Origin of the sequence: Streptomyces sp. NPDC007991 (assembly GCF_042958445.1) — a bacterium.
Lineage (GTDB): Bacteria > Actinomycetota > Actinomycetes > Streptomycetales > Streptomycetaceae > Streptomyces.
The window spans coordinates 458,888-572,717 of sequence record NZ_JBIBJD010000003.1 but is presented as its reverse complement, the minus strand read 5'-3'; the positions used below and the strand labels follow the sequence as shown (position 1 = coordinate 572,717).

Sequence of the window (113,830 nt, the reverse complement as noted above, 5' to 3'; positions counted from 1 at the left end):
GATCGGTGATTTCTCCAACATCGGTGCCGCGAGCGTGTTCGTGAACTACGACGGCCGGGAGAAGCACCACACGACCATCGGTTCACATTGCCGTACGGGCTCGGACAACATGTTTGTGGCGCCTGTCACGGTCGGGGACGGTGCGTACACCGCCGCCGGGTCTGTGATCACCAAGGATGTGCCGCCCGGTTCGCTGGCCGTGGCCCGTGGTCAGCAGCGGAATATCGAGGGTTGGGTGGCTCGGAAGCGTCCGGGGAGCGCGGCTGCGAAGGCGGCCGAGGCGGCTTCCCGGGGGTCGGCCGAGGAGGGCTGACCGGAAACCGGTGCCTGAAACACGGCGTACGGTGATAAGTGCACACCCGCACCCCCACCAGTTGAGACGGCCTCTCGCAAGCCGGCTGAGAGGTCTCTCGGAACCCCAGCTGCGACACCTCTGAGGAGACAGTGCTGTGACCGGGATCAAGACGACCGGCGAGAAGAAGTTGATGTTCTTCTCCGGCCGCGCCCACCCCGAGCTTGCCGAGGAGGTCGCCCAGCAGTTGGGTGTCGGGGTTGTCCCGACGAAGGCCTTCGACTTCGCGAACGGCGAGATCTATGTGCGTTATCAGGAGTCGGCACGTGGTGCCGACTGCTTCCTGATCCAGAGCCACACGGCTCCGATCAACAAGTGGATCATGGAGCAGTTGATCATGATCGACGCGCTGAAGCGTGCGTCGGCCCGCTCCATCACCGTCATCGTGCCGTTCTACGGTTACGCGCGGCAGGACAAGAAGCACCGGGGACGTGAACCGATTTCGGCGCGTCTGATCGCGGACATGATGAAGACCGCCGGTGCGGACCGGCTGCTGACCGTGGATCTGCACACGGACCAGATCCAGGGCTTCTTCGACGGTCCGGTGGACCATCTGTTCGCGCTGCCGCTGCTGGCGGACTACGTGGGCCGGAAGGTGGACCGGGAGAAGCTGACGGTGGTGTCTCCGGACGCGGGCCGGGTGCGGGTGGCCGACCGCTGGTGCGACCGGCTGGGTGCGCCGCTGGCGATCGTGCACAAGCGCCGGGACAAGGATGTCGCGAACCAGGTCACCGTCCACGAGGTCGTGGGTGAGGTGAAGGGGCGCGTGTGTGTTCTGGTGGACGACATGATCGACACGGGCGGGACGATCTGTGCCGCGGCGGACGCGCTGTTCGCGCACGGCGCGGAGGATGTGATCGTGACGGCGACGCACGGTGTGCTGTCGGGTCCGGCGGCGGATCGGCTGAAGAACTCGCGGGTGAGTGAGTTCGTGTTCACGAACACGCTGCCGACGCCGGGTGAGCTGAGTGCGGATCTGGACAAGATCTCGGTGCTGTCGATCGCGCCGACGATCGCGAGTGCGGTGCGTGAGGTGTTCGAGGACGGTTCGGTGACGAGCCTGTTCGACGAGCAGTAGGAGTCCCTGGGCTTCTCGGCCGGGGTTGTGTAGATCGTTTTGGGTGCGGCCTCCGTCGCCGAGTAGACTGCTGAAGTTGCTCGGCGAGGGAGGCCGTACCGCTTCTTCTGGAAGCTTGTGCGGCGGTCCGTTATCGACGCGCTCTTCGTAGCAGGCCGTTCGTGGCCGGGTGACCACGTCCGTTTCTGACTTCGAGGAGTGAGTATGTCCGAGGTGAAGATCTCCGCCGCGACGCGCACCGAGTTCGGCAAGGGTGCCGCGCGCCGTATCCGTCGTGAAGACAAGGTTCCGGGTGTGCTGTACGGGCACGGTTCGGACCCGCTGCACCTGACCCTTCCGGGTCACGACCTGCTGATGGCGCTGCGTACGCCGAACGTGCTGATCGCGCTGGACATCGACGGCAAGCAGAACGAGCTGGCGATTCCGAAGGCCGTGCAGCGTGACCCGCTGAAGGGTTTCCTGGAGCACGTGGACCTGCAGCTGGTGAAGCGTGGCGAGCAGGTCAACGTCGAGATCTACGTGCACACCGAGGGTGAGCTGGCTCCGGGCGGCAACCTGCTGGAGCACGTGCTGAACGCGCTGCCGGTGGTGGCCGAGGCGACGCACATCCCGGAGTCGGTGACGGTCTCCGTGGAGGGTCTGACGGCGGGTGACTCCGTCCTTGCCAAGGACATCCCGCTGCCGAAGGGCACGACGCTGGACGTGGACGCTGACACCGTCGTTCTGCAGGTGCTGGCCGCGCAGGCGGAGGAGGCCGAGGGCGAGGAGTCCGAGGGCAACGAGGCCGCTGAGGCCTGATCCTCTTCGTCGTCGTTTCGTCGGCCGCTGTTCCCGTGCGGAGCAGCGGCCGACGCGTATGAAGGAGACATGGACGTGACGACGGATGCGGCCGTTCCCTGGCTGATCGTGGGGCTGGGCAATCCGGGGCCGGAGTACGCGGGGAACCGGCACAACGTGGGTTTCATGGTGGCCGATCTGCTGGCGGACCGGGTCGGGGGGAGGTTCAAGCGGGCCGGGAAGGCGCAGGCGCAGGTCGTCGAGGGCCGGATCGGGCCGCCGGGGCCGGCCAGCCGGCGGGTGATCCTGGCGAAGCCGATGTCGTACATGAATCTGTCGGGCGGGCCGGTGAACGCGTTGCGGGATTTCTACAAGGTGCCGGTCGCCCATGTGGTGGCGATTCATGATGAGTTGGACATCGATTACGGGGTGTTGCGGCTGAAGCTGGGTGGCGGTGACAACGGGCACAACGGGCTGAAGTCGATGACGAAGGCGTTCGGGGCGGATTATCACCGGGTGCGGTTCGGGATCGGCCGGCCGCCGGGGCGGATGCCGGTGGCGGATTTCGTGCTGCGGGATTTCTCGTCGGCGGAGCGCAAGGAGCTGGACTACTTCGTGGACCGGGCGGCGGACGCGGTGGAGTGTCTGGTGATCGAGGGGCTGGAGCGGGCGCAGAGTACGTACAACTCCTGACTTGTCACCCACGGGAGTTGACCGGCCGTGCGGGTATGGCCAATGATCCCGGCCATGCCTGCCTCTGCCACCGCCGCCGCTCGCCCCAGCGCCCATGCCGTGCTGCGGTTCGGGCGGTTCGCGGTGATGGGTGCGGTGGCGGTGCTGATCCTGATCGCGGGTGTGTGGGCGTCGTGGGGTACGGCGCAGCACGTGATGCTGACGAAGGGCCGGGAGCACGGCACGGTCGATGTGACGCGGTGCGGGCCGGACATGTGCACGGGCCGGTATGCGCCGTTGTCGGAGGGTTCGCAGCCGCGGTCGCGGGTGGTTCTGGAGAAGTCGGTCGCGGTGCACAAGGGCCGGACGTACACGGTGGTCATGAAGCCGGGCAGCGATGAGGCGGTGCGTTCGGGTCCGGCCGGGGTGCTGTACGCGTGGATTCCGCTGGGTGGTGCGCTGTTGCTGGCGTCGGTGGTGGTGGCGGGCGGTCTGCTGCGCACGCGGGCGGCGTGGGTGATGGCGTTGTCGGGGGTGGCGTTGCTGACGGCGGCTTTCGTGGCCGTCTAGTGAGTGCCTGGGTGACCGGCTGTGGCCGCCTCGATGACCGGGCTGGGTGACCGTCTGAGGGGGTGTGGCGTTCTTCCCTTCTGTGGCGGGGGCGAGCGTTGCGCGTTCGTGCTTGACGGGGCCGCGGGCGAGGCTGGAAGCTGAGCCGCCCCCTCCACATCTTCCCGATCCCTTCACGAAGATGGACGTCCTCCCGATGCGAACCCTCATGCCCGCCGGCGCTGTCTGCGCCGCCGCTTCCGCGGTTCTCCTGCTCGCTCCGGCCGCTCACGCGACCCCTCCCGGTGACAACGGCACGGTCAAGATCCACGACGCTTCGACGGGCGAGGAACTGCGCCGCAACGAGCCGCATGTGTGCGCGTTCTACCTGGACGCCTTCGGTTTTGACGGCGTCCAGGAGGTCGACTGGCACATCGACGCGATCCCCCCGAGCGAGAACAAGGGGGAGACGGTGAAGTCCGGCGCGCTCACGCTGGACGGTCAGGGTCACGGCCGTACGGAGGATCTGTCGCTGCCCGACGGGCACTACAAGCTGTTCTGGAACTTCGACGGCGAGAAGGGTGCCGCCAAGCACAAGGTGTTCTGGACGGACTGCGAGGACGAGCAGGAGCCCGGCGGTTCGACGCCGTCCGGGTCGGCTTCCCCGTCGCCCTCGTCCGGGGCGTCCGAGGCGCCGTCGGCGGAGCCGGGCACGTCGGGGTCCCCGAGTTCGCCGGCCGGCGGGGGTGCGTCGGCGTCCTCGTCGCCGTCGGCGTCGCCGCAGGGCGGTGCGGGCGGTGATCTCGCCGAGACGGGCAACGGGGCGCCGGTGGGTCTGCTGTCCGGGGTGGCGGCGGCGCTGGTCGCGGGCGGTGGGTTGCTGGTGCTGCGTCGCCGGAGGCTCGGCCGGGGCTGAGCGTGGGACGTGCCGTGCCCCCGAGCCTGTACGGGCTCGGGGGCACGGTTGTGTCCGGGGTGCGGGTCAGCCGGTGTTGCGCAGGCCCGCTGCCACGCCGTTGACGGTGAGGAGCAGGGCGCGGGCGAGCAGCGGGTCGGGCTGTTCGCCGGCGGCGGCCGCGTCGCGCTGCCGCTTGAGCAGGGCGACCTGGAGGTAGGAGATGGGGTCGAGGTAGGCGTCGCGGATGGCGAAGGTCTGCTTGAGGACGGGTTCGGCGTCGAGGAGTTCCTGTTCGCCGGTGACCTTCAGGACCTCGGCCACGGTCAGTTCGTGTTCGGCCCTGATGGTGTCGAAGACGTGCTTGAGGTCGTCGGGGACGAGGGTGTCGACGTAGTGCTGGGCGATCCGCAGGTCGGTCTTGGCCAGGGTCATCTCGACGTTGGAGATGAAGTTGCGGAAGAAGTGCCACTGTCCGTACATCTCGTCGAGGACGGTGTCCAGGCCCGCCTCGCGCAGTGCCTTCAGGCCGGAGCCGACGCCGAACCAGCCGGGGACGATCTGCCGGGACTGGGTCCAGCCGAACACCCAGGGGATGGCGCGCAGGCCGTCGAGCGAGACGCCGGAGCCGGGGCGGCGGGAGGGCCGGGAGCCCAGGTGCAGGTCGGCGAGCTGGTCCACCGGCGTCGACGCGAGGAAGTACGTCGGCAGGTCGGGGTCCTCGACGAGGCGGCGGTAGGCGGCGTGGGCGGCGTCGGAGACGACGTCCATCGCGGCGTCCCAGCGGGCGAGGGCCTCGGTGGACTGGCGGGGTGCGGTGTGCAGGGCGGAGGCCTGGAGGGTGGCCGCGACGGTGAGTTCGAGGTTCTCCCGGGCCAGGGACGGGATGAGGTACTTGTCGGAGATGACCTCGCCCTGCTCGGTCACCTTGATCTCGCCCTCCAGGGTGCCCCAGGGCTGGGCGAGGATGGCGTCGTGGGTGGGGCCGCCGCCGCGGCCGACGGTGCCGCCGCGGCCGTGGAAGAGGCGCAGGCGGACGCCGTAGCGGTGGGCGACGTCGCGCAGGCGGCGCTGGGCGCGGTGGATCTCCCACTGGCTGGTGGTGATGCCGCCGAACTTGGAGGAGTCGGAGTAGCCGAGCATGACCTCCTGGACGTCGCCCCTGAGCGCGACGAGGCGCCGGTAGGACGGGTCGGAGAGCATGTCCTCCAGGATGGTGTCGGCGGCCTTGAGTTCGTCGGTGGTCTCCAGCAGGGGCACGATGCCGATCTTGGCCCAGCCGGCGTGCAGGTCGATCAGGCCGGCTTCGCGGGCGAGGACGGCGGCGGCGAAGACGTCGTCGGCGCCCTGGCACATGGAGATGATGTACGACTCGATGACCTCGGGCCCGAAGACCTCCAGGGCCTTCTTCACGGTCTGGAAGACGCCGAGGGTCTTCTCGCCGGGCGCGTCGACGGGTGCCGGGGTGGGCGCGAGGGGGCGGCGGGAGCGGAGTTCCTTGGCGAGGAGCTTGGCGCGGTAGTCGCGGGGCATGTCCGCGTACCGCCAGGACTCCTCACCGAGCCGGTCGAACAGCTGACCGAGGGCGTGGTGGTGGGCGTCGGCGTGTTCGCGGACGTCCATGGTGGCGAGCTGGAGGCCGAAGGCGGCCAGGGTGCGGATGGTGCGGGCGAGGCGGCCGTCGGCGAAGAGGCCGCCGCGGTGCTCGCGCAGGGAGCTCTGGATGATCCTGAGGTCGCTGATCAGCTCGCCGGTGCCGAGGTAGTCGCGGCCGGGTACGTGTGCGGTGCCCTTGGCGAGGCGCTGCTTGGTGTTCTCCAGCTTCTGCCGGATGCAGGTGGCCTTGAGCCGGTAGGGCTCCTCGGCGTTGAGGCGCTTGTAGCGGGGGCTGATCTCGGGGAGGTTCTCCAGGTCGGCCTGGAGGGAGGTCAGCAGTTCCTCGGTGGCGCCGGCGTAGCGGATGGAGTTGGACAGGAAGCCGCGGAGTTCGTCGATGGTCTCCAGGGCGTCGTTGATGCCGTGTTCGTGCTGGAGGATGAGGACGTCCCAGGTGACCTGGGGGGTGACGTTCGGGTTGCCGTCGCGGTCGCCGCCGATCCAGGTGCCGAAGGTGAGGGGGCGGGTGTCGTCGGGGAGCTTGACCCCGGCGCGCTCCAGCTCGGCGGTGAGGTCCTCAAGGACGTCGCCGACGGCGCCGGCGTGCAGTTCGTCGAGGTAGTAGATGGCGTTGCGGGCCTCGTCGGCCGGCTCGGGGCGGACGACGCGCAGTTCGTCGGTCTGCCAGACGAGGTCGATGTTCTCGGCCAGGCGGGTGTCGAGGCGGCGGCGGTCGGACTCGATGACCGGGGTCTCCAGGAGGGCGGCGACACGCCGGAGCTTGTTGAGGACCGACCGGCGGGCGGCCTCGGTGGGGTGGGCCGTGAACACGGGGCGGACGTTGAGGTTGCGGACCGTCTCGCGCAGGTGTTCGGGGTCGGCGTCCTTGAGCCGGTCGGCCGTGCGGGCGAGCAGTCCGCCCTCGGCGGCGCGGCGGGCGCGCAGCTCGCGGCCTCGGTGGACCTGTTCGGTGACGTTGGCCAGGTGGAAGTAGGTGGAGAACGCGCGGACCAGCTTGGCCGCGGTGTCGAGTTCGGTGCCGCGCAGCAGCTCGGCGGCGGCCTCGCCGTCCTCACGGGTGAGGCGGCGGACCTTCTCGACGAGCTCCAGGAGCTCGGGACCCTCCTGCCGGACGAGGGTCTCTCCGAGGAGGTCACCCAGTCGGCGGATGTCGGCACGCAGCTCACTGCTCGTCGTGGTGGTCTGGTCGTCGGCACTGCTCACAGGTGCGGCTCCTTGCAGTGTTGAAGCTCGTCTGGGAGGGGGTACCCGGACGGCGTCTCGCGCGGCGGGCGCCGCATACGGGCCGGACATCCGGGAAGAAATCAGAGCGGACCGCGCTGTCCGACCGACTCCAGGATAGGTGTCGGCCGGGACGCGCAGGCCCTCGGGCTCTTGCCGCCGGGCGACGCGCTGCCATACTTACGATGCCGTAGGTTACGGAACCGTAGGAAGCACTGCGGGGTTCCCGTGCTCCGGCACCCTCCTCTCCATCCACATACCCCCCAGGGGACGCGTATGACCAGTAGTTCCGACGTGATCGAGAACGCCCCGAAGGCGTCCGGTCAGGCAACCGACCAGGCTCCCCCCGCCACGCTGGGCGGCGAGCGGAAGCGGTCCATCGAGCAGATCGCCCTCCTCCTCTTCATCACCGTCCCGTTCCTCGCGCTGCTGGCGGCGGTGCCGCTGGCCTGGGGCTGGGGTGTGAGCTGGCTGGACCTCGGTCTGCTGGTGTTCTTCTACTTCCTGGGATGCCACGGCATCACGATCGGTTTCCACCGTCACTTCACCCACGGTTCCTTCAAGGCCAAGCGGCCGCTGAAGATCGCGCTGGCGGTCGCCGGCTCCATGGCGGTCGAGGGTCCGCTGGTCCGCTGGGTGGCCGATCACCGCAAGCACCACAAGTTCTCCGACGCGGAGGGCGACCCGCACTCGCCGTGGCGGTTCGGCGAGACGCTCCCGGCCCTGATGAAGGGCCTGTGGTGGGCACACATCGGATGGATGTTCGACGAGGAGCAGACACCGCAGGAGAAGTACGCCCCGGACCTGGTCAAGGACAGGACGCTGCGCGCGATCTCCCGCCAGTTCGTGCTGTGGACGGTCGTGTCGCTGGGCCTCCCGGCGCTGATCGGCGGGCTGGTCACGATGTCCTGGTGGGGCGCGTTCACGGCGTTCTTCTGGGGCTCACTCGTCCGGGTGGCCCTGCTGCACCACGTGACGTGGTCGATCAACTCGATCTGCCACGCGGTGGGCAAGCGCCCCTTCAAGTCGCGCGACCGCTCGGGCAACGTGTGGTGGCTGGCGATCCTGTCCTGCGGCGAGTCCTGGCACAACCTGCACCACGCCGACCCCACCTCCGCGCGGCACGGGGTGATGCGCGGCCAGCTGGACTCCTCCGCACGGCTGATCCGCTGGTTCGAAATGCTCGGCTGGGCGTACGACGTGCGCTGGCCGTCACGCTCGCGTATCGATTCGCGCCGTAACACCGGGGAAGGCGGCTCCCCGCGCGGGAAGGAGCCCGTCAAGGCGGCATGATGGTCGCTGTGGCGACCGACTCGAGCAGCACCCCCAGCAACGACAAGCCGCGGCGAGTGCGTCGCACCCGGATGACCGGTGCCGAGCGCCGCCAGCAGCTGCTGGAGATCGGTCGCACGCTCTTCGCCGCGAAGGGTTTCGAGGGCACGTCGGTGGAGGAGATCGCGGCGAAGGCCGGGGTCTCCAAGCCAGTGGTCTACGAGCACTTCGGCGGCAAGGAGGGGCTGTACGCGGTGGTCGTGGACCGCGAGATGCGCCGTCTGCTGGACATGGTGACCAGCTCTCTCACGGCCGGTCACCCCCGCGAACTGTGCGAACAGGCGGCCTTCGCCCTGCTGGACTACATCGAGGAGTACACGGACGGTTTCCGCATCCTGGTCCGTGACTCCCCCATCCCCCAGTCGACGGGGTCCTTCGCCTCCCTCATCTCGGACATCGCCACCCAGGTGGAGGACATCCTGGGCCGCGAGTTCAAAAGCCGCGGGTTCGACCCCAAGCTGGCTCCGCTGTACGCCCAGGCACTGGTCGGCATGGTCGCCCTGACCGGCCAGTGGTGGCTGGACGTACGCAAGCCGAAGAAGGCCGAGGTGGCCGCGCACCTGGTGAACCTGGCGTGGCACGGCCTGGACGGGCTGGAGGCCAAGCCGCATCTGATAGGGCGCCGCAAGGCCTAGGCGGACCCCCTCTGGAGAGGTGCGAGGAATTCCAGACGGTTGCCCACTGGGTCCTGTGAGTAGAAGCGCTTGTGTCCCGGCAGGGCTGCGTCCCAGGTGACCGGCGCCCCGTGGGCCTCCAGCCGGGCGGCGTACGCGTCGATGTCCGCCACCCGCAGCCCGGGGTGGGCCTTCTTCGCCGCCCGGAAATCCTTCTCGATGCCGACGTGCAGCTGCACGGCACCGGCCTGGAACCAGCATCCGCCGCGCCGTGCGAGCACAGGCGGCTTCGGAATCTCGGTCATGCCGAGGACATCGACGTAGTAGACGCGCAGCCGCTCCTCGCTTCCAGGCGGGGCGGCGAGCTGGACGTGGTCGAGGGCGGTGATCATCACACCTCCTTCCGGGCCACGGCGAACAGGCGCCGGAACGGGAACGGCGTGCCGTGCGGCCCCGTCGGATAGGCCTCGCGCAGGGCGGCCCGGTACTCGGTGAGGAAGCCGTCCCGCGCCTCGGGGTCGTCGGCGAGGGCGGTCAGCACGGGCCGCAGGCCGGTCCCCTTCACCCAGTCCAGGACGGGGTCCTCGCCCTGGAGCAGATGGAGGTACGTCGTCTCCCACACGTCGGCGGTGCAGCCGAGCGAGGTGAGCCGCTCCAGGTAGGTCTCGGGGGTGTGGACGGCGTCGCCGTGGCGCAGGACGCCGGCGAGCCGGTCGCGCCGGTGCGGTGCGCGGGCGAGGTCGCGCATGAGGCGGTGGCTGGGGGCGTCGAAGTTCCCGGGCACCTGGAAGGCGAAGATCCCGGCGGGTTTCAGCCCAGCCACCCAGTCGGCGAACCGGTCGAGGTGTCCCGGCACCCACTGCAGCGTGGCGTTGCTGATGATCAGGTCGCAGGGCTCGTCCGGCGCCCAGGTGCGGGCGTCGGCGTGGGCGAAGCCGATGCGGCCGCCGCCCGGGGTGGGCCCCTCGTGATCGACATGGGCCTTGTCGAGCATCTCGGGCGAGTTGTCGTAGCCGGTGATCCGGGCGGTGGGCCAGCGGGCGGCGAGCAGCGCGGTGACATTGCCGGGCCCGCAGCCCAGGTCGGCGATGCGGGGAGGATCGCCGGGGAGGTCGGGGACGCGGGCGAGGAGGTCGGCGAAGGGGCGGGCGCGGTGGCCGGCGTGACGGAGGTACTGGGCGGGGTCCCAGGTGGGGGCGGTGGGGGCGGGCATGGGTCCTCCAGGTGTCCATGATGGCCGTACGGCACGCACACACAGCGTGACACCCAATTTATCTCGACGTCAAGAAAATCAACATCAAGAGACTCTACGTCGACACAACCACTACACTGATCGCCATGGAGGACGAGGTCGACCGGCTGGTCGCAGCATGGCGCCGGGAGCGCCCGGACCTCGACGTCGAACCGCTCGAGGTGCTCAGCCGCGTGAGCAGACTGGCCCGGCATCTGGACCGGGCACGTCGGCTGGCCTTCTCCGAGCACGGCCTGGAGCCGTGGGAGTTCGACGTCCTGACGGCGCTGCGCCGCGCGGGCACGCCGTACCAGCTCTCGCCGGGACAGCTCCTCACCCAGACGCTGGTCACATCGGGCACGATGACGAACCGCATCGACCGCCTGGCGAAGAAGGGCCTGGTGGAACGCCTCCCCGACCCCAGCGACCGCCGAGGCGTCCTGGTCCGGCTGACGGCCGAGGGCCGGGACCGCGCGGACCAGGCCCTGGCGGGGCTGCTGGAGCAGGAGCGCGCGATCCTCGCGGAGCTCTCCCGCGCCCAGCGCGCCGAACTGGCGGGGCTGCTACGCCAGCTGACCGCCCCGTTCGACAACATCCCCGGCTAGGTCGGCGGGCCCGACTCCGGCACGTCGGGCGAGGGCGACGGCGGCGAGCGTGGAGTGCACGCCCAGCTTGCCCAGCACGTTCTGCATGTGCGTCCGTACCGTGTGCGGCGACAGGAAGAGGCGCTCGGCGACGGCTTTGCGCCCCAGCCCCGCCACCATGCACCGCAGCACTTCCCGCTCACGCGGAGTGAGGGACTCCACCAGCCGCTCGCTCTCCGTGCGGTGCTTGCGCGCGGCGGTCAGTTCCCGCAGCACGCCGGTCAGCAGGGCCGGCGGCAGATGCGTCTCGTCGCGCAGCACGCCCCGGATGACCGTGAGCAGCCGGGACAGCGAGCAGTCCTTGGCGACCCACCCGCAGGCCCCGGCCTGAAGGGCCAGCGCGGCACGGCGCGGGTCGTCCTTCTCGGCGAGCACGACGATCCGTACGTTCGGCTGCGCGGACCGCACGCCCGTGACGAGGGAGATCCCGTCGACGAGCCCGTCCTCGTTGCCCTCCTGCACCGGGACGGCCGGGCGGGCGCCCGGCACCTTGCCGCCCAGATCGGCGTCGACGAGCAGCACATCGAACCGCCGCCCCTCGGCGACCGCCCGCTCCAGGCTGCGCAGCGCGGCGGGGCCGCTGCCGGCCGCGGAGACCTCGACATCGGGCTCGGCGGCCAAGGCCGCCGCGAGTGACTCGGCGAAGATGCGATGGTCGTCGACGACCAGGACTCGGATGCGAACCACGTAACCCCCTTCCCCAGGCTCCTGAAGAGCAGGGGATACCCCATCGTCGGAAGACGGCACCGCGCGGGTACGACACCGAGGTGCTCGGATCTGCTGCATCTGTCCGTCCGTCCTCGCAGCAGCCCGGCCGGGTCGCCGCAGCCGCACGGCCGCCGCCGTGCAGAAACCGCTCCCCCCACCCCGGGTGTCGCACCCGGCTGTCTCGCCCCCTGATCGGCACCGGCCCCCACCGGTGCTGTTCATCAGAGTACGGGCGGGGGCCCGGAGCGGAAGGTTATTTGCAGAACTGACTGTCCTGCGCGTTTATGGTGTGCCGCATGTTCCGTCTTGAGACAGAAGTCGACAAGGCCCGACGTGATCTGCTCCGTACGCGCCTGCGGGAAACGAACACGGCCGCCTCTCCGGTGCTGCGCGCCCTGCGCGGAACGCCGGACGAAAGGGACGTCCCGTTGCACGTGTGGGCTGTGAACGACACGGACGACGGCCTGGCGGGCGGCCTCGTCGGCTACACGTGGGCGACCTGGCTCCACGTCACCTACCTGTGGGTCGACGAACGCCACCGGGGCCGGGGCCTGGGGGCGCGGTTGCTTTCGGAGGCCGAACGCCTCGCCGCCCGCGACCGCGGCTGCCGCGCGGCCCGCCTGGAGACCTGGGACTTCCAGGCCCCGCGCTTCTACGAGAAGCAGGGGTACGAGGTGGTGTGCGTGGTGCCGGACTATCCGCCGGGGATCACGGAGTACACGCTGACGAAGCGGCTGGGCTGAAGCCCTCGTTGCCGTCGCGTGCCGGCTCACGGATAGCGTTGGTTCGCTTGACCGTCCCCCCACCTCAACGGGAGAACACTGTGAACGACGGGGCGTCGTCCGACAAGATCGCCGGTGCGGATTCGGCCGATTCGCCCTCGGCTTCGCCGTCGGTGTCCGCGACGGCGGACGGCTACTGCGTCGACGAGAGCAAGGCTGACCTCAAGAACCGCGAGACGAACAAGCTGCAGGGCACGTCGCCGGGAGAGGAGCGGGCGCCCTTCCCACGGCGGGAGGGGCGCCAGGCCGGTGTGTCAGCGCAGGCGGCGTGCCCCCGCTGACGGCACCGCCTCGAAGACGCGGGGTGTCGTGAAGCCCGCCGCGGCGAAGGCTTCCTGGACGGCCTTGGTGATCGGGTCCACGTCCGGCTCCTCCGCCAGGACGATCGCCGAGCCGCCGAAGCCGCCGCCGGTCATGCGGGCGCCCAGGGCGCCGGAGGCGAGGGCCGTGTCGACGACCAGGTCCAGTTCGGGGCAGGAGATGCGGAAGTCGTCCCGGAGGGAGGCGTGGCCCTCGACCAGGACCGGGCCGATCGCGCGGGTCTGGCCCGACTCCAGCAGGGACACCACCCGTTCGACGCGCTCGTTCTCCGTGACGATGTGGCGGACCAGGCGGCGGACCTCCTCCTCGTCGCCGAGGCGGGCCAGGGCCGCGTCGAGGCCGGCGTAGGGGATGTCCCGCAGGGCGTCGACGCCGAGCAGGGCCGCGCCCTTCTCGCAGCCCGCGCGGCGCTTGCCGTACTCGCCCTCGCTGTGGGAGTGCTTGACCTGCGTGTCGACCACGAGCAGGCGCATGCCCTCGGCCGTCAGGTCGAAGGGGATCTGGCGCTGGGAGAGGTCGCGGGTGTCGAGGAACAGGGCGTGGCCCGCCTCGCAGCACGCCGACGCGGTCTGGTCCATGATGCCGACCGGGGCGCCCACGTAGACGTTCTCCGCGCGCTGGCACAGGCGGGCCAGTTGCCAGCCCCGCAGGCCGAGGGCGAAGAGGTCGTTGAGGGCCAGCGCCACGGCCACTTCCAGCGCCGCCGACGACGACAGGCCCGCGCCCGAGGGGACCGTGGAGGACAGGTGGATGTCCGCGCCCGTCACCGCGTGGCCGGCCTCGCGCAGCGCCCACACCACGCCCGCCGGGTACGCCGTCCAGTTCTTGTCCGACTCGGGGGACAGGTCGTCCAGGCGGAGTTCGGTGACTCCGCCCCCGACGTCCGCCGAGTGCAGGCGGAGCACGCCGTCCTCGCGGCGTGCGACCGCCGCCACCGCCTGGTGCGGCAGGGCGAACGGCATGACGAAGCCGTCGTTGTAGTCGGTGTGCTCACCGATGAGGTTGACGCGGCCCGGTGCCGCCCAGACTCCGTGCGGCCCGGCGCCGTACAGCTCCGTGAACCGCTCGGCGACCGCTCCGGCGGCCTCGTCGGCAACAGCCTCGCTCATCCCTGACCCCTGACCCTTCGTTCCGTACTAGTTGCCGCGCCGCTGCGCGAAGTCCCAGGCGTCCGCGACGATGCCGTCGAGGTCCGCGCGGGACGGGTTCCAGCCCAGTTTCTCGCGGGCCGTGGCGGCCGACGCCACCAGGACCGCCGGGTCGCCGCCCCGGCGGGGGGCGACCACTTCCGGGATCGGGTGGCCGGTCACCCGGCGGACCGTCTCGATGACCTCGCGGACGGAGAAGCCGTTGCCGTTGCCGAGGTTGCAGATGAGGTGCTCGCCGGGGGCGGCGGCCCGCAGCGCCAGCAGGTGGGCCTCGGCCAGGTCCGCGACGTGGATGTAGTCGCGCACGCAGGTGCCGTCCGGCGTCGGGTAGTCGTCGCCGAAGACGGAGATCGCCTCGCGCCTGCCCTGCGCGACCTGGAGGACGAGCGGGATCAGGTGGGACTCGGGGTCGTGGCGCTCGCCGTACTCGCCGTACGCCCCGGCCACGTTGAAGTAGCGCAGCGAGACCGCGCCCAGGCCGTGGGCGGCCGCCTCGCCGGTGATCATGTGGTCGACGGCGAGCTTCGAGGCGCCGTACGGGTTGGTCGGGGAGGTGGGCGCCGACTCGACGATCGGGACCTGGTCCGGCTCGCCGTACGTCGCCGCCGTGGAGGAGAAGACGAGCTTGCGGACGCCCGCCTCGCGCATCGCCGCGAGCAGTGCCATGGTGCCGCCGACGTTGTTGTCCCAGTACTTCTCCGGCTTCACGACCGACTCGCCGACCTGCGAGAACGCGGCGAAGTGCAGGACGCCGTCGAAGGAGGGGTCCAGCCACTTGGCGGCGTCGCGGATGTCGCCCTCCACGAAGGAGGCGCCCGCCGGGACGCCCTCGCGGAAGCCCGTGGAGAGGTTGTCGAGGACGACGACCTCGTGACCGGCTTCCAGCAGGTGCTGGGCGACCACGCCGCCGACGTAACCCGCGCCGCCCGTCACCAGGTACTTCCCGCTCATGAACTCGCTACCTCTCGCAGTCGCTCGGCCGCGCGCTCCGGCGGCACGTCGTTGATGAACACGTTCATGCCGGACTCGGAACCCGCGAGGAACTTCAGCTTGCCGGAAGTGCGGCGGATGGTGAAAAGCTCGAGGTGGAGCGCGAAGTCCTCGCGCACGACCCCGTCGAACTCCTCCAGCGCGCCGAACGGGGCCTGGTGCCAGGCCGCGATGTACGGCGTCGGAGGCTCGCCCTCACCGAAGATCCGGTCCAAGCGCCTCAAGAGTTCCAGATACACCTTGGGGAACTCTGTGCGCGCGGCCTCGTCCAGCCCGAGCAGGTCGGGCACGCGGCGCTTGGGGTAGAGGTGGACCTCGTACGGCCAGTGCGCCGCGTACGGCACGAAGGCCACCCAGTGGTCGCCCTCCAGGACGACCCGCTCCTCGGCGAGTTCCCGCTCCAGGACGGCGTCGAAGAGGTTCTCCCCGCCCGTCATCTCCTTGTGGGCCGCGACGGAACGCAGCATCAGGGCGGTGCGCGGGGTGGTGAAGGGGTAGGCGTAGATCTGTCCGTGCGGGTGCTGGAGGGTCACGCCGATCTCGGCACCCCGGTTCTCGAAGCAGAACACCTGCTCGACGGAGGGGAGATGGGACAGCTCCGCCGTACGGTCCGTCCACGCCTCCAGCACCAGGCCGGCCTGCTCCTCGCTCAGGCTCGCGAAGGACGCGTTGTGGTCGGACGTGAAGCAGACGACCTCGCAGCGGCCGGAGTCACCGGCCAGCGAGGGGAAGCGGTTCTCGAACACGACGACGTCGTACGACGAGTCCGGGATCTCGCTGAGCCGGTCGCCCTCGGAGGGGCACAGGGGGCACTCGTCGGCCGGGGGATGGTAGGTGCGGCCCTGGCGGTGCGAGGCGACGGCGACCGAGTCGCCGAGCAGGGGGTCGCGGCGGATCTCGGACGTGGTGACGGTGCGGTCCAGCGGGCGGCGGTCGGCCGCGTCCCGCACGGTGTCGTCACGCAGGTCGTAGTAGATGAGCTCGCGACCGTCGGCCAGCCGGGTCGAGGTCTTCTTCACGCCGGACTCCTCATCCTTCAAACATAACCAAACATATAAAAACACGGCTCTCCCCAATCGTCAACATCACAATCAAACAAAGAGCATCAACAGACGTGTTCAATATCTGAAGACCGAGGCGTAGATTCCGCGAGGTATCGGTTCACGCAACGAAGCGAGGGCTCATGCATCCCCCCACGCATCCCCCCGTCCACCTGGCAGCCGAGCTGCGACTCCCCACGAACTGGCTCGACTACACGATCCTCGGCATCTACTTCGTCGTCGTCCTCGGCATCGGCTTCGCCGCCCGCCGCTCGGTGAAGACCAGCCTCGACTTCTTCCTCTCCGGCCGTTCCCTGCCCGCCTGGGTCACCGGCCTCGCCTTCATAGCCGCCAACCTGGGTGCCACCGAGATCCTCGGCATGGCCGCCAACAGCGCGCAGTACGGCGTCTACACCACGCACTGGTACTGGATCGGCGCCATCCCGGCCATGGTCTTCCTCGGCCTGGTGATGATGCCCTTCTACTACGGCTCCAAGGTCCGCTCCGTGCCGGAGTTCCTGCTGCTGCGCTTCGACAGGGCGGCGCACCTGCTCAGCTCGGTGCTCTTCGCCTTCGCCGCCATCCTCATCGCCGGCGTCAACCTCTACGCCATGGCCATCGTCGTCGAGGCGCTGCTGGGCTGGCCGGAGTGGGTGGCGATCGTGGTCGCCGGATTCTTCGTCCTGGCGTACATCACCCTCGGCGGCCTGTCCTCGGCGATCTACAACGAGGTCCTGCAGTTCTTCGTCATCCTCGCCGCGCTCATCCCCATCACCGCCCTCGGCCTGAAGAAGGTGGGCGGCTGGGACGGCCTGTCCGACTCCCTCACGAAGTCCCACGGCGCCGACTTCATGACCTCCTGGGGCGGCACGGGCATCGGCAGCGCCAATCCGCTGGGCGCGAACTGGCTGACGATCGTCCTGGGCCTGGGCTTCGTGCTCTCCTTCGGCTACTGGACGACGAACTTCGCGGAGGTCCAGCGCGCCCTGTCGGCGAAGAACCTCTCGGCGGCCCAGCGCACGCCGCTCATCGCCGCGTTCCCGAAGATCTTCATCGTCTTCCTGGTGATGATCCCGGGTCTGGTCGCCGCGGTGCTGGTCCCGAAGATCGGTACGCCAGGCTCCGACCTGCAGTACAACGACGCGATCCCCTACCTGATGGAGCAGCTGCTCCCGAACGGGGTGCTGGGCATCGCCGTGACCGGTCTCCTCGCGGCCTTCATGGCGGGCATGGCGGCGAACGTGTCGTCGTTCAACACGGTGTTCACGACGGACATCTGGGCGAAGTACGTGGTGAAGGGGCGGGAGGACGCGTACTACGTGCGCTTCGGCCGGCTCATCACCGCGATCGGTGTCCTGGCCTCCATCGGCACGGCGTTCCTGGCGTCGTCCTTCTCCAACATCATGAGCTACCTCCAGACGCTGTTCTCCTTCTTCAACGTGCCGATGTTCGTCGTCTTCATCATCGGCATGTTCTGGAGGCGGACGTCGATGAAGTCGGGCTTCTGGGGTCTGCTCGCCGGCACCACGGCCGCGATGGTCAACTACTTCGTCCTCTACAAGCAGGGCATCGTCGACATCCCCTCCGACCAGGGCGCCAACTTCGTCTCGGCGATCGCGGGGTTCGTCGCGGGCGCGGTCGTCATGGTGGCGGTGTCGCTCTTCACCGCGCCGAAGCCGGTCGAGGAGCTCCAGGGGCTGGTCTACGGCACGACCTCGCCGGGCATGGCGGAGCCGCCGGCGCCCGGGGACGAGGCCTGGTACCGCAGGCCGGCGCTGCTGGGCTGGGGCGCGGTCGTGCTGGCCGCGGCCTGCTACATCCCGTTCTCGTTCTGACCGAGGGAGGATTGACAGATGTCCGAGTTCTACTCCGAGAAGGACGTGCAGCGGGAAGTCACCGAGTTGCAGGGCAAGTCGGCGACGGCAGCGCGGCTGTTCGACATCCGGCGGATCATCGGTGGGCTGTTCGTGGTCTACGGCGTGATCGTCACGATCGCGGGGTTCACGGTGTCCGATGCCGACCTCGACAAGGCGGAGGGTGTGAACATCAACCTGTGGACCGGGCTGGGAATGCTCGCGCTGGGGGTGTTCTTCCTGGTCTGGCTGAAGCTGCGGCCTGTGGCGCCCGTTCCGCCGGATGCCGTGCCGGGGGATGAACCGAGGGAGTGACCGCGGGCGCCCGGTGGCCCTGGGCCCGGCCCTCGGCGGGTGAGTCGTCGAGCGGACCACCGGGCGCTTGCACGATCAACTCATGGATGGCTACGAGCGCTTCGAAGGGTGGGTCCTGGCGAGACGGAATCGAGTTGAGGGGCGTCCCGAGCGCCGGCACGTCGGTCAAGCCTCCGGTCCCGCCCCCGGATCCGGCGTCACCGTCCGCCGCAGTGACCCCGCGCGGTCCAGCAACCCCGTTCGTGCCGCCAGGGCCGCTGCCTCCAGGCGGGAGCCGACGCCCAGTTTCATCAGGACTCGCTGGACGTGCGTGCGGGCCGTGGAGGGGGCGATGCCCATGCCCGCCGCGATCAGGCGGGTGTCCTCGCCGTCGGCGACGCGGACCAGGACCTCGACCTCCCGTGGCGTGAGCATCGACAGCAACCGCTGCCCCTCGTCGTCCGGTTGGGCCGCCGGGTTGAGCAACTCGCTGAACGCCCCCTGCAGCAGTTGCGGCGCCACCGCCGCCTCCCCCGCCCTGGCCTTCATGATCGCCCGCTCGACACCCTCTATGCGCTCATCGTGCCGTACGTAGCCGGAAGCGCCCGCGGCGAAGGCTGCCGCGATGCCCCGCGGGCTGGGCACCGGTCCCAGGACCAGGACCGCGACCTGCGGACGCTCCCGCTTGATCCGCACCACCGGGTCGAAGATCCCCGGCTCCGCCGGAGTGGCCGTCCCCAGCAGGCACACCTCCGGCGCCCGCGTGATCACCAGCTCCGCCGCCCCCGCGGCCGGCGCCGCCGCGGCCAGCACCCGGTGCCCCCGCAGCTTCAGCGCCGAAGCCAGCGCCTCCGCCAGCAGTCGGTGGTCGTCGACCACCATGAGCCGCACTCCCATCGAGCAACCCCCCAGTCACCCCGGTCCCCCCAGATGGAAGCCCCCCGGCTCCCCCGCCTTCATGCCCCCGGAAGCTACACGCTTGTTCGACGTTGCGCTCCCCCTACCGGCGATAATCGCCCCGATCGCCGAAGGTCCCGCATTCCATGTTGACCGAACCGAACGCGAACGGTCCCGCCCCTGAACAGGGACGGGACCGTACCGGCACTCAGTCGGTCACCCAGCGGGCACCGATCGATCAGCTCGTACCGAAGCCGACCGCCAGGTACTCCTTCTCACTCGTACTGCTGGTCCGCTTGCTGGCGTACACCTTGGACATGAACAGGTGCCCGTCGCCGTACAGCAACTCGGAGTACTCCGGCGACATGGCGGTCTCCACGTCCCGCACCGAGTCCGTCGCCGGGTTCTCCAGCAGCTTCGTCTGCTTGAAGCTGCCCCCGTCGATGCTCACGATCTGGCCGCCCTTGTCGTACGGCGGCCGCTTGTACGCGATCAGGTTGCCGCCGTCCATGCGCAGCGGCGAGATCGTGTAGCCGTCGCCCGCGTCGGCCCGCTGCCCGGTCTGCTTGCCGGTGGAGAGGTCGAAGGCGACGATCTCGTTGGTCTGGCTGTACTCGCCGGTGCCGTCGTGCTCCTCGGTCGGCAGGTACAGCCGGTCGTTGCCGACGGCCAGCTGGTTGCAGTACTCGATGCGGGTGACGCCCTCGCAGCGGGCCGCGAACTGCTCGCCCGGCGCGGAGATGCGCGTACGCAGCTTGCCGGTCTTGTTGTCGATGGAGAAGAAGTCGGAGATGCCGCTGCCGTCGCCCGCGGAGTCGCCGACGTCGGCGGCCACGACGAGCGGGTTGGTCGACACGATGCTCGCGTACTCGATGCCCTGGGCCATCTTGTACTCCGAGATCACCTTGCCCGACTTGGGGTCGATGGTCTGGATGTGCAGCTGCCGCCGCTCGTACGTGCCGCACTTGCGCACCGCGACCAGCTTCTCGCCGCCGCCGTACCCGGCGTCGTAGCAGGAGTCGGTCGGCTTCGGGCTCCACAGGAGCTTGCCGGAGAGGTCGAAGGCGGCGCCGCCGCTGGTGCTGCCGACGGCGACGGTGTTGCCGCTGATCGTGACGTTGTCGAAGCTGATCAGCTGGTCACCGGTCTTGACGGTCTTGGTCCACAGCTCCTTGCCGGCGTCGAGGTCGATCAGGGCGAGCTGGCTGCACCCGTGCGACGGGTCGGCCTTGGTCGGCATCGCGGGCTGGTAGAGGACCGCCGTCTTGTTGTCGTCCGTGACGTGGCGGCTGGCCTGGCAGACCGGGCCGTCCAGCGGGATCGTCCACTGCTTGGCGCCCTTGTCGCGGTCGTAGCCGACGATCTCGGCGACGCCGCTCTTGGCGTACGTCTTGTCGGTGAGCCACGAGCCGGAGACGACGACCGTGCTGTCGTTCTTCACCTCGGGCATCGGCACCTGGAAGAGGACCTTGGCGCCGGTGTCGGCGGGGGCCTTCTCCTTGCCGCCGGAGGTGGTGCCGCCGTTGTCGTCGTCCGTGCCACCGGTGGTGCCGCCGGAGCTGGCGGTGTCGTCCTTCTTGCCGTCGTCCTTGGACGAGGAGTACCAGACTCCGCCGCCGACGATCAGGGCGATCGCCACGACCGCGGCGACGATGATGGCCACCTGCGCGTTGAACTTCCGGCCCCCGCCCGGCTGTCCGGGCTGCGGCTGGAGCGGCATGGTCGGCTGCTGATAGCCGTAACCGGGCTGCCCGTATCCCGGCTGGCCCGGCTGCCCGTAAGGCGCCTGCGGAGGCTGGCCGGGATAGCCGTAGCCGGGCGGCGCCTGCGGAGGCTGGGGCGCCTGGGGAGCCCCCTGCGGATAGCCGTATCCGGGCTGCGGCTGCTGCGCGGGCGGCGGGGGCGGCGTCTGCGGAGCCTGCGGAGCCTGCGGAGCCTGCGGAGCCTGCGGAGCCTGCGGAGCCTGCGGAGCCTGCGGGTAGCCGTACCCCGGCTGCGGGGGCTGGTCCTGGGGCGGCCCGAAGCCGCCCTGGGGCGGGGGCTGCTGGGGCGGCGGAGGCGGTGGCTGGGTCATGGCGTGAGTACCTCGGGGAAGGGGACGGACGACGAAGGCGAAGGCAGAAGCGAGAGGGGAAGCGTCACTTGCCGTAGGCGAGCATCAACTTCTCCTTCGTGTCGTCGTTTCCGCTCAGCCGGGTGGTCGAGATGTAGAAACGCCCGTCGACCCAGTCGGTGTCCTTGGAGAAGAAGCCGTTCTCGATGTCCGCCGCGGCCTGCGGGTTCTGGAGCAGCTTGACCGGCTTGTGGCCGCTGCCGCCGGTCGGGATGGACACGACCTGGCCGCCCGCGTCGTACGACGGCTGCACATAGGCGATGAGCTTGCCGCCCTCGACCTTCATCGGCAGCATCGACTCGTCGGCCGGGGACTTCACCCGCCACTTCTCCTTGCCGTCGGCGAGGTTGACCGCGACGATCTCGTTGGCGCCGCTGCTCGCCTCCGTCGGGAGGTAGAGCGTGGTGTCGTCGACGGCGACGCCCTGGCAGCCCTGGAGGTCGCGCTCGAGGATGGCCCAGCCGCACTCGGGGGCGAAGTCCTCGTCGAAGCCGACCTGCGAGCGGAACTTGCCGCCGGAGGTGAAGGTGGAGATGTTCCAGGCCTTCTTGTCCTCGTTGGTGCTGTAGACGACCAGCGGGCTCACCGAGTAGGTGCGAGCGACCCGCCAGCCCTTGTCGAACGGCTGGGTCCACTTGGCGTCGCCGGTGCGCGGGTCGAGCTCCTGCACCTCGTCGTGCTCCTTCGAGGTGCCGGCCCCGCAGGAGGAGACGGCGATCAGCTTCTCGCCGCCGGCGAAGGCGGAGGGGAAGCAGGAGGCGCCGTACTTCTTCTTGTCGAACAGCTTGTCGCCGTTGGTGACGTCGTAGGCCGTGCCGGACTGGGAGCGGCCCACCATCAGCGTCTTTCCGGTGATGGACAGTTCGACGGAGAGCGTGGAGTCGAACAGGGCGCCGTCGCCGACCTCCTCCTTCCAGCCCTTGGCTCCGGTGTTGAGGTCGATCTCCTGGAGCTGGTTGCACTTGGCGCGGTCGCTGCTGCCGCTCATGTACGCGACGACGATCTTGTCGTCGGACGTCTTCTGCGGGGTCGTCGCGCAGATCTTCTGCGGGAAGGTGATGGCGTCCCAGGTGGGCTTGCCGTCACCGACGTTGTAGGCGAAGAGCTGCTTGTACGCCGCCTTCACCGCGGTCTTGTCGGTGATCCACATGCCCTGGGCGTCGGCGCCGGAACCGGGCGCGTCGGGCGCCTCCTTGTACCAGAGGACCTTCGCCTCGCCGGCCTGGCGGCCCTCGTTGAGGTTCTCCGGGTCCTCGCCGCCGTCGCCGCCGCCGTCACCGGGGTTGACCGGGGCGGAGGAGTTGGGCTTGCCGTCGTCCGTCGGCTGGGCGACCGGCTTCTTCCCGCGCTTGCCGTCGTCGCCGCCGGTGACCGCCCACACGGTGGCGCCGACCACCAGCAGCGCGGCCACGGCCGCGCCGATGATCAGGGCGGGCTTGCCCTTGAAGGGGTTGCCCGAGCCGCCCCCGGGCGGGGTGCCGGGCGCGCCGGGGTACTGCGGCTGCTGCGGGTAGCCGTAGCCGGGCTGGCCGTACGGGCCCGGCTGCTGCGGCTGGCCGTAGGGGCCGGAGTTGTAGGGTCCCGGCTGCCCGTACGGCCCGGGCTGCTGCGGGGGCTGCTGGGGATAGCCGTATCCGGGCTGCGGCGGCCCCTGCGGGGGCGGCGGCGTCTGGGGCGGTCCCTGGGGCGGCGGCGGGGTCTGCGGTGCCCCGAAGCCACCGCCCTGCGGCGGCTGGTTCTGCGGTGCTCCGAAGCCACCGTGCGGTGGCTGACTGGGCGGCTGAGTCATCAGCGGCTCCCCCGTTCGATCACTGATTTTTAGCCACGCCCTGAGGTACGCGATGTGCTCAGAGTCGCTTCATAAAGTTCTAAGACGGCTCTTTCTATCACTCCGTTCCGACAGCGCACCGGGCCGTATCACCCCCTGTTCCCAAGGGAGGACCGCCCCGTGATGCCGTCGTTATGCGCCTTCACGCACCCTTCACGCATCCTCGGCGAGTTCCAGCCAGCGCATCTCCAGCTCCTCGCGCTGACCGGCCAACGCGCGCAGTTCCGCGTCGAGTTCGGCCACCTTCGAGAAGTCCGTGGCGTTTTCGGCGAGCTGGGCGTGGAGCTTGGTCTCCCTCTCGGAGACCTTGTCGAGCTGCCGCTCGACCTTCTGGAGTTCCTTCTTGGCGGCGCGCTGGTCGGCGGCGCTCTTCTCCGGGGCGGCGGTCCGCGGCGCCGCGGCGGGCGTCGCGGCGGCAGCGGCCTCCTCCATGCGCTGCCGCCGCTCCAGGTACTCGTCGATACCGCGCGGCAGCATCCGCAGGGTGCCGTCGCCGAGCAGGGCGAACACCCGGTCGGTGGTGCGCTCGATGAAGAACCGGTCGTGGGAGATGACGATCATCGAGCCGGGCCAGCCGTCGAGCACGTCCTCCAGCTGTGTCAGCGTCTCGATGTCGAGGTCGTTGGTGGGCTCGTCGAGGAAGAGGACGTTGGGCTCGTCCATCAGGAGCCGCAGCAGCTGGAGCCGCCGCCGCTCACCGCCGGACAGGTCGCCGACCGGCGTCCACTGCTTCTCCTTGGTGAAGCCGAACGTCTCGCACAGCTGACCGGCCGTCATCTCGCGCCCCTTGCCCAGGTCGACGCGCTCGCGCACCTGCTGCACGGCCTCCAGCACGCGCGTGGCCGGGTCGAGTTCGGCGACCTCCTGGGAGAGGTAGGCCAGCTTCACCGTCTTGCCGACGCGGATGCGCCCGCCCACGGGCTGGGCCTCGCCGTCGCTCCGGGCCGCCTCGGCCATGGCCCGCAGCAGGGACGTCTTCCCGGCGCCGTTGACACCGACGAGACCGATCCGGTCGCCGGGCCCGAGCTGCCAGGTGACGTGCTTGAGGAGGACCTTGGGACCGGCCTGGACGGTGATGTCCTCCAGGTCGAAGACGGTCTTGCCGAGCCGCGTGGAGGCGAACCGCATCAGTTCGCTGCTGTCCCGGGGCGGCGGTACGTCCTTGATGAGCTCGTTGGCGGCCTCGACGCGGAAGCGCGGCTTGGACGTACGGGCGGGCGCCCCGCGGCGCAGCCAGGCCAGCTCCTTGCGGACGAGGTTCTGCCGCTTGACCTCCTCGGTGGCGGCGATGCGCTCGCGCTCGGCCCGGGCGAAGACGTAGTCGGAGTAGCCGCCCTCGTACTCGTAGACGTCACCGCGCTGGACGTCCCACATGCGTGTGCAGACCTGGTCCAGGAACCAGCGGTCGTGGGTGACGCAGACGAGCGCGGACCGGCGGCTTTGGAGGTGCCGGGCGAGCCAGGCGATGCCCTCGACGTCGAGGTGGTTGGTGGGCTCGTCGAGGACGAGCAGGTCCTGCTCCTCGATGAGCAGCTTGGCGAGCGCGATGCGGCGCCGCTCACCGCCGGACAGCGGCCCGATGACCGTGTCGAGCCCCTTGGGGAACCCCGGCAGGTCGAGCCCACCGAACAGGCCGGTCAGCACGTCCCTGACCTTGGCGACGCCCGCCCACTCGTGGTCGGCCATGTCGCCGATGACCTCGTGGCGGACGGTGGCCTCGGGGTCGAGGGAGTCGTGCTGCGTGAGCACGCCGATGCGCAGTCCGCCCGAGTGCGTGACGCGCCCGGTGTCGGCCTGCTCCAGCCTGGCGAGCATGCGGATCAGCGTGGTCTTGCCGTCGCCGTTGCGGCCCACGACGCCGATGCGGTCCCCTTCGGAGACGCCGAGGGAGACGCCGTCGAGCAGGGCGCGGGTGCCGTACACCTTGCTGACGTTCTCGACATTGACCAGGTTGACGGCCATTTCTCTCCTGACAAGGGGGATGGATCGACCCTCCAGGGTAGTCGGGCGCGGCGGTGCTCCGTCCGGGGTCGTCAGGAGCCCCCGGCGGCCTCCTGGCGGCGCTGGTAGCGCCAGACGTCCAGCAGCCTCTCGTCGAACGGCAGCTCCGCGTCGACGGGGCCGATCCGGTGCTGGGCCTCCACACAGCGCGGATCGTCGCGCCAGGCCAGGCCGGACACGGCGCAGATGCGGACCGGCTGCCGCTCGTCATGGGTGAGCGCGACCAGCGCGTCCCCGGCCTCGGGCTCGCTTCCCCGGTAGTGCGCGAGCCAGCGGCAGGCCGCCTCGCGTACGCCGGGGTACGCGTCGCGGGCCAGGGTGAGCACGGCGGTGAGGCTCTCGGGGCGGGCCTGGGACCGGCCGTCCTCGGAGTGCCCCAGGGCGTCCGTCACCAGGGCGCGCACCCGGGGATCGGGGTGGGCGAGGTGCGACAGGCCGACCGCCTCGATCTCCGGGGCGCTGTCGTGGGTCATCGCGTTCAGGAGGGCGGCCAGCACCTCCGGGTCCTCCTCCTGTTCGGCCCAGGGCACGAGCTCCCTGCCCCGGTCCCGGAAGGGGTCGCGCCCCGTGACGAAGTCCCCGAGGATCAGGAACAGCATGATGTCGGCGGCGAGCAGGCGGTGGCGCCGGTCGGGGTGGTTGAGCAGGTCCCTGGTCCACTGCCAGGTCTCCTCGTCCAGCCGGCGGCCGAGCGTGAACACCACGATCAACCAGCCGACGTGGTTCCGGTCGGGGTGGGCGAGGGCCCGGTCCACCAGCTCGTCGAAGGGTGTACGGATCCCGTAGCGCTCCTCCGTGGAGGTGAGCACCGCCCGGTGCTCGTCGCGCACGGTCGTCCCGCCGAGCGTGAGCTGCTCGGACCACCAACCGACCTCGTCGTCCTCGACCCGGATCCGCGTCACCGGCCCGGTGTGGCCGGTGACGCGGCGCAGTTCGGCCTCCGTGCCCGCCTCGGCCCATCGCCGGGCCCGGGCCAGCAGTTCGGCGCGCGCCGGTGCCGGGAGCGGGATCCGGCTGGTGGCGAGCGCGTGGGTCAGCAGGTGGGACCCGCCGTCCACCGACCGCGTCAGCGGGGTGCTCCCGTCGGGCAGCCGGCGCAGGGGGTCGGCGCCGGCCTGGAGCAGCGCCTCGGCGACGGGCCGGTCGTACGCCGCCACGGCCAGGCACAGGACCGGGAGGCCGTCCTCGAGGGTGTCGGGCTCGGCGCCGGACTCCAGCAGCGCCGTGACCTCGTCCACGTCACCGCGCCGTACGGCCGCGACCAGTTCCCGCACGCTTGTACCCCCATTTTTGAAACGACTGGGGGAGCCTAGGGCCCGGCCGCGGCCGGGGCACGTGATTAACTCCCGGTGATGGTCGCCCCGGGTGCCGGGCCCGACGCCGTGCGCACCGTCCGGCACGTCCCGGACGCCAGCAGGGCCTGCGCCACCGCGGCGGCCGACTCCGGGTCGCGGACCAGGAACGCGGTGGTCGGGCCGGAGCCCGAGACGAGAGCCGCGAGGGCGCCGGCGGCGCGGCCGGTGGCCAGGGTGCCGGCGAGTTCCGGGAAGAGGGAGAGCGCGGCGGGCTGGAGGTCGTTGGAGACGGCGGCGGCGAGCTCGTCCGGGTCCCCCTTCGCCAGGGCGGCGAGGAGTTCCTCGGAGGCGACGGGCTCGGGGATGTCCGTGCCCTCGCCGAGCCGGTCGAACTCCCGGAAGACGGCCGGGGTGGACAGGCCGCGGGCGGCCATCGCGAACACCCAGTGGAAGGTGCCGCCGACCTCCAGGGGCGTCAGCTGCTCGCCCCGTCCGATGCCCAGGGCGGCCCCGCCGACCAGGCTGAACGGCACGTCGCTGCCCAACTCGGCGCAGATGTCGAGCAGTTCGTCCCGGGAGGCGCCGGTCTGCCACAGCGCGTCGCAGGCGAGAAGCGCGCCGGCGCCGTCCGCGCTGCCGCCCGCCATGCCGCCGGCGACGGGGATGTCCTTGGCGATGTGGATGTGGACGCCGGGCGTCCGGCCGTACCGCCCGGCGAGCGCCTCGGCCGCCCGCGCGGCCAGGTTCGTGCGGTCCAGAGGGACCTGGCCGGCGTCCGGGCCCTCGCAGGTGAGGCGGAGTTCGTCGGCCGGGGTGACGGTGACCTCGTCGTAGAGGCCGACGGCGAGGAAGACGTTGGCCAGGGGATGGAAGCCGTCCGGGCGGGCGGGGCCGACCGCCAGCTGGACGTTGACCTTGGCAGGGACCCGGACCGTCACGCTCACGCGGACTCCTCCTCCTGATGCTGGTTCTGCTTGTGCTCGGCGATCCGCGCGAACTCCTCCACGGTCAGCGACTCGCCCCGCGCCTGCGGGGAGACCCCGGCGGCGACCAGGGCCGCCTCCGCTGCGGCGGCGGACCCGGCCCAGCCGGCGAGCGCGGCCCGCAGCGTCTTGCGGCGCTGGGCGAAGGCGGCGTCGACGACGGCGAACACCTCGCGCCGCGAAGCCGTCGTCTTCGGCGGCTCGGTCCGGCGGACGAGGGAGACCAGGCCACTGTCGACGTTCGGCGCCGGCCAGAAGACGCTGCGTCCGATGGCGCCGGCCCGCTTGACCTCCGCGTACCAGTTGGCCTTGACCGACGGGACGCCGTACACCTTCGAGCCGGGCGGTGCGGCGAGGCGGTCGGCGACCTCCGACTGGACCATGACGAGGGTGCGTTCGATGCTCGGGAAGGTGTCGAGCATGTGCAGCAGCACCGGGACGGCCACGTTGTAGGGGAGGTTGGCGACCAGCGCGGTCGGGGCGGGGCCGGGCAGCTCCGTGACGTGCATCGCGTCGGAGTGGACCAGGGCGAAGCGGCCGGCGCGGGCGGGCATGCGGGCCGCGATCGTCGCGGGCAGGGCGGCGGCGAGCACGTCGTCGACCTCGACGGCCGTGACGCGGTCGGCGACCTCCAGCAGGGCGAGCGTCAGCGACCCGAGGCCCGGGCCGACCTCGACGACCACGTCGTCGGGGCGGACCTGTGCGGTGCGGACGATGCGGCGGACGGTGTTCGCGTCGATCACGAAGTTCTGGCCGCGTTGTTTGGTGGGGCGTACGCCGAGGGCGGTCGCCAGTTCGCGGATGTCGGCGGGGCCGAGGAGGGCGTCGGGGGCGGGGCTGGTCACGGGGACAAGGGTACGGGGGGTTCGGGAGCCGGTTTCACGACTGCCCGCAGCCAGGGCCCTAACGCAAGCGGTCCCCGCAGTGGGGCCACGGGCTGGCTCCTCTCCGGACGTACAGCTTCTTCGCGCGGTACGTCTGTTCCGCCGCCGGGGCGTCCTGGGGGCGGCCCTTGCCGCCGAGGGTGTGCCAGGTGTGGGTGTCGAACTGGTACAGGCCGCCGTAGGTGCCCGACGAGTCGACCGCGTCGGGGCGGCCGCCGGACTCGCAGGCCGCCAGGCCCTGCCAGTCGAGGTGGTCGGCGCCGCGCACGGACTCCGGTCGCGGCTTGGTGCCGACCTTCACCAGCTGCGGGCGCGGTTCGCGCACCACCTCGGACTTGATGCGGCGCGGCTTCTGCTTGACGCCGTTGACGGTGCGCAGGGAGTAGGTGATCCGGCGCAGGCCGGGCCGGCCCGCCTCCTCGACGACCTCCGTGCCGCGGAACAGGGTCGGGTCGTCGGTCCGCCGCACCTGGAACGGGATCGGCTCCTCGCGGACCTCCCTGCCGCCGGTGATCCGCAGCACCGTGACGGTCTGCCCGTCGCGCGGGAAGCTCCCCTGCGGGACCGACGTGGTGTCCTGGCCGCGCAGGGTGATCCCGGCCTCCTCGACGGCCTCCCGCACGGTCGCCGCGTTGGTGCGGACGGTACGGGCCCGGCCGTCCGCCATGATCGTGACCGTGCGCTCGGTCCGCACGTCCAGCGCGAGCCCTTCCCTGCCGATACGCCGGGAGCGCGAGGTGGACACGTACGCGCCCTCCTGGCGCACCCCCAGCTGCCGGAGCGCCCCCTCCACGGTGTGTGCCGTCGTCCACACCTGGCTCCGCTGTCCGTCGAGGGTGAGCCGCACCGGGCGGCCGTAGTGCACGGCGACCTCGTCGCCGCTGGTGATCTCCGTGCCGGGGCGGGGCGCCACCGCGTCGTGGGCGCCGACGTCGACGCCCTCCTCCGCGAGCAGCTCGGTGACGTCGTCGGCGAAGGTGTGCAGCGTGCGCTCCTTGCCGTCGACGTTCAGCTCGATCGCCTTGTCCTTGGCGACGAACGCCGTGGTGCCGCCCGCCAGGAAGGCGACGACCAGGGCCTGCGGGAGCAGCCGCCGCATGGCGACGTCGCCCGGCCGCTCGACGTACCGCGCCTTGCGCCGTCGCGCGGGTCGCCGGTGCGAGCCGGCGCGTGACGCGGCGCGGGCTTCGGCGCGGGCTTCGGCGCGGGCTTCGGCACGCGTTTCCGCGCGCGACGTGCGCGGGGGCGGCACCTCGTAGGCGGGCCGGTAGGTGTCCTCGTACCCGAGCGTCCCGGCGCCGTGCGGATCGGCGGGCGGCGCGTCGAAACCGCCGTACAGCGGGTCCGCGCAGGCCGGGCCGTACGTCTCGTACGCCGTGTACGCCTCGGGTGTCTCGTACGTCTCGTACCGCGAGTTGCTCACGCCGACACGCTCCAGGGGCCGGAGGGGGTCCAGAGGGGTCCGGATCGGGCCCCCAGAACCTAGCGGAGCGTTCGTCACTCTCCAAAGCGACGCGACTACGCACAGTCGTATGGTGAGTCGGGCAGGACGTCTACGGGCCGGGGAGGTCAGTACCCGAACGCGCGCGCCGTGTTCTCCGCGAGAGCCGTCGCCAGCGTGTCCTCGTCGATGCCGCGCACCTCGGCCATGGCCCGCACCGTGATCGGCACGAGGTACGGGGCGTTGGGCCGGCCGCGGTACGGCACCGGCGTCAGGAAGGGCGCGTCCGTCTCCACCAGCAGCAGCTCCGGCGGGGCCACCGCCACCGCGTCCCGCAGGTTCTGGGCGTTCTTGAAGGTGACGTTGCCGGCGAAGGACATGAAGTAGCCGGCGTTCGCGCAGATCCGCGCCATCTCGGCGTCGCCGGAGTAGCAGTGGAAGACGGTCCGCTCGGGGGCGCCCTCCTCCTTCAGCACGCGCAGGACGTCGGCGTGGGCCTCGCGGTCGTGGATGACCAGGGCCTTGCCGTGCCGCTTGGCGATCTCGATGTGGGCGCGGAAAGACCGCTCCTGCGCCTCCTTGCCCTCCGGCCCGGTGCGGAAGTAGTCGAGACCCGTCTCACCGACGCCCTTGACCTGCTCCAGCGCGGCCAGCCGGTCGATCTCGGCGAGCGCGTCGTCCAGGGCGGCCTGGCCGCCGGGTTCGCGCGCGCCCTGCCTCGACCAGCCTCCCCCAGCCCCAGGGGGCTGGGAGGTGCCCCCAGGATCGCCATGGACGATCCGGGGCGCCTCGTTCGGATGCAGGGCGACCGTCGCGTGGACGGCGTCGTACGCCGCAGCCGTCTCGGCCGCCCAGCGGGAGCCCTTGAGGTCGCAGCCGACCTGCACGACGGTCGTCACTCCGACGGACGCCGCCTTCGCCAGCGCCTCCTCGACCGTGCCGGACTGCATGTCCAGGTGGGTGTGGGAGTCGGCGACCGGCACCCGGAGGGGTTCCGGGAGCGGGGGCGCGGCGTGCTTGCCGGAGTCGTTCGAAGGCATGCCCCGATCCTACGAAAGGGCGACGCCCTCCCCGGCGGGGGAGGAGCGGGGAGGGCGTCGACAAGGGGAGCCGGACGGGTCAGCTCGCCTTGCGCTGGAAGGGGTGGAGCAGGTCGGACAGATGCCAGTGGTGGTCCTCGCGCTGTTCCTGCTCGCCGGTGCCCTCGGCCTCGGAGTGCGCCGCGTTGCGCGCCGACTCGACCCGCCCGGGCCGCATGATGCGCACGACGTGTCCGTCGCAGTTCTGGCACGTGGGCTTGCTCAACGGGGAGGGCACGACCTCGCCGTCCGCCACGTAGAGGACGAACTCGTGCCCGGCGGCGTCCGTGTGGTGCTCTATCTCGTACGACTGCTCCCAGCCGTACCCGCAGCGCATGCACGCGAAGGAGTACGACTCGTGGACAACGGCACTCGCACCGGCGCGGAGCCCGGTCTGCCCTGTGATCTCACTCATGCCAGCTCCTGTTCCGCTGTGGCCTGAGGACGATTCCGTCCCCGCAACCCAGTGGACTCCTCAGCCGGACCGATGGCAGCAGACCTGTCGACTAATTGGCCCCGATTTGAGCGTCCCTTGCCCCTGACCCCCACCACCTTTGCCCGCCCATGGGGCGCTCGCTCAAACGACATGCGCCCTGCTCAGAGGGGGTTTGTTTCCGACCCGGGGCGGCGAGGAACCGCGCCGTCAACCCCCACAACCCGCACCCCGCAAACCACTGCCGCCCCTACCCCCAACCCGGCTACCCCGCCGCGTTCTTCGCGGCGACCACCGCATCGAACACAACCCGCTTCGGCACCCCGGCCTCGACCGCCACCGCGGCAATGGCCTCCTTGCGCCGCTCCCCCGCCTCCTCCCGCACCCGGACCCTGCGCACCAGCTCCTCGGGCCCGATCTCCTCAGGCCCCTTCTCAGGCGCCCCCTCCACCACGACGGTGATCTCCCCGCGCACACCCTCCGCGGCCCACGCGGCGAGTTCCCCCAGCCCGCCCCGCCGGACCTCCTCGTACGTCTTGGTCAGCTCCCGGCACACCGCGGCCCGCCGCTCCGCCCCGAACACCTCGGCCATCGCCGCCAGCGTGTCGTCGAGCCGGTGCGGAGCCTCGAAGTACACGAGCGTGCGCCGCTCCCCGGCCACCTCCCGCAGCCGCCCCAGCCGCTCCCCCGCCTTGCGCGGCAGGAACCCCTCGAAGCAGAACCGGTCGACGGGCAGCCCCGACAGCGCGAGCGCGGTGAGCACGGCGGACGGCCCGGGCACGGCGGTGACCCGGACGTCACGCTCCACGGCGGCGGCCACCAGCCGGTAGCCCGGGTCCGACACCGACGGCATCCCGGCGTCCGTGACGAGCAGCACACGCGCCCCGCCCACCAGCTCCTCGACCAGCTCCGGCGTCCGCGCGGACTCGTTGCCCTCGAAGTACGACACCACCCGCCCCTTGGGTGTGACGCCGAGCGCCTGGGTCAGCCGCCGCAGCCGCCGCGTGTCCTCGGCGGCGACGACGTCGGCTCCGGCGAGTTCCTCGGCGAGCCGGGGCGGGGCGTCCGCGACGTCGCCGATGGGGGTGCCTGCGAGTACGAGGGTTCCGATCACGCCCTCCATCCTCCCAGGGACCCAGGACGGGCACTCCTCCCAGGGGCGGAGGATGGGGACGCATCCGGCCATGCACGGGACTCACACAGCACGGTTCCCTACGATGGCGCGGTGACCAGTACCGCGTCCTCCACGGACACCCGGCAGGGCCAGGCGCCGCACGAGCAGCGGCCGTCCTGGCAGCAGCGGCTGCGCCGCTTCGGCTACCAGCAGCCACGAAGCGACGCCGGTGACGTCCGTGACCGGCTGGTGCCGCCGTACACCGAGCCCGGGCCGCGCCTGTGGGCCGGGCTCGGCGTCCCGCACACGCTCGCGGGGCGGCTGGTGCGCTGGTCGGGCTGGATCGGCCCGCTGCTCGTCGCCCTGCTGGCGGGCGTGCTGCGGTTCTGGAACCTGGGCAATCCCAAGGCGGTGATATTCGACGAGACGTACTACGCGAAGGACGCGTGGGCGCTCGTCCACCGCGGTTTCGAGGTCAACTGGGACAAGAACGCCAACGACCTGGTCCTCTCGTCGGGCGGGCACGTCACGATCCCGTCGGACGCGGCGTACGTCGTGCATCCGCCGGTCGGCAAGTACGTCATCGGGCTCGGCGAGCTGCTGTTCGGCTTCGACCCGTTCGGCTGGCGGTTCATGACGGCGCTGCTCGGCACGCTGTCGGTGCTGCTGCTGTGCCGGATCGGCCGCCGGCTGCTGCGCTCCACGTTCCTGGGGTGCCTGGCGGGTGCGCTGATGGCGGTGGACGGCCTGCACTTCGTGATGAGCCGCACGGCGCTGCTCGACGGCGTGCTGATGTTCTTCGTGCTGGCCGCGTTCGGCTGTCTGCTCATCGACCGGGACCGGACGCGCGGGAAACTCGCCGCGGCGCTCCCGGCGGACGCCGACGGCCGGGTCCGGCCCGACCGGCACGTCGCCGAGACGGCCCGCCTGGGATGGCGGCCCTGGCGCTGGGCGGCGGGCCTGATGCTGGGCCTGGCCTTCGCCACGAAGTGGAACGGCCTCTACATCCTGGCCGCGTTCTGCCTGATGACGGTGTTGTGGGACGTCGGCTCGCGCCGGGTGGCCGGTGCCCGGCACCCCTACTCGGCGGTGCTCCGGCGCGACACGGGCCTGGCGTTCCTCGCCACGGTTCCCGTCGCGATCGTCACCTACCTGCTCTCCTGGACCGGCTGGATCCTGTCCGCCACCGACGGCTCGGGCGGCTACTTCCGCAACTGGGCCGCGACCGACGGCAAGGGCGGCAACTGGACCTTCCTGCCCGACTGGCTGCGCAGCCTGTGGCACTACGAGCACCAGGTCTACGAGTTCCACGTCGGCCTGTCCTCGCCGCACACCTACCAGTCCAACCCGTGGAGCTGGCTGGTCCTGGGCCGTCCGGTGTCGTACTTCTACGAGTCGCCGGCGCCGGGCAAGGACGGCTGCCCGGCCGACGCGGGCGAGAAGTGCGCCCGCGAGGTCCTGGCGCTCGGCACGCCGCTGCTGTGGTGGGTCGCCTGCTTCGCGGTCCTCTACGTGCTCTGGCGCTGGCTGCTGCGCCGCGACTGGCGGGCGGGCGCCATCGCCTGCGGCATCGCGGCCGGCTACCTGCCCTGGTTCATGTACCAGGAGCGCACGATCTTCTTCTTCTACGCCATCGTCTTCCTGCCGTTCCTGTGCCTGGCGGTGGCCATGCTCCTCGGCGCGGTCATCGGCCCGCCCCGCTCCACCGACACCCGCCGCGTCGTCGGCGCCACGGCGGCGGGCGTCCTCGTCCTGCTGATCGCGTGGAACTTCATCTATTTCTGGCCCCTGTACACGGGCACGGCCATCCCGATCGACGACTGGCGGGCGCGGATGTGGCTGGACACCTGGGTCTAGCCGCCGCCTTCGGTCAAAAAACCGAAACGCCCGTGCCGGTAGTAACCGCTTGCGCATAGAGTGCTCGCGGATCGAGCTTTCTGAACACGTTCAAAGGAGCGTGTGAAGCTCAACGGGGAGGGGACCGCCTCATGGGCAGGGGGGTCAAGGCCGCCGTCATAGGCGGTGTGTTCGCGGTGATGGTGGGCGGGGCCGGGTACGGCGCCTACAACATCATGAGCGCGCTGAGCGGTGACGGCGGCACGAGCGGGGCCGCCACGGAGAAGAAGTCGGGGCCGCCCGGCAAGGACGAGGTCAAGGAGACCACGGCCAAGTTCTTCGCGGCCTGGGAGGAGGGCGCGGCCGCGACGGCGGCGTCGTACACGAACAACGACGCGGCCGCCGAGCGGTTGCTGACCGCCTTCGGGGACGACGCGCACATCACCGACGTGAAGATCACGCCCGGCACGGCGGCCGGCACCACCGTGCCCTACACGGTGAAGGCGAAGGTGGCCTACGACGGGAAGTCGAAGCCGCTGAGCTACCGCAGCAAGCTGACGGTCGTGCGCGGCCTCACCAGCGGCCGGGCGCTGGTCGACTGGCAGCCGTCCGTCGTGCACCCCGAGTTGAAGAAGGACGACACCCTCGTCACGGAGCAGTCGGCCAACCCGCCCATCGAGGCGGTCGGCCGTGACGGCTCCGAGCTGACGAAGGAGAAGTACCCCTCCCTCGGCCCGGTCCTGGACGCCCTGCGCGACAAGTACGGGGAGAAGGCCGGCGGCACCCCCGGCATCGAGCTGGTCGTCCGGCACGACGGCAACGGCGCTCCCGACACCCCGCTGCTGACCCTCGCCGAGGGCAAGCCCGGCAAGCTCACCACCACGATCAGCCCGAGCGCGCAGGCGGCGGCCGAGAAGGCGGTCAAGCGGTTCGCCCAGTCGTCGGTGGTGGCCGTCAAGCCGAGCACGGGTGAGGTGCTGGCCGTGGCGAACAACCGTACGGACGGCTTCAACGCGGCCTTCGAGGGCCGGGCGGCCCCCGGCTCCACGATGAAGATCATCACCGCCGCGATGCTCATCGACAACGGCGTGACCTCGATGAACGGCCCGGCACCCTGCCCGCCCACGGCGACGTGGCAGAGCCAGACCTTCAACAACCTCAAGGGCATGAAGCCCAACGAGAACGCCACGCTCGCCAACAGCTTCATGCGGTCCTGCAACACCGCCTTCATCAAGCTCATCGACGAGAAGCCCCTCACGGACGCCTCGCTGACCCGGGAGGCCGAGCAGCGCTTCGGGCTCGGACAGGACAACTGGAAGACCGGCATCGTCTCCTTCGACGGCAGCGTCCCCGCGGTCGGCGGCCCGGACCGGGCGGCCGGTGCCATCGGGCAGGGCCAGGTGCAGATGAGCCCGCTGAACATGGCCTCGGTGACCGCGACCGCGATCACCGGCACCTTCCGCCAGCCCTACCTCGTCTCGCCGGAGCTGGACGACCGTGAACTGGCCCGGGCCGACGGCCTGAAGGCGGGCACCGCCGCCCAGCTGAAGCAGATGATGCGGCTCACCGCCACCCAGGGCACCGCCCAGGAGGCCATGCGGGGACTCGGCGGCGACATCGGCGCCAAGACCGGTTCCGCCGAGGTGGACGGGAACGCCAAGTCCAACAGCTGGTTCACCGGGTTCCGTGACGACATCGCGGCGGCGGCCATGACCGAGGAGGGCGGCCACGGCGGCGACGCGGCCGGGCCGATTGTCGCAGCCGTGCTACGAACGGGTGGCTGATCTCACCTCCCCGGGACGGGACTCTAGGGTGGTGGCCGTCATTGGGACAGCCGAGGGCAACGGGGACCCTGGGGATTCGTGGAGGAACGAACAGCAGTGGGCAACAGAAGGCGCGTCGCCGAGCGACGAAAGACGAGGCCCGCCGTGATCGGCGGGGTGATCGCCGTGGTCGTCGGCGGCGCCGGGGTCGGCGCCTACGCGCTGTACGGTGCGGGCGCGGCGGCCGACGACGGCACCCGGGCGGCCTCCGCCGACCACAAGCCCAAGGTGAAGACCGGACCCCTGTCGGCGGCCGAGGTCACCACCACCGCCCGCGCCTTCCTCACCGCCTGGCAGTCGGGGAAGGTCACCGAGGCCGCCGCGGCCACCGACGACGCGGCGGCCGCCGGTTCCCTGCTCACCGGCTACACCAAGGAGGCCCGCGTCAAGGACGTAACCCTCACCCCGGGCACCCCAAAGGGTGACAAAGTGCCGTTCTCCGTCAAGGCCACGGTGGCGTACAAGGACACCGAGAAGCCGCTGGCGTACGACAGCGCGCTGACCGTGGTCCGCCGCACCAGCGACGGGAAGCCGCTGGTCGACTGGCACGCGGCGGTGGTCCACCCCGACCTGGAGGACGGCGACAAGCTGGTCACCGGCGAGGCGGGCACGCCCCCGGTCAAGGCCCTCGACCGGGACGGCGGCGAACTGACCAAGGAGAAGTACGCCTCCATCGGCCCCGTCCTGGACGGGCTGCGCGAGAAGTACGGCAAGGAGGCCGGGGGCAAGGCCGGCATCGAACTGCGGGTCGTGCGCGGGAAGTCCGCCGCGTCGGACGACCTGTCCGACAAGACCCTGCTGGAGCTGAGCAAGGGCACGCCGGGCACGGTGAAGACCACGCTGGACCCGGCCCTCCAGGCGGCGGCCGAGAAGCAGGTCGCGAAGAAGGCCCGGTCGTCGGTGGCCGTGGTGCGGGTGTCGACCGGCGAGATCCTGGCCGCCGCCAATGCCTCGCCCGGCTTCAACACCGCCTTCCAGGGCTCGCTCGCGCCCGGCTCCACGATGAAGGTCATCACCTCGTCGCTGCTGATCGAGAAGGGCCTGGCCTCGGCGGACAGGAAGCATCCGTGTCCGAAGTACTTCACGTACGGGCACTGGAAGTTCCAGAACGACGACAAGTTCGAGATCAAGGACGGCACGTTCAAGGCGAGCTTCGCCCGCTCCTGCAACACGGCCTTCATCAGCCAGGCGCCGAAGCTCGAGGACGACGACCTGACCAAGCAGGCCCAGCAGGTCTTCGGCCTGGGGATGAACAACTGGGCCATCGGAGTGCCGTCCTTCGACGGCGCGGTGCCCGTGCAGTCGGCGGCCCAGAAGGCCGCCTCGCTGATCGGGCAGGGCGGGGTCCGGATGAACCCGCTGAACATGGCGTCGGTGTCGGCGACGATCAAGTCCGGCACCTTCCGCCAGCCGTACCTGGTCTCCCCGGACGTGGACGGCCGCAAGCTCGCGGCGGCCTCGCGCACGATGTCGGCGGGCACGCTGGCCCAGCTGCGTGAGCTGATGTCGTACACGGCCGACTACGGCACGGCCGCGGAGGCGATGGCCGGCATGGGCGGCGACGCCGGCGCGAAGACCGGGTCCGCCGAGGTCGACGGACAGAAGAAGCCGAACGGCTGGTTCACCGCCTACCGGGGCGACCTGGCGGCGGCGGGTGTGGTCCAGCAGGGCGGGCACGGCGGTTCGACGGCCGGTCCCATCGTGGCGGCGCTGCTGAAGGCGGGCGGCTGAGCCCCAGGCCGTGAGGCCCGGGCCCCGGGCTCAGTGCGTGACGGGTTGCGCGGCGGCCATGTACGTCCGCCGCAGGAACCGCAGCAGCGCCTGCCTCTCGAACTGCACCACCGAGACCCCTTGTGCGGAGTGGAACTCCACCACGACCTGCACCCGGCCGCACGGCCACACCCGCACCTCGCCGCTCCCGGCGGGGGCCCGCAGTCCCTCCTCCAGCAGCTCGCGGCCGAAGGTCCATTCGCGGCCCCCGGACCCGGGCAGCCTCATGCGCACGGACCGGGGGTCGCGGTCGGGGTCGTACCGCAGCGTCACCGGGACCGCTTCCAGCTCGTCGATCAGCGGGACGGCCGCGTCCGTGACGATGTGGGCTCGCGCGTACTGCTCGACTACGGACATCGGACGAACCCTTCACCGTGCGCTACCTGTGTGGAACCTGTGCGTCCACCCCCTCTCGAATGTCCCATATTTTCCGGATTACGCCCATAGAGCCGGACATGACGAAGGTGAGATAAAACGAGCGGCGCGCTCTTGCACATCGTTCGCATCAAGCCACATCATCGAACGGTGCATGTACCCGACGGATTCATCAACGCGCCCACCTCCGCCGCCACCGGCGTGATCGCCGCGGGCGCCATCGCCGTGAGCCTGCGCGGCGCGCGCCGCGAACTCGACGAGCGGACGGCACCGCTGGCCGGACTGGTCGCTGCGTTCATCTTCGCCGTGCAGATGCTGAACTTCCCCGTCGCGGCGGGGACCAGCGGCCATCTGCTGGGCGGTGCGCTCGCCGCGATACTCGTCGGCCCCTACACCGGGGTCCTGTGCGTCTCCGTCGTCCTGCTCATGCAGGGCATCCTCTTCGCGGACGGCGGTCTGACCGCGCTCGGCGTGAACATCACCAACATGGCGATCGTCACCACGGTCGTCGCCTACGCCCTCTTCCGCGGCCTGGTGAAGGTGCTGCCCCGCACCCGCCGGTCGGTCACCGTGGCCTCGTTCACCGCCGCCCTGGTCTCCGTCCCGGCCGCCGCCCTGGCCTTCACGCTGATGTACGCGGTCGGCGGCACCACCGACGTGTCGATCGGCAAGGTCGCCACCGCCATGATCGGCGTGCACGTCCTGATCGGCATCGGCGAGGCCGTGATCACCGCGCTCACCGTCGGCGCGGTCATCGCCGTGCGCCCGGACCTGGTGTACGGGGCGCGCGGCCTGACGCAGCGGCTCAAGCTGCGGGTGAACGGCGAACTGGTCGACGCCCCCGAGCCCGAGCCGGCCCCGGCGGCCGCCCGGGCCTCGCACCGCGCGGTGTGGGCCGCGGGCCTGGTCGCCTCCCTGGTCCTGGCCGGGTTCGTCAGCTTCTACGCCTCCGCCGACCCCGACGGCCTGGAGAAGGTCGCCGCCGACCACGGCATCGACAAGAAGACCGAGGAGCACGCCGTCGCGGATTCCCCGCTCGCCGACTACGGCGTCAAGGACGTCGCCGACGCCCGCCTGTCCGGGGGGCTGGCCGGCGTCATCGGTGTGGGCGTCACGGTCGTCGCGGGCAGCACCGTCTTCTGGGCCGTCCGCCGCCGCCGTGACGACGACGCCTCCCCGTCGAACACGTCGAACACGTCGAACACGTCGGCCGACGTGTCGGACGCTTCGAGCACCACGAGCGTCTGACATGGGAGCAGGGCACGCGCACAAGCTCTACCGGCACGGGCACTCGCCCGTGCACGGTCTGCCGCCGCACACCAAACTCGCCGCCGTGTTCGCCTTCGTGGTGGTCGTGGTGTCGACACCACGGGAGGCCATGTGGGCCTTCGGGCTGTACGCCGTACTGCTCGGGACCGTGGCGTACGCCGCGCGGGTGCCCGCCGGGTTCCTGCTGCGGCGGCTGCTGATCGAGGTGCCGTTCGTCGCGTTCGCGGTGCTGATGCCGTTCGTGGCGGAGGGCGAGCGGGTCGACGTCCTCGGTATGTCCCTGAGCGTGGGCGGCCTGTGGGGCGCCTGGAACGTGCTCGCCAAGGGCACGCTCGGCGTCGCCGCCTCCGTGCTCCTGGCCGCCACCACCGAACTGCGCGAACTCCTCCTGGGCCTCCAGCGCCTGAGGCTCCCGCCGCTCCTCGTGCAGATCGCGTCCTTCATGATCCGCTACGGCGACGTCATCACGGACGAGATGCGGCGCATGCGGATCGCCCGGGAGTCCCGCGGCTTCGAGGCGAAGGGCGTCCGGCACTGGGGCGTCCTGGCCAAGTCCGCGGGCGCCCTGTTCATCCGCTCCTACGAGCGCGGCGAGCGCGTGCACCTGGCCATGGTCAGCCGCGGGTACGCCGGCTCCATGCCGGTCATCGACGAGGTGACCGCGTCCCGGGCGCAGTGGTCGTACGCCCTCGCCCTGCCCGGTGCCGCCCTCGTCGTGTGTCTGCTGGGATGGACCCTGTGACTGATGTGACCCCTTCGCTCGACGTGGCCGGACTGGCCTTCGCCTACCCCGACGGGCACCAGGCCCTCTTCGGCGTCGACTTCTGCCTCGCACCCGGCGAGCGGGTCGCCCTGCTCGGCCCGAACGGCGCCGGCAAGACGACCCTCGTGCTCCACCTCAACGGCATCCTGACCGGCGGCACCGGCACGGTGACGGTGGCCGGACTGCCCGTCGGAAAGCAGCACATGGCTCAGATCCGGCGCAGGGTCGGCATCGTCTTCCAGGACCCGGACGACCAGCTCTTCATGCCGACCGTCCGGGAGGACGTGGCGTTCGGGCCCGCCGCGGCCGGGCTGAAGGGGCCGGAGCTGGAGCAGCGCGTGGACCGGGCGCTGGAGCGGGTCGGCATGGCGGAGTTCAAGGACCGGCCGCCGCACCACCTCTCCTTCGGCCAGCGCCGCCGGGTGGCCGTCGCGACCGTCCTCGCCATGGAACCGGAGATCCTCGTTCTCGACGAGCCCTCCTCCAACCTCGACCCCGCCTCCCGCCGCGAACTGGCCGACATTCTGCGGTCGTTGGACGTGACGGTGCTCATGGTCACGCACGACCTGCCGTACGCCCTGGAGCTGTGCCCGCGCTCCCTGATCCTCAGCGAGGGCGTGATCGCGGCGGACGGCCCGACCGGCGAACTGCTCTCCGACGAGGAGCTGATGCGCGCCCACCGGCTGGAGCTGCCGTTCGGTTTCGATCCGCGCGCCGTGCCGGCCGCTCCGGCCCGTCCGTGACAATGGGCGCGTGACGAACGAGGAGACCGAGAGCACGCTGCTGCTGGACCGGCAGCTGTGCTTCGCGCTGTACGCCGCCCAGCGCGCGGTGACGGCGGCGTACCGCCCGCTCCTGGAGGAACTCGGCCTCACCTACCCGCAGTACCTCGTGCTGCTGGTCCTCTGGGAACGCGGGGAGACCACGGTCAAGGAACTGGCGGCCGCGCTGCGGCTCGACTACGGCACGGTGTCGCCGCTGCTGAAGCGGCTGGAGTCGGCCGGTCTCGTCCGGCGGGAGCGGTCCGCGCGGGACGAGCGGTCGGTGCTCGTGGCGGTGACCGGGCGCGGGGAGGAACTGAGGGAGCGGGCGGCAGGGGTGCCCGGCGCGCTGCTGGCGGCGACGGGGTTCGACGGCACGGAGGTCGCGCGGCTGCGCGAGGAGCTGTGGCGGCTGGCGGAGAGGCTCTAGTTACCCGCGGTTGCCCACCCCCTGGTGGAGACTGGCCGGTTACCGGCCAGTACCTTGTGCACGATGTGTTTGTGCGCACTTGTTTCCCGGGGGAGGACAGCATGACTGACGGCCCCGCCGTCGACAGCCGCCCGACGAAGATCATGTACGTGGCCGAGGCCACCGCCCACGGCGGTCGTGAGGGCTATGTCACCAGCCAGGACGGACAGCTCGACCTCAGGGTCGCGATGCCCCCGCAGCTCGGCGGCGACGGCGCCGGCACCAACCCGGAACAGCTCTTCGCGGCCGGCTACAGCTCCTGCTTCCACAACGCGCTGATCCTCGTCGGCAACCGTGAGGGCTACGACCTCACCGGCTCGACGGTCTCCGCGAAGGTCGGCATCGGCCCCAACCGGCAGCGCGGCTACGGCCTCGCGGTCGCCCTCAGCGTCTCGCTGCCCGTCCTCGACCCGGGCCTCGCGGCCAAGCTGGTGGACGCGGCCCACGAGGTCTGCCCGTACTCGAACGCGACCCGCGGGAACATCGACGTGACGATCGTCCTTGGTTGAAAGGGGATCGAGTCGGCGAGACGAGGAGTACGGACGTGGATGTGCACGGCACAGTGACCGAGGGGTTCGAGCCGGTCAGGGACGCGTTCGTACGGAACTTCGAAACACTCGGGGAGCGGGGCGCGGCGGTCGCCGTCTACCGGGACGGGCAGCGGGTCGTCGACCTGTGGGCCGGCACGAGGGACGTCGACGGCACGGCCCCCTGGGAGCGCGGCACAGCCCAAGTCGTGCGCTCGGCGACGAAGGGTGTCGCCGCCGCCGTCCTCCTGCTGCTGCACCAGCGCGGGCAGCTGGACCTGGACGCGCCGGTGGGCCACTACTGGCCGGAGTTCAAGGCGCGGGGCAAGGAGCGGGTGCTGGTCCGGCACGTCCTGAACCACCGCGCCGGCCTGCCCGTACTCGACCGGCCGCTCACCCCTGAGGAGGCACTCGACCCGCTGCGGGGCCCGGAGGCGGTCGCCGCCCAGGCCCCCGCCTGGGAACCCGGCACCGACCACGGCTACCACGCGCTCACCTACGGCTGGCTGCTCGACGAACTGGTGCGACGCGTGACCGGACAGGCCGCCGGCGCGTGGCTCACCGCGCAGCTCACCGGCCCGCTGGGCCTGGACCTCTGGCTGGGCCTGCCGGACGCGGAGGCCGGCCGGGTCGGACGCGCGGGCCGCGTCGAGGGACCCGAGCCGGCCCACGGCCTGCGCCTGCGCCCGAAGCGCTCGGTCACCGAGGCCTACCAGGACCCGGCCTCCCTGACCCGCCGGGCCTTCGCCGCGATCACCCCGTTCCCGGACCAGAACGACCCGGCCTACCGCGCCGCGGCCCTCCCCGCGACCAACGCCATCGCGACGGCGGACGGACTCGCCCGCTTCTACGCGACGCTGATCGGCGACACCGCCGGCGCGGCACGCCTGTTCACGCCGGAGACCGTCGCGCTGGCCCGGGCCGAGGAGTCGGCGGGTCCCGACCGCGTCCTGGTGGTCGGCACCCGCTTCGGCCTCGGCTACATGCTGCACGGCAGCGCCTCGCCCCTCCTCACACCGGGCTCCTTCGGCCACCCGGGCCGCGGCGGCGCCCTCGGCTTCGCCGACCCGGACACCGGGATCGCGTTCGGCTACGTCACCAACGGCTTCCGCAAGACGGTGACGGCGGACCCGCGGGCGCAGGGGCTGGTACGGGCGGTGCGGGGAGCGCTGGGGCTCTAGACGTCTTGGACGTCTTGGACGCCGTGGACGCCTTGGACGCCTCTAGACATGGATCGGGTGGGAGGTCCGCCCGGACGCCTGGTCGATCTCGTCGTGGGCCTTGGTCAGCAGCTGCATGGCGAGCTCGTTCAGTGCCCGGGCGCCGGCGATCTCCTCCCCGACTCTGGGCTGATTCGGGTCGGTCCGGTGCCGGCTGGCGTGCCCGCGCGCCCGTACCTCGGTGCCGTCGGGCAGCCGGACCAGCGCCGCCGCATGGGTGTGCTGGTCGTCCTCCCGGAACTCCATCTCGACGTGCCATCCGACTCTGGTCCGCATCATGTCGATCACCTCCGGAACACCTAGTTCCAGGGTCCTCCTCGGGAGGGGGATGCGCACCCGTCGGGCCCGGTCTATCCGGTGTGCAGCATCAGCCCGATCCCGGCGACGAGCAGTCCGGCCGCCACGATCCTCGGCGCCCCGAACCGCTCCTTGAAGAACACGGCCCCGATCGCCGCGCCCACGATGACCGACGACTCGCGCAGGGCGGCGATGGGCGCGAGTTCGGCCCTGGTCTGGGCCCACAGGACGAGGGCGTAGGCGGCGACGGAGAGGGCGGCCCCGACGAGCCCGGTCCCGGCGAACGGCCGGAGCACGCGCGCGGTCTGCCTCCCCCAGCGGCTCACGGCGTACGCGGGGATCACGACTCCCTGCACGGCCATCAGCCAGGCGATGTACCCCAGGGAGGATCCGGAGGCGCGCACGCCGAGTCCGTCGACGACGGTGTACGCCGCGATCGTCAGCCCGGTCGCCAGGGCCGCCCCGATCGCCGCCCAGTCGGGCCGGCGCCCCCGCAGTCCCCACATGGCGACACCGGTCAGCCCCGCGCACGACAGGGCGATACCGGCGGCGGCCCAGCCGTCGGGCACCTCGTGTGCGAAGACCGCGGCGAGCACGGTCACGACGAGGGGCGCGGTGCCGCGCGCGATGGGATAGGCCTGCCCGAAGTCGCCCAGCCGGAAGGACGTCATGAGCAGCGCGTAGTAGGCGATGTGGATGACGGCGGAGCCGAGCAGATACGGCCAGGCCGGGGCCGCCGGAAACGCCACGAAGGGCGCCAGGGCCAGCCCGATGACCACCCCGCCGCCCGAGATCAGCGCGAACCCGGCCAGCTTGTCGGTGACCTTGTGGGCGATGGCGTTCCAGCCGGCGTGCGTGACGGCGGCGAGCAGGACGGCGGCGGTGACCAGGGGTGTCACGCGGCGCGCTCGCGCACGTCCACGAGGGTGGCGCCGGCGTGGGCGACGAGGTCGCGGGGCGTCATGGGGAACACGCTGTACGGCGTCCCGGCGGCGGCCCAGACGACGTCGTGCTCCAGCAGGGACCGGTCGGCGAGCACGCGCGTCCTCGTCCGGTGCCCGAAGGGCGGCACGCCGCCGATGGCGTACCCGGTGGTCTCCCGCACGACCTCGGCCCTGGCGCGCGTGACCTTGTCCGCCCCGAGTTCCCTGCGCACGAGCTCGACGTCGACCCGCGACGCCCCGTCCATGAGCACCAGCACCGGCACGCCGTCCGCCGCGAAGATCAGCGACTTGCAGATCTGACTCAGCTCACACCCGAGCGCGGCGGCGGCCTCGGCGGCGGTACGGGTGGCTTCGGGGAAGCGGCGGACCCGGTGTACGAGGTCTGCGATCCCCAGCTCCCTCAGGGCCTCGGCGAATCGGGGGTGCGCTCCGGAGTTCTCGGCGTCCGTGGCGGCTGTCGTCGTCATGTGGGCACGCTAGCGGTGCGTGTAGGAGGCACGCGAGGTGGTTTCAGCCGGTGGCGTCCTCCGGCCGGACATCCGCGAACTCCCACCACGCGAGCGGCAGCCAGTCCCCGTCGACGAAACCGTCGACAGACCCTCCGGTGCCCTGGATGGTCACGCGCGTCCCCTCCGGATAGACGACGCCGGACAAGCCGGGGACCGCCACGAGCAAAGTGCCGATACGTCCGGACAAAGCTGCACTTCCTTTCTTCTGTAGATGCAAATCGTCTCATCATGCACGAGCCTGGTATATGACCCACGGCACAGTTGGAGGTGCGTGACGATGAGGGCTGTCGTGTACAAAGGCCCCTTCGAGGTAGCGATAGAGCAAGTGGAGGACCCACGGATCCAGCACCCGAACGACGTGATCGTCCGTGTCACCTCGACCGCCATCTGCGGCTCGGACCTGCACATGTATGAGGGCCGTACCGCCGCGGAACCGGGGATCGTGTTCGGCCACGAGAACCTCGGGGTCGTCGAGGAGGCAGCAGAGGGGGTCACCTCGCTCAGCCGAGGCGACCGGGTGGTGATGCCATTCAATGTGGCATGCGGCTTCTGCAAGAACTGTACGGCCGGCTTCACGGGCTTCTGTCTGACCGTGAACCCGGGCTTCGCCGGCGGCGCCTACGGCTATGTCGCGATGGGGCCCTATGTGGGAGGCCAGGCGGAGTACGTACGTGTGCCGTACGCCGACTTCAACTGCCTCAAGCTCCCCGAGGGCACCGAGAAGGAGACCGACTTCGTCCTGCTCGCCGACATCTTCCCGACCGGCTACCACGGCAACGAGCTGGCCGACGTGCGTCCCGGTGACAGCGTCGCGGTCTACGGCGGCGGCCCGGTCGGGCTCATGGCCGCCTACTCCGCGATGCTGCGCGGCGCGAGCAAGGTGTTCGTGGTCGACCGGGTCGCGGAGCGGCTGCAGAAGGCGCGGGAGATCGGCGCCGTGCCGGTCGACTTCACCCAGGGCAGTCCGGCGGAGCAGATCAAGGAGCAGACCGACGGCCAGGGCACGGACAAGGGGATCGACGCCGTCGGCTACCAGGCGCAGGCGCAGGACGAGGACCGCGAGGAACCGGCGACCGTGCTGAACGCGCTCGTCGAGACGGTCCGGCCCACGGGCGCGCTCGGCGTGCCCGGCCTGTACGTCCCGCGCGACCCCGGCGGACCGGACGAGCAGGCGAAGCGCGGCATGCTGATGGTCTCCATCGGCCGCCTCTTCGAGAAGGGGCTCCGCATGGGCACCGGCCAGTGCAACGTCAAGCGGTACAACCGCCACCTGCGTGACCTGATCATCGAGGACCGTGCGAAGCCGAGCTTCGTCGTCTCGCACGAACTTCCTCTCGACCAGGCACCGACCGCGTACGAGAAGTTCGACAAGCGCGTCGAGGGCTACACGAAGGTCGTCCTCCACCCGCACGCGTGAGAAGAGAGCACGCATGAGAGAAGCCGGTGAGGGCTCCCCGTCCCCAGGGGCCCTCACCGGCCTATCTGTCTCTCAGGGTGACGCCGGTACGTCGTGACGTTCGTGCTCTCAGGGCGTGCGTACCAGCTCCCGGTCCTCGTCCCCGCGGTCGGGTTCCGTGTGCAGGCCCTCGCCCTCGACGTCCACGTTGGGCAGGGCCCGGTCCAGCCACCTGGGCAGCCACCAGGCTTTACGGCCGAGGAGGCCCAGGACGGCCGGGACGATGGCCATGCGGACGACGAACGCGTCGAAGAAGACCGCGATCGCGAGGCCGAAGCCGATCATCTTGACCATCGACTCGGAGGAGCCGATGAAGCCGGCGAAGACCGCCATCATGATGACCGCCGCGGCCGTCACGACCCGGGCGCCGTACCGGAAGCCCGTCACGACCGCCTGGCCGGCCTTCTCGCCGTGGACGTAGGCCTCCCGCATCCGGGTGACCAGGAAAACCTCGTAGTCCATGGCCAGGCCGAAGACCACGCCCACCATGAAGATCGGCATCATCGACATGACCGGGCCGGTCTGCTCGACGCCCATCAGGTCCGCCAGCCAGCCCCACTGGAAGACCGCGACCACCGCGCCGAGGGCCGCCATCACCGACAGCAGGAAGCCGAGGGCCGCCTTCAGGGGAACCAGGATCGAGCGGAACACCACGATCAGCAGGAGGAAGGCCAGGCCGACCACCAGGACCAGGTAGGGGATCAGGGCGTCGTTGAGCTTCTCGCTGACGTCGATGTTCATCGCCGTCTGGCCCGTGACCAGCACGTGCGCGTCCGAGTCGGCCGTGATCCCGGCGCCCTTGTCCCGGATGGAGTAGACGAGGTCCTCCGTCGCGACCGACGACGGCTTGGAGTCCGGGATGACGGTGATCGTCGCCGTGTCACCGGCCTTGTTGGGCGCCGGCGGGGTGACCGTGACGACGTCCTTGAGGCCCTTGATCTCGTCGCCGACCTGGGTGAAGGCCGCCTTCGGGTCGTCGCTGCCCTTGGCGTCGACCACGACCATCAGCGGGCCGTTGAAGCCCGGCCCGAAGCCGTCGGACAGGAGGTCGTAGGCGCGGCGCTGTGTGGTGGACGTCGGCTGGGAGCCGTCGTCCGGCAGGCCCAGTTCCAGGCTCGCCGCCGGGACGGCCGCCGCGCCGAGGCCGACGACGCCGAGCAGCAGCACCGCGACCGGGCGGCGGACGACGAAGCTCGCCCAGCGCGTGCCCAGGTTCGGCTTCGCCGGCTTGTCCTGCTTGTCCTGCGCCCCGGCCCGGCCGAGCAGCTTGCCCTTCTCCCCCGCCGGCTTCACCCTCCGGCCCGCGTACCCGAGCAGCGCCGGGATCATGGTCAGTGCGATCAGCACGGCGATGGCCACCGTGCCCGCCGCCGCGACGCCCATCTTCGTCAGCATCGGAATGTTGACGACGGACAGTCCCACCAGGGCGATCACGACCGTGAGGCCCGCGAAGACCACCGCGGAGCCCGCCGTGCCGACGGCCCGGCCCGCCGCGTCCTCGCGGTCGCGGCCCTCGGCCAGTTCCGCGCGGTAGCGGGAGACGATGAACAGCGCGTAGTCGATACCGACCGCGAGGCCGATCATCATCGCGAGGGTGGAGGTCGTCGAGCCCAGGTCCAGCGCGCCGGCCAGCGCCGTGATCGTGGCGACTCCGATGCCCACGCCGATGAGCGCCGTCAGCAGCGGCAGCCCGGCCGCGACCAGCGAGCCGAAGGTGACGACGAGGACGACGGCGGCGACCGCGATGCCGATGATCTCGGTGGTGCCGGTGTGCGGGACCGTCTGGAGCGCGTCCCCGCCGATCTCGACGGTCAGCCCGGCCTTCCGCGCGTCCTGCGCGGAGTCCTCCAGGGCGTCGCGGGAGGAGTCCTCCAGCTCCATGCCGGAGACCTTGTACGACACCTGCGCGTACGCGACCGTGCCGTCCTTGCTGACGGCCTTCGCCTGGTACGGGTCGGTGACGCGGACGACCTCGGAGCCGTCGGAGAGTTCCTTGACGGTCTCCTGGACGGTCGTCTTGTTGCCGGGGTCGGTCATCTTCTCGCCGCTCGGCGCCTTGAAGACGACGCGTGCGGTGGCCCCGTCGGCGCTCGTGCCGGGGAAGCGCTGTTCCAGCAGGTCGAAGGCCTTCTGCGCCTCGGTGCCGGGGATGGAGAAGGAACTGTTGCCCGCTGCGGGGGCGCCGGCCGCGCCGACACCGGCGAGGGTCAGCAGGGCCACCCATATCAGGGCGACGACATGCCGCCGCCGGAACGACATCCGGCCGATCTTGTAGAGGAATGTGGCCACGAGGGCGTACTCCCGGTCAGGTCGTGGGGTTGGTTCTGGGCAGGGCTGATCAGCCCGACGACGTGAGCGGTGACGTCAGGTGGAGGACTGGCTCAGGAGGACTGGCTCAGGAGGACCGGCTCAGGAGGACCGGCTCAGGGGACGGTCAGGTGACGGGAATGCCGAGGGCGGGGAGGACCACGGCGTCGATGTACGAGGTGATGAACTCCTGCGTGGGCGGCTGGTCGTCGATCAGCGTGCGCGTGGCGAAGGCGCCGACGAGCATGTGCACGATGTAGTCCAGCGCCGGGCGGCCGGCCTCGACCTCACCGCGGTCGACCGCTCTTCGCACCACCCGGTGGAACTCCTCCATCTCGGGCTCGATGAGCAGTTCCTTGAAGGCCTGGAGCAGGTCCGGGTTGTTGTGCACCGCCATGAACAGACCGCGCATCAGCGCGGCGTTCTGCTGCATGGTGCAGTCGTCCTCACGCGCGGCGAGGGCGTGCAGGTCGCCCCGCAGGGATCCGGTGTCGACGTCGGCGGTGCCGCCCGGCTTGTTGTGCCGGATCGCCTTCGCCACCAGCTCCGGCTTGCCGCCCCACTGGCGGTAGAGCGTCGCCTTGCTGGACCGGGTGCGGGCGGCCACGGCGTCCATGGTGAGGGCGTCGTAGCCGACCTCGCGGAGCAGGTCGAGCACGGCCGTGTACAGCTCGGCCTCACGCTCGGGGGTGATCCGACTGCGACGCGCGGTGGCGACCTCGGCCATCTCGCTCACCTTCCTGCTCGGAACGACACGGTTTCGTACACCACGACGATAGCGCACCCCCTACGGAAACGAAACCGTTTCGTACGTGTACTGGGTCACGACTGCGGTCGCGGCGGCTGTCACGGTCACGGTCACGGCCGCTGTCACGGCCGTGGCCACGGTCCGGTTTGCCAGAACTTGCCGCGCTCCGTCCCCCGGCAAAGCATGAAGACGTGACCTATCTGCGTCTCCCGCACCTCCATGACGACCTGCTGTGCTTCGTCGCCGAGGACGACCTCTGGCTCGCCCCGCTCGACGGCCCCGGCCGCGCCTGGCGACTCACCGTCGACCGCACCAAGGTGGGCCACCCCCGCTTCTCCCCCGACGGACGGCACCTCGCGTACACGAGCTGGCGCAGCCTGGTGCCCGAGGTCCATCTCGCGCCGGTGGACGGCGGCCCGGCCCGGCAGGTGAGCCACTGGGGCAGCGCCGACACCCGGGTCTGCGGCTGGACCCCGGACGGCGAGATCCTGGCCGTGGCCTCGCACGGCGAGCCCTTCTCCTACTACACCTGGGCCTACAAGGTCTCCCCCGGCGGCGACCCGGGCCGCAAGCTGCCCTGGGGGCCGGTCGCCGACATCCAGGTCGCCGATCTGGACGGGGAGCGCAAGTCCCTCCTCCTCACCGGCACCCCGCCGCACGAACCGGCCGCCTGGAAGCGCTACCGGGGCGGGGCCACGGGCAGGCTGTGGCTGCACGGCGAACGGCTGCTGGCCGGGCTCGGCGGCCATCTGCACTCCCCCATGTTCGTCGGCGGCAGGATCGCCTTCCTCTCCGACCACGAGGGCGTCGGCAACCTCTACTCGTGCGCCTACGACGGCTCCGGCCTGCGCCGGCACACCGACCACGACGCCTTCTACGCCCGGCACGCCTCCAGTGACGGCACCCGGGTGGTGTACCAGTGCGCGGGCGACCTGTGGCTGGTCGACGACCTGTCACCGGACTCCGAGCCGCGCCGGCTGGACGTACGGCTGGGCGGCCCGCGCGCGGGGCGGCGCCCGTACCAGGTGCCCGCCGCCCAGCACATCGACGGGATCTCCGTCGACGAGACCGGACGGGCCGGCGCCGTCGTCGTACACGGCAGCCTGTACTGGCTCACCCACCGGGACGGGCCGGCCCGCACGCTCAGCGACACCCCGGGCGTCCGCGTGCGGATGCCGGAGATGCTCGGCGCGAGCGGGCGGGTGGCGTACGTGACGGACGCGGAGGGCGAGGACGCGATCGAGATCGCCTCCCTGCCCCGGGCGAGCGGCGACCGAGCACCACGGCGACTGGCCTCGGGAGCGCTGGGCCGGGTGCGCGAACTGGTGTCGGATCCCGAGGGCGAGCGGCTGGCGGTCGCCTCGCACGACGGACGGCTGCTGCTCGTGGACGTGAGCGAGGAGTCCGACGGCGAGGTCACCGAGCTGATCCGGTCCGTCAACGGGCCCGTGCGCGACCTCGCGTTCTCCCCGGACGGGGCGTGGCTGACCTGGTCCCACCCCGGCATCGGGCGGACCCTGCGGCAGATCAAGATGGCCCGGCTCGCCGGAACAGAAGGGGACACGTTCATCGTCGACGTCACCAACGGCCGGTTCGAGGACGAGAACCCGGTCTTCACGCGTGACGGCCGCTACCTCGCCTTCCTGTCCTGGCGCGGCTTCGACCCCGTCTACGACGTGCACACCGGCGACCTGTCCTTCCCGCTGGGCTGCCGCCCGTATCTCGTGCCGCTGTCCTCCGCGACGCCCTCCCCCTTCGCGGTGAACCCCGAGGGCCGCCCGGCAGCCGGGGGCCTGGACCCGGTGGAGGACGAGGAGAACGGCGACAACGGGACGGTGACCGTCGAGGTCGAGGGGCTGGAGAGCCGGGTCACGCCCTTCCCGGTGGCCGCCTCCAAGTACTCGGCGCTGCACCCGGTGGCGGGCGGCGGGCTGGTGTGGCTGCGCTGGCCGATCTCGGGCGCGCTGGGCGAGACGTTCGCCAACCCGGACGACACCAGCGGCCGGCCGACCCTGGAGCACTTCGCCGTCACCAAGGCCAAGAAGTCCGAACTCGCCGTGCATCTTGACTTCTTCGCGGTCAGCGGCGACGGCAGCCGGCTGGTGATCGTCGACGAGGGCGAGCTGCGCGCGGTGCCCGCGACCGAGCCCGGAGACCTGGACACGACGGTGTGGATCGACGCGCGCCGCATCCTGCACGTGGTCGACCCGGCGGCTCAGTGGCGGCAGGCGTACGAGGAGGCCGGGCGGCTGATCCGGGGGTACTTCTGGGAGCCGGGCATGTGCGGCATCGACTGGGACGGGGTGCTGGACCAGTACCGTCCGCTGGTCGAACGGGTCGCCTCGCCGGACGAGTTCGCCGACCTGCTGCGCGAGGTGCTGGGCGAGCTGGGCACCTCCCACGCCTACGTCACCGCCGCCCGGCGCAACGAGGGCCCGCCGCACTACCAGCGCCGTCAGGGTCTGCTGGGCGCCAACTTCGTACGCCGGGACGGCGGCTGGATGGTCAAGCGGATCCTGCCCGGCGACTCCTCCGACTCCAAGGCCCGCTCCCCGCTGGCCGGTACGGGCATCCGCGAGGGGGCGGTCCTGACCCACGTCGACGGCCGCCCGGTGGATCCGGACGCGGGGCCCTATCCGCTGCTGGCGGGCGCGGGCGGTACGACGGTGGAGCTGACCTTCGCGCCGGCGGAGGGCACCGGACCGCCCCGGCGGGTCGCCGTCGTCCCGCTCGTCGACGAGCGGCCGTTGCGCTACCAGGACTGGGTGGCCAAACGCCGGGCGGTGGTGCGGGAGCTGAGCGGCGGGCGGTGCGGGTATCTGCACATCCCGGACATGGGCGGTTCGGGCTGGGCGCAGTTCAACCGCGATCTGCGCATGGAGGTGTCCCGGCCCGCGCTGATCGTGGACGTGCGCGGCAACGCCGGCGGTCACATCAGCGAGCTGGTCATCGAGACGCTGAGCCGCACGATCCTGGGCTGGGACCTGACCCGCGACGCCCAGCCCGTGTCGTACACCTCGAACGCGCCGCGTGGCCCGGTGGTGGCCCTGGCCGACGAGGCGACCTCCTCCGACGGCGACATGATCACCGCCGCGTTCAGACTGCTGAAGCTGGGCCCGGTGGTGGGGCAGCGCACCTGGGGCGGTGTGGTCGGCATGACCGGCCGGCACGAGCTGGGGGACGGCACGGTCATCACGGTGCCGATGAACGCGGCCTGGTTCGACGCCTACGGCTGGTCGGTGGAGAACAAGGGCGTCGCCCCCGACATCGACGTCCTGCGCACCCCGCTGGACTGGGCGGAGGGCCGCCACGCCCAGCTGACCGACGCGGTGGAGCTGGCGCTCGGACTGCTGGAGACCAACCCGCCGGCGAAACCGCCGACCTACAGCGACGTACCGGACCGCTCCCGTCCGAAGCTGCCGCCCAGGACGTGAGGGCCGTGAGAAGGCTCCGGACGCGGGGAAGGGGCGCCCCGCGCGAGGCACCCCTTCCCTTCAGCACGCAACGTCAGGCGTCGTAGTCCTGGTCGAAGCGGTCCTCCTGCTCGCGCTCCCGCTCACGCTCGCGCTGCGAGGGCTGCGAGGGGTCCATGTCCTCATCACGCCGGCGACCGCGGCCCTGCATCTGCTCGCGGGCCTGGTCGGCCTTCTGCTTGGCCTGGTTCTGCCACTGCTCGGACTTCTCCTGGAACTGGTCCTTCATACCCATGTGGGTTCACTCCCGTTGGGGGTGAGGGGATCTGGCTCGACCAGATTCACACGAGCCGTGACGCTGTGCATGTCGATCACTTACGGAGCGTAGTTCGCTGCTGCTCATCGGCCGCTCCGCCCGCCCCGACGAGGCCCGTGCGCAGGCCCGTCAGCCGGTCCGCGAACCGCCGCATCTCCCGCTGGCCCACTGTCCCGACGACCCCGGGCAGATACCCGCGCACGCCCTGCATGCCGCGCAGCCACCACTGCCCGTAGACATGGCTCGACCGCCGCTCGATCCCGGCCACCAGCCGGTCCACCGCCGGGCCCAGCGGATACGTCTTGTTGGACGGCCAGGGCAGCCGCTGCCTCAACTCCCGCATGACGTCGTCCTGGTCGGCCCCGCGCACCATGTCGGTGTCGGTCCACGACAGATACCCGACGCCGACCTTCACACCCCGGTGCCCGACCTCGGCCCGCAGGCTGTGCGCGTAGGCCTCCACACCGGCCTTGGACGCGCAGTACGCGGTCATCATCGGCGCCGGCGCGATCGCCGCGAGGGACGCGATCTGGAGCAGATAGCCCCGGCTCTGCAGCAGCGGCGGCAGGAAGGCCCGGGCCGTCACCGCGGAGCCGATCAGGTTGACCTCGATCACCCGCCGCCAGGACACCGGGTCGGAGTCGGCGAACGGACCGCCCATGGCCACACCGGCGTTGGCGACGACGATGTCGACCCGGCCGAAGCGCTCCTCGACCTCCTGCGCGACCCGGCCCATCGCCTCGTGGTCGGTGACGTCGGCGTGCCAGTGGTCGCTGTCGCTGTGCAGCCGTGCGGAGACCTCCTTGAGCGCGTCCGGTTCGAGCCCGACCAGCGCCACCCTCACACCACGCGCGGAGAGCTTGCGGGCCAGCAACTCCCCGACGCCGCGCGCCGCCCCGGTCACCACGGCGACCCTGCCCTCAAGGTTCACCCTGCTCATGCGCTCTCCTCGGATACGACCTGGACGTGTGACTGGATGTGTGCCTGGATGTGTGCCTGGACGAGTTCACGTATCTTCCCGGTGACCAGTTCGGGCGCCTCGATGGGCGTCATGTGGCCGACGCCGGGCAGTTCGGTGAGCCCGGCGCAGTGCGGCAGCGCGGCGGCCAGGGCCCGGGCGTGCACCGGCGGCGTGAGCCGGTCCGCCGTACCGACCACCACGGCCGTGGGCACCTCCAGTTCCCGTACGCCGTGGTCCAGGTCGAGCAGGTCCAGCACGTGCGACCAGGCGTAGCGGACCCCGCGGGGGCAGGCGTGCACGATGCGGGCGCAGGCCTCGACCATGTCCGGGGCCGAACCGGGGCCCATCGTCCCGTACTTGAGGATCCGGCGGGCCAGGGGCGTGACCGGGCCGAGCGGTGCCCGGGAGCCGAGGATCCGCCGGGTCAGCCAGGTCCGCAGCCGCCCCGGCCGCAGGGGGACGACGGTGGAGGCCGCGACCAGTTGCGAACTGCCCGTGCTGCACAGCAGGACGGCGGCGGTGTGCTCGCGGAAGGCGGTTCTCCCGGAGGCCGCCATCACGGTCATGCCGCCCATGGAGTGCCCGGCGATCACGGCCTGTTCGCCGGGCCCGAGGGTGGCTTCGAGCACGGCTTCCAGGTCGTCGGCGAGGGCGTCGGTCGTGCAGGCGGGGCTCGCGGGGCTGCGTCCGTGGCCGCGCTGGTCGTAGGCGATGACCCGGTGGTCGGCGGCCAGGTCGCGGATCTGGGCCGCCCAGAAGGCGGTGGAGCAGGTCCAGCCGTGGGCGAGGACGACGGCGGGGGCCGTCTCGGGTCCGTGGATCTCGACGTGCAGCCGGGCGCCGTCGGCGGAGACGGCGGTCAGTTCGCGCGCGGGGGCGGGCGGGGCGTAGGGGCCGGAGTCGACGTGCAGAAGACGGCTCACGCGTCCACCCCGGCCTTCTGCTCCGCGGCCTTCCCGGCCTTCGTCACGGGGGCCCGCAGGACGTCGTACTCCGCGAGGTCCACCCGTCGCGTCGCCCGCCGGAACTCGGCTGTCGTGCCGGGCCAGATGGTGGTGTTGCGGCCGCTCGCGTCGAGGTACCAGCTGGTGCAGCCGCCGGTGTTCCACACGGTCCGCTTCATGCGCTCCTGCACCCGGTGGTTCCAGGCGCGTACGGCGCCCGGCCGGGCGTCGAGGGCGACCCGGCCTCCGAGGACGTCGGCCTGGCGGACGAAGTCGGCCAGGTAGTTCAGCTGGGATTCGATGATGAAGATCATCGAGGAGTTCCCGAGGCCGGTGTTGGGCCCGATGATCGTCATCCAGTTCGGGAAGCCGGTGACACAGGCGCCGCGCAGGGCCTCCATACCGCCCTTCCAGGTCTCGGCGAGGGTCCGTCCGTCGGCGCCCACGACCCGCTCGGCGATGGGCATGTCGGTGACGTGGAACCCGGTGCCGAAGACGATCGCGTCCGCCTCGGCCTCGCTGCCGTCGGCGGCGACGAGGGTCGATCCACGGACCTCGGCCAGCCCGCTGGCGACGACGTCCACGTTGGGCTGGGCCAGCGCCGGGTAGTACTCGCTGGACAGCAGGATCCGCTTGCAGCCGATGCGGTAGTCGGGGGTCAGTTTCGCCCGCAGGGCCGGGTCCTTGATGGCGCGGGCCATGTTGCGCTTGGCCAGCTGTTCGACGAAGCCGAGTTCGTTCGGCCGCTTGGTGAACGCCTGGACCTGCACCTCCCGGATGCCCCACAGCAGTCCGCGGCGCAGCTGCGAGGTGAAGGGCAGCTGCCGGTGGAGCCACCGCTCGGCGTCGCTGATGGCCCGGTCGACGCGGGGCAGCACCCACGGCGGGGTGCGCTGGAAGAGGGTGAGCCGCGACACGTCGGGCTGGACGGCCGGCACGATCTGGATGGCCGACGCCCCGGTCCCCACCATCGCGACGCGCTTGCCGCGCAGGTCGTAGTCGTGGTCCCAGCGGGCCGAGTGGAAGACCTTGCCCGGGAAGGAGTCCAGCCCGGGGATGTCCGGGACCTTCGGGTCGGACAGCGGCCCGGTGGCACAGACGACGATGTCCGCCGACAGGCTCCCGCTGCTGGTCTCGATGTCCCAGCACAGCCGCTCGGCGTTCCAGCTCATCCGCTTCACCTCCGAGTCGAAGCGGATGTGCGGCCGCAGCCGGAAGGTGTCCGTCACGTGCTCCAGGTAGGCGCGGATGTGCTCCCGCCCCGAGAAGACGCGCGGCCAGTCGGGGTTGGGCGCGAAGGAGAACGAGTACAGATGCGACGGCACGTCACACGCGCACCCCGGGTAGCTGTTGTCGCGCCAGGTCCCACCGACGCTGCCCGCCCGCTCCAGGACGACGAAGTCGGTGACGCCCTCGCGGCGCAGCCGCACGGCGGCCCCCAGCCCGCCGAACCCGGACCCGACCACCGCGACCCGCACATGCTCGCGTTCGCGTTCGCCCATGCCGACACCTCCGCACACCACGAGAACCATGCCAGTGAACACTGGCACAATGGGAGGGTAGGGCAGTGACGTACTGAGGGGTAGGGGGCGGCCGAGGAAAGTTACCCTCGGTACGCCTTAAGGTGCCCAAGTGGCCGAGAAGCGTGAATACCGCATGGAAGAGCTGGCCCGCCTGGCCGGGATCACGGTGCGCACCCTGCGCTTCTACCGCGAACGCAAGCTGATACCGCCGCCTCGCCGGGAAGGCCGTATCGCCTGGTACGACGACCATCACCTGAACCGGCTGCGCACGATCACGGCCCTGCTGGAACGCGGCCACACCCTCAGCGGCATCGCGGAGCTGGCGGAGGCCTTCGACCACGGCCGGGACGTCGGCGACCTGCTCGGCGTCGGCGCCCCCACCGAGGAGGAGCCGGTCAGCCTCACCCCCGAGGAGCTCGCCGACCACTTCGCGGGCGAGGCCACCCCCGAGAACCTCGCCGCCGCGATGGAGCTCGGCTACCTCGGCACCGACGGCGACGAGATCGTCCACATCAGCCGCCGCCTCCTGGACGTCTCCTCGGCCCTGGTCCGCGAGGGCATCCCGCTCGCGGAGGTCCTCGGCGCGGCCAAACAGGTCCGCGCCCACGCCGACGCCCTGGCCGAACTCTTCACCGGCCTGGTCCTGCGCCACGCCTCCGAGGAGGACCTGCCCCGCCTGCGCCCCCTGGCCCGCAGCGTGGTGGAGGCGGAGCTGTCGCTGGCCATGGACCGCAGGATGCGCAGGTCCTAGACGGCGTCCTAGCGGTCGTACACCACGGTCACCGGCGCGTGGTCGGACCACCGCTCCGCATGCGTGGCCGCCCGCTCCACGAACCCCTTGACCGCCCGCCCGGCGAGCCCCGGCGTGGCCACGTGATAGTCGATCCGCCAGCCGGTGTCGTTGTCGAAGGCCCGCCCGCGGTACGACCACCACGAGTACGGCCCGTCGGTGTCCGGGTGCAGGGCGCGTACGACGTCCACGTATCCACCGTCCGCGGGATCGAAGACCCGGGACAGCCACTCCCGCTCCTCGGGCAGGAACCCGGAGTTCTTGGTGTTGCCGCGCCAGTTCTTCAGGTCGGCCCGCTCATGGGCGATGTTCCAGTCGCCGCAGACCAGCACCTCGCGCCCCTCGGCGGCGGCCCGCTCCCGGAGCCCCTTCAGATAGGCGAGGAACTCGCCCATGAAGCGCTCCTTCTCGTCCTGCCGCTCGGTCCCGACCTCACCCGAGGGCAGATACAGGGAGGCGACGGTGACCCTCGGCAGATCCGCCTCCACATACCGCCCGCTGCCGTCGAACTCGGCGGACCCGAACCCGACCCGGACCCGGTCGGGCTCACGCCGGCTGTACAGGGACACCCCGGCCCGCCCCTTCGCGGCGGCCGGCGCGTGCACCACATGCCAGCCCTCGGGGTCGCGGACGTGCTCGGGCAACTGCTCCGGCTCGGCCCGCACCTCCTGGAGACACAGCACGTCGGCGTCGGTCTGCGCGAGCCACTCCACGAAGCCCTTCTTCGCGGCGGCACGCAGCCCGTTCACATTCACAGAGGTCACAGTGAGCACCCCGGCACGATACCGGCACACTGGACGAGGTCCAGTTCCGGATCGAATACGGTAGCCGTCATGCAGATACGCCGGGTCTCCTTCGACCACCCCGACGCCGTCAAGCTGAACGACCAGGTCCAGGCCGAGTACGCCGTCCGCTACGGGGACGACGGCGACGCCACGGTCATGGCCGCGTCGGACTTCGAGCCGCCGAACGGCATCTACCTGATCGCGTACGACGAGCTCGGCACCCCTGTCGCCTCGGGCGGCTGGCGCGCCCAGGACGCGAACGACGAGGGCAACCTGGACGGTGACGCCGAGGTCAAGCGCATGTACGTGACCGAGCAGCTGCGCGGCCGGGGCCTGGCCCGGCGCATCCTGGCCGCCCTGGAGGACGACGCCCGCACGGCCGGCCGCGTCCGCATGGTCCTGGAGACGGGCCTCAAGCAGCCGGAGGCCATAGCCCTGTACACCTCCAGCGGCTACGAGCCCTGCGCCAAGTTCGGCTACTACCGGCACTACGAGTCGAGCCGCTGCTTCGCGAAGCAGCTGTAGACACTTCTCCGGGTCGCCGATCCCCCGCCCGCCGGATCGCTAACCTGGTCCGGGTTGCCGATGCGCGAGGGGGAAGCCGTGGCCGACGAGGTCCTCGAGTACGCCGTGGAGAGCCGCGCCGAGTGGAACGCGGACATGGCGGCTTCCGCCACAGTGCGGGTCGAGCCCGACGAGACGGCCCCCGACCTCATCCTCGTCGCCGGGACCTGCCCCCGCTGCCGTCACTCCTTCACCCACGTCGAATCCCTCGTCCGCTACCGCGCGATCAACCGCGACGACCCTCTGCGCCCCGGGATCGGCGCCCTGCTCCGTGGCGCCGCCCGCCGCGCGGCCGGGGCGGGCGGCTCACACGACATCTTCGCGTCGTGCTGTTGCGGCGTCCCGCACCCGGGCTCGCCCGAGGCGGTGACCGGCTGCGGCGCCGCCTGGTCCCTGCACGTCGAGTGGGGCGGCTGACCGATGGGCGTGCGCGTCACCCCCGGCCCGGCCGAGCCGTCCGAGGACCACGCGCTGTCCGAGGCCGTTCGCGCCCGCACCGCCGAGGAGTTGCGCGCGGTGCGGGAGGTGGCGTCCAACTGGCGTACGGCACTGGCCGCCATGCTCACCCTCGTCACCGCGGTCTCGGTCGTCCGGGGCCGGGACTCGATCGTCGGTCTCGCTCAGGGAGCCCGCGTGCTCGTCGGTGTCCTGTTGCTGCTGGCGGTCATCACGGCGTGCGTGGGTGCCTTCCTGTCCTCCCGCTCGGCGTTCGGCATCCCGAAGGAGGAGCGGGCCGTCCAGCGGCTCACCGATCTGGTCGCCGCCGAACGCGCCCGTGTCCAGCGCGCGGTCCGGGATCTGCGGGTGGCGATCGCCCTGACCTTCGTCACCCTCGCGCTCATCGTCGCCTCGGTGGGCGTGGTCTGGTACGGGCCCACCGCGTGACGCGTGGTCAGTCCTGCCAGCGCTGGAGGGGCCGCACCCCGGCCCGGTACGCGTCGACGAGGCGGGGCCGCAGGTCGCGCCAGAGCATCTCGACGACCTGCTCCATGTTCTCCCCGAGCCCGATCGCGGCGTCGACCTGCGGTGTGCGCTGACGGCTCAGCACATGGCGCAGGATCATGCGCCGCAGCACCGACGGCGGATGGGTCGTGGCATCGGCGCTCACGTTCTCGTGGCCGTGCCTCAGCACACTGATGGCGCGTTCCAGGACGTGCGTCATGGTGAAGTAGAAGTCGGCCCCCAGAAAGCCGATCGGGAGGTCGTGGCCGCGGGACTGCCCGGCTGCCACCGACAGCGAGAGACCCTGCGCATCCGCCTCGATCTCCTCCTGGTTGCTCCAGGCCAGCTCCTCCGGGTCGGCCTCCCGCGGACCGCCCAGCCCGGCCGCCGGGCGCTGCTGCCCGAGATGGCCCTTCAGGATGTGCCCGTACTCGTGGCCGAGCGCGAACAACTGCACGGAGTCGCAGAGCATCTGGGCCCAGGTGTTGCGCACCGGGTCCTGGAGGTACTGGGGCGCGTTGTACGGCACGCCCGTCTCCAGATACGCGCGCACCAGTTCGCCGAAGCGCCGGGCCGACTCCGGGTGGCGTGCCAGCCGTTCACGGACCTTGCCGGCTTCGAGCTCGAAGGCCGCCCCGCCCTCCGGGGTCCGCCGGAACGGCAGCACCTCCGCCACGGCCTTCGCCGACAGATAGGCGAACCCGGAGAACTCCGACTCGAACAGCACCAGGTGTTCGCCGGTGCCGGGCACGAGCATGGTCATCACGTTCACCCGGCCGGTGGGCAGAGTGCCGAGCAGCGGACGCTGCGGAACCGGGAAGCCGAGAGCCCGGCCGGCCCGCTCGACGCTGTCGGCCATCTTGTGCAGGCCCTGCAACGTGCGGGCGTTCTCGTACTTGCTGACGGTCATCGCGCGCAGGTGTTTCTCGTTCTCGTGGAGACCGGCGCGCAGCTCGTCGAGCTGCTCGGGGCTGACCAGCCCGGTCCGCATCCGCAGCAACTCGTCGATGAGCCGCTCGGTCACAGCGTCGTCCTCGGTCGAGCGCGGTCTCGGCACCAGGCCCATGCCCTGCCAGACGCTCTCGTGCATACGGTCGAGGAACTGCCGAGCCTGTTGAGAAGCCACGCCTACTCCACTCCCTCTCGAGCCGGGCCCACGCTTCCATAACGGAAGCCGACTCAAGAAGTAGTGCGCATACGTCAGAGCCCCGGTCGGGGATCCCGACCGGGGCTCTGAGCTGCGTGGACCTGAGGGGATTTGAACCCCTGGCCCCCTCGATGCGAACGAGGTGCGCTACCGGACTGCGCCACAGGCCCTTGCAACGAGTGAAACTTTAGCACCCCGATCGGCCTGCTTGGAAATCCGTTCCCGAGGGGCGGTCACCTGCGGCTTCGTGGGGCTACTCGTTGGCGGCCCGGGGCCGGCCCCCGTCCTCGTACTGGTCGAACAGGGGGGTGCGACCGCGCTCCCGGGCCCGCCGTGCGGAGGCCGCGCGGCGGGCGTCGCTGCGACCGCCGCCGTCCGCCCTGTCCTGCGTCCGGGCGTCCGCCTCGCCGGGGTCGGGGCTTTCGGCGGGGGCGGGAGCGGGGGCGTCCTCATGGTCGGGGGTGACGGTGCTCGACCGGGCGGAGCTCCAGGTGTCGGGGGCTTGGAGGTCCACGTCGCTGGTGGCCCGGGGCGCGACGGGTGCCGTCACATACGTCGGCAGGGGCACCGGCACCGGCTCCCAGCTGTCGCCCTGCCCCGGCCGGCGCTGCCGCTCGCGCTGCTGGTCGACCCACTCGGCGTGGTCGGTCTGCTCGACGAGTGCGCGCCGGTCCGCCGCGAGGGCCGACAGGCCGGGGTCGGTCGCCGGCTCGGGTCCCGCCTCCGGTTCGTCGGCCTCTTCGCCGGCGGAGGCGCGCCGGCGGGGCTGGCGCTGGCGCTCCCGCAGCCGCTGGGCCGCGGCCTCGGCCCGACGGCGGTCCATCTGGTAGGTGAAGCGGCGGCGCTCCTGGGAGCGCAGATAGGCGATGTACACGCTGAGCATCACGGCGGGCACCCCGGGCGCCCACAGGAACGCGAGGCCTCCGACCGCGGCGACGATCGCGCCCAGGGTGAAGGCGAGGAACAGCATGGTGGTGGTGCGCCGGCGGCGCGCGAGCACCTTCGAGCGCCGGGCCCGCGCTGCGGCCGCCTGGTTCGCCTGGCTCGTCTTGTCCGCCCGGGGGACCGCACCGCGCCGGGCGGCGGGCACCTGGCCCCGGCCGTGTTCGGCGTTCGCCGGGCCCGGTCCGGGTGCCGGGCGGGCCGGCTGCTCGGGGGCGGGCGACGGTACGGGCGCCTGGGTCTGCGGACGCGTTTTGGACACGGCGAAGGCCCGGACGTCCACCGAGTCGGTGACGGCGTCCAGGTCGTCGGCGTCCTGCTCCCCCTCCTCGGCGGAGCGCGCCCGCAGGTCCTTGGCGTACCGGCGCTCCATGGCCGCCTTTCCGGACAGAAGCCGGATGGCGGTGCTGAAGCGTTCCGTCGGACGGGCCTCGTTCAGCTCGTCCTGCCTACGGAGCCACATCGGCACCAAGTAGGCGGCCCAGGCCCCGACAATGACTGCGTAGATGAGGCCGCTGCTGCTCACGCCTCACACGGTAGAGGGGTTTGCGTGAGGCCATCTGCCAATTGAGCCGGTGTGTCGCACGATCTGGCTGATATTTCGAACTTTTTTTGCGACCGATGCGATCAGCAGACCGTCCAGGCCGGGAATTCAATGTCCTGAGACGGTCACCGGCCGATCAATTTCGAACACATATTCAATTTCCTGGGTGGTGCCGGATTCCCGGATCACTCTGCGATCGTGCCCGGTGCCAGCGCCTGAGCAACCCGTCCGGCACCTCTTCCGCCGTGAGCGCGAAGACCAGATGGTCGCGCCAGGCCCCGTCGATGTGGAGATAACGCGGCCTGAGCCCTTCCTCACGGAATCCGAGTTTCTCCACGACCCGGCGGCTGGGCCCGTTCTCGGGGCGAATGCAGACCTCGATGCGGTGCAGCCCGACCATGCGGAAACAGTGGTCCACGACGAGCGCCACCGCTGTCGGCATCACCCCTCGGCCGGCCACCGCCTCGTCCACCCAGTAGCCGACATGCCCCGAGCACATCGAGCCCCAGGTGATTCCGGCCACGGTCAACTGCCCCACCAGCCGCCCCTGGTACTCGATGACGAAGGGCAGCATCCGGCCCGCGTTCGCCTCCGACCTGAGGTGGCGGACCATCTGCCGGAAGGTCGGGCGGTGTGCCAGCGGCCCGCCGGGCGTGGGCGGCGGAATGGTCGCCTCCCAGGGGCGCAGCCAGTCGCGGTTGCGCCGGTTGACCTCGCGCCACGCCCGCTGGTCGCGCAGCTTTATCGGCCGGAGGACGACGTCGCCGTCCACCAGCTCGACGGGCCACGATGGGCTGTTCAGCTCGCACCCCCACTGCCGGGTCTGGGGTGGTCACCGCCGCGGAGCTGCTCGACGGCATGGACCAGCAGCGGCTCCAGGACCGCCAGTCCGTCCTTCACGCCGCCGCTGGACCCGGGCAGGTTGACGATCAGCGTGCCGCCCGCCACTCCGGCCAGGCCCCGGGACAGGGCCGCGGTCGGCACCTTCTCCCGGCCGTACGCCCGGATGGCCTCGGCGATGCCCGGCACCTCGTGGTCGATCACGCGGCGGGTCGCCTCGGGGGTGCGGTCGGTGGGCGAGATGCCCGTGCCGCCGGTGGTGACGATGACGTCGTAGCCGGTCTCGACACCGGCACGCAGGGCCGCCTCCACGGGGTCGCCGTCGGGGACGACCTGGGGGCCGTCGACCTCGAAGCCGAAGCCCCTCAGGCCGTGCGCGATCAGCGGGCCGCCCTTGTCCTCGTAGATCCCGGCGGCGGCCCGGTTGGAGGCCGTGACGACGAGAGCGTGGTAGCTCATGCCCGGCTCCAGTCGCCCGACTTGCCGCCCGTCTTCTCCTCCACCCGTACGTCCGTGATGACCGCTCCCTTGTCGACCGCCTTGACCATGTCGATCACGGTGAGCGCGGCGACGGAGACCGCGGTGAGGGCCTCCATCTCGACGCCCGTGCGGTCCGTGGTCTTCACGGTGGCCAGGATCTCCACCGCGTCGTCCGCGACCGACAGGTCCAGTTTCACACCGGACACCGACAAGGGGTGACAGAGCGGGATCAGGTCCGGGGTGCGTTTGGCGCCCATGATCCCGGCGATCCGCGCGGTCGCGAGGGCGTCGCCCTTGGGGACACCCTCGCCGCGCAGCAGTTCGATCACGCGGGGCGAGACGAGGACGCGTCCGCTGGCGCGGGCCGTGCGGGCGGTCACGTCCTTCTCGGACACGTCGACCATGCGGGCGGCACCCGCCTCGTCGATGTGCGTCAGGCGGTCCTGCGTAGGGGGGTCCTGCATGCTCATGCTGTGTGGCGCTCCCGGTCCGGGCCTGCTGTGCGCGACACGGTACCCCCAACCAGCGCCTGTCAGCCGAGCAGGACCACCTCGACCTCGGTGCCGGGCTCGACGGACTCGGTGTCCTCGGGGACGACGATCAGCGCGTCGGCGTGGGCCAGGGCCGCGATCAGGTGGGATCCGGCGCCGCCGACCGGGGTGACCCGGCCGTCGGCGTACGTACCGCGCAGGAACTGGCGGCGGCCCTTCGGCGAGGTCAGCGCCTTGTCCGCGGTCAGGGTCGCCCGGGTCACCGGCCGGTGGACGTCCTCCAGGCCCATCAGGGCGCGGATGGCGGGGCGGACGAACAGTTCGAAGGAGACGTACGACGACACCGGGTTGCCGGGCAGCGCCAGCAGCGGGGTGTGATCGGGGCCGATGGAACCGAAGCCCTGCGGCTTGCCGGGCTGCATGGCCAGCTTGCGGAAGTCGATGCCGCTGCCCGCCTCGTCCGCGTCGGCGACGTGGGACAGGGCCTCCTTGACGACGTCGTACGCCCCGACGCTCACGCCACCCGTGGTGACCACCAGGTCGGCCCGGACCAGCTGGTCCTCGATGGTGGAGCGCAGAGTCTCGGCGTCGTCGGCGACGGCGCCCACGCGGTAGGCGATGGCGCCGGCGTCGCGGGCGGCGGCGGTGAGGGCGAAGCTGTTGGAGTCGTAGATCTGACCGGCGCCCAGTTCCGTGTCCGGCTGGACGAGTTCGCTGCCGGTGGAGAGCACCACCACGCGCGGGCGCGGGCGGACGCGGACCGTGCCGCGGCCGATCGCGGCGAGCAGGGCGATCTGGGGCGGGCCGAGGATCGTGCCGGCCTCCAGGGCGCGGTCGCCCGCCTTGACGTCACTGCCTTTCGCGCGCACGTGCGCGCGGGCCTCGGCCGGGCGGTACACCTGTACCTGCCCCGTGGCGCCCTCGGGGCCGAGGCCGCGGGCACGCATGCCGCGCACCGGGCCCTCGCCGAGCCCGCCGTCGGTCCACTCGACGGGCACGACCGTCTCGGCGCCGGGCGGCAGCGGGGCGCCGGTCATGATGCGGGCGGCCTGGCCGGGGCCCACCTGGAGCAGCTCGGCCTGGCCCGCGGCGACGTCCCCGACGACCTCCAGGGCCGCCGGGAACTCCTCGCTCGCGCCCGCCACGTCCGCGACCCGTACCGCGTAGCCGTCCATCGAGCTGTTGTCGAAGGGCGGCAGGGACACCGGCACCGTGACGTCCTCGACGAGGACGCAGCCCTGGGCGTCGAGCAGATGCAGCTCGATGGGTTCCAGGGGCCGGACGGTGGCGAGGATATCCTCCAGGTGCTCCTCCACCGACCAGAGGTGGTCGGGGCCGGAGTGGTCCTGGCCGGTGACGCGGGGCGCGGCGCTGCTCAACGTGCTACATCTCCTCGGCTACGTAACTGCGAAGCCAGGTCCGGAAGTCCGGGCCCAGGTCTTCACGTTCGCACGCGAGCCGGACAATGGCACGCAGGTAGTCGCCGCGGTCGCCGGTGTCATAGCGGCGGCCCTTGAAGACGACGCCGTGCACCGGGCCGCCGATCTTCTCGTCCTCTGCGAGCTGCTGGAGGGCGTCCGTGAGCTGGATCTCGCCGCCGCGGCCCGGCTCGGTCTTGCGCAGTATCTCGAAGATGTGCGGGTCGAGGACGTAGCGGCCGATGATCGCGTAGTTGGACGGGGCGTCGGCCGGGTCGGGCTTCTCGACCAGGCCGCTGACCTTGACGACGTCGCTGTCCTCGGTGGTCTCGACGGCCGCGCAGCCGTAGAGGTGGATCTGCTCCGGGGCGACCTCCATGAGCGCGATGACGCTGCCGCCGCGCTGCTCCTGGACCTCGACCATGCGCTGGAGGAGGGGGTCGCGGGGGTCGATCAGGTCGTCGCCGAGGAGGACGGCGAAGGGCTCGTGCCCCACGTGCGGGGCGGCGCACAGCACGGCGTGGCCGAGGCCCTTGGGGTCGCCCTGGCGGACGTAGTGCATCGTCGCGAGGTCGCTCGACTCCTGCACCTTGGCGAGGCGGCCGGCGTCGCCCTTCTTCTGCAGCGCCGACTCCAGCTCGTAGTTGCGGTCGAAGTGGTCCTCGAGGGGGCGCTTGTTGCGGCCCGTCACCATGAGGACGTCGTCGAGACCCGCGGCGACGGCCTCCTCGACCACGTACTGGATCGCCGGCTTGTCGACGACCGGCAGCATCTCCTTGGGAGTGGCTTTGGTGGCCGGCAGGAACCGGGTACCGAGGCCTGCTGCGGGAATGACAGCCTTGCTGATCCGAGGGTGCGACTGAGTCATGCCCGCCACCTTATCCGGTGCCTTTGTGTGGAATCTGTGGCTCCGGTTCATAGGCGCTCATATGAGCGTATTGCAGCGGTACGGGAGCAACCTTTGAGTCACATCGGACGTCCGGGCGAGCCTGACAAGCGGAGTTTGCGGCGCGCGTTCCTCGCGGTGAGGAACAGGTTGACGGCGGATGACCTGCGGGAAACCTCGGCCGCGCTGGCCGGGCGGGCGCTGGAGCTGCCCGAGTTGGCGCGGGCCGGGACGGTGGCGGCGTACGTCTCGGTGGGGAGCGAACCGGGGACGCTCGCGCTCCTGGACGCGCTGCGCGCCCGGGGCGTACGCGTCCTGCTGCCGGTGCTGCTGCCCGACAACGACCTGGACTGGGGCGTCTACGAGGGCGGGGGCTCGCTCGCACGGGTCCAACACGGCGGCCGGATGGCCCTCTTCGAGCCCGCGGGCGAGCGTCTCGGGCCGGACGCCGTGACCACCGCCGACGCCGTGCTGCTGCCGGGGCTGGCGGTCGACACGCGCGGGATGCGGCTGGGGCGCGGCGGCGGCTCCTACGACCGTGTGCTGGCGCGGCTGGAGCGGGCGGGTGCGCGTCCCGCGCTGGTGGTGCTGTTGTACGACTCGGAGGTCGTCGAGCACGTCCCCGGGGAGCCGCACGACCGGCCGGTGCACGCGGTGGTGACGCCGTCGGGGGTGCGGCGGTTCGGGCCGGGCACCTGACGCGAAAGCGGCCCGCCACGCGCGCGTGGAGGGCCGCTTTCGGTTACCGGTGTCAGCGGCTCACGGCTTGAGCACCAGCTTGTCGGCCGTGCCGTCCTCGACCGCCTGGTCCGAGAAGGACCACGGGAGCAGTTCGCCGTCGGCCCACTTGTCCGTCTGGTCGACGTAGTGGGCGCTGTAGGCGTGCCCGGAGGCGCCGGCGAGGTTGATCCAGCGGGACTTGTCGAGGTCGCCGAGGTTCACGACCATCCGCATGGACGGCACCCACACCACGCCGTAGCCGCCGGCCGCGTTCCAGCCGGTCGCGTTGACGGTGGCCTCGCCGCCGCTGAGCTCCCAGGGGCCGCGGTTGAGGGCGTACTGGACAAAACCGGGGCCCTCGGTGCCGAGGGTCTCGTTCTTCAGGAACAGGCGGTGCAGCCGGCCCCAGGTCCAGGTGTCGATGTCCTTGCCGAGCTTGGCGGTCAGCTCCCAGCGGGCGTCGATCATCGCGCGCTTGAACAGCTGGTCGCGGTTGACGGCGGCCGGGCGGGTGCCCGCCTCGGGCGTCTTCCACCAGGCGCTGTCCGGCTGGTCCATCAGCTTGCGGACCACCTCGAACCAGCGGTCGCCGCCGTCGGGCTGTGCCTGGTCGGGGTCGCGCTCACCGCACTCGCGCACGTCCTCCGCCTCGTCGGCGGGCCCGGTGGTGTTGACCGGCTTCACCCACAGGCACTGGCCCTTGACCCGCAGCTCCTTGGGCAGCTTGTTGCCGAAGGCGAGCTTGAGGATGTTGCGCCAGACGGCGTTGAAGTAGGCGGCGGCCGCCGAGTCGGTGTCCTGGGTGTAGTCCCAGCCCTCCAGCAGCTTCTGCGCCTCGCGGACGTCCTTGTTCTCGGGGTCGATCTTGAGCAGCGTGGGCACCAGCAGCCGGGCGATCTCGCTGCTGTTGTCCAGCTGCATCTGGCGCATGTCGTCCGTGGAGATCTTGCCGCCGTCCTTGATCTTCGACTGGATCAGGTCGGTGATCCGCTGGCTGCGCGTGCCGTAGCCCCAGTCCTCGGTGAGCGTGTAGGGGTACTTGTCCGGGTCGACCACGGCCTGGTTGGCGGTGACGATGTAGCCGCGCTCCGGGTCGTACTCGTACGGCAGCTCGTCCTGCTCGATGTAGCCGGTCCAGCGGTACTTGGGGTCCCAGCCGGGCGCCGGGACGGAGCCGTCGTCGTCCTGGGAGCGCTTGGGGATCCTGCCCGGCAGGGTGTAGCCGATGTGGTCCTCGGTGTCCGCGTAGACCAGGTTCTGCGAGGGCACGTCGAACAGGGCGGCGGCCTTGCGGAAGTCGGTCCAGTTCTTCGCCCGGTCCATGGCGAAGACGGCGTCCATGCTGGTGCCCGGCTGGAGCGCGGTCCAGCGCAGCGCGACGCCGTAGCCGTCGCCTCTGTCGGGTGCGGCGGTGTCGACCGTGGCCTTCTTGCCGACCTTCACGAGCTCCGCCGCCCGGTCGGACAGCAGGGGCCCGTTGTTGGTCTCGCGGACGACGATCTTCTTCGGCTCGGCGCCGGCGACCTTGATGGTCTCCTCGCGCGTCTCGAAGGGCTTGATCTTGCCGTCGTACAGGTAGCCGTCGCCGGTGATCTTCTCCAGGTAGAGGTCCGTGACGTCGACGCCGGAGTTGGTCATGCCCCAGGCGATGTCCTGGTTGTGACCGATTATCACGCCCGGCACGCCGGCGAAGGTGTAGCCGCTGACGTCGTACTGGCAGGCGCTGGAGACGCTGCGGCAGTGCAGGCCCATCTGGTACCAGACGGACGGCAGCGAGGGCGACAGGTGCGGGTCGTTGGCCAGCAGCGGCTTGCCGGTGATGGTGTGCTTCCCGCTGACGACCCAGGAGTTGGAGCCGATGCCGTCGCCGTTCACGCCGACGGCCGGCGGGAGGTCGCTCAGGACATCGGAGAGGCCGGTGAGCTGGCTGTCCAGGCCCGAGGTGCCGGAGGCGGTGCCGGACGCTCCGGAAGCCGTGCCGGAGGCGCCGGCGGCCGTGCCCGCGGTGCCCGCCGTGCCGGCGGCGGTGCCGCCGGTTCCGCTCGTGCCGCCGGTGCCCGTGCCGCCGCCCTGCTGGAACGCGCCCGTCAGCTCGTCGTACTGACCCTCCTGGACGATCGCCTTGTTCCGGCTGTACGGATACTGCGGGTACAGCTCGGCGATCTGCTTCGGGCCGAGGCGGCTGGTCAGCAGGGCGCGGTCGATCTCGTCCTGCATGTTGCTGCGCAGGTCCCAGGCCATCGCCTTCAGCCAGGAGACCGAGTCGACCGGGGTCCACTTCTGCGGCTTGTAGTCGTGGGTGAACCCGAGCGCCGCGTACTCCAGGGAGATGTCCTCGCCGTCCTTGCCCTGGAGGTAGGCGTTGACCCCCTCGGCGTAGGCCTGGAGGTACTTCTTGGTGGCGGCCGACAGCTTGGTGTCGTACTCCTGCTTGGCGACCCGCTCCCAGCCGAGGGTGCGCAGGAACTCGTCGTTGTCGACCTGGCTCTTGCCGAACATCTCCGACAGCCGGCCGGCCGCCATGTGACGGCGTACGTCCATCTCGTAGAACCGGTCCTGCGCCTGGACGTAGCCCTGCGCCATGAACAGGTCCGCGTCGGAGGAGGCGTAGATCTGCGGGATGCCGTAGCCGTCGCGCTTGACCTCGACGGGTCCCGAGAGGCCCTTGAGCGTGAGGGAGCCCTTGGTCTGCGGGAAGGAGGCCCGGACGGTGCTGATGGACCAGTACGCCCCGAAGGCGACCCCTCCGATCAGTGCCAGCACCAGGACGATCACGGCCAGGCGGGCTTTGCGCCCTTTTCTCCTGCCGGACTTGGCGGGCTGCTGACCCGTGGAGGCGGTGGTGTTGGGGGGCATCGCTGTCCTTGCTGTCCTAACGCGAGCGGCAGGTTCGGCTGTGCTTTTAACTGAGCGCTGGAGCAACGATAGGCGCAGGGCCTTGCGGCCCTTGACGCGGAGTCGGGAACCGGCCCGGACGAGCGTTCGATCCCACCCCCGGAAGTGTCAAGAAATCGTCAAGAGTTAGGTAAGGTAACGAAGTAGTTGGCGCGATGCGCCACAGCTTCATGTGCGATGTACGTGAGCCCACGCGCGCGTGCGGGTGGGCCAGGGAAGGATTCGGCCGCTGACTGTTCACCACCTCAACCAGCTCCTGCTCGTCTGCTCGCTCGTCCTGCTCGTCGCCGTCGCAGCGGTACGGATCTCCTCGCGCAGCGGGCTCCCCAGCCTGCTCGTGTATCTGGGGATAGGCGTCGCCATGGGCCAGGACGGCGTCGGCGACATCCACTTCGACAACGCCGAACTGACCCAGGTCATCGGGTACGCGGCCCTGGTCGTGATCCTGGCCGAGGGCGGTCTTGGCACGAAGTGGAAGGAGATCAAGCCGGCCCTGCCGGCCGCCACGGCACTGGCCCTGGTCGGTGTCGCGGTGAGCGTCGGGGTCACGGCGTCGGCCGCGCACTACCTGATCGGGCTGGAGTGGCGGCAGGCGCTCATCATCGGGGCGGTCGTCTCCTCGACCGACGCGGCGGCCGTGTTCTCCGTGCTGCGGAAAATCCCCCTCCCCGCGCGCGTGACGGGCACCCTGGAGGCGGAGTCCGGCTTCAACGACGCCCCGGTGGTCATCCTCGTGGTCTCGCTGTCCACGGCGGGCCCGGTCGAACACTGGTACGTGCTGCTGGGCGTGATCCTGCTGGAGCTGGCCATCGGCGCGGCCATCGGCCTCTCGGTGGGCTGGCTCGGCTCCTGGGGGCTGCGGCACGTGGCGCTGCCCGCCTCCGGCCTCTACCCGATCGCCGTCATGGCCATCGCCGTGGTGGCGTACGCGGTGGGCGCGCTGGCCCACGGCAGCGGATTCCTCGCGGTGTACCTCGCCGCGATGATGATGGGCAACGCGCGGCTGCCGCACTGGCCGGCCACCCGCGGCTTCGCCGACGGGCTCGGCTGGATGGCCCAGATCGGCATGTTCGTCCTGCTCGGCCTGCTGGTCACCCCGCACGAGCTGGGCGACGACATCGCGCCCGCGCTCGCCATCGGGCTGGTGCTGACCATGGTGGCGCGCCCGCTGAGCGTGCTGGTCTCCCTGCGGCCCTTCCGGGTCCCCTGGCAGGAACAGGCCCTCATGTCCTGGGCGGGGCTGCGCGGGGCGGTGCCCATCATCCTGGCGACCATCCCCATGGTGGAGGGCGTCGAGTCGAGCCGCCGGATCTTCAACATCGTCTTCATCCTGGTCGTCGTCTACACCCTGGTCCAGGGACCGACACTGCCGTGGCTGGCCCGCAAGCTGCGCCTGGGCGACGGGTCGGAGGCCGCCGACCTCGGCATCGAGTCGGCCCCGCTGGAGCGGCTGCGCGGGCACCTGCTGTCCGTGGCGATCCCCGAGGGGTCGAAGATGCACGGCGTGGAGGTCGCCGAGCTGCGACTGCCGCACGGCTCCGCCGTGACGCTGATCGTGCGCGGGGGCGAGTCCTTCGCGCCGCTGCCGACGACGATATTGCAACGGGGAGACGAGCTCCTCGTGGTCGCCACGGACCCCGTCCGGGACGCGACGGAGAACAGGCTGCGGGCCGTCGGGCACGGCGGCAAGCTGGCCGGCTGGCTCGGGACGGACGGGGCGAGCCGTTAGACGGCGTTTTTACCCTCTTTGGGAATCACAAGGCGGATGGGCCCATGGTGCTCACTTTCACAGGGACGCCACCCTTGATCCCTGTACGATGAAGGCGTTACCCAGATCGAACCACTCTGCCTGACGCAGAGCTGGCGCGACCGTATGGCGGTCGGGTCGCCCCTCCTCACCGGGCCCCGGCATCTACCGCAGTTCCGCGCAAGAGGACAGCTCTCGGCGCCGCCCGCACGGGCCCGCGCTACCAGGCGGCAGAAAGGCACGGGCCGTGGCGTCCACGGTCACCTCGAAGAACTCGAAGAGGTCGAAGAACTCGATGGCCTCGACGGACTCGAAGAGCTCGACGGCTTCCGCCCGCCCGGGATACGGCCGGCTGCTGCGCACCCGCGGCGCCTGGACCTTCCTGCTCCCCGGCTTCGCGGCGCGCCAGCCGTTCGCGATGCTGACCATCTCCATCGTGCTGCTGGTGCAGTACACCACCGGCTCCTACGGAGCGGCGGGCGCCGCCGCGGCCGTCACCGGTGTCTCCATGGCGCTGTTCGCGCCCTACAGCGGCCGCCTCGCCGACCGGTACGGGCAGCGGGCCGTGCTGATCCCCGGGGTGCTGCTGCACGCGCTGTCCGGGCTGACGCTGACGGCGCTGGCGCTGGCGGACGCCCCCCTGTGGGCGGTGTTCGCGGCGGCCGTCCCGACCGGTGCCTCGGTGCCACAGGTCGGGCCCATGGTGCGGGCCCGCTGGGGCGTGAAGCTCAAGGAGTCGCCGCTCATGACCACCGCGGCGGCCTTCGAGTCCGTCACGGACGAACTGACCTTCGTCGTCGGCCCGCTGCTGGCCACCGCACTGTGCACGGCCGTCGACCCGGCCGCCGGGCTGGTGACCGAGGCCTCGCTGACCCTGGTCGGCGGTTTGCTGTTCGCCGCGCAGAAGAACACTCAGCCCTCGGTCGCAGGCGGCAGCGGCCACGCGCGCGTGGAGCACGCTTCCGCGCTGCGGATCCCCGGGGTGCGCGTGCTGATCGTGACCTTCCTGGGCATCGGGTCCGTCTTCGGCGGTATGCAGGTCTCGCTGGCCGCCTTCACCGAGTCGATCGGCGAACCGGGCCTCAACGGCGTCCTTTACGGGATCTTCGCCGCGGGCAACATGCTCTCCGGCGTCGTCTGCGGCGCGATCGCCTGGAAGGCGGCCCCGCAGCGGCGTCTCGTCGTCGGCTACACGGCGCTCGCGCTCACCGCGTCGGGCCTGTGGGCCGCCCACTCGGTGCCGGTCCTCGCCGGGCTCGGCCTGCTGGTCGGCATGTGCATCGCGCCCGCCCTGATCACCGGCTACACCCTGGTCGAGGGCCTGGTCCCGGCCGGTGCCCGCACCGAGGCCTTCACCTGGCTGACGGGCGCGGTGGCGCTCGGCCAGGCGGCCGCCGTCACGGTCGCCGGACAGCTGGAGGACCGCTTCCGGGACGGCGCCGGTTTCCTGGTGCCGATGGGCGGCACCGTGCTCGCCCTGGCGACCCTCCTGACCCTGCGTTCCCGGCTGACGGGACGCGCCCAGGGCCGCACCGTCGCGCGTGGCGTGGGTCACCGCGTGCCGGTGGCAGTGGACTGAACGGCCGGAATACGTCAAGATGGTTCGTCGTTAGCACTCATCGAGTGAGAGTGCCAGGAGGAAGACAGTGCCCACCTACCAGTACCAGTGCACCGAGTGCGGCGAGGGCCTCGAGGCGGTGCAGAAGTTCACCGACGACGCCCTCACCGAGTGCCCGAGCTGCAAGGGCCGCCTGAAGAAGGTGTTCTCGGCGGTCGGCATTGTCTTCAAGGGCTCCGGCTTCTACCGGAACGACAGCCGCGGCTCCTCGTCGAGCAGCGCCCCGGCGTCGAAGTCGTCGAGCTCCTCGTCGTCGTCCTCGGACTCCGGCTCCGGTTCCAGCGCGAGCTCCGGTTCCGGTTCCGGTTCGAGCTCGTCGTCGAGCACCGGCAGCTCCACCAGTAGCAGCACCGCCGCGTAAGGCCCGTTTCTTGCAGGACCCTGTCGCCTTTCGGCGACGGGGTCCTCGGCGTTTCCGCGTGCGGTTAGGGTGCGGGCATGGTGAACAAGGCGAACGTGGCGGGCCAGGGGAACGCCGGGATCGGCGTCATCGGCGGCTCCGGGTTCTACTCCTTCCTCGACGACGTGACCGAGGTCCAGATCGACACCCCGTACGGGCCGCCCAGCGACTCCCTCTTCCTCGGCGAGGTCGCCGGGCGGCGCGTCGCCTTCCTGCCCCGGCACGGACGGGGCCACCACCTGCCGCCGCACCGGATCAACTACCGGGCCAACCTGTGGGCGCTGCGGTCGGTCGGCGTGCGCCAGGTACTCGCCCCCTGCGCCGTCGGCGGCCTGCAGCCCGAGTACGGGCCGGGCACGCTGCTGGTGCCGGACCAGCTGGTCGACCGGACCAAGTCCCGCGCGAACACCTACTTCGACGGACTGCCGCTGCCCGACGGGACGGTGCCGAACGTGGTGCACGTGTCGCTGGCCGACCCCTACTGCCCCGCCGGGCGGGCCGTCGCGCTGAAGGCGGCGCGCGGGCGGGACTGGGAGCCGGTGGACGGCGGCGCGCTGGTCGTCATCGAGGGGCCGCGCTTCTCGACCCGTGCCGAATCGTTGTGGCACCGGGCGCAGGGCTGGTCGGTGGTGGGCATGACCGGCCACCCCGAGGCGGCGCTCGCCCGTGAGCTGGAGCTCTGCTACACGTCCCTGACGCTGGTCACCGACCTCGACGCCGGCGCCGAGACCGGGGAGGGCGTCTCGCACGACGAGGTGCTGCGGGTGTTCGCGGCGAACGTGGACCGGCTGCGGGGCGTGCTGTTCGACGCGGTGGCGGGGCTGCCGGGGGAGGACGAGCGGGGCTGTCTGTGCGCGAGTGCGCTGGGTGGGATGGATCCGGGGTTCGCGTTGCCGTAGCTGTGGGTGCCGGGGGCTGAGGGCTGGGGGCTGGAGGCTGGGGGCTGGAGGCTGGGGGCTGGAGGCTGGGGGGCGGAACTTGCCGTTCGGGTGAGGGAGTTGTCCACAGGGCGGCGGTAGGTCCACAGGCCTGAGCGGGCGGTCGTGAGAAGCCTCATCGTGGGGAGCGCAAGCCGGTCACTCGTCACAGGTGGTGGTTCCCCATGTCCCTCGGTCCGTCTTCCTCATGCCTGACGCTGCCTTCTTGGTCCGCTGCCGCGTGCCCGCCCGGCCCCGAGGTGCCGCCGACGCGTGAGGTGCCGCGGTTCGACCCCGTACGGGTGGGCGGCCGGGCCGGCCGGCTCGTGCGCAACCGGCGGCGGGCCCTGGCCGTGGGGCTCGCGGTCACCGCGACCGCGCTGGTGGCGGCGGGACCGCGGGGCGCCGACGGGGCCCGTGGGCATCCCCGGGCCCAGCCCCCCGCGCACGCGGCTTCCGTGTCCGGGGAAGATGCCGTACGGACGCGCCGTGCGGCGGGGGCGGTGACGGCCCCGGTCCGGATCGCCGACGCGGCCACCGTGCGGCTGCTGCGGCCCGGCGACCGGGTCGACGTCATCGCCGCCGAGGAGACGGTGTCGGGCGGCGCTGCCCGGGTGGTCGCGCGCGGGGCCAGGGTGACGAAGGTGCCGGAGCCGCTGGAGGACGCGAGCGGCACAGGGGCGCTGGTCGTGCTGTCGGTGCCGCGTGCCTCAGCGGCCCGGCTCGCCGGTGCGAGCACCACGGCGCGGCTGGCGGTGACCTTGTGGGGGCATCCCCGATGACGTCCCTGCTGATGTCCCCGCTCTCGTCAAGTCGCTCGTTCGAAGGGCCACCCAGGTGCTCCGTTCGGAGCAACGTTGACGTAGGTTGCGGAGCGTTTTGTTCCGCAAGCTGCTCGTGCGAGGAGAGACCCCGAGGTGAGCGAGAAGAAGGATCCGAGCGTCTGGGAGGGCTTCAAGGCCTTCCTGATGCGAGGGAACGTCGTCGATCTGGCAGTGGCGGTGGTGATCGGCGCCGCCTTCACCAACATCGTCAACGCCGTGGTGAAGGGGATCATCAACCCCGTCGTCGGGGCCATCGGGACCAAGAACCTCGACCATTACAGCTCGTGTCTGAGCTCGACGTGCGCGGGCGAGCAGGGCATCCGGATCCTGTGGGGTTCCGTGCTCGGCGCCACGCTGAGCTTTGTGATCACCGCGGCGGTCGTCTACTTCCTGATGGTCCTGCCGATGGCGAAGTACCTGGCCCGGCTGGAGGCCCGCCGCAAGGCGAAGGAGGACACGCAGGAGGTCATCGAGGTGACCGAACTGGAGGTGCTGAAGGAGATCCGGGACGCGCTGGTCGCGCAGCGCGGCTCGGGGCACGACCGGCAGTAGCGCTGCGGACGGTCGCCCGGGCGGCTCAGAGGTGGTGGGGCGGCTTCTCGTCGAGGAAGCGCTTGAGGTCGGCCGCGCCGCCGCCGGCGTCGGAGCGCTCGCCCCAGCCGCGGTCGGTGTCGTCGGAGGACTGCTGGTCCAGCGGGTCGTCGAAGACCAGCGCGGGCTTGGGCGCGCGCGGCTCGGGATCGGGGGCGGTGCTCATGCGTCCAGGGTACGGTCGCGGAGAAAGTCGGGGAGAAGGTCGCGGTGAAATTCCCCGCTCCTTCTGTTGTGCTGGGACCCATGACTTCCAGCCCCGCTCCCCCGCCCGTCCCCTCCTCCGCGTCCGGCCCGTCCGGCCAGTCCGGCGGGCCCGGCGTCCGGCGGCCGCTGCGCAGGCTCAGGGCCCGTGGCCGCGACGAGGCGCACCGGGCGGCCTCGCCGCTGGAGCTCTTCTTCGACCTCTGCTTCGTCGTCGCGGTGGCCCAGGCGGGCATCCAGCTGGTGCACGCCGTCGCCGAGGGGCATGCGGGCGAGGGGATCCGCGACTACGCGATGGTGTTCTTCGCCGTGTGGTGGGCGTGGATGAACTTCACGTGGTTCGCCTCGGCGTACGACAACGACGACGTGCTCTACCGGGTCGTCACGCTGGTGCAGATCGCCGGGGTGCTGGTCCTCGCGGCGGGGGTCTCCCGGGCGTTCGGGGAGCACGAGTTCTTCGTGGTCTGGCTGGGCTACCTGATCATGCGGATCGCCATGGCGGCGCAGTGGCTGCGGGCGGCCCGCTCCAGCGAGGGCCCGGAGCGCACGACGGCTCTGCGCTACGCCGGTGGCGTGCTGGTGTGCCAGGTCGGCTGGCTGGGGCTGCTGTTCCTGCCCGAGGGGGCGCGGGCCTGGTGGTTCCTGGTGATGGTGCTGCTGGAGATGTGCGTGCCGCCGTGGGCGGAGAAGGACCGTCCCACGTCCTGGCATCCGCGCCATATCGCGGAGCGGTACGGGCTGTTCACCATCATCGTGCTCGGCGAGACGATCGCCGCGGCCACGGTCGCCGTCAAGTCGGGCATCGACGAGAACGACGCCCTGGGCGAGCTCCTCCCCATCGCGGCGGGCGGGCTGCTGATCATCTTCGCCGCGTGGTGGGTCTACTTCGTGGTCCCCATCCACGACCATCTGCGGTCCAACCGGCAGGCGTTCCTGTGGGGCTACGGCCACTACCTGGTCTTCGCCTCGGCGGCGGCGATCGGCGCCGGGCTGGAGGTGGCGGTGGAGCAGACGGTCGGCAAGGCGCACATCTCCACACTGTCGGCGTCGGCCGCCGTGACCCTGCCGACGGCCCTGTACCTGCTGACCTTGTGGGCGCTGCACTCGCGCCACTTCAAGTCGGGCATCGCCCAGCAGCTGGTCCTGCCGACGACGGCACTGCTGGTGATCTGCTGCACGTTCCTCCACGACTGGGCGGTGCTCGCGGCGGGCCTGGTCTGCGCGCTGTCGGTGGTGGCGGGAGAGACCCTGGCCCTGCGCGGGGCCGCCGGGACCACCCGGACCGACGGGCAGGCGTCGGCGGCCGGGTGATGTGGCCCGCGAGGTCGTCCCGAGTCCGCGGGAGCCGGGTGCGCCCGCGAGAGCCGGGGCTGGACGAGACTGGGCGGCATGACAGTTGACGCTCTGGTGGACGCTCTGACGGATGTCTCCGGTCTGCGGGTGGGGCACGCGACACGCGCCGGCGACGGGTGGCTCACCGGCACCACGGTGGTGCTGGCCCCGGAGGGCGGGGCGGTGGCGGCCGTGGACGTGCGGGGCGGTGGTCCCGGCACCAAGGAGACGGACGCGCTGGACCCGCGCAACGTGGTGCGGAAGGTCGAGGCGATCGTGCTGACCGGTGGCAGCGCGTACGGGCTCGACGCGGCTTCGGGGGTGATGGCCTGGCTGGAGGAACGGGGGCGCGGGATCCGCGTCGGGGCGGACCCGGCGCATGTCGTGCCGGTGGTGCCCGCCGCTTGTGTCTTCGATCTGGGGCGCGGCGGCGACTTCCGGGCCCGGCCGGACGCGGCCACCGGGCGTGCGGCGGTCGAGGCGGCCGCGGCGAGCGAGCCCGGCGCGCCGGTGCCCGAGGGGTGTGTGGGTGCCGGCACTGGGGCGGTGGCCGGGGTCGTGAAGGGCGGCGTCGGCGGCGCGAGCACCGTGCTCGGCTCGGGCATCACGGTGGCCGCGCTGGTGGTGGCCAACGCGGCGGGGTCAGTGCTGGATCCGGAGACGGGGGTGCTGTACGGGGAGTTGTTCCAGGGGCGGGTGGAGTACCCGGAGGCGAAGGTGCACGAGGCCGCGCGGCAGCGCCTCGCCGAGACGGCCGCGAGGAGCGTGCCTCCGCCGCTCAACACCACACTGGCGGTGGTCGCCACGGACGCGGAACTGTCGAAGGCGCAGGCGCAGAAGCTGGCCGGTACGGCACACGACGGCATCGCCCGCGCGGTGCGGCCGGTGCACCTTCTCAACGACGGGGACACGGTGTTCGCGCTGGCCACCGGAGACCGTGCCCTGGACGCCGCGAACCCACTCGCGCTCAACGAGATCCTCGCCGCTGGCGCGGACGTCGTGACCCGGGCGATCGTACGGGCCGTGCGCGCTGCGGAGCCGGTCGACGGTCCGGGCGGGGCGTGGCCGTCGTACGGGGAGTTGTACGGGGGCCGCTGAGCCTGGGGGTGCCGCACAGCGGGCCGGTACCGCGCAGCGGCTCCGCGGCGACGCCGGACATTGTCCCGTCCCTGTAACGGTGATGTCGCTCATGGCGGTCGGACGGAACCCGACCGGCCGCCCGGCCCCTCTTCTCTCACGTACTGGAGCGGACCACGCACATCACACGAACTGGGAGCAGCCCGTGACAACGCCGGACATTGCAGCGCGGCGCACACTGGGGGCATGTGCCGCCCTGATGATCGGCGCCCTGACGCTCACCGCCTGCGGTGGCAGCGCCAACGCCAAGGACGACGCCAAGGGTGGCGGCGACTCGGCGAAGACCTCGGTCGCCAAGATCGCCATCTCGGCGAAGGACGGTTCGACCGGCGCCTCCATCAACAAGACCGGTGTGAAGGTCAGCGACGGCAAGCTGACCGACGTGAAGATGACGGTGGCGGGCAGCGGTCAGGCCGTACCGGGCTCGATCTCCTCCGACGGCAAGGACTGGAAGCCCAAGGAGCAGCTGGAGCGCGGCACGAAGTACCAGATATCGGCGACCGCGAAGGACACGAAGGGCCGTACGGCCGCCGCGAACTCCATCTTCACGACGGTCACCTCGGCGAACAGCTTCATCGGGACGTACACGCCGGACAACGGCGCCACGGTCGGTGTGGGCATGCCGGTGTCGTTCACCTTCGACAAGGCCATCACGAACCGCAAGGACGTGCAGTCGCACATCACGGTCACGTCCAGCAGCGGGCAGCAGGTCGTGGGGCACTGGTTCGGTGCGCAGCGGCTCGACTTCCGGCCCGAGGAGTACTGGAAGGCCGGTTCCAAGGTCACGATGAAGATCGACCTGGACGGGGTCGAGGGCACGAACGGCGTCTACGGCGTGCAGAAGAAGACGGTCACCTTCACCGTCGGCCGCTCGCAGGTCTCCACGGTCGACGTCAACACGCAGACCATGACGGTGGTGCGGGACGGCACGACCATCAAGACGGTCCCGATCTCGGCGGGCAGCCCGGAACACACCACGTACAACGGGCAGATGGTGATCTCCGAGAAGTTCGTGCAGACCCGGATGAACAGCCGGACGGTCGGGCTCGGCGGGGAGTACGACATACCCGACGTGCCGCACGCGATGCGCCTGACGACGTCCGGCACGTTCATCCACGGCAACTACTGGTACAACAAGGGCAACCCGCCCTTCGGGCGCGAGGGCACCAGCCACGGCTGCGTCGGCCTGGCGGACGTCCAGGGCGCCGGGGGCAACACGCCCGCCAAGTGGTTCTACGACAACTCGCTCATCGGCGACGTGGTGATCGTCAAGAACTCGCCCGACAAGACGGTGGCGCCGGACAACGGGCTCAACGGCTGGAACCTGGACTGGAGCCAGTGGGTCGCGGGCAGCGACGCGTGAGCGGCTGAACGACCGCCCCCACTGGGGTTTTTGACGGACAGATCGGGCCGCGCGGGAACTTTTCGCGCGGCCCGCGCGTTTTCCTGGACGTACGTTTTCTCGGTTCCCGGACATGATGTCCGACCGAGGGGCTACGGTATGCACCCACAAGGTGACATGCAGCAACGCCGGGAGAAACCTTGAGCGTTCCGTACGAGACGGCAGCGTACGAACCCCACGACTCGCCCGAGTCTCCGGAGGAGCATCTCGCGCGACTCCTCGGCCGCGCCCTGAACTCCTTCGAGCTGCCCGACGAGACGATAAGGCGGCTGGACTGCGCGCTGGCGCACGACGGTTCGCTGCACTCCGCGCACCACAGCGCGGGGCTGCACCGGGAGACGTACCGGCACACCTGGCTGCTCGCCGACGGTTCCGCGCTCACGCTCTGGGAGCTCGTCCACAACACGGCGCCGGGCAGTGAGCCGCAGCACGAGGTGTACGTCGACGAGGAGGAGCTGCGCGCCGCCACCTCGCGTCTGCCGCTGCCTCCGGACACACCCGACTTCGAGCTGCCGGTGGCGGTGCAGCTGTCCCCGGTCGCCGCGCCCCGGCACGCGTACGCCGGGGACGACTCGGCGGACCACGCGCGGCGTTTACTGCGCCGCGCGGAGAACGCGGACCGGCCGGGCGCGGACACGGCGGCCCTGCTGGCCACGGCGTCCGGTCACCAGATCACCCAGGCCTTCGGCCGCCCGTGCCGCGCGGGCCGGGCGGGGCTGTGCTTCTCGCTCTACGAACACGCCTTCCTGCTGCGCGACGGCGCGGAGGTCTCCCTCTGGGAGGTGGAGCACACGGCGACGCCGGACGGACGGCACATGTGCGAGGTGTACGCCAGCGAGGACGCGGCCCGCGAGGCGATGGAGCGGCGGGCGGCGCAGGTGTCCTAGGGAGTGCCCGAGAAACGTCGGGGCGCGTGCCGAGCGAGGCGGGGACGGTGACCGTGAGCGGCACGGCGGACGCCTTGCTCCTGTACACGGCGGGCGACTCCGACTCCGGCACCGTGGCCCGGGCGGCGGGCGACGAGGGGGGCCGCTACGACTGTGAGCCCGGCACAGGGCGCGGCAACCGGAGACGCGGGAGCCGGGCGAGGAGGCGGTATGGCCGCCGGACGGTCCTCAGGCCGCTCTGTCGCCGAGTTGGCGTGCCAGCTCGGCGAAGGTGTCTCTCTCCTCGGGGGTCAGTTCCACGGACTCCGACCGGGGGCCCGTCTGCCGCTGTTGCGGGAGGGCGGGGAGAGAGTGGCCTTCGGGCCATCGGGAGACGTGCTCGGGCATGCGCCCAGTAGACACCACGGCCCGGGACTTCTGTCCCGGGCCATGATTTTCGTGATCTATCTCGCAGGTGCCGTGAACGGTTCACACACCCCGAAAGGGGCGAACCCGGGGCCCGCGGGCATGGGGCTCACGCCGCCACCGGCTGCTTCGCCTCCGCCGACGGAGCCGCGGCCTCGCCGGAGGCCGCCGCGGCGCCCGGGGCCGGCTTGCGCATGCCCTTGAGGACGACCACCAGGGCCGTGGTGACGCAGACACCGACGGCGATGGCGACCAGGTAGAGCAGCGGGTTGCCGATCAGCGGGACCACGAAGATGCCGCCGTGCGGGGCGCGCAGGGTGGTGGCGAAGGCCATCGACAGGGCGCCGGTGATCGCGCCGCCCGCCATCGAGGCCGGGATGACACGCAGCGGGTCGGCCGCGGCGAAGGGGATCGCGCCCTCGGAGATGAAGGAGGCGCCGAGCACCCAGGCGGCCTTGCCGTTCTCGCGCTCGGTGTGCGTGAAGAGCTTGCCGCGCACGGTCGTGGCGAGGGCCATCGCCAGCGGGGGCACCATGCCGGCCGCCATGACCGCAGCCATGATCTTCATCGCGGAGTCGCTGGGGTTGGACACCGCGATACCGGCCGTGGCGAAGGTGTAGGCGACCTTGTTGACGGGGCCGCCGAGGTCGAAGCACATCATCAGGCCGAGGAGGGCGCCGAGCAGGATGGCGTTGCTGCCGGACAGGCCGTTGAGCCAGTCGGTCATGCCCTTCTGGGCCTCGGCGATGGGCTTGCCGATGACGACGAACATCAGGAACCCGACGATCGCCGAGGAGATCAGCGGGATCACCACCACCGGCATGATGCCGCGCAGCGCCGCCGGGATGTTCACCTTCTGGATCGCGATGACCACGCCACCGGCGATCAGACCGGCCGCGAGGCCGCCGAGGAAGCCGGCGTTGATCGTCAGGGCGATCGAGCCGCCGACGAAGCCGGGGACGAGACCGGGCCGGTCGGCCATGCCGTAGGCGATGTAGCCGGCCAGGACCGGGACGAGGAAGCCGAAGGCGACGCCGCCGATCTGGAAGAGCAGGGCCGCCCAGCTGTCGGCCTGCGCCCACATGAAGTGGTCCATCACCGACGGGGCCTTGTCGACCTTGTAGCCGCCGATCGCGAAGCCGAGGGCGATCAGCAGACCGCCCGCCGCGACGAACGGCACCATGTAACTGACGCCGGACATCAGCCACTTGCGCAGCTTGGTGCCGTAGCCCTCGCCGGCGTCGCCGGAGCGCTCCACGGGGCTGGCCGGCGCGGATCCGGAGGTGACCTCGCCGCTGGCGGCCTTCTCGCGTACCTCGGCGATGAGTTCAGCGGGGCGGTTGATGCCCGCCTTCACGCCGACGTCGACGGTCGGCTTGCCGGCGAAGCGTTCCTTCTCCCGTACGGGCACGTCGTGGGCGAAGATCACGGCGTCCGCCGCCGCGATGACCGACGGGTCGACACGGGTGAAGCCGGCCGAGCCCTGGGGCTCGACGGTGACCTCGACGCCCGCCTCACGGCCGGCGTTCTCCAGCGACTCGGCCGCCATGTAGGTGTGGGCGATGCCGGTGGGGCAGGAGGTGACGGCGACGATACGGAACGGGCGCTCCGCCGCGTCGGCGGTGTCGTCAGTGCTGTCGGTGTCGTCGGTGACCGTGGCGGCGGCGGGAGAGGCCGCTCCCGCCGACGCCACGGGGTCTTCGGAGCCGGCCTCGGCAGGCTCGCCGGGCTCGTCGCCGCGGATCAGCGCGGCGGCGTCCGTCGCGTCGCCCACCGCGCGCAGCGCTTCGGTGAACTCCGTGTTCATCAGCTGCCGGGCCAGCGACGACAGGATCGTCAGATGGGCGTCGTCGGCGCCGGCCGGCGCGGCGATCAGGAAGATCAGGTCGGCGGGGCCGTCGGCCGCGCCGAAGTCGATGCCGTCGGAGCTGCGCCCGAAGGCGAGCGTCGGCTCGGTGACGTGCTCGCTGCGGCAGTGCGGGATGCCGATGCCGCCGTCGAGGCCGGTCGGCATCTGGGCCTCGCGGGCGGCCACGTCGGCGAGGAAGCCGTCCAGGTCGGTCACCCGGCCCAGGGCCACCATGCGCTCGGCGAGGGCACGCGCCGCCGCTTCCTTGGTGTCGGCGGACAGGTCGAGATCGACCAGGTCCGCGGTGATCATGTCGCTCATCGCGGGCTCCTTAGCACGCGTATCGCCCGGTCAGTCGGGTGGGCGGGGAGGGGACGGGGGGTGACGGGGATGGGGTGGGGGGTGACGGAGTTGGGCGTACCGGCCTCGGCTAACGGGGCGTCTCGCCGGTCATGGGCCGGTGCGCGCGGCTCGGCGTGCGTCAGGCCACCGGCTGGTTCGACGTACGTCATGACACCGGCTCCTTCAGCGCACGGTCCGCCGGGATCCGGGTCGTGACCGTCACCGCGGCCGGGTCCAGGTCGCCGGGCTTGGGCATGACACTGCCGGGCAGCTGGACGGCCGCCGCGCCGTGGGCGACCGCGGAGGCGAGGGCGTCGGGGCCGCTGCCGCCGGCGATCAGGAAACCGGCGAGGGAGGAGTCACCGGCGCCCACGTTGCTGCGGACGGCGTCCACGCGGGCGCTGCCGAACCAGGCGCCCTCGCCGGAGACCAGCAGTTGCCCGTCGGCGCCGAGGCTGGCGAGGACGGCCCGGGCGCCCATCTCGCGCAGTTCCTCGGCCGCCTTCACGGCGTCGCCGACGGTGGCGAGGGGGCGGCCGACTGCCTCCGCGAGTTCCTCGGCGTTGGGCTTGACCACGTCGGGCCGCTCGCGCAGGGCCGCCAGCAGCGCGGGCCCGGAGGTGTCCAGGGCGATCCGGGCGCCGGCGGCGTGCGCGCGGGCGACCAGGTCGGCGTACCAGGAGGGGGCGAGGCCGCGCGGGAGGCTGCCGCAGCAGGCGATCCAGGCGGCGTCGCGGGACTGCTGCCGTACGGTCTCCAGGAGCAGTTCGCGCTCGGCGTCGGACAGTTCGGGGCCCGGCGCGTTGATCTTCGTCAGGACGCCGTCGGCTTCGGCGAGGGCGATGTTGGAGCGGGTGGCCCCGGCGACCGGGACCGGCGCGACCTCGATGCCCTGCGTGTCGAGCAGGTCGGCGACGAGCGCGCCCGGCGCTCCGCCCAGGGGCAGGACCGCCACGGTGCGCTGACCGGCCGCCGCGACCGCGCGCGAGACGTTCACGCCCTTGCCGCCCGGGTCCATCCGCTCGCCGGTGGCGCGGATGACCTCACCGCGGTCGAGGGACGGCACCTCGTAGGTGCGGTCCAGGGACGGGTTGGGGGTGACGGTGAGGATCATGCGCGCACTACTTCCGTGCCGCCGCGCTCGATCGCGACGGCGTCTTCGGGGCTCAGCCCGCTGTCGGTGATCAGCAGGTCCACATCGCTCAGGTCGCCGAAGCGGGCGAAGTGCTCCTGGCCGTACTTGGAGGAGTCGGCGAGCAGCACCACGCGACGGGCGGCGGCCACGGCCGCGCGCTTCACGGCGGCCTCGGCGAGGTCGGGGGTGGTCAGGCCGTGTTCGGCGGAGAAGCCGTTGGCGGCCACGAACAGCACGTCGGCGCGGATCTCGCCGTACGCGCGCAGCGCCCAGGCGTCCACGGCGGCGCGCGTCCGGTGCCGTACGCGCCCCCCGATGAGGTGGAGCTGGATGCCGGGGTGGTCGGCGAGGCGGGCGGCGATGGGCAGGCTGTGGGTGACGACGGTGAGGGTGGCCTCCGACGGCAGGGCGGCGGCCATTCTGGCCACCGTCGTACCGGCGTCGAGGATCATCGTGCCCTCGCTCGGCAGTTCCACGAGGGCCGCCTTGGCGATGCGGTCCTTCTCGTCGGGGGCCGCGGTCTCGCGTTCGGCGAGGTCCGGCTCGAAGTCGAGCCGCCCGGCCGGGATGGCCCCGCCGTGCACCCGGCGGACCAGTCCGGCGCGGTCGAGGGCCTTGAGGTCGCGGCGGATCGTCTCCGCCGTCACCTGGAACTCCTCGGCCAGCGACACGACATCCACTCGGCCGCCGTCACGGGCGAGCCGGAGGATCTCCTGCTGCCGCTCCGGTGCGTACATGTCTGTTCGCCTCCGCCCATGCCCGAACGTGTGGTTTCAGCGGGAGGCTACGCCGAGATTTCCGCGAAGTAAACAGGTTCGGACGCAATCGGGCATGATCGGAAATGCAGACGGGCTCGGCACGCAGGTACCGAGCCCGTCTTCCCGGAGGGGAACGGCCGCGGTCAGGAGACCAGCACCGGCTCCTTCCGCTCCGTCGTCGCCCCGTGCTCCCCCTCGACATGCTGCGCCGGCCGCTTCGGCAGGGCGAACATCAGCAGGAAGATCACGCCCAGCACCGCGGCCACGCAGCCCAGCGAGTTCCGGAAGGCCTCCGCGAAGGCGGGACCCACCTGGTCCGGGCGCAGCCGGTCGCCGATCGTGCCGAAGAAGACGACCGACACCAGGCCCAGCCCCAGCGCGTTGCCCATCTGCTGCACGGTGTTGAGCAGGCCGGACGCCGAGCCGGAGTGCTCGCGCGGCACCCCGGAGAGGATCGCGTCGGTCAGCGGGGCGACGATCAGGCCCATGCCCACGCCCATCACGACCAGCGGCAGCGCCATCTGCCAGGGCGCGATGCCGAGGCCGTAGTGCCCGGACTCCCAGAGGTAGAGCAGCACCCCGGCCGCCATCACCAGCGCGCCCGCCTGCAGCACCTTGCGCCCGAAGCGCGGGACCAGCTGCTGCACCGACATCCCGGCGGCCACGGACACGGCGATCGAGAACGGCACCCCGGTGAGCCCGGCCTTCAGCGGACTCCAGCCCAGTCCGAACTGCATGTACAGCGTCCACACCAGGAAGAACACGCCGAGCGCGACCCCGAAGACGGTCTGCACGGCGATCCCGGCCGCGAAGCTCTTGACCTTGAACAGCGACAGCTCGACCAGCGGGGAGCCGTCCCGTGCGCTCTTGCGCCGCTCGTACGCCACCAGCGCCGCCAGGACGACGAGCGCGCCGGCCATCGAGACGTACCCCCACACCGGCCAGCCCAGCTCACGGCCGCGAATGAGCGGGTAGAGCAGCATCAGCAGGCCCAGCGTCACGAGCGCGACACCCACCAGGTCCAGCTTGAGCGCCCGGGGCGCCCTGGACTCGGTGATGAAACGGCTGCCGAGGACCAGACCCGCGACCCCGACGGGCAGGTTGATCAGGAAGATCGAGCGCCACTCCCCGCCGAACAGGTTCCCCTCGGTCAGCAGCGCGCCGAGCAGCGGACCGGACACGGCCCCGAGTCCGACGACCGCGCCGAACAGGCCGAACACCTTGCCCCGCTCGTGTGCCGGGAAGGTCGCGTGCACGATCGACAGCACCTGCGGCACCATCAGCGCCGCCATGGCGCCCTGGAGGAACCGCGAGGCGACCAGCATCTCCGGGTTCACCGCGAGGCCGCACAGCGCGGAGGCGAGGGTGAAGCCGCCGATGCCGATGAGGAAGATCCGCTTGCGGCCGTGGATGTCGCCGAGCCGTCCGCCGGTGATCAGCCCGGCGGCGAACGCGAGGGCGTATCCGGCGGTGATCCACTGGATCTGACTGAAGGACGCGCCCGATTCCCGCTGGATCGACGGTATGGCGATGTTGACGATCGTCACGTCGACGAGGTCCATGAAGGCCGCGGTCATCACGATCGCGAGGGCGAACCAGCGACGGCGGTCGGTGCCGCCCGCGGCGCTGAGAGGGGTATCGGTGGAGGTCATACCCGGAAGCTAGTGGGCCATTAGGTCAGATCGTGTCCTACTGGTGCGGCATCCTCGTCGGTATGACGACGGACACACCGGCCCGGCTGCTGACGCTCCTCTCCCTCCTCCAGACGCCCCGCGAATGGCCCGGCGGCGAGCTCGCCGACCGGCTCGGGGTCTCCCGCCGCACGGTCCGGCGGGACATCGACCGGCTGCGCGAGCTGGGCTACCCCGTGCAGGCGAGCAAGGGTGCCGACGGCGGCTACCGACTGGTCGCCGGCAAGGCCATGCCACCGCTCGTGCTCGACGACGAGGAGGCCGTGGCCATCGCGGTCGGCCTGCGCGCCGGGGCGGGGCACGCGGTGGAGGGCCTGGACGAGGCGTCGGTACGGGCGCTGGCCAAGCTGGAGCAGGTGCTGCCGGGCCGGCTGCGCCACCGCGTGACCACACTCCAGGCCGCGACGACTCCTCTGACCAGCGGGGACGGGCCGAGCATCGCGCCGGAGACCCTGACCGTCATGGCCTCCACGGCGTCCGGGCACGAGCGGCTGCGGTTCGCCTACCGGACGGCCGACGGCACCGAGTCGCGGCGCCTGACGGAGCCGTACCGGCTGGTGTCGACGGGCCGCCGCTGGTACCTGGTGGCGTACGACATCGACCGGGACGACTGGCGCACGTTCCGCGTCGACCGCGTGAGCGAACCGTTCGCCACGGGGGCGCGGTTCGTACCGCGCGAGTTGCCGACGGGGAACGCGGCGGAGTTCCTGCGGCAGTCGATGCAACGGCAGCAGGAGTCCTACGACGTCGAGGTCACATTCGCCGCGCCGGCCGGCTTCGTCGCCGCCCGGCTGCCGAAGTGGCTCGGCACGCCGGAGCCGTTGGACGCCGGCAGCTGCCGGCTGCGCGGGTCCGTCGGGGACGCCGTGGAGTGGGTGGCGTTCCGGCTGGCGATGCTGGAGTGCGACTTCGTGGTCCGCGAGCCGGAGGAACTGGTGCGGGTGGTGCGGGAGTTGGGGGCTCGGTTGAGCAGGGCGGCGGGCGCGGGAGCGGGAGCGACGTAAGGGCGCCCAGCCCCGCCCCGCTCGACGCCGTCAGGTCTCCCAGGGAAGTCAGGCTTCCCAGGGGAAGTCCCGCAGCGCGCCCAGGTTCCGCAGCGCGAGTTCCGCCGGGCTGCCCGGGCCCTCCACCGGGCCGTCTCCCTCCGCCCAGCCCTCCAGGGCCGTGCGCACGGCGGCGCTCGCGACGGCGGCGGTGAAGCGCGGCTCGGGGGCGGTGAAGCGCGACTCGGCGGCAGTGACGCGCGGCTCGGGGGCGGCGGCAACGTTGTCGTCGCCGGGCGAAACCCCGGTCCTGGTCCCCCGTTCCGCCAGTACCTCCCCCAGCGTTCGTTCCGACGCCTGGCACACCTGCGCCCACACCCTGCGCAGGGACGGGTTCGCCTCCGCGAGGCGCAGGAGCGTGCGGACCCACTCCCAGGACGACGCCGAGACGCCGGCGCCCGGCGTGAGGGTGTGCCGCACCCCGTGCTCCAGGGCCCGGAGCACGCTCGCGTCGGCGGGGGCGGCGCGTACCGCCTCCACCCAGCGCTGGGCACCGGCCGCGTAGAGCGGGGCGACGGCCTCCTCCTTGGTGGCGAAGTACCGGTAGAAGGTGCGCGGGGCGATGCCCGCTGCCTGGGCGATGTCCTCCGCGCGGGTGGCGCGCAGGCCGTGCCGTACAAAGAGGCCGGCCGCGGCCCGGGCGATCTCCATACGCGTCTCGGCCTTGCGCCGCTGGGTCAGCGAGGCCTGAGGAGAGGTCGGGGTCGAGGCCTCAGGAGGGGTCGGGGTGGTGCTGCTCACGCCCGGCAGGCTATGCCCATGTGACACAATCTGCCATCTGGCGGGCCACCCCGTGGTTCAGGTACGGGGTGGCCCGCCCTTCGCTTCCCCGCTGAGGCGGAAGGCCGGGTTTCCCGCTCACGAAGAGAGCCGGGCCCCGGCGCCCGGGGGGAGGGACGCCGAAGCCCGGCTTTTGGGAGAGTCCCGGCGCCGGGGGGAGTGCGACGGGACTTGGCTCTGGGGGCCAGGGGCGTGGCCCCGGCCCGAACTGGTGGGCCCGGAAGTCTTGTTCCCGGTGCCCCGCGGGTTGAAGCGGCGTTACATCGCCATGTTTGCGCGGTCTTTCGCCACCCGGCGTACGCGGCGGCCCCCGGGCGCACACCGTCCGTCACCCACAGACACTCGGACAACACCCGAGAGCCGTGGGCCGAACGGTACGCCCGGACACCCGTCGGCGGGCACCGGCATCGGCTCACACCGGCACCGGCTCACACCGGCACTGCCGAACACCGGCACCGGCGGACACCGGCGCCCGGCGTCACGCCGCCGCGTCGAACCCGGTGCTGCGCGCCAGCTTCTTCAGCTCCAGCAGCGCGTGCTTCTCGATCTGCCGGATGCGCTCGCGGGTCAGGCCGTGCTCCTTGCCGACCTCGGTCAGCGTGCGCTCCCGGCCGTCCTCGATGCCGTAGCGCATCTTGATGATCGAGGCCGTGCGCTGGTCGAGGCGGCCGATGAGGTCGTCGAGCTCCTCGCTGCGCAGCAGCGTGAGCACCGACTGCTCGGGCGACACCGCAGAGGTGTCCTCCAGGAGGTCGCCGAACTGGGTCTCGCCCTCGTCGTCCACCGACATGTTCAGCGAGACCGGGTCGCGGGCCCAGTCCAGCACGTCGATGACACGCTCCGGGGTCGAGCCGAGCTCGGCGGCGATCTCCGCGGGCTCCGGGTCGCGCCCGTGCTCGCGGTTGAACTCGCGCTGCACCCGACGGATCCGGCCAAGCTCCTCCACGAGGTGGACGGGCAGGCGGATCGTACGGGACTGGTCGGCTATGGAGCGGGTGATGGCCTGGCGGATCCACCACGTCGCGTACGTGGAGAACTTGAAGCCCTTGCGGTAGTCGAACTTCTCGACCGCGCGCACCAAGCCGGCGTTGCCCTCCTGGATCAGGTCCAGCAGGGGCAGACCGCTGCGGGGGTAGCGGCGGGCTACGGCGACGACCAGGCGCAGGTTGGAGCGGATGAAGACGTCCTTGGCCCGCTCCGCGTCGGCGACCAGAGCTTCGAGCTCCTCACGGGTGGCGTCCGCCTTGGTCTCCTCGAACCCGTCGAGGACCTGCCGCGCGAACACACCCGCTTCGATGACCTGGGACAGCTCGACTTCCTTGGCGGCGTCGAGCAGCGGTGTACGCGCGATCTCGTCGAGGTACATGCCGACCAGGTCGCGATCGGCGATCTCGCCGCCATGGGCGCGAACACTGCTTGCCGCGTCGGCCGTCTCGCCGGTGGCGGACTGACGACGGGCGACGGCACGGGTTGCCATGCGTGCTCCCTTGCGATGGTGAGGTCAGCGGGTGGTCCTTCGGACGCTGGACTCCGTCTCCGGGACTCTCCGGACTCTCCTCGGGTGCCCTGCATCCAATGGAAACAACGACTGGAATCAGGACAGAATTCCCAACCTGTCCCCCAATTTTTCGGATCATGCAGTACCCTGTCGGGCCCGATGAGGAGGCGCGGTGCCGACGGAACGTACAGAGGTGCAGGTCAGGCCAGGAGTCGAGGCGGACCTCGAAGCCCTCACGGCCCTCTACAACCACTACGTACGTGAGACGGCGATCACATTCGATACCGCGATCTTCACTCCGGAGGAGCGCCGTCCTTGGCTGCTCTCCCACCCTGTAGACGGACCGTACCGTCTGATGGTTGCCACGGACGCGGACTCACAGGAGATTCTGGGCTACGCCACGTCCAGCCCCTTCCGGGCGAAGCCCGCCTACGTGACCTCCGTGGAGACGACGGTGTACGTCGCCCCGCACGCCGGGCGCCGCGGCGTCGGCACCCTCCTCTACAAGGCCCTCTTCGAGGCCCTGTCCGGCGAGGACCTGCACCGCGCCTACGCGGGCATCGCGCAGCCGAACGAGGCGTCGGCCCGGCTGCACGAGCGCTTCGGCTTCCGGTACGTCGGCACGTACCGGGAGGTCGGCCGCAAGTTCGGCCGCTACTGGGACGTGGCCTGGTACGAGAAGGACCTCGTGTAGCCCGGCCTCAGCCGAACTGCACCGACCGTTTCGCCAGCCCCATCCAGAAGCCGTCGATCACCGACTTCTGCGCGTCCAGCTCACCGGCGGCGTCGGCCGCGCCCATGGTCACGAACAGCGGGGCGAAGTGCTCCGTGCGCGGGTGCGCGAGCTGCCCCGCGGGCGACTTGCGGGTGAAGTCCAGCAGGGCGTCCACGTCCCGCCCCTCCAGCGCCCGCCGGCCCCAGTCGTCGAACTCCGCCGACCAGGCGGGGATGCCGCCCTGCCGGAGCGCGGCCAGGTTGTGGGTGAAGAAGCCGGAGCCGACGATGAGCACGCCCTCGTCCCGCAGCGGGGCGAGCCTGCGGCCGATCTCCATGAGCCGGACCGGGTCGAGCGTCGGCATGGACACCTGGAGGACCGGGATGTCGGCCTCCGGGTACATCTCGACCAGCGGGACGTACGCGCCGTGGTCGAGGCCCCGGTCGGGGACGTCCTGGACGGGAATCCCGGGGGCGCGCAGCAGCTTCCGTACCGACTCGGCGAGCTCCGGTGCGCCGGGGGCCTCGTAGGTCACCCGGTAGTAGTGCTCGGGGAAGCCCCAGAAGTCGTAGACGAGCGGGACGGTCTCGGTGGCGCCGATGGCGAGCGGGGCCTCCTCCCAGTGGGCGGAGACCATCAGGATCGCCCGGGGGCGCGGCAGTCCGGCCGACCAGGCGGCCAGTTCACCGGGCCAGACCGGGTCGTCCGCCAGCGGCGGGGCACCGTGGCTCAGGTACAGAGCGGGCATGCGCTCCTCGGTGGCGGCGGACATGCTGCGGCTCCTTCCAAAACATGGTTCCCTAACAAAACTGTACGGGGCATTTGTTTAAAGTTCAAGGAGGGGCCACGTAGAGTGGAAGACATGAAGGCACCCGCATCCGCACCGACCCCGGGCTCCGTGGCGGAGCCTCCGGAACCGCACTGGCTCACCGACGACGAGCAGCGCGTATGGCGCTCTTTCCTGGAGGGCGCCACCCTCCTCGACGACCACCTCGACCGTCAGCTCCAGCGCGACGCGGGCATGCCGCACGTCTACTACGGCCTTCTGGTCAAGCTCGCCGAGGCGCCGGGACGGCGGCTGCGGATGACGGAGCTCGCCATGCTGGCGAAGATCACCCGTTCCCGCCTCTCGCACGCCATCGCACGCCTGGAGAAGAACGGCTGGGTGCGCCGCGAGGACTGCCCCGACGACAAGCGGGGCCAGTTCGCCGTGCTGACGGACGAGGGCTACGAGGTGCTGCGGCAGACCGCGCCGGGCCATGTGGAGGCCGTACGGCAGGCGGTCTTCGACCGGCTCACCCCGCAACAGCAGAAGTCCCTCGGCGAGATCATGCGGATCATCGCCGAGGGACTTCAGCCGGCCGAAGCCGGTGCGGACCTGCCCTGGCTCCGCTGAGCCCGGGCGGGTCCATTCAATCCGTAGGTACGAGGCGTCCCCTTCCCCGTACCTGCGGAAGGGCCCGAAGGGGTTTTTTCCCTCGACGGCCGTCAGTGGGGGACGGCCGTCGGCGGGAGGGCCGTCAGTGGGCGACGACCGGGATCTGCACCTCGTCCGCCACGCCCTCGCCGGAGCCGGCACCCGTCACGGTGCTGCTGCCGGGACGGCCCGCGTTGACGAAGGTCAGGGCGATTCCGGCGGCCACGACGAGGATGCCGACGGCGAACCAGATGGCGCTCGTGTAGCCCTCGACCATGCCCTTCAGCTGGACCAGCTGCTGCTGGGACCGGCTGCCGGCCCCGGCGATGTGGTCCGCGATGTAGGACGTGGTGGCCGAGGCGGCGATCGTGTTCAGCAGCGCCGTACCGATCGCGCCGCCCACCTGCTGCGAGGTGTTGACCATCGCGGAGGCGACACCGGCGTCCCGCGGCTCCACGCCCTGGGTGGCCATGGACATGGCCGGCATGAACGCCGTACCCATACCGAGGCCGAGCAGCAGCATCGCAGGCAGCAGCAGGGCGGCGTACGAGGAGCCGATCTCCAGCCGGGTCAGCAGCAGCATGCCGAGCGCGGCGACCAGGAAGCCCGGGCCCATCAGCAGGCGCGGCGCGACCCGGGTCATCAGGCGGGTGCCGATCTGGGTCGAGCCCGTGATCATGCCCGCGATCATGGGCAGGAACGCGAACCCGGTCTTGACCGGCGAGTACCCCTTCACGATCTGCAGGTAGTACGTCAGGAAGAGGAACAGACCGAACATCGCGATGATCGCGAGACCGAGGGAGAGGTAGATGCCACCGCGGTTGCGCTCAGTGATCACGCGCAGCGGCAGCAGCGGGGCCTTCACCCTGGACTCGACGGCCACGAAGGTCGCGAGCAGGACGGCCGAGGCCACGAACATGCCGACGGTCACGGAGTCGCTCCAGCCCGAGGACTCGGCGCGGGTGAAGCCGTAGACGAGGGCGACCAGGCCGAGGGTGGACAGGACGACGCCCGGGATGTCGAGCGGGGAGCGGTTGCGGCCGCCCTCCGGCTCACGGATGACGAAGTACGCACCGGCCGCGGCGACGATGGCGAACGGGATGTTCACGAAGAACGTCCAGCGCCAGTCCAGGTACTCGGTGAGGAAGCCGCCCAGGATCAGACCGACGGCACCGCCGCCGCCGGCGATCGCGCCGTAGATGCCGAACGCCTTCGCGCGCTCCTTGGCGTCGGTGAACATCACCGCGAGCAGGGAGAGCGCGGCGGGCGCGAGCAGGGCACCGAAGGCGCCCTGGAGGGCGCGGGCGCCGAACATCATCGCCTCGTTGGTGGCCGCCCCGCCGAGCGCGGAGGCCACGGCGAAGCCGCCGAGCCCGAGCACGAACGCCCGCTTGCGGCCCCACAGGTCGGCTATCCGGCCGCCGAACAGCAGCAGACCGCCGAAGGCGAGCGCGTAGGCCGTGACGACCCACTGCCGGTTGCCGTCGGAGATGCCCAGGTCCTGCTGGGCGGAGGGCAGGGCGATGTTCACGATGGTGGCGTCCAGGACGACCATCAGCTGGGCCAGCGCGATGAAGACGAGCGCTTTCCAGCGGCCGGCGTCCGGCGAGGCCGCCGGAGCGCCGAGTGCCTTTGAGGCTGTTTCAGACATGGGGATACCCACTTCGGGACAAGATGACGGAAAAAATGACGGAAGATGAAAAAAGGTGTCGTTGAGGGACGACTCACCGACCAGCGTCGGCCGCGAGTTCTGCGTGGGGTGACTGGGCTTGCGCCCGGAAGTAATCGGTCCTGCTGCTCAGGCTTGGCGGAGGTCCTCCATGGTCACTGCCGCGCCCGGCAGGGCGGAACGGGCCGGGGCCCGCAGTCCGTCCAGGAACAGCTGAAGATGACGGTGCACGAAGCGGTCGGCACTGAAGCACGGCGTGCCGGCCGGGGGCCGGCTGAGCTGCGCCACGGCGACCATCAGGTCACCGACGCCGACGTCGGCGCGGAGCTGGCCGGCCGCCTTGGCGCGGTTCATGAGCGTCTCGAGGATCCGCTCCACGCGCTCGCGCGCCGCTTCGAGATCGGGGTGGTTCTTGTCGAACGTGCTCGCCACCATCGGGCACAGCGCGCTGATCCGCTCGTCGGCGGAGATGTGCGCGAAGCGCTCCAGGGCCTCGAACGCGTCCCCGGTCTCCGTGAGCGCACGCTCGGCCGCCGCGCCCGTACGGTCCAGTACGGAGCAGACGACCTCGCGCACGAGCGCGTCGCGGTCCGGGAAGTTGCGGTACACCGTGGCGTTGCCGACGCCGGCCCGGCGGGCGATCTCGTCGAGCGGCACCTCGGGGCCGTGCTCGACGAACATCTCCCGGGCGGCGGTGACGATCCGCTCCCGGTTGCGCAGGGCGTCGGCACGGGGCCGGGGCGCCTTGCGCGATGTGGGGGTGGCGGTCTGCACGGCGTACTCCTGGGTGAGGTGGTCTCGGTCTGTACTGAGGCGATCCGGGGAGAGGCTCCCCGTTTCACTCGGACACATGGCTAAACGGGGACCGGGTCCCCGGTATTTCCCGCACCTGGACTTTTCATGAGTGACCTGGCTCACAGATTCGGTGGGGTCGCCTCCTCCCGCGACCGACACGGCCGCCGCCCGCCGCTACTGACGGGAAACCCACGATCGGTCTCCTCCAACGCGCGTCCACCCCACCCCGCGACGCAGGGTGATCCAAAGGGCGCAGCCGGAGACCGGAGGCTGCCGTGGCGCGGGAGGTCCCTTGCAGGTGCCTGGCATGCAGCCACAGCCCGAGCGACCCCGGTCAGACGGCCCGGGGCCGTCCGGACGCCGGATACCCCGGCGGCGCCTGGCCGCTCTCGCCTGCGTGACCGCCCTGACCTTCACGGTCAGCACCTCGGCCGTCTCGGGCCGCCTCGCCCCGGACGCCACCACGGCCGGAGCCGGCCCGATCGCCCCGTCCCACACCTCCGCGCACGGCCCCTGCTTGATCCGCGGCCCCCGCGATATCCAGATGTCCGAGGGCATCCCCACCACCGACGGCTACGCCCGTTCCACCGGCACCGTCCGCGCCCTCACCCTGATGGTCGACTTCTCCGACGCTCCCGGCGAGGGCAAGGCCCTGGACCGCTACCGGGAGTTCTTCCCGCAGACCCGGCACTGGTTCCGCACCAGTTCCTACGGCCGCCTCGACTACCGCCCCGCGGCCCCGATCCGGGAGTGGCTGCGTATGCCGAAGTCCTTCCGCGAGTACGGCATAGAGCGCGGCGCTCCCTTCGACCCCGGCTACCGCGCGCTGGTCCAGGACCTCGTGGCCGCGGCCGACCCGAAGGTGGACTTCCGCGCGTACGACCTGCTGAACGTCCTGGTCACCCCGAACGCGGGCCCCTCCGCCCTCGACACCGTCCTCTCGGTCACCTTCGCCGGCAACCCCGAGGCCCCGACAGCCGACGGCAGACCCGTGGCCAACGCCTCCTTCATCTACTCCCGTCAGGACGACGGCTCCGGCTCCTACGGCCGCACCGGCTACCGCGTCCTCCCCCACGAGAACGGCCACGTCTTCGGCCTGCCCGACCTCTATACCGCGGAGGGCGGGGGCGCGGTCGGCCACTGGGACATCATGAGCGAGGACTGGGGCGCCAACAACGACCTCCTCGGCTGGCACAAGTGGAAACTGGGCTGGCTGGACGCCGCGCAGGTGCACTGCGCATCGGCCTCCGGCACCACGGAGTACGCCCTGACGCCGCTGGCCCGCAGGGGCGGCTCCAAGCTGGTCGTCGTCCCCCTGGACAGCACCACCGGCTACGCCGTCGAACTGCGCACCCGCGCCGGCAACGACGAGGCGGTGTGCCGCCCGGGCGTCCTGATCTACCGGATCGACGCCGCGGTGGACACGGGCATGGGCCCGGTCGCCGTCCAGGACTCCCGCCGCGACAGCGGCGGCTGCACCCGCACACCGAACGTCCACGCGGAACTGTCCGACGCGCCGTTCACGCCCGGGGAGACGTTCCGGGATCCGCGGAGGGGGGTCGTGATCAGGGTGGTGGGGACGGATCGGGCGGGGGACTATCGGGTGCGGGTGACGCGAGGGCCGATAGCGGCGGGTAGTAGCAGGTGAGGGGTGGTTCGGGGAGGAGGTAAGGGGTGGTGTGGGGAGGAGGTATGAGGAGATATGGGGAGGTAAGAGGAGGTGGCGGCCGGCGGGGGCCGATCAGCGCAGGGGCGTCGGGCGACTTCCCGATTACGGTAGGCCCTGCCGCGACCGCCGTACCGGAGAGCCGATGCCAGCGAAGCCCACGAACGACGCCCACGAGGCGGCGCCCCCACGGGCCGACGGAACGGGGGATGCCGGGGCGGGAGCCGTTGGGACGGGAGCCGTTGGGACGGGAGCTGTTGGGGCGGTCGTGCCCGCCGAGGCGGTCACGCCGCTGATCCGCGGCATCACGGTGCTGCGGGAGCTGACCGAGTCGAACGGCACCCTGAGCCTCAGCGCCCTCGAACGCGCCACCGGCCTCGCCCGCTCCACGATCGACCGCATCACGGCCACGCTCGCCCGCATGGACTACGTCCGCGTCGACGGCAGGGACGTGCACCTGGCCCCCCGCCTGATGGAGCTGGGCAACGCCTACCTCTCCGCCCTGCGCCTCCCCGCGCTCCTCTCCGCCCGGGCGGACGCCCTGGCCGACGAACTGGACGAGTCGGTCTCGCTCGCGGTCGCCGACCGCGACGGCATCCGCTTCATCCACCAGGCGACCCGCCGCCGCGCGATGTCGCTGAGCTTCCGCATCGGCGACCTGCTCCCCGCCGAACGCACCGCACCGGGCCCACTGTTCGCGACGGAGTGGACGGACACCGACTGGCAGCACTGGCGGGACCGCAGGGCGTCGGACCCGAGGGACCTGTCCTTCACGGCCGTACCCCCGCGCCAGTACGGAGCGGACCCACGCGACGACAAGGCCTTCGTCAGCCGCACGCGAGAGGCGGCAGCGCACGGCTGGGCCCTGGACGACCAGCTGATCGAACCGGGCTTGGTGGCGGTCTCGGCCCCGGTCCGCTCCCCGCACGCAGGCGACAGCCGGAAGATCGCATGCGTAGCGAGCGTGGTCAGCCACACGAGCCGCCACACAGCGCACGACCTGCGCACCGCCCTGCTCCCGAGGCTGCGCTCGGCGGTGACGGAGATGGAACGCGAACTGCACCGCACGCCACCCCCGGAGCCCGGCCCGCCCCCCTCGAACCTGGCGCTCTGGACGGGCGCGTCCAAGCAACAGCTGGGCCGCGACTTCATCGAATCCCTGGCCCGCGGCCTGACGGTCCTCACGGCCTTCGGCGAGGGCAGGCCGGAGCTGACCCTCACGGAGGTTGCCCAGGCGACGGGCCTGGCCCGGGCGACCGCCCGCCGAGCCCTGATCACCTACGAACACCTGGGCCTGGTGGCGACCCCGAACCCCCGCACCTTCACCCTCACCCCCCGGGTCCTCTCCCTCGGCTTCCCACCCCTCTCCCGCACGTCCCTGCCCGAGATCGCCCAGCCCCACCTGTCCGACCTGACGTCCCGCATCCACGAGTCCACGGCGCTGGCGGTGCTCTCGGACTCGGGCGAGGAGATCCAGTACACGGCCAGGGTGGCGACGAGCCGGGTGATGAGCGTGAACATCACGGTGGGCACACGCCGCCCGGCGCACGCGACGGCACCGGGCCGAGTCCTGCTGGCAGACACACACGACCAGGAACGGCTCGGCTACGCCCTGCTCGACGAGGAACTGGAGGAGGGCCTGCGCTCCCTCGCGGTCCCGATCCGCGACCGTTCCGGACGGGTGGTGGCCGCCCTGAACACCGCGATGCACGCCAGCCGCCGCACCCGACGCGAATGCGTAGCGGACCTGCTCCCCGAACTGACCTCAACTGCCACCCGCATCGAATCGGACCTCCACACCGCGTCCCGCTTCACCCACGTCCCCCTGACCTGACCCCCACACCCACCCGACCCGCCACCGGCCAAAAGAGCATGAGCAGATGACCGTCCTCGACAAGTTCCGCCCAAACGCCAAGGCCGCTCTGGTCACCGGCGGCAGTCGGGGCATCGGTCGGCGCTGGCACGGGCGATGGCTGAGGCGAGAGCCAATGTCGCCGTGACCGCACGCGATCCAGGGCGGACCGAAGAAGCCGTACGGCGGTTGCGCGCGTCAGGGAGCGCGCCATGTCCACCGATACCGAATTTACCGACACCGGGCAAGTGACCGCCATCGTCAACCAGGTCACCGAACGGCTCGGGCCGATCGAGTCCTGGTCAACAACCCGTGCATCAGCAAGGGCAGCACCGCGCTGGACGTCACCGATGAGGAATGGCACCAGGTGCTGGATGTCAACCTCAACGGCGTGTGGCGGTGCGCCCGCAACGTCGGCGTACCTCGCCTCGTCGGCGGCCGTACACCAGCTCACCACGATCGTCACTGTCGCGCCGAGCCGGACGAGGAGATCTGGCAACGCCGGCTCGTCGACGACCTCACATCCCCAGCAGTGGCATCACCTGCGTAATCGACCGCACGGAAGGGACCGTGCTGGTGCGGCGCGTGCCAGCTCCCGAGGATCGTCGAAGCGTCCTGCACATGTCCGATCGGGGCCGTCGACGGCAGACGCTTGCCCCCCTCTCTGCTGCGATCGCAGTAGACGCAAGTGTCTGCCAACGGCCAACGACGAGAGACCGGAGAACTGTGAGTGTTCGAGTGGGCCGTGATCGTCGGCCCGCACGCATGACAGTCCCCTGGAAAGGCTCGTCGATGTCCCCTCTCGCCCGCTGGTGCCACCGGCACCGGCTCGCCGTCGTCCTGGTCTGGGTAGGCCTGTTGCTCGCTCTCGGCGCCGGAGTCGGTGCGGCTGGCAGCGCCTTCGGCAACAGCCCGACCTCGCAGGACACCGACTCGGCCAAGGCGACGGCACTGCTCCAGCAAGCCTCCAACAGTGCGGCGGGCAAGAGCGGCCGGGTGGTCTGGCAGGTGAACGGCGGTGAGGTCACCGAGCCCGCCGCCAAGCAGGTGATGACCCGGACTCTGAGGGAGATAGCCGAGGCACCGGGCGTCGCCGAGGTGACCAGCCCCTACACACCGCTCGGCAAGGGGCAGATCAGCAAGGACGGCCAGACGGCCTACGCCTCGGTCGCATTCGACCGGGAGGTGGAGGACACCCAGGTCGACCACGTGAAGGAAATCGCCACCGGCCCGGAGTCGGGGACCCTGCACATCGCGCTGAACGGGCAGGCGTTCACCGTCAACCCCGCTCCCAACCCAGTCGCCGACGTCATGGGCATCGTCCTCGCCTTCATCGTGCTGCTGTTCGTCTTCCGGGCCGTCTGGGTGGCGGCGCTGCCGATCATCACGGCCATCGTCGGTGTCGGCACCTCCGCGGTCACGGTGATCCTGCTCAGCCACGTCATCACGCTCTCCGACACCACGCTCACCCTGGGTTCGCTGATCGGTCTGGGCGTGGGCATCGACTACGCGCTGTTCATCGTCAACCGGCACCGCACCAACCTCATGGCGGGCATGAGCGTCGCCGAATCGGCAGCCAAGGCCCTCAACACCTCCGGCCGGGCCGTGGTGTTCGCCGGGCTGACCGTCGTCGTCGCGCTGCTGGGCATGCTCACCCTGAACGTCGGCATCATCAACGGCATGGCGATCGGCGCGGCGATCACCGTCACACTGACCGTGCTGGCCGCCATCACCCTGCTCCCGGCGCTGCTCGGCATGTTCGGCCCGCGCGTCCTCAGCCGCAAGGAGCGCCGCGAGGTGTCCGGCTGGACCCGGCCGCGCTCCTCGGGCCGGGCCGGGCTGTGGGGCCGGTGGGCCGAGCGGGTGCAGGCCAGGCCCAAGACGCTGGCCCTCGTCGCCTTGGCCGTGCTCGCGGCGCTCGCGCTGCCGACGCTGTCGCTGCGTCTGGGCGCGTCCGACGACGGCAACCTGCCGACGACCTCGACGAACCGTCAGGCGTACGACATGATCGCCGACGGGTTCGGGCCTGGCTTCAACGGCCCGCTCGTCCTGGCGGTCCAGGCCCCCGACGCCGCGGGCAAGGCCGCCGAGAGGAAACTGGTCACCGCCCTCGAGAAGGTCGACGGAGTCGCCAGTGCCAACTCCGCGCCCATGAAGGACGGACAGACTGTCGGGGTGGTCTCCGTCGTCCCGACGACCTCCCCGCAGTCGGAGGCCACCTCCGACCTGATCCACCACCTGCGTGACGACGTGATCCCGCAAGCCGAGCAGGGCACGTCGATGAAGGTCTACGTGGGAGGCGTCACCGCGAGCAACGACGACTTCGCCTCGGTCCTGATGAGCAAGCTCCCCGTCTTCGTGCTGGTGATCGCCGCGCTCGGCTTCCTGCTGCTGACCATCGCCTTCCGCAGCCTGCTCATCCCGGCGGTCGGCGCACTGCTGAACATCCTCAGCATCGGAGTGGCCTTCGGCGCGATCGTGGTGGTCTTCCAGTACGGCTTCGGTGCCGGACTGCTCGGTCTCGGTGCCGGCGGACCGATCGAGTCGTTCGTGCCGATCCTGGTCGTCGGCATCATGTTCGGCCTCTCCATGGACTACCAGGTCTTCCTCGTCAGCCGCATGCGCGAGGAGTGGGCCCACACCGGCGACGGCCACCGCGCGGTCCGGGTCGGCCAGGCCGAGACCGGCAAGGTCATCGCCGTCGCGGCCACCATCATGGTCTGTGTCTTCGGCTCCTTCGTCTTCGGCGGCATGCGGGTCATCTCCGAGTTCGGCGTCAGCCTCGCGGTGGCAGTCGCTGTGGATGCCCTGCTGATCCGCATGATCGTCGTCCCCGCGCTCATGCACCTGTGCGGACGGGCCAACTGGTGGCTGCCCCGCCGGCTGGACAAGGCCTTGCCCGACGTGTCCGTGGAAGGCCCCGCCGACGAGCCCGCACATCCGCCCTACGCCGTGCGGGAACCGGAGCCCTCCGGCCTGGCCAACTGACCGTCACCACGACGGACCGACATCGCATGCGGGCCGGTGGAAGGGAGTGACCTCGCCTTCCACCAGTCGGCGCTGCTTAGAGTGAGGGAGTGGAACTGCCCATGGTGTGGCGACAGTGGCTGGCCCGTCATGACCGGATCAAGGACGAGCTGCCGGCGGTACCGTTGATCGTGATCGCCGCGGCGGCGACCGCCGCCGTCGGCAAGGACGGCTGGCAGGAGCCTCGTTGGCACGAGGTCGTGTGGACGACGCTGTCGTGCGTGCCGCTGGCCTTCCGAAGCCGCTGGCCCCTGGGCGTCGCCCTCTTCACCCTGGCGGGTGACCTCACGCTGATGGCCGTCGCCTCACACATCTCGCCGGCCCCGGGAGCGAGCCTGATCGCCCTGTACACCCTCGCCCTCCTCGGCAGCCGGCGCACCGCGTGGACGGTCGGGGTAGCCTCGGCCGTGGCGATCACCGGTGTCTACGCCGCCGCCCACTCCGAGTCCCTGGTGGCGGGGGCCAGTCTGTTGCGGTTGGACTTCGCGATCGCGGCCACCGCGCTCGGCCGCACCGTCCGCAGCCGCCGTGAGAACCTCGCGGCGGCCAGGGAACGCGTGGAACACGCCGAACGCACACGGGAGGAAGAGGCCCGGCGCCGGGTCACCGAGGAACGCGTGCGCATCGCGCGCGATCTGCACGACGTGGTCGCCCACCACATCACCCTCGTCAACGCCCAGGCGGGGGTGGCCCACCATCTCATGCGCGCCAACCCGGAACAGGCCTTCGAGGCACTGGCCCACATCAAGGACAACAGCCGCGCCGCCCTCGACGAACTGCGGGCCACCGTCGGCCTGTTGCGTCAACCCGACGACGCGCCGGGCGCGCGGGCACCCATCCCGCGTCTGGCCGATCTCGACACCCTCGTCACCGGTTTCGAGGCGAGCGGGCTGTCCGTGTCGGTGACCCGCACGGGCGGCCCTTCGCCGCTGGCGCCCGCAACCGACCTCACCGCCTACCGCATCATCCAGGAAGCCCTCACCAACACCCACAAGCACGCGTCCGCGTCCCGCGCCTCGGTGGTCCTGGACTACGGCGTGCACTCACTCCGGGTCGCTGTGACGGACGACGGACGCCCGGGCGCACCGAAGGGCGCGGGCACCGGCCACGGACTGATCGGCATGCATGAGCGGGCCACGGCCATCGGCGGTACCGTCACCGCCGGCCCGCGTCCCGAAGGCGGCTTCCAGGTCGTCGCCGAGCTGCCGCTCTCACTCTCCCCTGCACCTGCCTGACCCCCGTGAGGAACCCGCCCATGACCATTCGCGTCCTGCTCGCCGACGACCAGGCCCTGCTCCGCGGCACCTTCCGGCTGCTCATCGACGCACAACCGGACATGGACGTCGTCGCAGAGGCCTCCAACGGGAGGGAGGCAGCCCAACTGGCCCGGTCCAGGCGCGCCGACGTCGTCGTCATGGACATCCGGATGCCCGAGGTCGACGGCATCGAAGCCACCCGGCTGATCGCCCAGGACGAGGACCTGGCCGGAGTCAAGATCCTCGTCCTGACCACCTTCGAGGAGGACGACCTCGTCGTCGAGGCCCTCCGGGCCGGGGCGAGCGGCTTCTTGGGCAAGGGCGTCGAACCGGCACAGCTCCTCGATGCCATCCGCCTCGTGGCCGCAGGCGAGGCGCTGCTCTCCCCGGCAGCCACCAAGGGCCTCATCACCCGGCTCCTCGCCCAGCCCTCACCCGGCGACCTCATCGACCCCCATCGGCTGGCCACGCTGACTCCCCGGGAACGCGAGGTACTGGCACTGGTGGGCACCGGCCTGGCCAACGACGAGATCGCCGAACGCCTCTTCGTCACCCCGGTCACCGTCAAGACCCACGCCAACCGGGCCATGGCCAAACTCGGCGCCCGCGACAGGGCTCAGCTCGTCGTCATCGCCTACGAGACCGGCCTGGTACGCGCGGGAGAGCGGCAAGGCTGAGGCACCGGCCGACCACGACCGGTGCCTGGGTCTCCCGGACCACGCGCCGGAAGGACGCGCGCTGTCGACGCGTGCCCGTCAGCGGGCCGCCGGCCTCACTTCGGCCGAGGCGGCGGCGAGCGCCGCCCCGGCCTTCTTGCGGTAGATGGCGAGTTTCTCGGCGGGGGCGACGATCTGGCGGCAAGCAGGCGAACTGAATCGTCCGTGCGTTCGTCCAGGACATGAACGTCCCCGATCTCGATCTGGACCGGCTCAGCGAGTACTTCGCGGAAGAAGCCTTTTACCACAACATTCCGAATGGAACCCATCGTCGGACGCACCGACACGTTCAGCATCGGCGGACGTGCGATCACCTTCCGGGTCATGGGCGTCTTCGAGGTCACCGGCGGCCTCATCACCGCCTGGCGCGACTACTTCGACTCCGCCGAGCTCGCCGAACTCCCCTCGGTCCTCGGCCGTAGAGCCCGCTCCTACTGAGCGGTGGGTCCTGTTCACCGCGGCACATTGCGAATTGCCGGTGCGGCTGGCAAGCCGGAGTGCCGGACACCCGCCCGGCACTCCGGTCACCACCCCGTGGGGCTCATACGGTTTCACCGGCAGCGACGGACGCGTCGGACCGAGCGAGCACCTCGCGCACCGCTTCGGCGAGCGCGGGAGCCGCGCTCTGGTCGGCGTCGGCGATCCCGACACCGTAGCGGAACCGCACGGTGGAGCCCTGTTCGATGGTCAGCTCCTCGCTGAAGAACGGTGCGGGGTTGAGGCAGGCGAACTCCTCTGTACGGGCGAACCACTGCGGCGGGTGGTTGGGGTTGGCTGCGTCGTCGACCATGAGCACCAGCGACTCGGCGTCCGTCTCGTCGTGGCGGCCCGCGAAAGCCATCCACTGCATGCGCCGCCCGCGGACCTCGTCGCCGCCCAGGCCTTCCGCGGTCACGAACTGACCGCCGGTGAACGACCGTGGCCCCCGCCAGAACAGGCCGCCGTAGCCGGCGTTCTCCCGTCCCTTGGTGGTCGGCGATCCCATGGCGACGTCCGTTCCGGAGACGTTCGTCATCTGCGTCTCGAACGTCAACGCCCAGGCGTCCGGGGAGATCAAGTGCGCCCGCAGCGTCCTGCGTTCCGTGAAGAACAGTGCGCCGGACTGGGTGGTCCAGTCCAGGTCGTGAGCGAAGGTTGCCGTATCGGCGTCTCGGTTCATGGCGGCGATACGGCGGTGGGCCTGGGTTCCGTTGTTCGCCAGCTGGACGTAGAAGCGTCCGTGGATGTACGTGGGGCCGCCCCAGAAGTTCTCCTCGCCTACGTGGGGCAGCGACCATGCGATGCCCTTGTGCCATACGTGGTCGTGGGGGCGGAACAGGCTGACCACCTTGCCGGCACGTGTGCGCAGGGGGTGGATGTAGGGCTTGGGTGACTCCAGTTGGACGGTGTCCGGCTGGTAGACGTAGCGGAACAGCTCGGTGTCGCCGTCTCGGACCGTGACGGAGGCACCGAGGTCGTGGCGGATTGCGAGAGCGTTCATACGAGGGTCTCCTTAACCGGTTCCCAGGGCACGGCGCCGCCGTCCATACTGAGCGTGAACGGGTCGTCGCCGGTCAGTTCCCCTGCGTCAATGGGGACTCCGCGGAAGGCCGAGGCGTATGTCGCCGCGGCGAACTCCAGGGTGCGGCGCGCCTCCGACAGGAAGACGCCGGGTTCCCGACCGGTGTCCCAGGCGTCGAATATGGCCTCGATCTGGACTTTGTGACTGCTCGTGACGTCCGGCTCGTGACCGTCGGCCCAGAGGGCCGCGAGCTCCTCGTGGCCGGGGGCCGGAGTGAATCGCCAGTGCTCCTCGCGGTAGCCGTAGAGGTGCTCGAGTTCGATCGTGGCGTACTCGAAGTCGAAGCGCAGGCGCGATGTCTCCCGCGGGGACAGCAGGGAATTGACCACCGTGGCGAGGGCTCCGCCCTCGAACCGGACGGCGGCGACCGAGACGTCCTCGGTGTCCGTGGGCCGGGACTGGCGGTCGGCGAGTGCCGTGATCCGGGACCAGGGGCCGAGCACCGACAGCATCAGGTCGAACTGATGGATGCCGTGTCCCATGGTGGGGCCTCCTCCTTCGACGTCCCAGCGTCCCCGCCACGGCACGTCGAAGTACTCGTCGGGCCGGTACCAGAGGGTTTCGCAGGTGGCGACCAGTGGTCGGCCCAGTGCGCCGGAGGCGGCCAGTCGGCGCAGGCGTACGGCCGCCGCGCCGTAGCGGTGCTGAAAGACCGTCAGGACCCTGGAGCCGGTCTCTTCCTGCACCGCGGCCAGTTGGTCCATCTCGCGCAGGCTCAGCGCCGTCGGCTTCTCCACCAGAGCGGTGACGCCTGCCTGCATCACCAGGGATGCCAGGGGTGCGTGAGTCTGCGGTGGCGTACAGATGTGCACGAGATCGAACTCGTCGCTCTCCAGCAGGTCCTTCGGGTCACTGAAGACCTGCGACGCGGAGAAGCGGTCGGCGAACTCGGCGGCACGTGTCCGGTCGACATCGGCCACTGCGACCAGCCGTGCACGCGCGGAGAGTTCGGTGAGCGCTTCGGCGTGGGCGTGGGCGATACCGCCGGTGCCGATGATGGCCACGCGGTACGGCGGCCGGGAGCTGGGCATGGGTGTTTCTCTCTCTCGGATTTCCGACTCGCTTTACGCGGGGTCTCCCCGGGGGCCGCGGGAGGGCAGGAGCGACGGGCCCCGGGGAGGGGTCACTTGGCCGCGTCGATCTCGCCCTGGAGTTCCTTGATGAAGGCCTTCGCGGCGGCTTCGGGCGAGGTCTTCCCGAAGTAGACGTCCTGGCTGTAGCGCTGCAGCTCCGGCTCGATGCCGCTGCCGCCGTTGGGGGTCACGACCGGCGACTCACCCGGCGTCACCGCGTTCAGGTAGTCGACCGCCGCCTTGTCGGGCCCTGTCAGGCCGGACTCGAGGTGCTGGAGCATCTTCTTGTTCGCGGGGGTCCCGCGCTCCGTCTTGAGGATGTCGGCGGCCGTCTGGTCGTTGAGCAGGAAGTTGACGAACTCGGCGGCTTCGGCCGGGTGCTTGCTCTGGCTCGATACGGCCCAGTACATGGAGGGCTTGAGGAAGTTCGCCCTGGTGGTGCCGACGTGCGGCATCTGGAGCAGCTTCAGGTGCGCGCCCGTGGCCTGCTGCAGCGCGGTGACCTGCGTGTTGTAGGCCCCGACCATGGCTGTCTTGCCAGTGGCGAAGCTGCCGGCGGTGATCCCGGCGGTCAGGTCCTCGACCATGGTCGAGGCCTTGACGCTGGCCCCGGAGGAGATCAGTTTCTGGCCGTACTTCCACATACCGGCGAGCGCCGCGGGCTTGAGCGAGACGTTGCCGTCCTTGCCGAAGAGGTTGCCGCCCTGCTGACGTGCCCAGTACTTGAGGCTGCCGGCGTCGAAGCCGGGGGCGGTGGACGTGCCGTGGATCTTGCCGCCGCTCTTGTCCGTCAGCTCCTTCGCGACCTTGGTGTAGTCGCCCCAGGTCCACGTCTTGTCGTCGGGGAGGGCAACGCCGTACTTCTTGAACAGGTCGGTGTTCACGACGACGGACATGACGCCGATACCGACGGGAAGCGCGTACTGCGTGCCGTTGATCTGTCCTGTGGAGAGGGCGTTGGCGTCGAACTGCGAGGTGTCGAGGTACTTCTTGGCCTTGCCGAGGTCGTACAGCGCTCCGCGGTCCGCGTACGACGCGAGGTAGAGCTCGTCCATCTGGACCACGTCGGGCGAGTCCTTGGCCGCGGTCGTCGTGGCGAGCGCGTCCCAGTAGCCGTTCCAGTCCTTGTACTGTCCCTTGATCTTGATGTTGGGGTACTTCTTCTCGAATGCCGCGATGGCCTCGTCGGTGAGCTTGGCGCGGGCGTCCGCTCCCCAGTAGGTGAGGCGGAGGGTGACCGGCGTGTCACTGAGCTTGGCAGGGGAGTCGGTGCCGCCCCCGGAGCAGGCGGTCAGCACAAGCGAGAGTGAGGCGACCGCTCCGATCGCGACGCGTCTGAAGGGGCTGGCGTGCATGTTTTTCTCCTGTGCGTGATGTGTGGGTGAGATTGATCGCTGCGGTGCTCCCGAGCGGTCATGACCCGGTGACTCCGCATGTCCGGCTGTAGCCCCCGCAGTTACTTGCCGCCGGTGGTCGCGATGCCTCGCAGCAGGAAGCGCTGTCCGGCGAGGAAGACGAGGAAGACGGGAACGAGCGACACCACGCTCATGGCGAACACCGAGCCCCAGTCGGTCGCGCTCTGCTGGTCGACGAAGGCCCGTAGCGCGAGGGGGGTGGTGTACTTGTCCGGGTCGGTGAGGTAAATGAGCTGGGTGTAGAAGTCGTTCCAGGTCCAGATGAAGGTGAAGATGGCGGTGGTCGCCAGCGCCGGGACCATCAGCGGCAGAATGACGTGAAAGAAGATCCGCGCGTGCCCGGCGCCGTCGATCCGTGCGGCCTCGTCGATCTCGCGCGGGATGCCACGGATGAACTGCACCATCAGGAAGATGAAGAAGGCGTCGGTGGCCAGGAACTTCGGCACGATCAGGGGCAGGAAGGTGTTGACCCAGCCGAGCTGCGAGTACAGGACGTACTGCGGCACGATGATCACGTGGATCGGCAGCATGATCGTGACGAGCATGATGGCGAACCACACCCGCTTCGCCTTGAACTCGAGCCGGGCGAACGCGTAGGCGGCCAGGGAGCAGGCGAGGAGATTGCCGAGGATCGCGCCGGTCACGACGATCACCGAGTTGATCAGGTAGTGGCCGAACGGGTGGGAGAAGGCGCTCCAGCCGTTGCTGTAGTTCTCCACCCGCAGGTGCGTCAGGGCGAGCCCGGCGTTGCGGAAGATCTCGCTGTTCGGGCGCAGAGAGCTGACGACCATCCACAGGACGGGGTACAGCATCATCAGGCCACAGGCGACGAGCAGGACGTGCTTGAGGAGCGCGCGGATCCTGCGCTTTCCGCGGCGCGCTGCGTGCGATCGGGCTACGGGCAGCAAGCGGGGTACGGCTGCGGCGCGGTCAGTCATCGTAAAACACCCAGTACTTTGAGGCCCAGAAGTTGACGGCGGTGAAGACCGCGACGATGAGGAGCAGGAGCCACGCGAGCGCGGACGCGTACCCCATGTCGAAGTGGCCGAACCCGCGCTGGTAGAGGTACAGCGAGTAGAAGAGGGTGGAGTCGGCGGGGCCTCCGGTGCCGCCCGAGACCACGAAGGCCTGGGTGAACGTCTGGAAGGCGTGGATGATCTGCAGCACCAGGTTGAAGAAGATGATCGGTGTCAGCATCGGAATCGTGATGCTGCGGAACTGACGCCAGCGCTTCGCACCGTCGACGGAAGCCGCCTCGTAGAGGGAGGTCGGGATCTGGCGCAGGCCGGCGAGAAAGATGACCATGGGAGCCCCGAACGTCCAGACGTTCAGGACAATGAGGGTCGACAACGCGGTTCCGGGCTCGGAGACCCAGCCCTGTCCATGGATACCGAACAGGCCGAGGCCCTTGTTCACTAGACCAGTGGTGCCGAAGACCGTGCGCCACAGCACCGCGATCGCGACGCTGCCGCCGATCAGCGAGGGCAGGTAGAAGATGGAGCGGTAGAAGGCAAGGCCCCTCACTCCCTTGTCCATCAGCAGCGCGAGCCCCAGGGCCAGCGCGAGTTGCAGCGGGACAGAGACCAGGACGTAGGTGAACGTCACCTGGAGCGACTGATGCAGACGCTCGTCGTGGAGCATCCGCGTCCAGTTGTCGGGTCCCGTGAACTGCGGCGGCTGCAGCAGGTTGTACTTGGTGAAGCTGAGGTAGAGCGAGGCCAGCATCGGGCCGAGAGTGATCCCGAACAGCCCGACGAACCAAGGCAGAAGAAAGAAGAACGCCGCCTTGTTCTGCTGTCGCCATCCCCGTTGGGACCCGCGTAGTCGGCGTAGTTCGTTGATGGAGCTCACGGCACTGCTCCCTTGAGCGGCGGCATCGGAAACACAGTGGTGCGGGACCGTACCGGGCCCGCCCGCCCAAAAAAGTGATCGTTCACCCTGTGGGTTGCGAGGACCATAGTGAACGATCACTTTTTCCGTCAAGAGTGTGTACTCTCTGACTTCCGGAAGGTTGGCAGAAGGTGGGGGCAAGAGGATGGACGGCGCTGACACGGCGCGACGACGGCCGACGATCACAGACGTTGCGCGGCTCGCCGGGGTATCACCCCAGACGGTGTCGCGGTACCTGCGGTTCAACGGCGGACTGAAGCCCACGACCATGGAGCGCGTGGAGAAAGCGATCCGCGAACTGGATTACCGTCCCAACCTGGTGGCGCGGTCCATGCGCACGCGCAAGACCGGCAGGCTGGCGATAGTCATGCCCGCCATGGCCTTCAACCCCTCACGCATGCTGGCGGGAGCCAGCGCGACGGCACAGGCCGCAGGATACTTCGTGGACGTCGTGAGCGCCGGGGGTGGCGTACGGGCACGGAGTGACCGTTTGCTGGAGCTCGCCGACTCGGGACAGTTCGAGGGCATCCTCTCCCTCGCCCCCGTACTCCCCTCGGTGGAGAACCAATTGCACCAGAGGACGACCGTGGTGATCTCGGCCGACTTCGACGACGAGATGCGCGGCATCGGAGAGTTGGCCGACGCCAAGCCCCTGGCTGAGATGATCGAGCATTTGGCAGCACTTGGCCACACCCGGTTCCTGCATGTGGCCGGCGACGCGCAGTTCGCCTCCGCGCGAGCGCGCAAACAGAGCTATCTGGACACGATCGAACGCCTCGGCCTCGAGTCGGTCGGAGTCTGCGACGGCGACTGGTCCGGCGAGTCCGGCATCGAGGCGATCCGGTCGCTCCCGAGCCGTTCGCGACCGACCGCGGTGATCGCGGCCAACGACCTCGTCGCCGCCGGCGTCGTCCGCGGCGCCCGGGGACGGGGCTGGGACGTGCCGGCCGACATCAGCGTGACCGGCTGGGACAACGTCGGCGTGGGTCAGTTCATGAACCCGTCCCTGACCACCGTCGACGTGGACCTCGAACGGCTCGGCAGCAGGGCCATGGACAAGCTGATCGCGGGTTTGAGGCACACAGCGACCGCGTCAGCCGAGGTATCCCTGTTCCGCGTCATCTGGCGGGAGTCGACGGCCGAGCCGCCTGCGACAGGGCGTCCCAGCCGCAGGCGGTGACCAAGGGCGGGCACCGCCGCCGGAGGAGCGGTCGCGGGGCAGCCGATGTGCTTCCCCCTGCCCGACCGGCCGTCCGGCCGGCTCTGAGGAGCGAGCCGGCGCGGCGGCGTGCGCCACAGGGCCGGAGGTGGCCCTGGCCGGCAAGGCGTACTCCTTCCGCGCGATACGGACCCACCCACGCGAGCACGGTGTCCCGCGAGCCGGCAGACTTCCACGGGTTGGAGCGCGGCAGTCGGTTCGGCAGGTCACCCGCCTTCGACCACGACGCCCACCAGCAGCGCAACGCCGTCGGGCGGTCCATCAACCGCTGAAGCAGTGACGTGACCCGCGGCGCCGGCATCAGTTCTCGTAGACGTCGAGCCGGCCACACATCCCGAACTTCCCACTGATAGCGGGCTGTTGAGATCTCACGACGGCATCGGCGAGGTGGGGACACTCCCCCCGCTCCAGCGAGTCGAGTTGCACCCCGGTGGCCGCGGCGGCGGCCTCGGCGCCCCGGCGCCACCGCTCGCGCCACTCTTCGATACGCGGCCGTACGAGCGCGGCGGCGGCCCGGTGGAACACGGCCAGGGCCTCAGTCCCCTCGGCCTCGCGCAGTACCCGGTAGCCCTCCAGGGCGAGATCCCGCCGGGCCCGGGCGACGCGCTCCTGCTCCTCCTCGGGCGCGTCGGGCGGGATGACGGTGGCGCGTGCGTACGCCTCCGAATCGATCAGATACTCCGGGGGCAGCGTGAGGACGGCGTCTCCCGCCTCCGGCAGCCCGCTGTTCTGCATCAGCACGGTGATCCTCAGATCACCCTCGTTGACCAGCCGGTGGATGGTGCCGGGCGTGAACCAGGCGACCGTGCCGGCCCGGAGCGGGGTGACCTCGTATCCGGATGTGGTCAGCGTCTGCACGGAACCGCGTCCGCCGGTGACGACGTAGGCCTCGGAACACGCCAGGTGCATGTGAGGAGTGCCGCCGCACACCCCGTCGGCGGCAGGCCAGTCGTACACCGACACGTGTGAGATGGCGACGCCCCCAGGCAATCCTGTGTTGGTTGCAGTCATGTGCGCGCGCATTCCATTTCGTGAGACAGTAAGCGATTTCTATTCCTAGTGAATTTACATGAACCTCACGCGCCGGGTCAATATTATGCTTAAAATCGAACCTCGCTGACAGAGCGGCAAGGAGGATGATGTGAACAATGGATTGGCGGGCAAGAGTGTTTACGCGTTCGGCGACAGCATTGTGTACGGACACGTGTATCCGCGCAGTTTTGCGGACATCGTCGCCGAACAGGAGAGCATGACCCTCACCAAGTTCGCCCGAAATGGTGCCACCATCGGCGCCGACCCCCATGCCTCCGGTGGGCAAATACGTGCGCAGGTCGAGGATGCGCCCGACGTCGCGCCCGACTTCGTCATCTTCGACGGAGGCACCAACGATGCGCAGTCGATCTACCGGGATCGGGCGTATGACGTCGGCACCTACACGGAAGAGCTGGAGAGGACATTGAAGACGATGAAGCGGAAATGGCCGACCGCTCGCATCGCGTACGTCGCAGCCCACAAACTCGGCTCGCGGGACTGGGACATTCAGGTGGCTCTGCGCAAGGTAACCTTGCAGGCCTGTCGTCAGTGGGAGGTCGCCATTGCCGACGTTTTCGGGGAGACCGCGTTCGACACCCGCGATGATACTCACCGGGCGAAATACACATTCGACGACCTGGTCGACGGTCTTCCTGGTACAGAGGGATCGGGAACGCACCCCAACGTGGCCGGTATCACCGCATTCTATGTACCGGTGGTAACCGCCGGACTGCAGCAGATTTCGTCACGTTGATCGATGCGCGGAAATCAGGTCTGTCGGGCCGGCACCGGCCCGACAGACCTGATTTTATCTTTTCAGGGCCGATATCATTGGCCGTACGCGGGACCGCGCGCGATCCGGACGTCGTCCACGTGCACCGACCCTCGCTCACCCCCGTTCGAGTACCAGGCGATCTTCGCGATCCCCGGCATCGAGGTGCGGAACGTGGCGTCGGTCAGGATGCGCTCGCCGTCGATGTCCAGGTCGAAGCGCTGGTTCACGGTGTCCACGGTGAGCGTGACTCGGTACCACTTGCCGTTGGTGTACGTGCCGAGCACAGTGTCGGTGGTGCCCTGATAGGCGTGGATCTGGCCGCGGGCGAAAGCGACGCTGACGGCCTGGACGCCGCTGGAGTTGTACACGTACGGCAACCCGAACCAGCCGGCTTGCGTGTCGTTGCGCATCACCTGCGCGTCGATGGTCACCAGGCCCTGCAGCGGGGTGCTGAAGAGCCGGGCGAGGTTCGTGCCGTCTGTGCCGCCGCCGTCGACGGTGCGGGTCAGGCGGACGCTCTTGTCGGTGGCGGACGGGGTCTCCACCACGGAGATGTCGTTATTGGTGGAGATGACCCGCCAGCCGTTCGTGCCGTTGGCGAGCGTCCCGGTCGGCAGGCTGTCGAAGGTGTCCGTGAAGGCGATGTTGGGCGCTCCGCGTTCGAAGGCGCCGATCTCCGCAGCGCTCCCGAGCGGCACCGTAGCGCCGGCGAAGTCGAGGCCACCGTTGTTGGCGACGCTGACACCGGCGTCGGCGAAGGGGGACCCGGCCTGGAGTGCGAAGTTGGCCGCGGTGTCGAGTCTGGGACCGTTCTCGTCGCCGTAGGGTCCGGTGACGGCGGCGTTGACGAACAGCGGGTTGCCCTTCTTGGGCGTTGTTTCGGGCACGCTGGTCAGCGTGTCCGAGTACCCGTTGTTGGTGTAGATGATGCTCGACTCGAGTCTGAAGGTGGCGTCCTTCGTGGAGCCGAACAGGTTGTTGGTCAGCGTGGCCTTGCCGGGGCTGGTGACACCGCCGTCCACCATGGCCGCTGCCGCGGTGTTGTAGAAGGTGTTGTTGTAGATGTCCGCCGTCGTGCCGGCCGACTGCGACAGGTGAAGGGTCCATCTGCTGCTGCCCGTCACGACGTTGTAGCGCACGATCACGCTGCCGAACTTGACTGCGGAGTTGCACGCACACAGTAGGATGCCGTCGCCGTTGTCGTGCAGGTAGTTGTACTGGAACACCTGGTTGGTGGTGCCGATGTCGGGGTCCAGGCCGTTCTGGTCGGCGCCGCCCGCCGCGAGGTGGGTGCCCATGATCTCGTTGTGCTGGACGGTGATGCTGTCGGC

The 113,830-nt window shown here is 70.8% G+C and carries 105 protein-coding genes and 1 tRNA gene (2 of these 106 cut by a window edge); 50 read left to right on the top strand and 56 right to left on the bottom strand.

Features of this window, described 5'->3' with window-relative positions; all coding sequences use genetic code 11:
* The 6 genes from glmU to ACFZDA_RS11110 all read left to right on the top strand — a co-directional run.
* A protein-coding gene (gene glmU / locus ACFZDA_RS11135; protein ID WP_391078248.1) for a bifunctional UDP-N-acetylglucosamine diphosphorylase/glucosamine-1-phosphate N-acetyltransferase GlmU crosses the window boundary here: on the top strand, positions 1-313 show its 3' end. 1,133 nt of this gene lie to the left of the window's left edge; only the last 313 of its 1,446 coding nucleotides appear in the window; its start codon lies beyond the left edge, outside the window; its stop codon occupies positions 311-313.
* A gap of 136 nt (positions 314-449) precedes the next feature.
* Entirely contained in the window at positions 450-1,430 is a 981-nt protein-coding gene (locus ACFZDA_RS11130) for a ribose-phosphate diphosphokinase (RefSeq protein ID WP_020271633.1), read from the top strand.
* A gap of 204 nt (positions 1,431-1,634) precedes the next feature.
* Complete coding sequence (locus ACFZDA_RS11125) at positions 1,635-2,228, top strand: 50S ribosomal protein L25/general stress protein Ctc (RefSeq protein WP_391078245.1); 594 nt, start codon at positions 1,635-1,637, stop codon at positions 2,226-2,228.
* A gap of 69 nt (positions 2,229-2,297) precedes the next feature.
* Positions 2,298-2,900: an aminoacyl-tRNA hydrolase gene (pth, locus tag ACFZDA_RS11120; RefSeq protein ID WP_391078242.1), complete on the top strand. Its 603-nt coding sequence runs from the start codon at positions 2,298-2,300 to the stop codon at positions 2,898-2,900.
* Between the two features lie 42 nt (positions 2,901-2,942).
* A complete protein-coding gene (locus ACFZDA_RS11115; RefSeq protein WP_391078574.1) occupies positions 2,943-3,449 on the top strand; it encodes a hypothetical protein in 507 nt (168 codons plus the stop codon).
* Between the two features lie 196 nt (positions 3,450-3,645).
* A complete protein-coding gene (locus ACFZDA_RS11110) occupies positions 3,646-4,344 on the top strand; it encodes an LPXTG cell wall anchor domain-containing protein (protein WP_391078239.1) in 699 nt (232 codons plus the stop codon).
* 66 nt (positions 4,345-4,410) lie between these two features.
* Here ACFZDA_RS11110 and ppc read toward each other — a convergent pair whose 3' ends face one another.
* A complete protein-coding gene (gene ppc, locus ACFZDA_RS11105) occupies positions 4,411-7,143 on the bottom strand; it encodes a phosphoenolpyruvate carboxylase (protein WP_391078236.1) in 2,733 nt (910 codons plus the stop codon).
* A 294-nt stretch (positions 7,144-7,437) separates the two neighbouring features.
* Between ppc and ACFZDA_RS11100 the strand changes: the two genes are divergently transcribed.
* Positions 7,438-8,454, top strand: coding sequence for a fatty acid desaturase (locus ACFZDA_RS11100; protein ID WP_391078233.1), 1,017 nt, complete (start codon positions 7,438-7,440; stop codon positions 8,452-8,454).
* Positions 8,451-9,128 (top strand): TetR/AcrR family transcriptional regulator, encoded by a 678-nt coding sequence (locus ACFZDA_RS11095; RefSeq protein ID WP_037668217.1) that lies wholly within the window; start codon positions 8,451-8,453, stop codon positions 9,126-9,128. Before ACFZDA_RS11100 ends, ACFZDA_RS11095 begins: the two co-directional genes overlap by 4 nt.
* On the opposite strand, the gene ACFZDA_RS11090 is transcribed toward ACFZDA_RS11095, so the two are convergent.
* Both ACFZDA_RS11090 and ACFZDA_RS11085 read right to left on the bottom strand, forming a co-directional pair.
* Positions 9,125-9,499 carry a VOC family protein gene (locus tag ACFZDA_RS11090; protein WP_391078230.1) on the bottom strand — a complete coding sequence of 125 codons (375 nt, stop codon included), beginning with the start codon at positions 9,497-9,499 and terminating at the stop codon, positions 9,125-9,127. The genes ACFZDA_RS11095 and ACFZDA_RS11090 overlap by 4 nt on opposite strands.
* The gene (locus tag ACFZDA_RS11085) at positions 9,499-10,320 is read right to left on the bottom strand and encodes a trans-aconitate 2-methyltransferase (RefSeq protein ID WP_391078228.1); all 822 of its coding nucleotides are present in this window, start codon (positions 10,318-10,320) and stop codon (positions 9,499-9,501) included. Before ACFZDA_RS11085 ends, ACFZDA_RS11090 begins: the two co-directional genes overlap by 1 nt.
* Before the next feature lie 125 nt (positions 10,321-10,445).
* Here ACFZDA_RS11085 and tamR point away from each other — a divergent pair, with 125 nt between their 5' ends.
* Entirely contained in the window at positions 10,446-10,943 is a 498-nt protein-coding gene (gene tamR, locus ACFZDA_RS11080) for a MarR family transcriptional regulator TamR (protein ID WP_391078225.1), read from the top strand.
* On the opposite strand, the gene ACFZDA_RS11075 is transcribed toward tamR, so the two are convergent.
* Positions 10,902-11,669 carry a response regulator transcription factor gene (locus tag ACFZDA_RS11075; protein ID WP_356926358.1) on the bottom strand — a complete coding sequence of 256 codons (768 nt, stop codon included), beginning with the start codon at positions 11,667-11,669 and terminating at the stop codon, positions 10,902-10,904. The genes tamR and ACFZDA_RS11075 overlap by 42 nt on opposite strands.
* Positions 11,670-11,974: 305 nt before the next feature.
* Between ACFZDA_RS11075 and ACFZDA_RS11070 the strand changes: the two genes are divergently transcribed.
* Both ACFZDA_RS11070 and ACFZDA_RS11065 read left to right on the top strand, forming a co-directional pair.
* Complete coding sequence (locus tag ACFZDA_RS11070; protein ID WP_391078221.1) at positions 11,975-12,433, top strand: GNAT family N-acetyltransferase; 459 nt, start codon at positions 11,975-11,977, stop codon at positions 12,431-12,433.
* Positions 12,434-12,513: 80 nt separating this feature from the next.
* The gene (locus ACFZDA_RS11065) at positions 12,514-12,753 is read left to right on the top strand and encodes a hypothetical protein (protein ID WP_391078219.1); all 240 of its coding nucleotides are present in this window, start codon (positions 12,514-12,516) and stop codon (positions 12,751-12,753) included.
* On the opposite strand, the gene galK is transcribed toward ACFZDA_RS11065, so the two are convergent.
* From galK to galT, 3 genes are read right to left on the bottom strand one after another with little or no spacing between them, the layout of a single operon-like run.
* Positions 12,727-13,902, bottom strand: coding sequence for a galactokinase (gene galK, locus ACFZDA_RS11060; protein WP_391078216.1), 1,176 nt, complete (start codon positions 13,900-13,902; stop codon positions 12,727-12,729). The genes ACFZDA_RS11065 and galK overlap by 27 nt on opposite strands.
* Positions 13,903-13,929: 27 nt before the next feature.
* Entirely contained in the window at positions 13,930-14,892 is a 963-nt protein-coding gene (galE, locus tag ACFZDA_RS11055) for a UDP-glucose 4-epimerase GalE (protein ID WP_391078213.1), read from the bottom strand.
* Positions 14,889-15,950: a galactose-1-phosphate uridylyltransferase gene (galT, locus tag ACFZDA_RS11050; protein ID WP_391078210.1), complete on the bottom strand. Its 1,062-nt coding sequence runs from the start codon at positions 15,948-15,950 to the stop codon at positions 14,889-14,891. Before galT ends, galE begins: the two co-directional genes overlap by 4 nt.
* Positions 15,951-16,114: 164 nt before the next feature.
* Between galT and ACFZDA_RS11045 the strand changes: the two genes are divergently transcribed.
* Together ACFZDA_RS11045 and ACFZDA_RS11040 are read left to right on the top strand one after the other, a co-directional pair.
* A complete protein-coding gene (locus ACFZDA_RS11045; RefSeq protein ID WP_391078207.1) occupies positions 16,115-17,806 on the top strand; it encodes a sodium/solute symporter in 1,692 nt (563 codons plus the stop codon).
* Positions 17,807-17,824: 18 nt separating this feature from the next.
* Entirely contained in the window at positions 17,825-18,139 is a 315-nt protein-coding gene (locus tag ACFZDA_RS11040; protein ID WP_391078204.1) for a hypothetical protein, read from the top strand.
* A 165-nt stretch (positions 18,140-18,304) separates the two neighbouring features.
* On the opposite strand, the gene ACFZDA_RS11035 is transcribed toward ACFZDA_RS11040, so the two are convergent.
* The 11 genes from ACFZDA_RS11035 to rsmI form a co-directional block, all read right to left on the bottom strand.
* Entirely contained in the window at positions 18,305-19,015 is a 711-nt protein-coding gene (locus ACFZDA_RS11035) for a LuxR C-terminal-related transcriptional regulator (RefSeq protein ID WP_391078202.1), read from the bottom strand.
* A gap of 238 nt (positions 19,016-19,253) precedes the next feature.
* Positions 19,254-21,089, bottom strand: coding sequence for a PQQ-binding-like beta-propeller repeat protein (locus tag ACFZDA_RS11030; RefSeq protein WP_391078199.1), 1,836 nt, complete (start codon positions 21,087-21,089; stop codon positions 19,254-19,256).
* A 64-nt stretch (positions 21,090-21,153) separates the two neighbouring features.
* Positions 21,154-22,917, bottom strand: a complete 1,764-nt coding sequence (locus ACFZDA_RS11025; RefSeq protein WP_391078197.1) for a PQQ-binding-like beta-propeller repeat protein — start codon at positions 22,915-22,917, stop codon at positions 21,154-21,156.
* 192 nt (positions 22,918-23,109) lie between these two features.
* The gene (locus ACFZDA_RS11020; protein ID WP_391078195.1) at positions 23,110-24,918 is read right to left on the bottom strand and encodes an ATP-binding cassette domain-containing protein; all 1,809 of its coding nucleotides are present in this window, start codon (positions 24,916-24,918) and stop codon (positions 23,110-23,112) included.
* Positions 24,919-24,989: 71 nt separating this feature from the next.
* Positions 24,990-26,231: a HEAT repeat domain-containing protein gene (locus ACFZDA_RS11015; RefSeq protein WP_391078192.1), complete on the bottom strand. Its 1,242-nt coding sequence runs from the start codon at positions 26,229-26,231 to the stop codon at positions 24,990-24,992.
* 65 nt (positions 26,232-26,296) lie between these two features.
* Positions 26,297-27,196, bottom strand: coding sequence for a 4-(cytidine 5'-diphospho)-2-C-methyl-D-erythritol kinase (locus tag ACFZDA_RS11010; RefSeq protein ID WP_391078189.1), 900 nt, complete (start codon positions 27,194-27,196; stop codon positions 26,297-26,299).
* Positions 27,193-28,080, bottom strand: a complete 888-nt coding sequence (gene rsmA / locus ACFZDA_RS11005) for a 16S rRNA (adenine(1518)-N(6)/adenine(1519)-N(6))-dimethyltransferase RsmA (protein ID WP_391078186.1) — start codon at positions 28,078-28,080, stop codon at positions 27,193-27,195. Before rsmA ends, ACFZDA_RS11010 begins: the two co-directional genes overlap by 4 nt.
* Positions 28,081-28,138: 58 nt before the next feature.
* Positions 28,139-29,542, bottom strand: a complete 1,404-nt coding sequence (locus ACFZDA_RS11000) for a ubiquitin-like domain-containing protein (RefSeq protein ID WP_391078184.1) — start codon at positions 29,540-29,542, stop codon at positions 28,139-28,141.
* A gap of 146 nt (positions 29,543-29,688) precedes the next feature.
* Positions 29,689-30,600 (bottom strand): TatD family hydrolase, encoded by a 912-nt coding sequence (locus ACFZDA_RS10995; protein WP_391078181.1) that lies wholly within the window; start codon positions 30,598-30,600, stop codon positions 29,689-29,691.
* A gap of 79 nt (positions 30,601-30,679) precedes the next feature.
* Entirely contained in the window at positions 30,680-31,054 is a 375-nt protein-coding gene (locus ACFZDA_RS10990; protein WP_391078178.1) for a hypothetical protein, read from the bottom strand.
* A gap of 283 nt (positions 31,055-31,337) precedes the next feature.
* The gene (gene rsmI / locus ACFZDA_RS10985) at positions 31,338-32,186 is read right to left on the bottom strand and encodes a 16S rRNA (cytidine(1402)-2'-O)-methyltransferase (protein ID WP_391078175.1); all 849 of its coding nucleotides are present in this window, start codon (positions 32,184-32,186) and stop codon (positions 31,338-31,340) included.
* Positions 32,187-32,297: 111 nt separating this feature from the next.
* On the opposite strand from rsmI, the gene ACFZDA_RS10980 reads away from it, so the two are divergent.
* The 3 genes from ACFZDA_RS10980 (at position 32,298) to ACFZDA_RS10970 (ending at position 37,576) form a co-directional block, all read left to right on the top strand.
* Positions 32,298-34,043 (top strand): phospholipid carrier-dependent glycosyltransferase, encoded by a 1,746-nt coding sequence (locus ACFZDA_RS10980; protein WP_391078172.1) that lies wholly within the window; start codon positions 32,298-32,300, stop codon positions 34,041-34,043.
* Between the two features lie 131 nt (positions 34,044-34,174).
* Positions 34,175-35,806 carry a penicillin-binding transpeptidase domain-containing protein gene (locus ACFZDA_RS10975; RefSeq protein WP_391078171.1) on the top strand — a complete coding sequence of 544 codons (1,632 nt, stop codon included), beginning with the start codon at positions 34,175-34,177 and terminating at the stop codon, positions 35,804-35,806.
* Between the two features lie 96 nt (positions 35,807-35,902).
* Positions 35,903-37,576, top strand: coding sequence for a penicillin-binding transpeptidase domain-containing protein (locus tag ACFZDA_RS10970; protein ID WP_391078168.1), 1,674 nt, complete (start codon positions 35,903-35,905; stop codon positions 37,574-37,576).
* 30 nt (positions 37,577-37,606) lie between these two features.
* Here the strand turns inward: ACFZDA_RS10970 and ACFZDA_RS10965 are convergent, their stop codons facing one another.
* Positions 37,607-37,972, bottom strand: a complete 366-nt coding sequence (locus tag ACFZDA_RS10965) for an SsgA family sporulation/cell division regulator (RefSeq protein ID WP_391078165.1) — start codon at positions 37,970-37,972, stop codon at positions 37,607-37,609.
* 168 nt (positions 37,973-38,140) lie between these two features.
* On the opposite strand from ACFZDA_RS10965, the gene ACFZDA_RS10960 reads away from it, so the two are divergent.
* The 6 genes from ACFZDA_RS10960 (at position 38,141) to ACFZDA_RS10935 (ending at position 42,960) form a co-directional block, all read left to right on the top strand.
* Complete coding sequence (locus ACFZDA_RS10960) at positions 38,141-39,238, top strand: energy-coupling factor ABC transporter permease (protein ID WP_391078162.1); 1,098 nt, start codon at positions 38,141-38,143, stop codon at positions 39,236-39,238.
* A gap of 1 nt (position 39,239) precedes the next feature.
* The gene (cbiQ, locus tag ACFZDA_RS10955) at positions 39,240-40,001 is read left to right on the top strand and encodes a cobalt ECF transporter T component CbiQ (RefSeq protein WP_391078159.1); all 762 of its coding nucleotides are present in this window, start codon (positions 39,240-39,242) and stop codon (positions 39,999-40,001) included.
* Positions 39,989-40,765 carry an ATP-binding cassette domain-containing protein gene (locus ACFZDA_RS10950; protein ID WP_391078156.1) on the top strand — a complete coding sequence of 259 codons (777 nt, stop codon included), beginning with the start codon at positions 39,989-39,991 and terminating at the stop codon, positions 40,763-40,765. Before cbiQ ends, ACFZDA_RS10950 begins: the two co-directional genes overlap by 13 nt.
* A 10-nt stretch (positions 40,766-40,775) precedes the next feature.
* Positions 40,776-41,213: a MarR family transcriptional regulator gene (locus ACFZDA_RS10945; protein WP_391078153.1), complete on the top strand. Its 438-nt coding sequence runs from the start codon at positions 40,776-40,778 to the stop codon at positions 41,211-41,213.
* A gap of 101 nt (positions 41,214-41,314) precedes the next feature.
* Positions 41,315-41,761, top strand: a complete 447-nt coding sequence (locus ACFZDA_RS10940) for an Ohr family peroxiredoxin (RefSeq protein ID WP_391078150.1) — start codon at positions 41,315-41,317, stop codon at positions 41,759-41,761.
* A gap of 35 nt (positions 41,762-41,796) precedes the next feature.
* Positions 41,797-42,960, top strand: a complete 1,164-nt coding sequence (locus ACFZDA_RS10935; RefSeq protein ID WP_391078147.1) for a serine hydrolase — start codon at positions 41,797-41,799, stop codon at positions 42,958-42,960.
* 42 nt (positions 42,961-43,002) lie between these two features.
* Here ACFZDA_RS10935 and ACFZDA_RS10930 read toward each other — a convergent pair whose 3' ends face one another.
* The 4 genes from ACFZDA_RS10930 to ACFZDA_RS10915 form a co-directional block, all read right to left on the bottom strand.
* The gene (locus ACFZDA_RS10930) at positions 43,003-43,278 is read right to left on the bottom strand and encodes a dsRBD fold-containing protein (RefSeq protein ID WP_391078145.1); all 276 of its coding nucleotides are present in this window, start codon (positions 43,276-43,278) and stop codon (positions 43,003-43,005) included.
* A gap of 71 nt (positions 43,279-43,349) precedes the next feature.
* Entirely contained in the window at positions 43,350-44,195 is an 846-nt protein-coding gene (locus ACFZDA_RS10925; RefSeq protein ID WP_391078142.1) for an EamA family transporter, read from the bottom strand.
* On the bottom strand, positions 44,192-44,707 hold the full coding sequence (locus ACFZDA_RS10920) for a YbaK/EbsC family protein (protein WP_391078139.1): 516 nt from the start codon (positions 44,705-44,707) through the stop codon (positions 44,192-44,194). The genes ACFZDA_RS10925 and ACFZDA_RS10920 overlap by 4 nt, the downstream gene beginning before the upstream one ends.
* 43 nt (positions 44,708-44,750) lie before the next feature.
* The gene (locus ACFZDA_RS10915; RefSeq protein ID WP_010035316.1) at positions 44,751-44,936 is read right to left on the bottom strand and encodes a hypothetical protein; all 186 of its coding nucleotides are present in this window, start codon (positions 44,934-44,936) and stop codon (positions 44,751-44,753) included.
* A gap of 90 nt (positions 44,937-45,026) precedes the next feature.
* Between ACFZDA_RS10915 and ACFZDA_RS10910 the strand changes: the two genes are divergently transcribed.
* On the top strand, positions 45,027-46,166 hold the full coding sequence (locus ACFZDA_RS10910) for an alcohol dehydrogenase catalytic domain-containing protein (RefSeq protein ID WP_391078136.1): 1,140 nt from the start codon (positions 45,027-45,029) through the stop codon (positions 46,164-46,166).
* 108 nt (positions 46,167-46,274) lie between these two features.
* Here the strand turns inward: ACFZDA_RS10910 and ACFZDA_RS10905 are convergent, their stop codons facing one another.
* Positions 46,275-48,494, bottom strand: a complete 2,220-nt coding sequence (locus ACFZDA_RS10905) for an MMPL family transporter (protein ID WP_391078133.1) — start codon at positions 48,492-48,494, stop codon at positions 46,275-46,277.
* A 145-nt stretch (positions 48,495-48,639) separates the two neighbouring features.
* Entirely contained in the window at positions 48,640-49,239 is a 600-nt protein-coding gene (locus ACFZDA_RS10900) for a TetR/AcrR family transcriptional regulator C-terminal ligand-binding domain-containing protein (protein WP_391078130.1), read from the bottom strand.
* A 212-nt stretch (positions 49,240-49,451) separates the two neighbouring features.
* Between ACFZDA_RS10900 and ACFZDA_RS10895 the strand changes: the two genes are divergently transcribed.
* Positions 49,452-52,694, top strand: a complete 3,243-nt coding sequence (locus tag ACFZDA_RS10895) for a S41 family peptidase (RefSeq protein ID WP_391078128.1) — start codon at positions 49,452-49,454, stop codon at positions 52,692-52,694.
* Positions 52,695-52,767: 73 nt separating this feature from the next.
* Here ACFZDA_RS10895 and ACFZDA_RS10890 read toward each other — a convergent pair whose 3' ends face one another.
* The 4 genes from ACFZDA_RS10890 to ACFZDA_RS10875 form a co-directional block, all read right to left on the bottom strand.
* Entirely contained in the window at positions 52,768-52,968 is a 201-nt protein-coding gene (locus ACFZDA_RS10890) for a hypothetical protein (protein ID WP_391078125.1), read from the bottom strand.
* Positions 52,969-53,044: 76 nt separating this feature from the next.
* Positions 53,045-53,929: a short-chain dehydrogenase/reductase gene (locus ACFZDA_RS10885; protein WP_391078123.1), complete on the bottom strand. Its 885-nt coding sequence runs from the start codon at positions 53,927-53,929 to the stop codon at positions 53,045-53,047.
* Positions 53,926-54,873, bottom strand: a complete 948-nt coding sequence (locus ACFZDA_RS10880; RefSeq protein WP_391078121.1) for an alpha/beta fold hydrolase — start codon at positions 54,871-54,873, stop codon at positions 53,926-53,928. Before ACFZDA_RS10880 ends, ACFZDA_RS10885 begins: the two co-directional genes overlap by 4 nt.
* The gene (locus tag ACFZDA_RS10875; RefSeq protein WP_391078118.1) at positions 54,870-56,396 is read right to left on the bottom strand and encodes an NAD(P)-binding domain-containing protein; all 1,527 of its coding nucleotides are present in this window, start codon (positions 56,394-56,396) and stop codon (positions 54,870-54,872) included. Before ACFZDA_RS10875 ends, ACFZDA_RS10880 begins: the two co-directional genes overlap by 4 nt.
* A gap of 130 nt (positions 56,397-56,526) precedes the next feature.
* On the opposite strand from ACFZDA_RS10875, the gene ACFZDA_RS10870 reads away from it, so the two are divergent.
* On the top strand, positions 56,527-57,168 hold the full coding sequence (locus tag ACFZDA_RS10870) for a MerR family transcriptional regulator (protein ID WP_391078116.1): 642 nt from the start codon (positions 56,527-56,529) through the stop codon (positions 57,166-57,168).
* 8 nt (positions 57,169-57,176) lie between these two features.
* Here the strand turns inward: ACFZDA_RS10870 and ACFZDA_RS10865 are convergent, their stop codons facing one another.
* Positions 57,177-57,980 carry an exodeoxyribonuclease III gene (locus ACFZDA_RS10865; RefSeq protein WP_391078114.1) on the bottom strand — a complete coding sequence of 268 codons (804 nt, stop codon included), beginning with the start codon at positions 57,978-57,980 and terminating at the stop codon, positions 57,177-57,179.
* Positions 57,981-58,040: 60 nt separating this feature from the next.
* On the opposite strand from ACFZDA_RS10865, the gene ACFZDA_RS10860 reads away from it, so the two are divergent.
* Genes ACFZDA_RS10860 through ACFZDA_RS10850 form a run of 3 tightly spaced genes read left to right on the top strand, consistent with a single transcriptional unit; the run spans position 58,041 to position 59,441 of the window.
* Positions 58,041-58,517 carry a GNAT family N-acetyltransferase gene (locus ACFZDA_RS10860; protein WP_391078112.1) on the top strand — a complete coding sequence of 159 codons (477 nt, stop codon included), beginning with the start codon at positions 58,041-58,043 and terminating at the stop codon, positions 58,515-58,517.
* A 60-nt stretch (positions 58,518-58,577) separates the two neighbouring features.
* Positions 58,578-58,973: a hypothetical protein gene (locus tag ACFZDA_RS10855; RefSeq protein WP_391078109.1), complete on the top strand. Its 396-nt coding sequence runs from the start codon at positions 58,578-58,580 to the stop codon at positions 58,971-58,973.
* A 3-nt stretch (positions 58,974-58,976) separates the two neighbouring features.
* Complete coding sequence (locus ACFZDA_RS10850; protein ID WP_391078106.1) at positions 58,977-59,441, top strand: hypothetical protein; 465 nt, start codon at positions 58,977-58,979, stop codon at positions 59,439-59,441.
* Between the two features lie 7 nt (positions 59,442-59,448).
* Here ACFZDA_RS10850 and ACFZDA_RS10845 read toward each other — a convergent pair whose 3' ends face one another.
* The 8 genes from ACFZDA_RS10845 to galU all read right to left on the bottom strand — a co-directional run bounded on the left by ACFZDA_RS10845 (position 59,449) and on the right by galU (position 66,228).
* Positions 59,449-60,624, bottom strand: coding sequence for a hypothetical protein (locus ACFZDA_RS10845; RefSeq protein ID WP_391078103.1), 1,176 nt, complete (start codon positions 60,622-60,624; stop codon positions 59,449-59,451).
* Between the two features lie 117 nt (positions 60,625-60,741).
* Positions 60,742-60,815: transfer RNA gene (locus ACFZDA_RS10840), tRNA-Ala, on the bottom strand.
* A gap of 83 nt (positions 60,816-60,898) precedes the next feature.
* The gene (gene glpR / locus ACFZDA_RS10835; RefSeq protein WP_391078101.1) at positions 60,899-62,113 is read right to left on the bottom strand and encodes a gephyrin-like molybdotransferase receptor GlpR; all 1,215 of its coding nucleotides are present in this window, start codon (positions 62,111-62,113) and stop codon (positions 60,899-60,901) included.
* 172 nt (positions 62,114-62,285) lie between these two features.
* The gene (locus ACFZDA_RS10830; RefSeq protein WP_391078571.1) at positions 62,286-62,906 is read right to left on the bottom strand and encodes a GNAT family N-acetyltransferase; all 621 of its coding nucleotides are present in this window, start codon (positions 62,904-62,906) and stop codon (positions 62,286-62,288) included.
* Positions 62,907-62,929: 23 nt separating this feature from the next.
* Positions 62,930-63,430 carry a molybdenum cofactor synthesis domain-containing protein gene (locus tag ACFZDA_RS10825; protein ID WP_391078098.1) on the bottom strand — a complete coding sequence of 167 codons (501 nt, stop codon included), beginning with the start codon at positions 63,428-63,430 and terminating at the stop codon, positions 62,930-62,932.
* Entirely contained in the window at positions 63,427-63,921 is a 495-nt protein-coding gene (moaC, locus tag ACFZDA_RS10820) for a cyclic pyranopterin monophosphate synthase MoaC (RefSeq protein WP_029180854.1), read from the bottom strand. Before moaC ends, ACFZDA_RS10825 begins: the two co-directional genes overlap by 4 nt.
* Before the next feature lie 62 nt (positions 63,922-63,983).
* A complete protein-coding gene (gene glp, locus ACFZDA_RS10815) occupies positions 63,984-65,321 on the bottom strand; it encodes a gephyrin-like molybdotransferase Glp (RefSeq protein ID WP_391078095.1) in 1,338 nt (445 codons plus the stop codon).
* 4 nt (positions 65,322-65,325) lie between these two features.
* Positions 65,326-66,228, bottom strand: a complete 903-nt coding sequence (galU, locus tag ACFZDA_RS10810) for a UTP--glucose-1-phosphate uridylyltransferase GalU (RefSeq protein WP_306966193.1) — start codon at positions 66,226-66,228, stop codon at positions 65,326-65,328.
* Positions 66,229-66,321: 93 nt separating this feature from the next.
* Here galU and ACFZDA_RS10805 point away from each other — a divergent pair, with 93 nt between their 5' ends.
* On the top strand, positions 66,322-66,945 hold the full coding sequence (locus ACFZDA_RS10805) for a 5-formyltetrahydrofolate cyclo-ligase (RefSeq protein WP_391078091.1): 624 nt from the start codon (positions 66,322-66,324) through the stop codon (positions 66,943-66,945).
* 60 nt (positions 66,946-67,005) lie between these two features.
* On the opposite strand, the gene ACFZDA_RS10800 is transcribed toward ACFZDA_RS10805, so the two are convergent.
* The gene (locus ACFZDA_RS10800; protein WP_391078088.1) at positions 67,006-69,822 is read right to left on the bottom strand and encodes a penicillin acylase family protein; all 2,817 of its coding nucleotides are present in this window, start codon (positions 69,820-69,822) and stop codon (positions 67,006-67,008) included.
* 238 nt (positions 69,823-70,060) lie between these two features.
* Here ACFZDA_RS10800 and ACFZDA_RS10795 point away from each other — a divergent pair, with 238 nt between their 5' ends.
* From ACFZDA_RS10795 to mscL, 6 genes are all read left to right on the top strand, one after another.
* On the top strand, positions 70,061-71,590 hold the full coding sequence (locus ACFZDA_RS10795; protein WP_391078086.1) for a potassium/proton antiporter: 1,530 nt from the start codon (positions 70,061-70,063) through the stop codon (positions 71,588-71,590).
* Between the two features lie 313 nt (positions 71,591-71,903).
* Entirely contained in the window at positions 71,904-73,187 is a 1,284-nt protein-coding gene (locus ACFZDA_RS10790) for an MFS transporter (protein WP_391078569.1), read from the top strand.
* A gap of 67 nt (positions 73,188-73,254) precedes the next feature.
* A complete protein-coding gene (locus ACFZDA_RS10785; protein ID WP_391078084.1) occupies positions 73,255-73,587 on the top strand; it encodes an FmdB family zinc ribbon protein in 333 nt (110 codons plus the stop codon).
* Between the two features lie 77 nt (positions 73,588-73,664).
* Positions 73,665-74,525 carry an S-methyl-5'-thioadenosine phosphorylase gene (locus ACFZDA_RS10780; RefSeq protein ID WP_391078081.1) on the top strand — a complete coding sequence of 287 codons (861 nt, stop codon included), beginning with the start codon at positions 73,665-73,667 and terminating at the stop codon, positions 74,523-74,525.
* A 203-nt stretch (positions 74,526-74,728) separates the two neighbouring features.
* Positions 74,729-75,325, top strand: a complete 597-nt coding sequence (locus ACFZDA_RS10775) for a hypothetical protein (protein WP_391078078.1) — start codon at positions 74,729-74,731, stop codon at positions 75,323-75,325.
* Between the two features lie 135 nt (positions 75,326-75,460).
* Positions 75,461-75,919 carry a large conductance mechanosensitive channel protein MscL gene (gene mscL, locus ACFZDA_RS10770; RefSeq protein WP_391078076.1) on the top strand — a complete coding sequence of 153 codons (459 nt, stop codon included), beginning with the start codon at positions 75,461-75,463 and terminating at the stop codon, positions 75,917-75,919.
* 25 nt (positions 75,920-75,944) lie between these two features.
* On the opposite strand, the gene ACFZDA_RS10765 is transcribed toward mscL, so the two are convergent.
* The gene (locus ACFZDA_RS10765; protein WP_010035397.1) at positions 75,945-76,124 is read right to left on the bottom strand and encodes a hypothetical protein; all 180 of its coding nucleotides are present in this window, start codon (positions 76,122-76,124) and stop codon (positions 75,945-75,947) included.
* Between the two features lie 80 nt (positions 76,125-76,204).
* On the opposite strand from ACFZDA_RS10765, the gene ACFZDA_RS10760 reads away from it, so the two are divergent.
* The 4 genes from ACFZDA_RS10760 (at position 76,205) to ACFZDA_RS10745 (ending at position 80,920) form a co-directional block, all read left to right on the top strand.
* On the top strand, positions 76,205-77,473 hold the full coding sequence (locus ACFZDA_RS10760; RefSeq protein ID WP_391078071.1) for a low temperature requirement protein A: 1,269 nt from the start codon (positions 76,205-76,207) through the stop codon (positions 77,471-77,473).
* Between the two features lie 78 nt (positions 77,474-77,551).
* A complete protein-coding gene (locus ACFZDA_RS10755) occupies positions 77,552-78,592 on the top strand; it encodes a P1 family peptidase (protein ID WP_391078069.1) in 1,041 nt (346 codons plus the stop codon).
* 184 nt (positions 78,593-78,776) lie between these two features.
* Positions 78,777-79,994 (top strand): Ig-like domain-containing protein, encoded by a 1,218-nt coding sequence (locus ACFZDA_RS10750; RefSeq protein WP_391078066.1) that lies wholly within the window; start codon positions 78,777-78,779, stop codon positions 79,992-79,994.
* A gap of 179 nt (positions 79,995-80,173) precedes the next feature.
* On the top strand, positions 80,174-80,920 hold the full coding sequence (locus tag ACFZDA_RS10745; RefSeq protein ID WP_391078063.1) for a DUF6227 family protein: 747 nt from the start codon (positions 80,174-80,176) through the stop codon (positions 80,918-80,920).
* A 514-nt stretch (positions 80,921-81,434) separates the two neighbouring features.
* On the opposite strand, the gene ACFZDA_RS10740 is transcribed toward ACFZDA_RS10745, so the two are convergent.
* The 4 genes from ACFZDA_RS10740 to ACFZDA_RS10725 form a co-directional block, all read right to left on the bottom strand.
* A complete protein-coding gene (locus ACFZDA_RS10740; RefSeq protein ID WP_391078061.1) occupies positions 81,435-83,495 on the bottom strand; it encodes a fructose-specific PTS transporter subunit EIIC in 2,061 nt (686 codons plus the stop codon).
* Positions 83,496-83,682: 187 nt separating this feature from the next.
* Complete coding sequence (gene pfkB, locus ACFZDA_RS10735; RefSeq protein WP_391078058.1) at positions 83,683-84,630, bottom strand: 1-phosphofructokinase; 948 nt, start codon at positions 84,628-84,630, stop codon at positions 83,683-83,685.
* Positions 84,627-85,388, bottom strand: coding sequence for a DeoR family transcriptional regulator (locus tag ACFZDA_RS10730; RefSeq protein ID WP_391078055.1), 762 nt, complete (start codon positions 85,386-85,388; stop codon positions 84,627-84,629). The genes pfkB and ACFZDA_RS10730 overlap by 4 nt, the downstream gene beginning before the upstream one ends.
* A 164-nt stretch (positions 85,389-85,552) precedes the next feature.
* Positions 85,553-87,061, bottom strand: coding sequence for a DHA2 family efflux MFS transporter permease subunit (locus ACFZDA_RS10725; protein ID WP_391078053.1), 1,509 nt, complete (start codon positions 87,059-87,061; stop codon positions 85,553-85,555).
* A gap of 62 nt (positions 87,062-87,123) precedes the next feature.
* On the opposite strand from ACFZDA_RS10725, the gene ACFZDA_RS10720 reads away from it, so the two are divergent.
* Entirely contained in the window at positions 87,124-88,104 is a 981-nt protein-coding gene (locus ACFZDA_RS10720; protein ID WP_391078051.1) for a WYL domain-containing protein, read from the top strand.
* Positions 88,105-88,152: 48 nt separating this feature from the next.
* Here the strand turns inward: ACFZDA_RS10720 and ACFZDA_RS10715 are convergent, their stop codons facing one another.
* Together ACFZDA_RS10715 and ACFZDA_RS10710 are read right to left on the bottom strand one after the other, a co-directional pair.
* Complete coding sequence (locus tag ACFZDA_RS10715) at positions 88,153-88,884, bottom strand: TetR family transcriptional regulator (RefSeq protein WP_391078048.1); 732 nt, start codon at positions 88,882-88,884, stop codon at positions 88,153-88,155.
* A gap of 517 nt (positions 88,885-89,401) precedes the next feature.
* Positions 89,402-90,400: a sigma-70 family RNA polymerase sigma factor gene (locus ACFZDA_RS10710; RefSeq protein ID WP_391078046.1), complete on the bottom strand. Its 999-nt coding sequence runs from the start codon at positions 90,398-90,400 to the stop codon at positions 89,402-89,404.
* Positions 90,401-90,593: 193 nt separating this feature from the next.
* On the opposite strand from ACFZDA_RS10710, the gene ACFZDA_RS10705 reads away from it, so the two are divergent.
* Positions 90,594-91,115: a GNAT family N-acetyltransferase gene (locus tag ACFZDA_RS10705; protein ID WP_391078043.1), complete on the top strand. Its 522-nt coding sequence runs from the start codon at positions 90,594-90,596 to the stop codon at positions 91,113-91,115.
* 7 nt (positions 91,116-91,122) lie between these two features.
* Here ACFZDA_RS10705 and ACFZDA_RS10700 read toward each other — a convergent pair whose 3' ends face one another.
* The gene (locus tag ACFZDA_RS10700) at positions 91,123-91,908 is read right to left on the bottom strand and encodes a dioxygenase (RefSeq protein WP_391078040.1); all 786 of its coding nucleotides are present in this window, start codon (positions 91,906-91,908) and stop codon (positions 91,123-91,125) included.
* A gap of 90 nt (positions 91,909-91,998) precedes the next feature.
* Here ACFZDA_RS10700 and ACFZDA_RS10695 point away from each other — a divergent pair, with 90 nt between their 5' ends.
* On the top strand, positions 91,999-92,532 hold the full coding sequence (locus tag ACFZDA_RS10695; protein WP_391078037.1) for a MarR family transcriptional regulator: 534 nt from the start codon (positions 91,999-92,001) through the stop codon (positions 92,530-92,532).
* A 124-nt stretch (positions 92,533-92,656) separates the two neighbouring features.
* Here ACFZDA_RS10695 and ACFZDA_RS10690 read toward each other — a convergent pair whose 3' ends face one another.
* Positions 92,657-94,204, bottom strand: a complete 1,548-nt coding sequence (locus ACFZDA_RS10690) for a DHA2 family efflux MFS transporter permease subunit (RefSeq protein WP_391078034.1) — start codon at positions 94,202-94,204, stop codon at positions 92,657-92,659.
* A 147-nt stretch (positions 94,205-94,351) separates the two neighbouring features.
* Entirely contained in the window at positions 94,352-94,996 is a 645-nt protein-coding gene (locus ACFZDA_RS10685) for a TetR family transcriptional regulator (RefSeq protein WP_391078032.1), read from the bottom strand.
* Positions 94,997-95,324: 328 nt separating this feature from the next.
* On the opposite strand from ACFZDA_RS10685, the gene ACFZDA_RS10680 reads away from it, so the two are divergent.
* From ACFZDA_RS10680 to ACFZDA_RS10655, 6 genes are all read left to right on the top strand, one after another.
* The gene (locus tag ACFZDA_RS10680) at positions 95,325-96,665 is read left to right on the top strand and encodes a M6 family metalloprotease domain-containing protein (protein ID WP_391078029.1); all 1,341 of its coding nucleotides are present in this window, start codon (positions 95,325-95,327) and stop codon (positions 96,663-96,665) included.
* A gap of 163 nt (positions 96,666-96,828) precedes the next feature.
* Positions 96,829-98,517, top strand: a complete 1,689-nt coding sequence (locus tag ACFZDA_RS10675; protein ID WP_391078026.1) for an IclR family transcriptional regulator C-terminal domain-containing protein — start codon at positions 96,829-96,831, stop codon at positions 98,515-98,517.
* An 810-nt stretch (positions 98,518-99,327) separates the two neighbouring features.
* Positions 99,328-101,523, top strand: a complete 2,196-nt coding sequence (locus ACFZDA_RS10670; protein WP_391078023.1) for an MMPL family transporter — start codon at positions 99,328-99,330, stop codon at positions 101,521-101,523.
* Positions 101,524-101,612: 89 nt separating this feature from the next.
* Positions 101,613-102,797 (top strand): histidine kinase, encoded by a 1,185-nt coding sequence (locus tag ACFZDA_RS10665; RefSeq protein ID WP_391078020.1) that lies wholly within the window; start codon positions 101,613-101,615, stop codon positions 102,795-102,797.
* Between the two features lie 20 nt (positions 102,798-102,817).
* Positions 102,818-103,495, top strand: coding sequence for a response regulator (locus ACFZDA_RS10660; protein WP_391078017.1), 678 nt, complete (start codon positions 102,818-102,820; stop codon positions 103,493-103,495).
* 297 nt (positions 103,496-103,792) lie between these two features.
* Entirely contained in the window at positions 103,793-103,972 is a 180-nt protein-coding gene (locus ACFZDA_RS10655) for a limonene-1,2-epoxide hydrolase family protein (RefSeq protein ID WP_391078014.1), read from the top strand.
* Between the two features lie 103 nt (positions 103,973-104,075).
* Here ACFZDA_RS10655 and ACFZDA_RS10650 read toward each other — a convergent pair whose 3' ends face one another.
* The 5 genes from ACFZDA_RS10650 to ACFZDA_RS10630 all read right to left on the bottom strand — a co-directional run bounded on the left by ACFZDA_RS10650 (position 104,076) and on the right by ACFZDA_RS10630 (position 109,434).
* Positions 104,076-105,014, bottom strand: coding sequence for a DUF6807 family protein (locus tag ACFZDA_RS10650; RefSeq protein WP_391078011.1), 939 nt, complete (start codon positions 105,012-105,014; stop codon positions 104,076-104,078).
* Positions 105,011-106,126: a Gfo/Idh/MocA family oxidoreductase gene (locus ACFZDA_RS10645; protein WP_391078008.1), complete on the bottom strand. Its 1,116-nt coding sequence runs from the start codon at positions 106,124-106,126 to the stop codon at positions 105,011-105,013. The genes ACFZDA_RS10650 and ACFZDA_RS10645 overlap by 4 nt, the downstream gene beginning before the upstream one ends.
* A gap of 92 nt (positions 106,127-106,218) precedes the next feature.
* Positions 106,219-107,523, bottom strand: coding sequence for an extracellular solute-binding protein (locus tag ACFZDA_RS10640; protein ID WP_391078006.1), 1,305 nt, complete (start codon positions 107,521-107,523; stop codon positions 106,219-106,221).
* Between the two features lie 101 nt (positions 107,524-107,624).
* On the bottom strand, positions 107,625-108,521 hold the full coding sequence (locus ACFZDA_RS10635; RefSeq protein ID WP_391078004.1) for an ABC transporter permease subunit: 897 nt from the start codon (positions 108,519-108,521) through the stop codon (positions 107,625-107,627).
* Entirely contained in the window at positions 108,514-109,434 is a 921-nt protein-coding gene (locus ACFZDA_RS10630) for an ABC transporter permease subunit (RefSeq protein ID WP_391078002.1), read from the bottom strand. Before ACFZDA_RS10630 ends, ACFZDA_RS10635 begins: the two co-directional genes overlap by 8 nt.
* Before the next feature lie 184 nt (positions 109,435-109,618).
* Between ACFZDA_RS10630 and ACFZDA_RS10625 the strand changes: the two genes are divergently transcribed.
* A complete protein-coding gene (locus ACFZDA_RS10625) occupies positions 109,619-110,653 on the top strand; it encodes a substrate-binding domain-containing protein (RefSeq protein WP_391077999.1) in 1,035 nt (344 codons plus the stop codon).
* 339 nt (positions 110,654-110,992) lie between these two features.
* On the opposite strand, the gene ACFZDA_RS10620 is transcribed toward ACFZDA_RS10625, so the two are convergent.
* Complete coding sequence (locus tag ACFZDA_RS10620; RefSeq protein ID WP_391077996.1) at positions 110,993-111,703, bottom strand: cupin domain-containing protein; 711 nt, start codon at positions 111,701-111,703, stop codon at positions 110,993-110,995.
* A 130-nt stretch (positions 111,704-111,833) separates the two neighbouring features.
* On the opposite strand from ACFZDA_RS10620, the gene ACFZDA_RS10615 reads away from it, so the two are divergent.
* Positions 111,834-112,478 carry a GDSL-type esterase/lipase family protein gene (locus tag ACFZDA_RS10615; RefSeq protein ID WP_391077994.1) on the top strand — a complete coding sequence of 215 codons (645 nt, stop codon included), beginning with the start codon at positions 111,834-111,836 and terminating at the stop codon, positions 112,476-112,478.
* A 74-nt stretch (positions 112,479-112,552) separates the two neighbouring features.
* Here ACFZDA_RS10615 and ACFZDA_RS10610 read toward each other — a convergent pair whose 3' ends face one another.
* Positions 112,553-113,830, bottom strand: the 3' portion of a protein-coding gene (locus ACFZDA_RS10610; RefSeq protein WP_391077991.1) for a right-handed parallel beta-helix repeat-containing protein. 993 nt of this gene lie beyond the right edge of the window; the window shows 1,278 of its 2,271 coding nt (coding positions 994-2,271); the start codon falls outside the window, past its right edge; it ends in the stop codon at positions 112,553-112,555.

Bases quoted from the DNA above. Each gene is read 5' to 3' on its own strand.
- ACFZDA_RS11125 (WP_391078245.1), top strand. From the start codon at position 1,635: ATGTCCGAGGTGAAGATCTCCGCCGCGACGCGCACCGAGTTCGGCAAG.
- pth (WP_391078242.1), top strand. From the start codon at position 2,298: ATGGACGTGACGACGGATGCGGCCGTTCCCTGGCTGATCGTGGGGCTG.
- ACFZDA_RS11115 (WP_391078574.1), top strand. From the start codon at position 2,943: ATGATCCCGGCCATGCCTGCCTCTGCCACCGCCGCCGCTCGCCCCAGC.
- ACFZDA_RS11110 (WP_391078239.1), top strand. From the start codon at position 3,646: ATGCGAACCCTCATGCCCGCCGGCGCTGTCTGCGCCGCCGCTTCCGCG.
- ACFZDA_RS11100 (WP_391078233.1), top strand. From the start codon at position 7,438: ATGACCAGTAGTTCCGACGTGATCGAGAACGCCCCGAAGGCGTCCGGT.
- ACFZDA_RS11095 (WP_037668217.1), top strand. From the start codon at position 8,451: ATGATGGTCGCTGTGGCGACCGACTCGAGCAGCACCCCCAGCAACGAC.
- ACFZDA_RS11090 (WP_391078230.1), bottom strand. From the start codon at position 9,499: ATGATCACCGCCCTCGACCACGTCCAGCTCGCCGCCCCGCCTGGAAGC.
- ACFZDA_RS11085 (WP_391078228.1), bottom strand. From the start codon at position 10,320: ATGCCCGCCCCCACCGCCCCCACCTGGGACCCCGCCCAGTACCTCCGT.
- tamR (WP_391078225.1), top strand. From the start codon at position 10,446: ATGGAGGACGAGGTCGACCGGCTGGTCGCAGCATGGCGCCGGGAGCGC.
- ACFZDA_RS11070 (WP_391078221.1), top strand. From the start codon at position 11,975: ATGGTGTGCCGCATGTTCCGTCTTGAGACAGAAGTCGACAAGGCCCGA.
- galK (WP_391078216.1), bottom strand. From the start codon at position 13,902: ATGAGCGAGGCTGTTGCCGACGAGGCCGCCGGAGCGGTCGCCGAGCGG.
- galE (WP_391078213.1), bottom strand. From the start codon at position 14,892: ATGAGCGGGAAGTACCTGGTGACGGGCGGCGCGGGTTACGTCGGCGGC.
- ACFZDA_RS11045 (WP_391078207.1), top strand. From the start codon at position 16,115: ATGCATCCCCCCACGCATCCCCCCGTCCACCTGGCAGCCGAGCTGCGA.
- ACFZDA_RS11040 (WP_391078204.1), top strand. From the start codon at position 17,825: ATGTCCGAGTTCTACTCCGAGAAGGACGTGCAGCGGGAAGTCACCGAG.
- ACFZDA_RS11035 (WP_391078202.1), bottom strand. From the start codon at position 19,015: ATGGGAGTGCGGCTCATGGTGGTCGACGACCACCGACTGCTGGCGGAG.
- ACFZDA_RS11030 (WP_391078199.1), bottom strand. From the start codon at position 21,089: ATGACCCAGCCACCGCCTCCGCCGCCCCAGCAGCCCCCGCCCCAGGGC.
- ACFZDA_RS11025 (WP_391078197.1), bottom strand. From the start codon at position 22,917: ATGACTCAGCCGCCCAGTCAGCCACCGCACGGTGGCTTCGGAGCACCG.
- ACFZDA_RS11020 (WP_391078195.1), bottom strand. From the start codon at position 24,918: ATGGCCGTCAACCTGGTCAATGTCGAGAACGTCAGCAAGGTGTACGGC.
- ACFZDA_RS10995 (WP_391078181.1), bottom strand. From the start codon at position 30,600: ATGCCTTCGAACGACTCCGGCAAGCACGCCGCGCCCCCGCTCCCGGAA.
- ACFZDA_RS10990 (WP_391078178.1), bottom strand. From the start codon at position 31,054: ATGAGTGAGATCACAGGGCAGACCGGGCTCCGCGCCGGTGCGAGTGCC.
- ACFZDA_RS10975 (WP_391078171.1), top strand. From the start codon at position 34,175: ATGGGCAGGGGGGTCAAGGCCGCCGTCATAGGCGGTGTGTTCGCGGTG.
- ACFZDA_RS10965 (WP_391078165.1), bottom strand. From the start codon at position 37,972: ATGTCCGTAGTCGAGCAGTACGCGCGAGCCCACATCGTCACGGACGCG.
- cbiQ (WP_391078159.1), top strand. From the start codon at position 39,240: ATGGGAGCAGGGCACGCGCACAAGCTCTACCGGCACGGGCACTCGCCC.
- ACFZDA_RS10950 (WP_391078156.1), top strand. From the start codon at position 39,989: ATGGACCCTGTGACTGATGTGACCCCTTCGCTCGACGTGGCCGGACTG.
- ACFZDA_RS10940 (WP_391078150.1), top strand. From the start codon at position 41,315: ATGACTGACGGCCCCGCCGTCGACAGCCGCCCGACGAAGATCATGTAC.
- ACFZDA_RS10930 (WP_391078145.1), bottom strand. From the start codon at position 43,278: ATGATGCGGACCAGAGTCGGATGGCACGTCGAGATGGAGTTCCGGGAG.
- ACFZDA_RS10920 (WP_391078139.1), bottom strand. From the start codon at position 44,707: ATGACGACGACAGCCGCCACGGACGCCGAGAACTCCGGAGCGCACCCC.
- ACFZDA_RS10910 (WP_391078136.1), top strand. From the start codon at position 45,027: ATGAGGGCTGTCGTGTACAAAGGCCCCTTCGAGGTAGCGATAGAGCAA.
- ACFZDA_RS10900 (WP_391078130.1), bottom strand. From the start codon at position 49,239: ATGGCCGAGGTCGCCACCGCGCGTCGCAGTCGGATCACCCCCGAGCGT.
- ACFZDA_RS10890 (WP_391078125.1), bottom strand. From the start codon at position 52,968: ATGGGTATGAAGGACCAGTTCCAGGAGAAGTCCGAGCAGTGGCAGAAC.
- ACFZDA_RS10885 (WP_391078123.1), bottom strand. From the start codon at position 53,929: ATGAGCAGGGTGAACCTTGAGGGCAGGGTCGCCGTGGTGACCGGGGCG.
- ACFZDA_RS10875 (WP_391078118.1), bottom strand. From the start codon at position 56,396: ATGGGCGAACGCGAACGCGAGCATGTGCGGGTCGCGGTGGTCGGGTCC.
- ACFZDA_RS10860 (WP_391078112.1), top strand. From the start codon at position 58,041: ATGCAGATACGCCGGGTCTCCTTCGACCACCCCGACGCCGTCAAGCTG.
- ACFZDA_RS10855 (WP_391078109.1), top strand. From the start codon at position 58,578: ATGCGCGAGGGGGAAGCCGTGGCCGACGAGGTCCTCGAGTACGCCGTG.
- ACFZDA_RS10850 (WP_391078106.1), top strand. From the start codon at position 58,977: ATGGGCGTGCGCGTCACCCCCGGCCCGGCCGAGCCGTCCGAGGACCAC.
- ACFZDA_RS10825 (WP_391078098.1), bottom strand. From the start codon at position 63,430: ATGAGCTACCACGCTCTCGTCGTCACGGCCTCCAACCGGGCCGCCGCC.
- moaC (WP_029180854.1), bottom strand. From the start codon at position 63,921: ATGAGCATGCAGGACCCCCCTACGCAGGACCGCCTGACGCACATCGAC.
- galU (WP_306966193.1), bottom strand. From the start codon at position 66,228: ATGACTCAGTCGCACCCTCGGATCAGCAAGGCTGTCATTCCCGCAGCA.
- ACFZDA_RS10800 (WP_391078088.1), bottom strand. From the start codon at position 69,822: ATGCCCCCCAACACCACCGCCTCCACGGGTCAGCAGCCCGCCAAGTCC.
- ACFZDA_RS10790 (WP_391078569.1), top strand. From the start codon at position 71,904: ATGGCCTCGACGGACTCGAAGAGCTCGACGGCTTCCGCCCGCCCGGGA.
- ACFZDA_RS10780 (WP_391078081.1), top strand. From the start codon at position 73,665: ATGGTGAACAAGGCGAACGTGGCGGGCCAGGGGAACGCCGGGATCGGC.
- ACFZDA_RS10775 (WP_391078078.1), top strand. From the start codon at position 74,729: ATGTCCCTCGGTCCGTCTTCCTCATGCCTGACGCTGCCTTCTTGGTCC.
- ACFZDA_RS10765 (WP_010035397.1), bottom strand. From the start codon at position 76,124: ATGAGCACCGCCCCCGATCCCGAGCCGCGCGCGCCCAAGCCCGCGCTG.
- ACFZDA_RS10760 (WP_391078071.1), top strand. From the start codon at position 76,205: ATGACTTCCAGCCCCGCTCCCCCGCCCGTCCCCTCCTCCGCGTCCGGC.
- ACFZDA_RS10755 (WP_391078069.1), top strand. From the start codon at position 77,552: ATGACAGTTGACGCTCTGGTGGACGCTCTGACGGATGTCTCCGGTCTG.
- ACFZDA_RS10740 (WP_391078061.1), bottom strand. From the start codon at position 83,495: ATGAGCGACATGATCACCGCGGACCTGGTCGATCTCGACCTGTCCGCC.
- pfkB (WP_391078058.1), bottom strand. From the start codon at position 84,630: ATGATCCTCACCGTCACCCCCAACCCGTCCCTGGACCGCACCTACGAG.
- ACFZDA_RS10730 (WP_391078055.1), bottom strand. From the start codon at position 85,388: ATGTACGCACCGGAGCGGCAGCAGGAGATCCTCCGGCTCGCCCGTGAC.
- ACFZDA_RS10725 (WP_391078053.1), bottom strand. From the start codon at position 87,061: ATGACCTCCACCGATACCCCTCTCAGCGCCGCGGGCGGCACCGACCGC.
- ACFZDA_RS10720 (WP_391078051.1), top strand. From the start codon at position 87,124: ATGACGACGGACACACCGGCCCGGCTGCTGACGCTCCTCTCCCTCCTC.
- ACFZDA_RS10710 (WP_391078046.1), bottom strand. From the start codon at position 90,400: ATGGCAACCCGTGCCGTCGCCCGTCGTCAGTCCGCCACCGGCGAGACG.
- ACFZDA_RS10700 (WP_391078040.1), bottom strand. From the start codon at position 91,908: ATGTCCGCCGCCACCGAGGAGCGCATGCCCGCTCTGTACCTGAGCCAC.
- ACFZDA_RS10695 (WP_391078037.1), top strand. From the start codon at position 91,999: ATGAAGGCACCCGCATCCGCACCGACCCCGGGCTCCGTGGCGGAGCCT.
- ACFZDA_RS10690 (WP_391078034.1), bottom strand. From the start codon at position 94,204: ATGTCTGAAACAGCCTCAAAGGCACTCGGCGCTCCGGCGGCCTCGCCG.
- ACFZDA_RS10680 (WP_391078029.1), top strand. From the start codon at position 95,325: ATGCAGCCACAGCCCGAGCGACCCCGGTCAGACGGCCCGGGGCCGTCC.
- ACFZDA_RS10675 (WP_391078026.1), top strand. From the start codon at position 96,829: ATGCCAGCGAAGCCCACGAACGACGCCCACGAGGCGGCGCCCCCACGG.
- ACFZDA_RS10670 (WP_391078023.1), top strand. From the start codon at position 99,328: ATGTCCCCTCTCGCCCGCTGGTGCCACCGGCACCGGCTCGCCGTCGTC.
- ACFZDA_RS10660 (WP_391078017.1), top strand. From the start codon at position 102,818: ATGACCATTCGCGTCCTGCTCGCCGACGACCAGGCCCTGCTCCGCGGC.
- ACFZDA_RS10655 (WP_391078014.1), top strand. From the start codon at position 103,793: ATGGAACCCATCGTCGGACGCACCGACACGTTCAGCATCGGCGGACGT.
- ACFZDA_RS10650 (WP_391078011.1), bottom strand. From the start codon at position 105,014: ATGAACGCTCTCGCAATCCGCCACGACCTCGGTGCCTCCGTCACGGTC.
- ACFZDA_RS10645 (WP_391078008.1), bottom strand. From the start codon at position 106,126: ATGCCCAGCTCCCGGCCGCCGTACCGCGTGGCCATCATCGGCACCGGC.
- ACFZDA_RS10640 (WP_391078006.1), bottom strand. From the start codon at position 107,523: ATGCACGCCAGCCCCTTCAGACGCGTCGCGATCGGAGCGGTCGCCTCA.
- ACFZDA_RS10635 (WP_391078004.1), bottom strand. From the start codon at position 108,521: ATGACTGACCGCGCCGCAGCCGTACCCCGCTTGCTGCCCGTAGCCCGA.
- ACFZDA_RS10625 (WP_391077999.1), top strand. From the start codon at position 109,619: ATGGACGGCGCTGACACGGCGCGACGACGGCCGACGATCACAGACGTT.
- ACFZDA_RS10620 (WP_391077996.1), bottom strand. From the start codon at position 111,703: ATGACTGCAACCAACACAGGATTGCCTGGGGGCGTCGCCATCTCACAC.